This window comes from Saccharothrix sp. DSM 118769, from assembly GCF_052936295.1.
In genome coordinates, this window is the sequence record NZ_CP193627.1 from 1,361,308 (window position 1) to 1,470,858 (window position 109,551).

The following is a 109,551-nucleotide window of genomic DNA, read 5'->3' on the forward strand; positions in this document are numbered from 1 at the left end:
ACGCCGTCAGCACCGAGATGCCGGTGGAGATGTAGAAGAACGACGAGTACCGGCCGCGGCGGTGCGGCGGCGCGATCTCCGCCAGGTACGCCGACGCGTTCGACACCTCACCGCCCACCGACAGGCCCTGCGCCAACCGGGCGAGCAGCAGCAGGACCGGTGCCAGCCACCCCACCTGCGCGTAGGTGGGCAGCAGCCCGATCGCCACCGACCCGGCCGCCATCAGCACGATGGTCAACAGCATCGCCGCCCGCCGCCCGCGCAGGTCGGCGAACCTGCCGAGCAGGTACCCGCCCAGCGGCCGGAAGAAGAACGCGAGGGCGTACGCGGCGAACGTGTTGATCAGCGCTAACTGCGGGTTGTCCTTGGGGAAGATCTGCGTGGCGAAGTAGATGCTGAAGGTGGCGTAGATGGTCCAGTCGTACCACTCGATGGCATTGCCGATCGAGGCTGCGACGAGCTTGCGCACGGGTAGGCGTTCTTTGGTCTCCACGGCGGACATGCGGGGACCGAACCACAACGACACCGAAGCCGGTAGTGGCGATGCCGAACTGTCGTATTCAGATGCTCTTACCCCTCCATTCCTCTGCCAATACGGCGAACAGCAGGTCATCGGTCCATTCGCCCTTGTGCCACGTCGCCTTCACCCGATGGCCCTCTCGGCGGAAGCCCAGACGGGTCAGCAACCGCGCCGAACGGTCGTTCCGCGCGTCGCACTCGGCCGTCACCCGGTGCAGACCCCGGTCGGTGAACAGGTGCTCCACCAGGCGGCTCACGGCTTCCGCCGCGTAGCCGAGCCGCTGGTGCTCCCGCGCCAGCGTGTAGCCGATCTCCGCCTGGAGGCGGTCCTCGCGGAGGTTGACACCGACGTCGCCGACGAGCGTCCCGCCCACGTCGACGGCGTACTGGTACCACCCGATCCCGGCCGGGTCGAGCGCCGAGACCTCCCGGATGAACTCCCTGGCCTGCATCAGGGAGAACGGCGCGTCCCACCCCTGGTAGCGCGCCACCTCGGGGTCGGACCGGTAGGCGGCGAACGCCGGCGCGTCGGCCATGGTGAACGACCGCAGCACCAGCCTGGTCGCGACCAGCGTCATGCCGTCACCGCCAGTGCGAACGGCAACACCGCCGACGCCCCCGCCCGCCGCAACGACCGGGCCGCCACCGTCATCGTCCAGCCGGTGTCGACCTGGTCGTCCACCAGGAGCACCGGACCGTCCACAGCGGACAGGTCCGGCGTCTCGCCCTCGCGCACCAGCCCCGCCAACCGCTGCGCGCTGTTGACCCGGCGCGTGGCCTCGCCCAACCACACCCGGCCCAGCAGCGGCAGCCTGCCGACCGACGCGATCCGCTCACCGAAGCTGCCCACCAGCTCCGGCCGCGTCCGCGACCCGACCGTCACCACGCCCACCGGCCGTTCCGCCCAACCCCACGAGGACAACACCTTCACGCAGGCGGCGAAGACGTCCTCCGGGATCGCCTGGTCGGGTTCGGCGAACAGCGACCGCAACCGGTTGCCCCAGCCGATGTCGGTCAGCCGCCCCAACGCCCACCCCGTGGACGCCATCTCGCCGGCCGGGATGCGACCCGAGAGGGACACGCCTGCCGAGGCCATGCCCGTCGGCCACATCTTGCGCGGCTCCACCTCCACGCCCGGCCGCAACAACCGCTCCCGCGCCGCCGAGGACGCCGCCTCCGAGACCTCCGCCGACGGCCGCTCGCCCGTGCAGTTGTCGCACCGCCCGCACGGCGCCGCGTGCGGATCGTCCAACTGCCGCAACAGGAACTCCATGCGGCAACCGTCGGTGGCGAGGTAGTCGAGCACCGCCCGTTGCTCGACCTCGCGCGCCGCCGCGATCCGCTCGTACCGCTCGGCGTCGTAGGACCACGGCCGCCCCGTCGACACCCAGCCGCCGCGCACCCGCCGCACGGCGCCGTCCACGTCCAGCACCTTCAGCACGACTTCCAGCCTGGTGCGGGACAACTCCACTATGGGCTCCAGAGCGGCGGTTGACATCGCTCGATCAGGTGAGAGTGCGTCGAGCACCTGACGCACCACCCGTTCCGGTGGGAACGCCAGGGACGCGAAGTACGCCCAGATGTCGCGGTCCTCCGGGCCGGGCAGCAGGAGCACCTCGGCCCGCTCCACGCCACGCCCGGCGCGGCCGATCTGCTGGTAGTAGGCGATGGGGGAGGGCGGCGCGCCCAGGTGCACCACGAACCCCAGGTCCGGTTTGTCGAAACCCATGCCCAGCGCGGAGGTCGCGACCAGCGCCTTGACGCGGTTGGCGAGCAGGTCCTCCTCGGCGCGCTGCCGCTCCGCCGGGTCCGTGCGCCCCGAGTACGCCGCCACCTCGAAGCCGCGCGAGCGCAGGAACGCCGCCGTGTCGTCCGCCGCCGCCACGGTCAGCGCGTAGATGATCCCGGAACCGGGCAGCGTCCCCAGCCGCTCGGCCAGCCACCCCAGCCGCGCCTCCGCGGTCGGCAGCCGCACCGCCGCCAACCGCAGGCTCTCGCGGTCCAGCGGGCCGCGCAGCACCAGCGCGTCCGTGCCCGCGCCCAGCCCGAGCTGCTCGGCCACGTCGCGCACCACGCGGTCGTTCGCGGTCGCCGTGGTCGCCAGCACCGGCACGCCCGCGGGCAGTTCGGTGAGCAGCGTCCGCAGCCGCCGGTAGTCGGGCCGGAAGTCGTGGCCCCAGTCGGAGATGCAGTGCGCCTCGTCGACCACCAGCAGCCCGGCGGACGCGGTCAGCGACGGCAGCACGGTGTCGCGGAAGTCGGGGTTGTTCAGCCGCTCCGGCGACACCAGCAGCACGTCGACGTCGCCGGAGGTGACCCGGTCCTGCACGTCCTGCCACTCGTCGGTGTTCGCGGAGTTGATCGTCGCCGCGTGCACGCCCGCGCGCGCCGCCGCGTCCACCTGGTTGCGCATCAGCGCCAGCAGCGGCGACACGATCACCGTCGGGCCCTCGCCCAGGGACCGCAGCAGCGCCGTGGCGATGAAGTACACCGCCGACTTGCCCCACCCGGTGCGCTGCACCACCAGCGCGCGCCTGCGTTCGGCCACCAGCGCCCGGATCGCGGTCCACTGGTCGTCCCGCAGCACGGCCCGAGGACCTGCCAGTGCCCTCAGCCGTTCCTCGGCCAGTTCGCGGAGCGCGTTGTCGTCCATGTCGCCCACTCTGGCAGAGACCGCCGACGGTTTCCGGTCCGCGAGAACCTCGGCGACAGCCACGACCGGGTGACCGTAGGCTGAAAGCCGTGACTGACGACCTGCGCGAACAGGTGCACGCCGCGGCCCGCCGCGCCCGTGTCGCCGCCAACGACCTCGTCCTCGCGACCCGTGAGCGCAAGGACGCCGCCCTGCACGAGATGGCCGCCGCGCTGCGCGCCCGGGCAGGCGAGGTGCTGGAGGCCAACGCGAAGGACCTCGAAGCGGGGAAGGCCACGGGCCTGTCCCAGGGCCTGCTGGACCGGCTGGCGCTGTCCGAGGCGCGCGTCGAGGGCGTGGCCCGGGGCCTGGAGACGGTGGCGGGCCTCACGGACCCGGTGGGCGAGGTGCTGCGCGGCTCGATCCTGCCCAACGGCCTGGAGCTCAAGCAGGTCCGCGTCCCGATGGGCGTGGTGGGCATGGTCTACGAGGCGCGCCCGAACGTCACCGTCGACGCGGCCGGCCTCGCGCTGAAGTCCGGCAACGCGGCCCTGCTGCGCGGCTCGTCCTCCGCCGAGCACTCGAACACCGCGCTCGTGGTGGTCCTGCGCGACGCCCTGGAGACCGCCGGCCTGCCCGCGGACGCCGTGCAGCTGCTCCCGTGCCACGACCGCGCGTCGGTCACCCACCTCATCACCGCCCGCGGCCTGGTCGACCTGGTGATCCCGCGCGGCGGCGCGGGCCTGATCGACGCCGTGGTGCGGCAGGCGACCGTGCCGACCATCGAGACCGGCGTGGGCAACGTGCACGTCTACGTGGACGCCTCCGCCGACCTCGACATGGCGCAGCGCATCGTCCTCAACTCCAAGACCCGGCGCACCAGCGTGTGCAACTCCGCCGAGTCGCTGCTGGTGCACGCCGCCGTGGCCGACGAGTTCGTGCCGCGCATCACCGACGCACTGCACGCGCAGGACGTCACCGTGCACGGCGACGAGCGGTTCGCCCGCGACCCGCGGGTGCGCGCGGCCACCGACGAGGACTGGGGCACCGAGTACCTGTCGCTGGACATCGCGGCCCGCGTGGTCGACTCGATCGACGAGGCCATCGAGCACATCGCGGTCCACGGCTCCGGGCACACCGAGGCCATCGTGACGAGCGACCTGGCGGCCGCGCGCCGGTTCACCGCCCGGGTCGACGCGGCGGCGGTCATGGTCAACGCCTCGACCGCGTTCACCGACGGCGGCGAGTTCGGCATGGGCGCGGAGATCGGCATCTCCACGCAGAAGCTGCACGCGCGCGGCCCGATGGGCCTGGCCGAGCTGACCTCGTCCAAGTGGGTGGTCTGGGGCGACGGGCACGTGCGGTCGAGCTCCTGACGAGGGGCTGCTGCGGCGGCTCCTCCGGGGCCGCCGCCGAACGCGCCGGACTCGGTTGACGGTCCGTAGCGACCTCCCTACTGTCGGGAAGCGAGCGACCGCTTGCTTGGGGGTTAACCGATGGAGACCAGGTCCTACCCGTTCGCCGAACCAGACGACCTCACGCTCAACCCCGCCTACCTCGAACTCCAGCGCGACGAACCGGTCGCCCGCGTCCGCCTGCCGTTCGGCGGCGACGCGTGGCTGGCCACCAGGTACGACGACGTCAAGACCGTGCTCGCCGATCCCCGCTTCAGCCGTGCGGCGGCGCTGAACGCCGACGTGCCGCGCACGCTGCCGAACATCCAGACCGACTCGAACATCCTGACCATGGACCCGCCTGACCACACCCGGTTGCGCAGGCTCGTCGCCAGGGCGTTCACCGCCCGGCGGACCGAGCAGCTGCGCGAGCGCGCGCAGGAGGTCGTGGACGGCCTGCTCGACGACGTGGAGGCGCAGGGACCGCCGGTCGACCTCGTCGAGGCGCTGGCGATGCCGCTGCCCATCACGATCATCTGCGAGATGCTCGGCGTGCCCGTCGAGGACCGCGGCAGGTTCCGCGGGTGGTCGGACGCGGCGGTCGCGATCACCGCCTTCGAGCCCGCCGAGATCATCGCGGCCGGCGAGGCGCTGCGCGACTACATCGCCGGCCTGGTGCGGAGCAAGCGCGAGCGGCCCGCCGACGACATGCTGTCCGCGCTGGTCGCGGCGCACGACGTGGACGACCGGCTCGACGAGCAGGAGCTGGTCTCGTTCGGGGTGGCGCTGCTGGTCGCGGGCCACGAGACCACCGCGAACCAGATCGGCAACTTCGTCGTCACGCTGCTGCGCAACCCGGACAAGGTCGCCGAGCTGCGCGACGACCCGTCCCTGCTGCCCGCGGCCGTCGAGGAGCTGCTGAGGATCACGCCGCTGGGCGGCTCGGCGGGCTTCCCGCGGATCGCCACGGAGGACGTCGAGCTGTCCGGCGTGACGATCGCCGCCGGCGAGGCCGTGTTCGTCAACAACGTCGCCGCCAACCGCGACCCGTCGGTGTTCGAGCGCCCCGGGGAGATCGACTTCCGCCGCGAGCACAACCCGCACATCATGTTCGGCCACGGCGTGCACCACTGCATCGGCGCGCCGCTCGCGCGGATGGAGCTCCAGGTCGCCCTCGGCAGCCTGCTCAAGCGGTTCCCGACGCTCCGGCTGGACGGCGACGTGCGGCTCAAGCGGGGCAGGCTGATCCGGGGTCCGCAGTCCCTGATGGTGAGGTGGTAGCCCGCATGGGTGACTGGACGGTCGGGGTCGACCGGGACGCCTGCATCGGCACGGGCATGTGCACGTCCACCGCGCCGGGGCACTTCCGGCTGGTGGACGGCCTGTCCGCGCCGATCAGCGAGTCCGTCGGAGCCGACGACGCCGTGCTCGACGCGGCCGACTCGTGCCCGATGGAGGCCATCCTCGTCCGCGACTCGACGGGGTCGGTGCTCGCGCCGCGGGATTGACCCGCGAAAAGATCTTCCACCGATCGCGTCATGGGTGAGCACGCAGCGCGTTCCACCGCCGTGCGGCCTTGCTTCGGGGTGGGCCGCACGCCTCGGCAGCGGCCCACTCCCCCAGGGCCGCGACCGGGACGGGTGCGCGGGCGGTCTTCCGGGGAGCGACCGGCCGCCCGCGCACCACCGGAACTACGCTCACGTCCCATGTCCAACCGCCGGATCGGCGTCATGGGTGGCACCTTCGACCCGGTGCACCACGGCCACCTCGTCGCGGCCAGCGAGGTGCAGGCCCGCTTCGACCTCGACGAAGTGGTCTTCGTCCCCACCGGTCAGCCCTGGCAGAAGAGCGAGCGCGAGGTCAGCGCCGCCGAGGACCGCTACCTGATGACGGTCATCGCCACGGCCTCCAACCCCCGCTTCTCGGTCAGCCGGGTCGACATCGACCGGGGCGGCCCCACCTACACCGTCGACACGCTCGCCGACCTCAAGCTCGCCCACCCCGGCGCGGACCTGTTCTTCATCACCGGCGCGGACGCCCTGGAGCAGATCCTGTCGTGGCGGCGCGCGGACGACGTGTTCGCCCTCGCGCACTTCATCGGGGTCACCAGGCCGGGCTACGAGCTGGTCGACACGCACCTGCCGCCGGGCGCGGTGTCGCTGGTCGAGGTGCCCGCGATGGCCATCTCGTCGACCGCCGTCCGCGCCCGCACGGCGTCCGGCCTGCCCGTCTGGTACCTCGTCCCGGACGGTGTCGTCCAGTACATCTCCAAGCGCCGGCTTTACTCGATGCCGGATTAATCGCGGTCGCCGGTACCCTCATTGACTCGTGCGGGCGTATAGGCGTCCGCCGAGGTGATGAGGAGTGACGTGGCAGCCACCGACGAGGCACGACGGTTGGCGCTGGTCGCCGCGAACGCGGCGGCGGACAAGAAGGCGCACGACGTGATCGTGCTCGACGTGTCCGACCAGCTGGTGATCACGGACGCGTTCGTGATCGCCTCCGCCCCCAACGAGCGGCAGGTCGGCGCGATCGTGGACAACGTCGAGGAGAAGTTGCGGGAGACCGGTCGCAAGCCGGTCCGCCGCGAGGGCGCGCGCGAGGGCCGCTGGGTCCTGCTGGACTTCGTGGACGTGGTCGTGCACGTCCAGCACGTGGAGGAGCGCACCTTCTACGGCTTGGAGCGGCTGTGGAAGGACTGCCCGCGCATCGAGTTCGACGCCGGCCCCGCGTCGGCCGACGACGAGGTCGACGTGGTCGACGACGATGCCGACGAGGTCGCCGGGGCATGACCCTGAACCGGCTCGTGCTGTGGCGGCACGGTGAGACCGACTACAACGCGACCGGGCGCATGCAGGGCCACCTGGACTCGGTGCTCACCGAAACCGGGTGGAACCAGGCGCGGTTCGCGGTGCCGGTGCTCACCGGGTTCGCGCCCGAGCTGGTGGTGGCCTCCGACCTGCGCCGGGCGCAGGACACGGCGACGGTGTTCACCCGGGCGACCGGGGTAGCGCTGCGCGTCGACGAGCGGCTGCGCGAGACCAACCTGGGCAAGTGGCAGGGGCTGACCTCGGTCGAGATCGAGGCCGAGTGGCCGGGCTCGCTCGACGCGTGGCGCGCCGACGGCACCCTGGCGCCGCCGGACGGCGAAACGCGCGTGGAGGTCGCCGAGCGCGCGCTGGCCGTCGTGCACGAGGTGGACGAGGAGTTCACCGGCACGGTGATGCTGTGCGCGCACGGCGGCCTGATCAGCGCGCTGACCGGCCGGCTGCTGGACCTGCCGGTGGACCGGTGGGCGCTGCTGGGCGGCATCGGCAACTGCCACTGGACGGTGTTCACCCGCCGGCCGGACGGCGACGGCCGCTGGCGGCTGTCGTCGTACAACGCCGGAAGCACGCGGTGAGGCTGCTCGTCCTCGGCGACTCGCTGACGTTCCACGGGCCGCGCGGGCCCCTGCCCGCCGACCACCCGCGGCTGTGGCCGAACGTGTGCGCCTCGGCGCTGGGCGGGCACGCGGAACTGGCGGCGGGGTTCGGCTGGACCGCGCGGGACGCCTGGTGGTCGCTCACCGGCGACCCGCGCGTGTGGTCGCTGCTGCCGCGCACGGACGTGCTGGTGCTGGCCGTGGGGCACATGGACACGCTGCCCTCCCCGTTGCCGACGTTCCTCCGCCAGGGGCTGCGCTACCTGCGGCCGGACGCGCTGCGGCGGCGGGCGCGCACGGCGTACCGGACCGCCCAGCCGGTGCTGTCGCGGCTGCTCGGCGGGCGTCCGGTGGCGTTGCCGCCGCACCTGACCGTGCGGTACCTGGACGACTCCGTGCGCGCCGTGCGCGCGCTCGAACCCGGCATCCGGGTCGTGGGGATGACGCCCTCGGTGCACCGCTCCCCGGCGTACGCGGAGGTGCACACCGGGCGTGCGGCGGCGGAGCGCGCGCTGCGGACGTGGGCGGCCGGCGCGGACGTGCCGCTGCTCGACGTGCCCGCGTTCGTCGGCGAGCACGTGCGGTCGCGGCGCGGCAACCCCGACGGCATGCACTGGGGCTGGGAGGGGCACGAGCTGGTCGGAAAGGCGATGGCCGAACTCGTCAGGACCGTGGCGGTCGGCCACTCCACCCGGACGGAGCCGTAGGCTCGGCCCCCGTGTCCACCACGATCGTCACCGACTCCACGGCGTACCTGCCCGAGGGGTTCGCCGAGCGGCACGGCATCCGGGTCGTCCCGCTGCACGTCGCGGTGGACGGTCGCAGCAGGCTGGACGGGCTGGACTTCGGGCCGGCGGAGCTGGCGGAGGCGCTGGGCGAGCACCGGCGCGTGACCACCTCCCGGCCCACGCCCGGCGAGCTGGCCGAGGTGTACCGGTCCGCGCTGGACGGCGGCGCCGAGGCCGTGGTGTCGGTGCACCTGTCCCGGGAGCTGTCGGGCACCTGGGAGGCCGCGCGGCTGGCCGCGGAGGAGGTCGACCCGGACCGGATCAGGGTGGTCGACTCACGCGCGACCGGCATGGGCCTCGGGTTCACCGCCCTGGCGGCCTGCCTCGCCGACGGCGGCGGGGCGGGCGCGGAGAAGGCGGCGGTCGCGGCGGCCTCGCGGATCAGGATGTTCTTCTGCGTGGAGACCCTGGACCACCTGCGCCGGGGCGGCCGGATCGGCGCCGCGGCGGCGCTGGTGGGCACCGCGCTGGCGGTGAAGCCGCTGCTGCACGTGGACGACGGGCGGATCGTGCCGCTGGAGAAGGTGCGCACCACGGGGCGCGCGATCGGCCGCCTGGTGGACCTGGCCGCCGAGGCCGCGGGGCCCGGACCGGTCGGGCTGGCCGTCCACCACCTGGCCGCGCCGGAGCGCGCGGCGGAGCTGGCGACGCGGTTGGACGAGCGCGTCCCCGGATCGACCGGGTGCCTGATCTCCGAGGTGGGAGCCGTGATCGGCGCGCACACAGGGCCCGGTGTGCTGGGCGTCGTGGTGCTGCCCGGCGGGGTCACCTGACCTCTTCAGCCATCTCGTTTATCCATCTCGGACCAGTTGTCCACAGGTTCGGAACTCGTCCTCGCGCCGTTGCTCCACCCGGCCTAGCGTCGATCGCATGTTCGACACGAAACCGGAAACCCCGCAGGCCCGGCTCCAGGCGTTGATCAGCCGCAACCGCGGCAAGCACCGAGCACCGGACGCCGAGACGCTCGTGTTCGTCTCGGCCGACGACGTCGCCGGGCCGCCACCACCGCTCGCCGGGCTGCTGCGCCGCCTGCTGCCCGCGTCGTCCGCCCCGCCCCGGCGCCTGGTCGTGCTCGCCGGCGTGGTGGCGGCCGTGGCGCTCGTCGTCGCGCTCGCCCTGTGGTGGCAGCGCCCCGTGGCCGAGTCCCCACCGGACCTCCCGGTGGCGGAGGCGGCCGCCGTCACCCAGGTCGAGCAGCAGCTCGTCGTCGACGTCGTCGGCCTGGTGCCCACACCCGGCCTGGTCACCGTCCCCAGTGGAGCCAGGGTGGCCGACGCCCTGCGCGCGGCGGGCGGCCCCCAGCCCGGCGCCGACCTGAGTCCGCTCAACCTCGCCCGCAAGGTCACCGACGGCGAGCAGATCGCCGTCGGGGTTCCCGCGCCCCACGCGGGCGGCACCGCCACCGAACCGCTCAACCTCAACACCGCGACCGAGGAACAGCTCGACACCCTGCCCGGCGTGGGGCCGGTGACGGCGCAGCGCATCGTCGACCGGCGGCAGAAGCGCGGCCCGTTCACCTCGCTCGACCAGCTCGGCGAGATCGAGGGGATCGGTGACGCGAAGCTCGCCAAGCTCACCGAACTCGTCCGCCTCTGACCCCGCCCGCGCCGTCCCGCGCCCCAGCCGTCCCGCCGCCACTGTCCCGCCGCCGTTGTCGTCCTGCCCGGAGCACCACCATGCCCGCCCCACGGCTCGCCCTCGTCCCACCGCCCAGCCCTGACACCGGCTCCCGCCGCCGAGAACGGAGGTCGCCCCTCGACCGTCCCCGCACCACCGGAGGTGTGCCCGCCCGCCACCTCGTCCCCGTTCCGACCCACACCCAGGACAGGAGGGTGCCCATCCGAATCGTTCGTGCCACCCGCCCATCACCGACACCGCTCCCACGGCGCCCACCGCCCGGAACGCGTCGCCACCTCACCGCCGTCCCGTCCCGGTGGGTGGGGTCGTGAGCCCCCGCGCGCACCTCGTCCCGGCCGCGCTCGCCGTGTGGGCCACCGCCCTCGCCGGTCTGCTGTGGACCTGGTGGGCGGCGGTGGTGGTCGGCCTGGTGGCCGCCGCAGTCGGCGGTCTGGCGCTTCGCCCGTGGCGCCAGGCGGCACTGGCGGTGGTGGTCACCGGGCTGGCGGCGGCGTGCTGGATCGGCCTCCAGGTCCACGCGTCGGCGCACCACCCCCTGCGGTCGCAGGCGGAGCGGGGCGGGACCACCACGCTGGAGGTCGAGCTGGACGAGCGGCCACGAGGCGTGCGCACCAGCGGGTTCGGGTCGCGGGCGGGCGGCGTCGACCTGGTGGTGGCGAGGGCGACGCTCGACGACGGCGGCCGGGTCGTCCTGCTCGCCCCGGCGCAACGGTGGCAGGAGCTGCTGCCGGGGCAGCGCGTCACGGCCAAGGGCGGTCTCGCCCCGCCTCGCGGCCGTGAGCTGGCGGTCGCCGTGCTCAGGGTCCGCGGACCCCCGGTGGCGGTGACCGCAGCACCGGTGTGGCAGCGCGCCGCCGAAGGGCTGCGGGCCGGGTTGCGGGAGGCGAGCACCGCCCTCGACCCCGAACCGGCCGGGCTGCTGCCCGCGCTGGTCGTGGGGGACACCTCCACCCTCGCGCCCAGGGTGGTGGAGGAGTTCCGCACGGCCGGCCTGGCCCACCTGCTCGCGGTGAGCGGCGCGAACCTGGCGATCCTGTGCGGCGCCGTGCTGCTGGTGCTGCGGCTGGTGCGGGTCGGTCCACGCGGGTGCGCGGCGGGCGCGATGGTCGCGCTGGTGGGTTTCGTCCTGCTGGCGGGGCCCGAGCCGAGCGTGCTGCGGGCGGCCGTGATGGGCGCGGTGGCGTTGCTGGGTCTGGTGCTGGGGCGGGAGAAGTCGGCGTTGCCCGCCCTCGCGGCGGCCGTGGTGGTCCTGGTGCTCCACGACCCGGACCTGGCGACCGCGCCGGGCTTCGGCCTGTCCGTGGTGGCCACGGCCGCGCTGGTGCTGCTGGCGCCGGGATGGTCGGCGGCACTGCGGGCGCGCGGGGTGCCGGCGGGGCTCGCCGAGGCGCTGGCGGTGCCGGTGGCGGCGAACCTCGCGACCGCGCCGCTGGTCGCCGGGTTCGCGGGGCAGGTGAGCCTGGTGGCGGTGCCGGCGAACCTGCTCGTCGCGCCGGTGGTGGCGCCGGTGACGGTGCTCGGTGTGGTGGCGGCCGTGCTGGCGCCGGTGCACGGGGCGGCGGCGCGGCTGGTGGTGGAGGTCGCGGGTCCGGCGGTGTGGTGGCTGGTCGCCGTGGGTCGGCAGGCGGCGGCCGTGCCGGGCGCGGCGGTGGACTGGCCCGAGGGCTGGGCCGGTGGGGCGTCGCTGGCCGCGACGGTGGTGCTCGGGTGCCTGCTCGTGCGGGCGCGGCGGGTGCGGGCGCTGGTCGTGGCGGGCGTGGTCGGCGCGGTGCTGGTGGTCGTGCCGCTGGGCGTGGTCTCGCCCGGCTGGCCGGTGCCGGGGTGGTCGGCGGTGGCGTGCGACGTGGGGCAGGGCGACGCCGTCGTGCTGGCCACCGCCGACCGCGACCGGGCGGTGCTGGTCGACACCGGGCCCGACCCCGGACCGGTGCTGTCGTGCCTGCGGCGGCTCGGGGTGCGGCGTGTCCCGCTGGTGGTGCTGAGCCACCTGCACGCCGACCACGTCGGCGGGCTGGCCGCGGTGCTGTCGGAGCGGGAGGTGGGCGCGGTGGCCGTGGGGCCTTCGCGTCGGCCGGGGTGGGCGTGGGAGGAGGTGCGGGCGCGTGCGCGGGCGGCGGGGGTCCGCGTGGTCGAGCTGGGCGCCGGGCAGCGGGTGAGCTGGCCGGGACTGGACCTCGACGTGCTGGGACCGCGAGCGGCCCCGGTGGGGGAGACCAACACGGCGGTCAACGACGCGTCGCTGGTGCTGCGGGCCACGACCGCGGCCGGGCGGGTGCTGCTGACCGGCGACGTCGAGCTGGCCGGGCAGGCGGACCTGCTCGGCGGGCACGTCGACCTGAGGGCCGACGTGCTCAAGGTGCCGCACCACGGGTCGCGGTACACGTCGCCGGCGTTCCTGGAGGCAGTGCGGCCCCGGGTGGCGTTGGTGAGTGTCGGGGCGGGCAACCGCTACGGCCACCCGAGCGGGGTGCTGGTCGACGCCCTGACCCGGCAGGGCGCGCTGGTGCTGCGCACCGACCGGGACGGCGACACCGCCGTCCTCACCGGCCCGGACGGGCCGCGGGTCGCCCGCCGGGGCGGCCCCGACCACGAAGCAGGAGGGGATCACCATGGGCGGGAACGACAGGAACGACGTGTGGGTCAGGCTGCGCACGGGGTGGCGGCGGTCCGGTGGCGACCGGGCCGTGGGGTGGGCGCTGTGGCAGCGCGGCTACACCGCCCACCCGTGGCCGCGCGACGAGCTGCGGCCCTCGTTCGCCTATTACGTGTGCGAGGAGCTGCCCGCCGGTGGGCGGGGGATCGTCGCGCGCGCCACCGTCACCGGCGTGGTGCGGACCGCCGAGGTCGACTCCGCGGACTCGGCGTACCGGCTGGTCGCCGACGCGTTGTTCGACGACGACCTCGCCATGGCCCCGGAGGAGTGGTACGCCGAGCGCTACAACCGGCAGAAGGCGGCGCGGCCGTGGCCGCAGCTGCTGACCGCGTGGCGCGTGGTCACCGAGCAGGTCGGGCCGCAGGAGCTGCCCGAGCTGACCGCGTTCCCGCGCACCGGGTGGTTGCGGTCGGGGAGGGTCGCGCTGTGAGCGCCCCGGTCAGGATTCGAGGGCCTTGAGCACGGCCTCCGCCGACGGCGGGACGTTGGCCTTCGGGCCGACCCGGTCGCCGAGCGCGTCGAGGGTCTTGAGGCCGTCGCCGGTGATGAGCAGCACGGTCTCGCCGTCGGGGTCGAGCCGGCCCGTTTCGATGAGCTTCTTCGCGGTCGCCACGGTCACACCGCCCGCGGTCTCGGCGAAGATGCCCTCGGTGCGGGCCAGCAGCCGGATGCCCTCGATGACCTCCTCGTCGGTGACGTCCTCGATGGCGCCGTTGGTGCGGCGCACCGCGTCGAGCACGTACGGGCCGTCGGCCGGTGCACCGATCGCCAGCGAGCGGGCGATGGTGTCCGGGCGGACGGGGGTGACCACGTCGCGGCCGGCCTTGAAGGCCGCGGCGACGGGGGAGCAGCCGGTGGCCTGCGCGCCGAACACCCGGTACGGGGTCTGCTCGACCAGGTCGAGTTCGCCCAGTTCGCGGAACGCCTTGTCGACCTTGGTGAGCTGGGAGCCGGAGGCGATGGGGACCACGATCTGGTCGGGCAGCCGCCAGCCGAGCTGCTCGGCGACCTCGTAGCCGAGCGTCTTGGAGCCCTCGGCGTAGTAGGGGCGGACGTTGACGTTGACGAACGCCCAGTCCTCGTGCTCGGCGGCCAGTTCCTGGGCGAGCCGGTTCACGTCGTCGTAGTTGCCGTCGACGGTGATCAGGTTGCCGCCGTAGACGGCGGTCATGAGGATCTTCGCCCGCTCCAGGGAGGAGGGCACCAGGACCACCGACTCCCAGCCCGCGCGGGCCGCGGCGGCGGCGACGGCGTTGGCGAGGTTGCCGGTGGACGGGCAGGCGAGGACCTTGAAGCCGAGTTCGCGGGCGGCGGCGAGGGCGACGCCGACGACGCGGTCCTTGAACGAGTGGGTCGGGTTGCCGGTGTCGTCCTTCACCCAGACCTTGCGGACGCCCAGGGCCTTGGCGAGGCGGTCGGCCTCGACGAGGCGGGTGCCGCCGGGGTCGGTGTTGGGGTGCGACTCGACGGTGGAGGGCACGGGGAGCAGGCCGCGGTAGCGCCAGATCGACCGGGGGCCGGCCTCGATGTCCTCGCGGCGGACCCGGCCGAAGTCGTAGGCCACTTCCAGCGGCCCGAAACACTCGAGACAGGCGTATTCCGGGGCGAGCGGCGTCTGGTGCCCGCACTCGCGGCAGGACAGGGCGCGAGCCGGACCGAGGTCGAAGGAGGTGGTGGCCGAGGGCACACTGACAGCAGTCATCGCGAGGTATCTCCTCATCTTTCCCGCGTCGCGGGTCGGAATTGGCACCGTGATCGCACAGCAGGTGCTGTGCGACGGGTTGCCGGGGCTTCTTCGGGCCGATCCCTCTGCCCCTCTGGATGAGCGGTATTCAGTTGTCGGCACTCAACGTACGACAGGATCCCGCTCCTCAGCCAGTTGCGTCCACCATCCGGACGCGGGACGGGCGTGGGAGGATCGCGCCCGTGAGTGCGCCCGCTGAGACGCCCGACGCCGTGCACCTGGTCGTCGGCGAGGAGGAGTTGCTGGTCGAGCGCGCTGTGCGCGGCGCGTTGGAGGTCGCGCGCAAAGCCGACCCGCAGGCCGACCTGACCAGGGTGCGGGTGACTGATCTCACCCCTCCTGAGCTGGCCGAACTGGTGAGCCCGTCGCTGTTCGCGGAGGGCCGGGTGGTCGCGCTGGAGGCCGCGCAGGAGGCCGGCAAGGAGATCGCCGACGCCGTGCTCGCCTACGCCAAGGCGCCCGCGGACGGGGTGACGCTCGTGGTGGTGCACAGCGGTGGCGGGCGCAGCAAGGTGGCCAAGGAGCTGCCGGCGGCGCTGCGGAAGGCCGGGGCGCGGGTGATCGAGTGCCCGAAGATGACCAAGGCGTCCGACCGCGAGGCTTTCGTGCGCAACGAGATCCGTTCCGCGGGCGGCGGCAAGGCCGATCCGGAGGCGGTGGCGGCGCTGATCGAGGCCGTCGGGTCGGACCTGCGCGAGCTGGCGGCGGCGGCGGCGCAGCTGGTGGCGGACACCGACGGCAAGGTCGACGCGGAGGCGGTCCGCCGCTACCACCGGGGGCGGGCCGAGGTGACCGGGTTCGCGGTGGCGGAGAAGGCCGTCATGGGTGACCGGGCGGGCGCGCTGGAGGCCCTGCGCTGGGCGATCCAGCTCGGCGTGCCGCACGTGCTGGTGGCCGACGCGCTGGCCGACGCGGTGCGCACGGTCGCGCGGGTGTCCGCGGTGGGGCGGGGCGACCCGTTCAAGCTGGCGGGCGAGCTCGGCATGCCGCCGTGGAAGGTGAAGAAGGCGCAGGGGCAGTCGCGTGGCTGGGAGGAGCGCGGGCTGGCCGAGGCGATGTCGGTCGTGGCGGACCTCAACGCGGACGTGAAGGGCTTCGCGGCCGATTCGGGCTACGCGCTGGAGCGGGCGGTGCTGAAGATCGTCGCGGTGCACGGGCGGCGCTGACCCACGCGAGGGGTGTCGACCTGCGCGAGGGGGGCTGACCTGTGCAGGCGGCGCCGGCCCGGGCGAGCGGTCGGCCCGGGAAAGCCGGAGCGCCGCCCACCCCGGGGGGTGGGCGGCGCTCCGGTGAAGTCCAGATCAGATCTGGTTGGCGCGCTTGGCCAGCGCCGACTTCTTGTTGGCGGCCTGGTTGGCGTGGATGACGCCCTTGGTGACGGCCTTGTCGAGCTTGCGGGAAGCCTCCCGCGCCAGCTCGGTGGCCTTCGCCTTGTCGCCCGCCTCAGCGGCCTCACGGAACTTGCGGATCGCGGTCTTGAGCGACGACTTGACGGCCTTGTTGCGCAGGCGCGCCTTCTCGTTGGTCTTGATCCGCTTCAGCTGGGACTTGATGTTCGCCACGCGAAAGCCACCTTATTCCTCGGTCTCGGAGTCGCACCGCGCTCGTTCATCGGCTCCGACCCCGGAACGGGGGCGGGTTTCCTCCACAGCGGAATGCCGCGCGGTACGACGGAGAAGGATATCAAGGCTGCTCACCGGACCGTGAACCCGGCCCTCCCGTCGCCCACCAGCACCTCGTAGGCGCCCCGGGCGACCTCGGGCTTGCCGTCGCCGTGCACGTCGCCCGCGGTCACCGCCAGGTGCTTGGTGGGGAAGCTCACCTCGACGGTGCGCTGCTCGTGGGCCTTGAGCGTGACGCGGGTGAAGCCGACCAGCCGCTGGTAGGGCGTGAGCACCTGGCTCACCGGCTGGTGCACGTACACCGGGACGACGACCGTGCCGTCGCGGTCGCCGGTGTTGGCCACCGCGACCGACAGCCTGACCTGGTCGTCGCGGCGGACCTCGGTCGACTTGAGGACCGGCGTGGAGGTGGTGAACGTGGTGTAGGACAGGCCGTGGCCGAAGGCGAACTGCGGGTCGTAGCTGGAGCTGGGGCCCGCGTTGGCGCCGCGCGGCTGGTCGTAGGAGAACGGCTGGTCGCCGACGGTCTTGGGCCACGACACCGCGAGCCTGCCGCTGGGGTTGACCGCGCCGAAGAGCACGTCGGCGATGGCGCTGCCGCCCTCCGAGCCCGGTAGCCAGCCCGCGACCAGGGCGGGGGCGTCGGCGACCGCGCCGAGCACCTGCGGCCGGCCGGTGAGCAGCACCGCGACGACCGGTTTGCCGGTCGCGCGCACGGCCGTGACCAGCGCCTGCTGCTCGGCGGTCAGCTCGGGCGACTCGGTGTCGGCGTCGCCCTCGGCGCCGGGGTCCTCGCCGAGCACGACGACCACGGCGTCGGCGTCGGCGGCCTGGGCGACCGCGTCGGCCTGGGTCGGGGCGTTGACGACGTCCGTCGTGGGCGCGGCGGCGCGGATGCCCTGGAGCACGGTGACGGTGGGCGGCAGCGGGGAGCCGGACGGGATGCCCTGCCAGCCGACCGTCCAGCCGCCGAGCTGGCGGGCGACCGAGTCGGCCGCGTCACCGGTCACGACGAGCTTGCGGGCGCCCGTGGACAGCGGCAGGACACCGTCGTTGCGCAGCAGGACCGTGCCCTCGGCCGCGGCCTGGCGGGCCAGCTGCCGGTCGGCGCCGTCGACGATCGCGTCCGCCTTCGCCTCGTCCACGAACGGCTTCTCGAACAGGCCCAGCTGGAACTTGAGGGTGAGGATGCGGCGCACCGCCTGGTCGATGCGCCTGCCGCTGATGGCCCCGCCGCGGACGTTCGCCAGCAGGCCGGAGGTGAACTCGGCGGCGTTGGAGGGTTCCATCGCCATGTCCACGCCCGCGTTGACGGCCAGCGCGATGGCCTCCCGGTAGTCGGCGGCCACGTGGTAGCGGTCGACCAGGAAGCGGATGTCCTCCCAGTCGGTGATGGCCACGCCTCGGAAGCCCATGCGGTCGCGCAACTGCTCGGTGAGCAGGTACTTCGAGGCGTGGGCGGGCACGCCGTTCACCGCGCCGGAGTTGATCATGACGGTGCCGACGCCCGCGTCGAACTGCGCCTGGAAGGCGGGCAGGACGGTGTCCTGGAGGTGGCGGATGGGCAGTTGCGCGGGCGCGCGGTCGTGGCCGTTGAACGGCTCGGAGTAGCCCGCGAAGTGCTTGGCGGTCGCGGTGAGCTTCGCGGTGCCGTCGGCCGGTCCCTGCTGGCCGCGCACGTTGGCCGCCGCCAGCGAGCCCGCCAGCACCGGGTCCTCGCTGTAGGTCTCGTAGTAGCGGCCCCAGCGGGTGTCGCGGGCCAGGTCGGAGACCGGGGCGAAGTTCCAGAACACGCCGGTCGCGCGCATCGCCTCGCCGGTGGAGGCGCCGATCCGCTCCTGCAGGTCCGGGTTCCAGGTCGCGCCCAGGCCCACCTGGTGCGGGAACATGGTGGCGCTGAGCACGTTCGAGTGGCCGTGCACGCCGTCGGCGCCGTAGATGACCGGGATCTTGAGCCGGCTGTGGTCGAGTGCGAACTTCTGGACGGCGTTGGTCATCTTCGCCCACTCGCGGGGCGTGTTCGGGTTGGGCGCGTCGCCGCCGCCGGAGAGGATCGAGCCGACCTTCGCGTCCTCCAGGACGGCCTTCATGCAGTCCTCGCGCAGCGGGCCGGCGTTCCACTCGCAGTTGCCCCGCAGCTTGCCGAGGCGGATCTGGGTCATCTGGCCGACCTTCTCCTCCAGCGTCATCCGCCGCAGGAGGTCGTCGACGCGGCGGTCGACGGGGGCGCGGGCGTCGGTGTAGTCGCTGCCGCCCGGTTCCATCACGCCGCTCGCCTGCGCTCCGGTGACCAGCATGGCCAGCACGGCCAGGGCGCCGATGGCGGTGCGCTTGCGGGATCTCAGCATCGAGGACCTCCCGGGACGAGGGGCGTGGGCGGGGGAGAAGGCGCGAGGAGGGTGTGGGCGGGGCGGTTCGACTCACCCTCCCGGTGTGAGGTGGCGCACACCAGGGCCGAATGGCGCATTCTGGGAGCGCTCCCAACCGCTTTGCGCAGGTAAGGGGTGAAATGCAGTACGCCTGTCCTGTTAAATACTGTGCGTGACCACCGCTCTCGACTGGCCCGGGTTCGGGCACGTCTCGCTCGCCGCCCTGCTGTTCCTGTGCCTCGCCGCCGCGCTCGCGGGCGCGGTGGACGCGGTCGTCGGCGGCGGGGGCCTGATCCAGTTGCCCGCGCTGCTGCTCGTCGCGCCCGGCGGGCAGCCGCTGTACGCGTTGGCCACGAGCAAGGTGGCCGCGGTCGTGGGCACCGCGGCGGCGGTGCGGACCTACACGCGGCAGACGTCGGTCGACTGGTGGGCGGCGCTGCCGATGGCGGCGGCGGCGTTCGGCGGCGCGGTGGGCGGCGCGGCGTTCGCGGGGGCGCTGGCGCCGGGCACGTTGAACGCCGTGGTGCTCGTGGCGCTGGTCGGCGTCGGCGCCTACACGTGGCGCAAGCCCGCGTTGGGGGTGGCCGAGACGCCCCGGTTCACGCGTGCCGCGCAGATCGGGGTGATGGCGCTCGGCGGCGCGGTGATCGGCTTCTACGACGGGCTGGCCGGGCCGGGCACCGGCGCGTTCCTGGTGTTCCTGCTGGTGGGGGTGGTCGGGTTCGCGTTCCTGCGCGCCTCGGCCACGGCGAAGCTGGTGAACGTGGCGACGAACCTGGGCGCGCTGTTCTACTTCGTCCCGGCGGGCAAGGTGCTGTGGGGGCTCGCGGCGGTGCTCGCGGTGTGCAACACGGCCGGCGCGGTGTTCGGCGCCCGGCTCGCCGTGCGGCGGGGGTCGGCGTTCGTGCGCCGGGTGTTCCTCACCGTCGTGGTGGCGCTCGTGGTCAGCCTGGGGTGGAAGGCGGCGGTTGGATGAGCCGGAACGTGGCGCCCATCGGGTCACCAGCCGTGGTGAACCGGCCGAACGGGGAGTCCACGACCTCGCCGACGGTGACGCCGCCCAGGGCGCGCACCCGCCGTGCCGACTCCTCGGCGTCGGACACCGCGAAGCAGGTCATCCAGTGCGGCGGGATCTCGGCGGGAACCCCGTCGGTCATGCCGAACACGCCGGCCACGGCCCGGCCGTCGACGGTCAGCCGCGTGTAGGGCAGGTCCGGCACCGGGTCCAGGCCCAGGCCGAACACGTCCCGGTAGAACTCCGCCGCGCCGAACGGGTCGCGGGTGGCGAGCTCGTTCCACACCACCGCGCCCGGTTCGCCCACCACGTACGCGCCGATGTGCGTGCCCGCCTCCCACAGGCCGAACGCCGCGCCCGTCGGGTCGACCGCGATGGCGCTGCGCCCCAGGTCGCCGGCGTCCACCTCCGGCACGAGCACCGTGCCGCCGGCCGCGCCCAGCGCGTCCAGGGACTCGTCGAGGTCGTCCGTGGCGAGGTAGGTGGTCCACACGACGGGGAACGCCGCGCCGGGCGGCATCCCGTCGAACCCGGCCACGGGCAGGCCGCGCACGAGGGCGTTGGTGCGGTACCCGCTGTCGGGGCCGCCGACCTCGAAGTCCCAGCCGAACAGGCCGCCGTAGAACGCCGTCGTCGCGTCCCGGTCGGTGGTCATCATGGCCACCCACGCCGGGGTGCCCGGCGCGTACGGGGCGTTCAGCTCGGTCACCGGCACAACGGTCGCACCGGCTCCGGGGGTCCGCCAGTCGATCACGCCGGTCGATCACGTTCGGTGAGGCTGCTGGTGAAGGGGGCCGGGAACGCCGGGCGCCGCCGACACGGGGTGCGTCGGCGGCGCGGGCTGGTCAGTCCTCGGAGGGGGCCGGTTCCGACTTGCGGGGCCGGCCGCGCTTGGGCGGGGCCGCCGCGCCCGAGGGCAGGCGGCCCGCTTCGGCGAGGGCCCGGCGCAGCAGGAACTCGATCTGCGCGTTGGTGCTGCGCAGCTCGTCGTTCGCCCACCGGGCCAGGGCGTCGTGCACCGCCGGGTCGAGGCGCAGCAGGACGCTCTTGCGGTCGGCCACGTCAGTGGTACAGCGACCCGGTGTTGACGATCGGTTGGGTGGACTTGTCGCCGCACAGCACCACCAGCAGGTTCGACACCATCGCCGCCTTGCGCTCCTCGTCCAGTTCCACCACGTCCTGCTCGGCGAGCCGGTCCAGCGCCAGCTGCACCATCCCGACCGCGCCCTCCACGATCTTCGACCGCGCCGCGACCACCGCGCCCGCCTGCTGGCGCTGGAGCATCGCCTGCGCGATCTCCGGAGCGTAGGCCAGGTGCGTCAGGCGCGACTCGATCACCTTCACGCCGGCCGCCTGCACGCGTGCCGCGATCTCCACCGACAGCGTCTCGGTGATCTCGTCGGCGTTCTCCCGCAGCGACAGCCCGGCCTCGTCGTGGTTGTCGTACGGGTAGCTGGTGGCGATGTGCCGCACGGCGGTCTCGGTCTGGATGCCCACGAACCGCACGAAGTCGTCCACCTCGAACTTGGCCCGCGCGGTGTCCTCGACCTGCCACACCACCACGGCGGCGATCTCGATGGGGTTGCCGTCGGCGTCGTTGACCTTGAGCGCGGCGGTCTCGTGGTTGCGGATGCGGGTCGAGACCTTCACCTTCGTGGCGAACGGGTTGGCCCAGCGCAAGCCGTCGCGCCGCACGGTGCCGATGTAGCGGCCCGCGAACTGGAGCACCCGCACCTCGCCCGGCGCCACGGTGAACAGGCCGCCCGACACGACGGAACCGGCCACCACGACCAGCGAGCCGATCACGATCCCCGCCGCGCTCGGTCCCGCGTCCGGGCCGTCGGGGATCGCGGAGAGCACGATCACCAGCGCGCCCAGCGCCATCGCGGCGATCGAACCGCCCAGCACGCCCCAGCCCGACACGTGCTTCGCGTCGCGCTCCCGCACCACGGGAGTCGGCATCCTCACGGCCACGTCCATCGCCGCTTCCACGACCGGGTCCATCGCTCCACCCCTCAGTTCATATCTTGTGCTTAGCAAAGTGATATCACTTTTCCGAGGGGTGTGGCAAGCGGGTCGGGCAAGCGGGTCGGGCAAGCGGGTCGCGCGCGGAGGACGGTGACCGGCTCGTCGAGGTCTTCGTCGGGCCCGCCGCGGTCGGTGGGCGGGCACGGGCGTCCTGCGCCGCGCGCGGTTGGTGCGAGGCGGGGCGGGCCGACGGGTTCCCGCCGCACGTCCGGATGGCGCTCGACGTGCGCCTGTGATCGCCTGGGCGGCGTGGAGATCCTGAGCAGCCGCGTCCTCGTCCGCTCGACCGACCCCGGGCGCGCCCGCGCGTTCTACCGGGACGTCCTCGGCCTCGCCGTGCACCGCGAGTTCCCGGGCGGCACGGTGTTCTTCCTCGGCGGCGGGTTCCTGGAGGTGTCCGGGGACGCCGACGAGGGGCCCACCGCCGCCACCCAGCTCTGGGTGCAGGTGCGCGACCTCGCCGCCGCCGCCGAGGAGCTGGCCGACCACGTCACGCGCCCCGCCCGCCGCGAGCCGTGGGGCCTGGACGAGATGTGGATCGCCGACCCCGACGGGCGGCGGATCGTGCTCGTCGAGGTCCCCGCGGAGCACCCGCTACGCCGGGACGTCCGCGAGTAGCTGCACGGTGGGCGGCAGCACGCCGCCGTGCCGCTGGAGCGACGTGCGGACGTTCGCGAACCCGGCCAGCTCCGCCTCCCGCATCAGGTCGTACTCGGAGGTGTCCAGTGCCATCCGGCGCACCGACACGACGAGCCGCCCGCCCGGCCGCAGCACGCGGCGCAGCTCGTGGAACGCCGCCGCCCGGTTGCCCCACAGCTGGAGGTTGTCGACCGAGACCACCACGTCCACCGACGCCGCCGGCTGCCCGGTCCGCGCCGCCGCGCCCTCGCGCAGCTCGACCCGGCCGGCCACGATCAGCTCGGCGCAGCGGTCGCGCGCCTCGTCCAGCATGACCTGCGACGGGTCGACGCCGATCGCCTTGAGCGCGCGTTCGCCGGCCAGCTTGAGACCGACGCCGGGGCCGGGGCCGAGGACGAGCACGACCTCCTCCGCCGTCGGGGCGGCCACCTCGACGACGTGCTCCTCGACCTTCGCGTTGAGCTTGGCCATCACGCGCCCGCCCAGCTCGCCCACCTTGCCGCGGGGGTGGCCGAACGCCGCGTCGAGCGCCTTCATGAGGTTGTCCGCCATGCCCCCAGCGTCGCCGCAACCGATTGCGCGCCGCATCGGGGATTTCCCGGAGACCGGTCCGGAGATTGTTTCCGGGGTGTTTCCGTCCTGCACATCAAAGGTCCGGGGTAGTGCTTTCCGGGCATTCCCGCAGTAAAGATGTGGACCATGACGACTCCACGGGCCCGCACGTCGGGGCTGCGCCGCTCCCCGGCCCGCGCCGTCGCACGGGCCGGGGAGCTGTTCGACGGCTACCTCGACCCCACCCGCCCGCACGCCGAGGCGTACGACGAGATGTTCGGCCCGGACGCCTCGGTGCGCCCCGCCTACCGCGCGCTGTACGACTCGATCGCGCCGTCGCGGGTGAGCGAGCTGAGCGCCCGCTCCGAGGCGCTGGACCGGGCGTTCGTCGACCAGGGCATCACGTTCTCGCTGTCCGGGCAGGAGCGGCCGTTCCCGCTCGACCTCATCCCGCGCGTCATCACCGCCTCCGAGTGGTCCAGGCTGGAGCGCGGCATCGTGCAGCGCGTGCGGGCGCTGGAGATGTTCCTGGCGGACATCTACGGCGACGCCCAGATCGTGCGCGACGGCGTGCTGCCGCGCCGGCTCATCACCTCGTGCGAGCACTTCCACCGCGAGGCCGCGCTGATCAAGCCGCCCAACGGCGTGCGCGTCCACGTGTCGGGCGTGGACCTGGTGCGCGACGAGGCGGGCGTGTTCCGCGTGCTGGAGGACAACCTGCGCTGCCCGTCGGGCGTGTCCTACGTGGTGGAGAACCGCCGCACGATGGCGCGCGTCTTCCCGGACCTGTTCGCCCGGCACCGGGTGCGCGCCGTCGACGACTACGCCGTGCACCTGCTGCGCGCCCTGCGCAACGCCGCGGCGCCCAACGCCGCCGACCCGACCGTCGTCGTGCTCACGCCGGGCATCGCGAACTCCGCGTACTTCGAGCACTCGCTGCTGGCCCGCCAGATGGGCGTGGAGCTGGTCGAGGGCCGCGACCTGTTCTGCCGCGACAACGCCGTCTACCTGCGCACCACCGAGGGCGAGCGGAAGGTCGACGTGGTCTACCGGCGCATCGACGACGACTTCCTCGACCCCGTGCACTTCCGGCCGGACTCGGTGCTCGGCGTCGCGGGCCTGCTCAACGCCGCCCGCGCCGGCAACGTCGTCGTCGCCAACGCGGTCGGCAACGGCGTGGCCGACGACAAGCTCGTCTACACCTACCTGCCCGAGATCCTGCAGTACTACCTGGGCGAGAAACCGCTGCTGCCCAACGTGGACACGTTCCGCTGCTGGCTGCCCGAGGAGCGCGCCCACGTCCTCGACCACCTCGACGAGCTGGTGGTGAAACCGGTGGACGGCTCCGGCGGCTACGGCATCGTGTTCGGCCCGTACGCCACCCCGCGCGCGCTGGCGGCGCTGCGCCGCGGCATCCGGACCAACCCGCGCGGCTGGATCGCGCAGCCCGTCGTGCAGCTGTCCACCGTGCCGACGAAGGTGGGCGACCGGCTCGTGCCCCGGCACGTGGACCTGCGGCCGTTCGCGGTCAACGACGGCAACTCCGTCTTCGTGCTGCCCGGCGGCCTGACCCGGGTGGCGCTGCCCGAGGGCAGCCTCGTCGTGAACTCCTCGCAGGGCGGCGGTTCCAAGGACACGTGGGTGCTCGCGCCCCGGTCGTCCACGCTGGACCGCGAGCTGGCCGAGCCCGGCCTCGCGCGGCCGGACGGGGAGTCCTCGCCCGCCGCCGAGCAGGGGCCCGAGCTGACCACGTCGCAGCAACAGCAGCAACAACAGCAACAACAGCAACGGCAGGTGTCCCCACCGGCGTCGGAGGAGGCGTGATGCTGGCCCGCAACGCGGAATCGCTCTACTGGATCGGCCGGTACGTCGAACGCGCCGACGACACCGCGCGCATCCTCGACGTGTCGGTGCACCAGCTGCTGGAGGACGCCACGGTCGACCCGGACTCGACCAGCCGCGCCCTGCTGGGCGTGCTCGGCATCCCCGCGCCCGGCGACGCCTCGTTCGACGTGTGGTCGCTCACCGAGCTGGTCGCCTACTCGCGCGACCACGCCGGGTCGATCATCGCCTCGATCACCAGCGCCCGGGAGAACACCCGCGGCGCGCGCGAGGTGGTGTCCACCGAGATGTGGGAGTGCCTCAACGCGATGTACAACGCCGTCGAGGAGCGCAAGGCGTACGCCCGCGCGATGGGCCCGCACGCGTTCTTCACGTTCGTGGAGGAGCGGGCGGCGATGTTCGCGGGCCTGGCCGACTCCACGATGAGCCGCGACGACGGCTGGCGGTTCCTGGTGCTCGGCCGGTCCGTGGAGCGCGTCGACATGATCGTGCGGCTGCTGCTGTCCCGCGTCGGCGACAAGGCGAACTCGCCGGGCTGGGTGACCGTGCTGAAGTCGGCGGGCGCCCACGACACGTACCTGCGCACCTACCGGGGCGCGCTGGACGCCTCGCGGGTCGCCCAGTTCCTGCTGCTCGACCGGCTGTTCCCGCGCTCGGTGTTCCACGCCCTGCGGCAGGCCGAAGCCTGCCTGGAGCAGCTCGACCACCAGCCGACCGTGCGGGTCGGGGCCCGGGCCGAGGCGCTGCGCCTGCTCGGTCGCGCCCGCAGCGACCTGGAGTTCCTGCGGCCCCACGACCTGCTCGAACACCTGCCGCGCCGGCTCAAGGCGCTCCAGGTGACCGTGCGCGACGTCGGCGAGGCCGTCTCCCAGCAGTACTTCCACACGGCGCCGTGGGTCGCCTGGACGAACGCCGAGGTGGTCTGACGTGTCGTGGCGCGTGCGGGTCGTCCACACCACCGGGTACCGGTACGAACTGCCGGTCACGCAGAGCTACAACGAGGCGCGGATGACGCCGCGCGCCGACCGGCGGCAGAACGTCGTGGTCACCCGCGTGGAGACCACGCCCGCGACCCGCGCCTACCGCTACACCGACTACTGGGGCACCGAGGTCACCTCGTTCGACCTGCACGCGCCGCACGTGGAGCTGAAGGTCGTGGCCTCGTCGGTGGTGGAGACCGGGCCCGAGGAGGAGCCGGTGCGCACCGCCTCGTGGGCCGACCTCCGCGCGGACGCCCTGGTGGACCGCTACACCGAGTTCCTGGGCTGGACGGCCTACGTGCCGCGCGACCGCGAGCTGGCCGCCGTGGCGCGGGGCCTGCGCAAGGGGCTGGGCCCGGCCGACGCCGTGCTGGCCGCCTCGAACTGGGTCCACGAGCAGCTGACCTACCGGTCGGGCACGACCGGCGTGCACAGCTCGGCGACCGACGCGTGGCAGGCCCGCGAGGGGGTGTGCCAGGACTACGCGCACGTCACGCTCGTGCTGCTGCGCGCGATGGGCGTCCCGGCCCGGTACGTGTCCGGCTACCTGCACACCAAACCGGACGGCGAGGTGCGCGAGACCGTGCGCGGCGAGAGCCACGCGTGGGTCGAGGCGTGGACGGGCGGCTGGTGGGGGCACGACCCGACCAACGGCATCCCGGTCGGGCCGCGCCACGTCTGGGTCGCCCACGGCCGCGACTACGCCGACGTGGCGCCGCTCAAGGGCATCTACTCGGGCGGCGCGTCGTCGGCGCTGGAGGTCACGGTCGAGGTGACCCGGCTGGCCTGAGCCCTACTTCCAGCCCAGCCGGCGCAGCGCGTCCACGACCAGCGAGAACCGCTCCGGTTCGAGGACCGAGCCCTCGCGGCGGATGCCGTCCTCGGCCAGTTCGAACACGCGGTCCAGCCGCAGGTAGGAGTGGCGGCCGTCGCGGTCCCAGCGGCCCGTGCCCAGGTCGAGGTGGTCGTCCTGCTCCTCGGGCCGGTTCGGGGGCCTGCTGGTCAGCATGAGCGCCAGCAGGGTGCGGCGGTGCCTGCCGACCACCAGCAGCGGGCGGTCCTTGCCCCGGTCCGGGTCCTCCTCGAAGGGCACCCACGCCCACACGACCTCGCCGGGGTCGGCCAGGCCGTCCAGGTCGGGGGAGTACTCCAGGGTCGCCGCCGCGTGGGCCGCCGTGTGGACCTCCCGCACCGCGCCCCGGGCCGGTCGCGGGTCCTCTCCGTTCGCGTGCACGGCGGGCAGCCTATGGCCTCGGTCACGCCCGCGAGGCCCGGCCCGGCGGCGTGGCATGAGAGAATGGGGCGATTCCCCCGTCCTTCTTGTGCGAGGAACCTTCGTGACCACGTTCGCCGACCAGACGTTCACGCCTCCGGAGCTGATCCGGAACTTCTGCATCATCGCGCACATCGACCACGGCAAGTCCACCCTGGCCGACCGCATGCTGCAGCTCACCGGCGTGGTCGACGCCCGGGCGATGCGCGCGCAGTACCTCGACCGGATGGACATCGAACGCGAGCGCGGCATCACGATCAAGGCGCAGAACGTGCGGCTCCCGTGGCAGGTCGGGGGGCAGGACCACGTCCTGCACATGATCGACACGCCGGGCCACGTCGACTTCACCTACGAGGTGTCCCGCGCGCTGGAGGCGTGCGAGGGGACGGTCCTGCTGGTCGACGCCGCGCAGGGCATCGAGGCGCAGACGCTGGCCAACCTGTACCTGGCGATGGAGAACGACCTCACCATCATCCCGGTGCTGAACAAGATCGACCTGCCCGCCGCGGACCCCGACAAGTACGCCAAGGAGCTCGCCCACATCGTCGGGTGCGAGCCCGAGGAGGTGCTGCGCGTCTCGGCCAAGACCGGCCTGGGCGTCGGGGCGCTGCTGGACGAGGTCGTGAAGCGGGTGCCGGCCCCGGTCGGCGACGCGGACGCCCCGCCCCGCGCGATGATCTTCGACTCGGTCTACGACACCTACCGCGGCGTCGTCACCTACATCCGCGTGGTCGACGGCAAGATCACCCCGCGCCAGCGCATCCGGATGATGTCGACCAACGCGACCCACGAGCTGCTGGAAGTCGGCATCATCTCGCCCGAGCCGAAGCCGAGCGTCGGCCTGGGCGTCGGCGAGGTGGGCTACCTGATCACCGGCGTGAAGGACGTGCGCCAGTCGAAGGTCGGCGACACCGTGACGTCGGAGAAGAAGGGCGCCACCCAGCCGCTGGCCGGGTACCGCGAGCCGCGGCCGATGGTGTACTCGGGCCTCTACCCGGTGGACGGCTCGGACTACCCGATCCTGCGCGAGGCGCTGGAGAAGCTCCAGCTCAACGACGCCGCGCTCACGTTCGAGCCGGAGACGTCCGCGGCGCTGGGCTTCGGCTTCCGCTGCGGCTTCCTCGGCCTGCTGCACCTGGAGATCACCCGCGACCGGCTGGAGCGCGAGTTCGGCCTCGACCTCATCTCGACCGCGCCGAACGTGGTGTACCGGGTCGTGATGGAGGACGGGACGGTGCACGTCGTGACCAACCCGTCCGACTGGCCCGACGGCAAGCGCGCCGAGGTGTACGAGCCCGTCACCCGGTGCACGATCATCGCGCCCAGCGACTACATCGGCGCGATCATGGAGCTGTGCCAGGCCAAGCGCGGCCAGCTGGGCGGCATGGACTACCTGTCCGAGGACCGCGTGGAGCTGCGCTACACGATGCCGCTCGGCGAGATCATCTTCGACTTCTTCGACGCCCTGAAGTCGCGCACGCGCGGCTACGCGTCGCTGGACTACGAGGAGTCGGGCGAGCAGGAGGCCGAGCTGGTCAAGGTGGACATCCTGCTCCAGGGCGAGCCGGTGGACGCCTTCAGCGCGATCGTGCACAAGGACCACGCCTACGGCTACGGCACGCGGATGGCCACGAAGCTGCGCGAGCTGATCCCGCGGCAGCAGTTCGAGGTGCCGATCCAGGCGGCCATCGGCGCGCGCGTGATCGCCCGCGAGACGATCCGCGCGATCCGCAAGGACGTCCTCGCGAAGTGCTACGGCGGTGACATCACCCGCAAGCGCAAGCTGCTGGAGAAGCAGAAGGAGGGCAAGAAGCGGATGAAGATGGTGGGCCGGGTCGAGGTTCCCCAGGAGGCCTTCGTCGCCGCGCTGTCCACCGATGACTCCGGCGGCAAGGACAAGGGCAAGAAGTAGGACCCGCGGTCGCGTCCCCGTCGATCCCCGTCCCCGGGCGGGTGGTCGGCGGGGATCGTCGTTCCCGGGCCCAGGGCGGCGAAAGGGCCCCGGGGATGACGAAAGGGCCCTCAGGACGTCCCTGTCCTGAAGGCCCTCGAAGGTGCCCGGGCGTGCTCAGCTGTAGTTGCGGAGCATCCCGTTCAGCGCGTGGCGGCGGAGGATCGCTTCGATCTCCCGGGTCTGGTGCTCCGGGTGACGCGCGAGGATCGCTTCCATGTCCATCCGGGCGCTGGGGGTGTTGTAGTCGGCCAGCTGGCGTTCGAGGTCCGCTTCCCGCTTGCGGATCGCGCGTCGCGTGGCGAAGTACGTGCGAACAGTAGCCAGGGGGTTTGTCATGTCACCTTTCGGATCGATCTATCTGTATCGGTTCACCTACTATCTTGCCGCACGTCAGAGCCCTGCGCAGCCGATTTCGACGTGACCTCCGCCGCACCTGTTTCACCACGGTTCGTGATCGTCCCCGGGCATGACGGGCGGGTGACGGCGAGGTTGGGGAACGCTCACCCCGCGTCGCGGCCGAGCACGTCGAGCGAGTCCGCGTACTTGGCCCGCAGCCGCTCCTGGGTGGCCCGGTCGAGCAGCGCGAGCCGGGGCGGCGACATGTTGTCGGCGATGTCGGCCCGCTTCACGACGACCGCCACGGGGTCGGTCAGCACGCGCCCGAGGTAGTCCTCGCGCGGCTCGCCGGGGAGGTGGCTCAGCGCGACCACGGTCGACACGACCTCGGGCGGGCAGCCGGCGGCGAGCAGGTCGTCCGCGGTGAGGGCGGTGTCCTCCAGCACGTCGTGCAGCACGGCGGCCATCCGGGCGTGCTCGCCGGACACCTTGCTCATCACGCGCAGCGGGTGACCGATGTAGGGCTTGCCGGACTTGTCGACCTGCCCGTCGTGGGCCGCCCTGGCGATCCGGATCGCGTCATCAACGGTGAACGTCATCCGACCATTGTTCACAGGCTTGACAAGACCCATTGGTCTAGTCCATTTTCGAGTGGCCCGCGTCACCCGAGCTGGGCGTGGCCGCCGGAGAGAACGTGGAGGTGGACGTGGCTTCGAGGACGAGACGCGTGCTGGGCGCGGTGCTGGCGGGACTGCTGGCGATCGCGGGCCTGACCCTGGTCGTGGTGGGCAGCGCGTCGGCCGCCAACCTGGTCGCCAACCCGGGGTTCGAGGGCGGCACGGGCGGCTGGACGTGCGGCGCGGGCACGGGCGTGGTCACCACGCCCAAGCGCAGCGGCACGCACGCCCTGGTCGGCACCCCCGCCGGGCAGGACAACGCGCGCTGCGGGCAGACCGTCGCGGTGAAGGCCAACACGGCCTACCAGTTGAGCGCGTGGGTGCAGGGCAGCTACGTGTACCTGGGCGTGACCGGCACCGGCAGCGGCGACAAGAGCACCTGGACGCCGGGGTCGGCGGGCTTCGGCCGGCTCGCCCTGGACTTCACCACCGGCAACAGCACGAGCGTCACGGTGTACGTGCACGGCTGGTACGGCCAGCCGCCCTTCTACGTGGACGACGTGAGCCTCGACGGTCCGGGCACCCCGCCGACGAGCACGACGACCACCACGACGACCACCACCACGACGACCACCACCACCACGACGCCGGGCAACCCGGACCCGTCGCTGCCGAAGCACGCCCTCACCGGCTACTGGCACAACTTCGACAACGGCTCGCGGCTGCTCCGGCTCGCCGACGTGCCCACCACGTACGACATCGTGGCCGTGGCGTTCGCCGACGCGACCGCCACCCAGGGCGCGGTCGCGTTCACCCTGGACCCGACGCTGTCGTCCAAGCTCGGCGGCTACACCGACGCCCAGTTCAAGGCCGACGTGCGAACCCTCCAGTCCCGCGGCCAGAAGGTGATCATCTCCGTCGGCGGCGAGAAGGGCACGATCAGCGTCGCCAACGCCACCGCGGCCACGAACTTCGCGAACAGCGTGAAGACCCTGATCGCGAACTACGGCTTCGACGGCGTGGACATCGACCTGGAGAACGGCGTCAACGCGACCTACATGGCGCAGGCGCTGCGGGCGATCAGCGCGGGCGGCGGCAAGGTCATCGCGATGGCCCCGCAGACCATCGACATGCAGTCGACGCAGTCGGAGTACTTCAAGCTGGCGCTGTCCGTGAAGGACATCCTGACCGTCGTCAACATGCAGTACTACAACTCCGGCTCGATGCTGGGCTGCGACCAGAAGGTGTACTCGCAGGGCACGGTCGACTTCCTGGTCGCGCTGGCCTGCATCCAGCTCCAGAACGGCCTGCGGCCCGACCAGGTCGGCCTCGGCCTGCCCGCCTCCCCCTCCGGCGCGGGCGGCGGCCACCAGTCCCCCGCCAACGTCAACGCGGCGCTCGACTGCCTCGCGAAGGGCACGAACTGCGGCTCGTTCAAGCCCGCGCAGACGTGGCCGGGCATCCGCGGCGCGATGACGTGGTCGATCAACTGGGACGCCTCGAACAACTGGCAGTTCGCCTCCGCGGTCGCCCCGCACCTCGACACGCTGCCGTAGGTGTCGGACGCCGTCCCTCCCGCGGCACCGCGGGAGGGACGGCGTCGGCGGGCACGCGCTTCCCGCCCCCGTGCGGACTATCGTCGGGTCCATGCTGGACCGCCTCGAAGTGCCCGTCATCGCCGCGCCCATGGCCGGTGGCGCGTCGACGCCCCGGCTCGTCGCCGAGGTGGGCGGAGCGGGAGGGCTCGGCTTCCTCGCCGCCGGCTACCTGTCGGTGGAGGCGGTCGCGGAGCAGGTCGCCGCGACCACCGCGCTCACCGACCGCCCGTTCGGCGTGAACCTGTTCGTGCCCGGACCGCGCTCCACCGCCGACCTCGCCGGCTACCGGGAGCGGGTGCGCGCGCAGTCCCCGGGAGCCGAGCCGGGCGAGCCGCGCTGGGACGACGACTCCTACGTCGCGAAGCTGGAACTCGTGATGGCGCTGCGGGTCCCGGTGGTGTCGTTCACCTTCGGCCTGCCCTCGCCCGAGGACGTGCGCCGCCTGCACGCGGCGGGCAGCACGGTCGTGGTGACCGTGACCACCCCGCAGGAGGCCGTGCAGGCCGACCGGGTCGGCGCGGACGCGCTGTGCGTGCAGGGCTGCGACGCGGGCGGGCACCGCGGCACGTTCGCCGACGACGGCGTCTCACCCGGCGGCGGCGAGCTGTTCGGCGTGCTGGCCGCGCTCCGCCTGGTCCGCGGCAAGGTCGACCTGCCGCTCATCGCGACCGGCGGCCTGGTCCACGGCGCCGACGTGGCGGCCGTCCTGGCGGCGGGGGCCGTCGCGGCGCAGCTCGGCACCGCGTTCCTGACCACCCCGGAGGCGGGCACGTCGGCCGCGCACCGCCAGGCGCTCGCCGAGGGCACCCGCCGCACCGCGCTGACCAGGGCGTTCAGCGGCCGTCCGGCGCGAGGGCTGGTGAACAGGTTCCTCACCGAGAACGAGGGCCGGGCCCCGGCGGCGTACCCGGAGGTGCACCACCTGACCAAGCCGGTGCGCGCCACCGGCGACCCCGAGCTGATGTCGCTGTGGGCCGGGCAGACCTACCCGCTGGTCCGGTCGGCACCGGCGGCCGAGGTGGTGGCCCGGCTCGTCGCCGAGGCGCGCCAGGCGCTTTCCGTCGCGGACACGCGCATTCCGCCCGCGTAGCGGCCGAGAATGTCGGCGTGACCACCGCGCGCGAACTCGCCGACGAGCTGCTGACCCTGGTGCTGGACGCCGACCCCGTCATGGCCACCCTGCTCGGCATCCCGGGGTGGGACCACCGGTTGCCCGACCACAGCGCGGCGGGCGGCGAAGCCCTGCGCGCCCGCGCCGAGGACGTCGCCCGCCGGGCGGGGGAGGGCGCGGACGACCCGGTGACGCGGGCCGTCGTCGTGCAGCAGGCGCACGCCCTGGCGCACCTGCTGGGCGCGAACCTCGTCGAGCACACGTACGCCGAGGGGCTCAACGCGCCGGTGGCGGTGCTGCTCGGCGCGTTACCCCTGGTCCGGCCCGCCGACGACGGGGCCCGCCGGGCCTACCTGACCCGGCTGGCGGGGCTGCCCGACCACCTCGACGCGCTCGCCGAGCGGCAGCGCGCGTCGGACCGCCGCCCAGTGCGGCACCTGGTGGAGGCCGCCGTCGCGCGCCTGGACCGGTACCTGGCGGAGGACGAGGACCCGCTGCGCGCGCCCCTGGCGGGCTCCGACCTCGCGCCGCGCGCCGACGAGCTGCTGGCCGGGGCGGTGCGGCCCGCGTTCGCCCGCTACCGCGAGTTCCTGCGCACCGAGGTCGTCGCGCGCGGGCGCGGCGAGGACGAGCCCGGCCTGTGCCGGCTGCCCGGCGGCGACCGGGTCTACGCCGGGCTGGTGCGCGTCTACACCACGACCGAGCACACGCCGGAGGAGCTGCACCGCATCGGCCTGGACCTGATCGCGGCGCTGGACCGGGAGTACGAGGAGATCGGCGCGCGGGTGTTCGGCCCCGAGGGGTCCGGTCCTGAGGGGGCCGGTGCGGGGGAGGCCGGTCCCGTCACGGCGGCCGGGGTGCGGGCCAGGCTGCTGGCCGACCCGGCGCTGCGGTGGGCGAGCGCCGACGAGATGCTGGTGCTGGCCCGGGAGTGCATCGCCCGCGCCGAGCGCGTCGCGGGCGAGTGGTTCGGCACGGTCCCGTCGGCGCGCTGCGCGGTGGAGCCGGTGCCCGAGGCCGAGGCGCCCAACGCCCCGCTGGCGTACTACGTGGACCCGGCCATGGACGGCTCGCGGCCCGGCACCTACTTCGTGAACACCCACCGGGCGCGCGAGCGCGACCGGTTCAGCGCGGAGGCGACCGCGTTCCACGAGGGCGTGCCCGGCCACCACTTCCAGATCGCGCTGGCCCAGCGGCTCGACGACCTGCCGCTGCTGCGCCGGTTCGCCTCCATCGAGGCGTACCTGGAGGGCTGGGCCCTCTACACCGAGCGGCTGGCCGACGAGATGGGCCTCTACAGCGACGACGTGGCCCGGCTGGGCATGCTGTCCGGGGACTCGCTGCGCGCCGCGCGGCTCGTCGTGGACACCGGCCTGCACGCGCTGGGCTGGAGCAGGCAGCGTGCGGTGGACTACCTGCGCGCCAACGCCGTCATGCCCGACGTCGACATCTTCTCCGAGGTCGACCGGTACACCGAGAACCCCGCGCAGGCGCTGTCCTACATGGTGGGGCGGCTGGAGATCCAGCGCCTGCGCGGTGAGGCCGAACGCCGCCTCGGCGGGCTGTTCGACATCAGGTCCTTCCACGACCTCGTGCTGCGGGGCGGTCCGCTGCCGATGGCCGTGCTCGCCGACGAGGTCGACCGGTGGTGCGGCTCAGTCCTCGCCGCCGGGGCGGTTGAGGACTGACCTGCGCCTGCTGTAGGCGAAGTAGACGACCAGGCCGATCGCGAACCAGATCCCGAACCGCAGCCACGTCTCGGGCTGGAGGAACGTGATCAGCCACAGGGAGAACACCACGCCGACGATCGGCACGACCGGCATGCCCGGCGTCCTGAAGGTGCGCGGCAGGTCGGGCTGCCGGTACCGCAGCACGACGACCGCGACGCAGACCACGACGAACGCCAGCAGGATGCCGATGTTGGTCAGCTCGGCGGCCTCGCCGATGGGCAGGAAGCCCGCGATGACGGCGGAGGCGACGCCCAGCACCCACGTGGTGCGCGTCGGCACGTGCTTGGTCGGGTGGGTCTTGGCGAACCACTTCGGCAGCAGGCCGTCGCGGGACATCGAGTAGCCGACGCGGGCCGCGCCCATGAGGAAGGTGAACAGCACGGTCGTGATGCCCAGCACCGCGCCCACCGAGATGATGATGCCCAGCGCGGGCAGGCCGACGTCGGCGAACGCCGAGGCGAAGGCGGACTCCGCGTCGACGTCCCGGAAGTTCACCATGCCGGTGAGCACGAGGCAGGCCAGCACGTAGAGCACCATCGACACGGCCAGCGAGTACACGATGGCCTTCGGCATGTGCTTCTGGGAGTCCTTGGACTCCTCGGCGGCGGTGCTCATCGCGTCGTAGCCGAAGACGGCGAAGAACACCGTGGCCGCGCCGGTGAACGCGCCCGCCCAGCCGAACGGGAAGAACGGGTCGTAGTTGTCGGTCTTGATGTGGAACGCGCCGACCACGATCACGAGCACCACCACGGCGACCTTGAGGTACACCAGGGTGGTCTCGAAGCGGGCCGCGTTCTTCATGCCCTGGTTGAGCACGAACGCGATGAGCAGGCACAGCAGCACCGCGAACAGGTTCACCTTGTAGCTGCCGGCGGCCACGTCGCCGGACTCGGTGCCGGGCGCGCCGAGCATCCACACCGGCAGGTCGATGCCGAGCAGGTTCAGCAGCTCGTTGAAGTAGCCGCTGATGCCGATGGCCACCACGGCCACGATCGCGGTGTACTCCAGCAGCAGGTCCCAGCCGATGAACCAGCCGACGATCTCCCCCAGCACGGCGTAGCCGTAGGTGTAGGCCGACCCCGCCTTCGGGATCAGGCCCGCGAACTCCGCGTAGGAGAACGCCGCCGCCGCGCTCGCGATGCCCGCGATGAGGAACGAGATCAGCACGGCCGGTCCCGCGGTCTGGTTCGCCACCGCCCCCGCGAGCGAGAAGATGCCGGCGCCGATGATGCCGCCGATGCCGATGGCGGTCAGCTGCCACAGCCCCAGCGTGCGGGTCAGCGCGGTCTTCTCCTCGCCGATCTGCTCGATGGGCTTGCGGCGGAAGACCCCGCTGCCCCCGCCCAGGCCGCCCGTCCTCGTCATGGCCCCAGCTCCCTCGGTCGTCGTGTGCGGCGAACCGTACGCGCACACACTGTCACCGGGGTTGTCCATCCGCACTACGTGATCGCGGTGTCGTTGTCCGTTGGGACGAGGGGAACAACGGGACCCCCGCGCGGGTTGACCGAGCCGTGCAGCTCGACGTGTGGTCAGACGTGGTGTGTCCCTGGTGCTACATCGGCAAGCGCAAGCTGGAGCGCGCGCTGGAGGCGTGGGACGGCGAGCCCGTCGAGGTGGTGTGGCGGCCGTTCCAGCTGGACCCGCGCGCGGCGAACAGCGGGCGGCCGGTGGTGGAGGTGCTGGGGGAGAAGTTCGGCGTCGACGGGGCGCGCCAGGCGCAGGCCCGGGTCACCGAGGTGGCGGCGGGCGTGGGGCTGGCCTACGACCTGTCGGGGCAGGTGGAGGCGAACACGTTCGACGCGCACCGGTTGCTGCTGCTCGCGCGCGAGCAGGGCGTGCAGGGCGCGGTCGGGGAGCGCTTCTTCCGGGCGCACTTCACCGAGGGCGCCCACCTCGGCGACCGGGACGTGCTGGTGGCGCTGGCGACCGAGGCCGGGCTGACCGGGGCGGAGGGCGCGCTCGACGACGCGGCCCTGGCCGAGCGCCTCACCGAGGAGCTGGCCGAGGGCGTCGCGATCGGCGTGCGGTCGGTGCCCACGTTCGTGGTGGGCAACCGGGGCGTGGCCGGCGCGCAGGACCCGGAGGTCCTGCTCGACCTGCTCAGGACCGGCTGAACACGATCTTGCCGGCGGTCTCGCCGTCGAGCATCGAGCGGAAGCCCTCCTCGGCGCGCTCGAACGGCAGCTCGGCGCCGATCTGCGGGCGCAGGCCGTTCAGCTCGCAGAACGACAGCAGGTCGCCCAGCTCCTCGCGGGTGCCCATGGTCGAGCCGACCACGCGCAGCTGGAGGAAGAACAGCCGCTGGAGCTCGGCGGCGGAGGCGTCACCGCTGGTGGCGCCCGAGATCACGACGATCCCGCCGGGCTTGAGCGACTTCATCGAGTGCGACCAGGTGGCCTTGCCGACGGTCTCGAACACCGCGTCGACCCGCTCGGGCAGCCGCGCGCCGGACTCGAAGGCGGCGTGCGCGCCCAGGGACGTGGCCAGCGCCCGCTTCTCCTCGGTGCGGCCGGTCACCCACACCCGGAAGCCGGCCGCGCGGCCCAGCTGCACCAGGGCGGTCGACACGCCGCCGGACGCGCCCTGCACGAGCATCGTCTGACCGGGCCGCAGACCGGACTTCACGAACAGCATCCGGTAGGCCGTCAGCCACGCCGTGCCCATGCACGCCGCCTCGGCGAAGCTCAGCCCGGCGGGCTTGGGCAGGGCGTTGCGCGCGGGCACCACGACGTGGTCGGCGAACGTGCCCTGGTGCTTCTCGGTGAGCAGGGTGCGGCCCGGGTCGAGCGTCTCGTCACCGGACCACGCCGGGTCGCCGATCACCGAGTGCAGCACCACCTCCGTGCCGTCCTCCAGCACGCCCGCGCCGTCGCAGCCCAGGACCATCGGGAACCGGTCGGCCTTGATGCCCACGCCGCGCAGCGTCCACAGGTCGTGCATGTTCAGGCTCGCCGCCCGCACCGCCACCTTCACCCAGCCGTCCGGGACCGCGGGGTCCGGTCGCTCGCCGACGCGCAGGGCGGCGATGGGGTCTTGCGGGCTCGGCTCGGCTGCGTAGACGGCGAACATGCGGCGAACTTACCGACAAGTACGGAGCGGCGTGCGGTGAAGCACGTCACCCGACTACCCTCGGGCGGGTGGTGGACGCCTTCGGGGACTGGTGGGACGGGGTCGAGCTGTGGATGGCGCAGCTGGCCTTCCCGTTCCAGTTCGGCCTGCTCATGTGCGTGCTGCTGCCGCTGTGCCTGGGCGCGGCCCGGCTGATCGACCGGGTCGTGGACAACGCCTCCACCCGCTACAACCCGGTGCCCAAGGTGCCCGCCGCGCCGGCGCCCGAGGTGCCCGGGAAGACCGGACCCCGGAGCGGTTCGTAGGCTCTGGGGGTGACCCCCGCACGTCGTCTCACCGTCGCACTGCTCGGCCTGATCGCGCTGGTCCTGATCGGGTACTTCGTCCCCGGCCTGACCGGTCCGGACGACGCGCCGCCGAGCACCACCGGCACCACCCCGGCCTCCGCGCCGGCGAGCGCCGTGCCCGGCGCGGAGGCGTCGCGGCTGCCGGTCGAGGAGCTGTCCGACCTGCCGGCGCAGGTCCGCGCGACGTGGGAGCTGGTGGAGCGGGGCGGGCCGTTCCCGTACCCGCGCAACGACGGCGTCGCGTTCCAGAACCGCGAGCAGCGGCTGCCGCGCGAGTCCGGCGACTACTACCGCGAGTACACCGTGCCCACGCCGGGCAGCGACGACCGCGGCGCGCGGCGGCTGGTGACGGGCTCGGCCGACGAGGTCTACTACACCGGTGACCACTACGCGTCGTTCGTCGTCGTGGACGTGACCCGGTGAGCACCCACCGCCACCACGTGCGGTCCGGCGCGCGGTCGAAGCGGGCCGCCATCGCGGCCGTCGCCGACGCGCTCGACTTCCCCTCGTGGTTCGGGCACAACCTCGACGCGCTGCACGACGCCCTCACCGACCTGTCGTGGCTGCCCGAGGGCGAGCACGTGCTGGTGTGGGAGGGCGGGAACGCCGAGGTGGAGGCGGTGCTGGCCGACGCGGTCGCCCGCACCGCGGAGGTGGGCGACCGCGTGCTGACCGTCGTCTACAGCGACTGACCCTCAGTCCCGCGGCACCCAGCCCGCCCTGCGCTTCTCGACGAACGCGGCGATGCCCTCCTGGCCCTCGGGGCCGCCGAAGTGCCGCGCGGACAGCTCCAGCATGTCGGCGAACACCTCGCCCAGGTCGCTCGACCGGGGCTCGCGGAGCATCCGCTTGGTGGCGGCCAGCGCGGTCGGCCCGCCCAGCGCCAGCATGTCCGCGTAGCGGGCGACCTCGGCGTCCAGCCCGTCGGCGGGCACGGCCGAGTTGATCAGGCCGATCTCCGCGGCCCGGGTCGCGGTGAACGTCTCGCCGGTGAGGAACAGCTCGTGCGCGGCGCGCGGCAGCAGGCGGGGCAGCACGGTGACCGAGATGACGGCGGGCACCACGCCGATGCGGACCTCGCTGAACGCGAACGTGGCCGTGTCGGCGGCGACCGCGATGTCGCAGGCGGCGACCAGGCCGACGCCGCCCGCGCGGGCCGGGCCGGCGAGCCGTGCGACGACGGGCTTCGGGCTGGTCCAGATCCGCTCCAGGATCGCGGGGAACTCGTTGACCCCCTGCTCGCCCGCGCTCGCGCCGCCCGCCTCCTTGAGGTCCATGCCGGAGCAGAACACCGGTCCGGTGTGGCTCAGCACGACGACGCGCACGGCGTCGTCGTCGACGGCCGCCGCCAGGTGGGCGGTCAGCTCGGCGCGCAGCCGCGTGGACAGGGCGTTGCGGTTGCGGGGGGAGTCCAGCGTGATCGTCGCGATGCCACGCCGCACCTCGTAGTGGACCAGCTCGTCTGCCATGGGCGGCACTCTACGGTCCCGTTTTCCCGACGACGGCGATCCACCTCGCTGTGCACGACGGCCTGACCGCCGCCCGGCACGCCTCCACCGACCGCGTCTCCGCGCGGGTCGACGTGGCCGACCCGCGCACGACCCCGGACGTGGTGGAGCGCCTGATCGCGGCACCGGACGAGGAGGGCGCCCGACGCCGCGGGGCTAGGCGCTGCGGGCCAGCCGGGACGTCGCCGCGGCCTGGTAGCGGTGCAGCACGAGTTCCGCGACCTCCGGGTCCGCGCCCAGGGGCGGGGCGACGACGGCGTCCTCGCCGGCCAGCCGCGCCACCCGGTCGGGCAGGAACCCCGGCGCGAGGAACCACGAGGCGACCGCGACGCGCCGGGCGCCCCGCGCGCGCAGTCGGGCCACAGCGGTGGGGACGTCCGGCGACGCGGAGGACGCGAAGGCGGCCTCGACGCCCGCCCAGCCGGAACCGGCGGCCCAGCGGGCGGCGATCGAGGACACCAGGGCGTTCGCCGGGGCGTGCGACGAGCCCGCGCCCGCCAGCACGACGCCCAGCGACCGGTCGCCGGAGCGCACGCCCACCGAGGCCAGCCGGCGCAGGGCGGCGGACTCCAGGCGCGGGTCGGGGCCCAGCACGTCGGAGATCGTCACGTCCAGCGCGGGCACCCGCGCCTCGGCGACCGCGCCCGGCACGTCGACCCGCGCGTGGAACGCCCGGCCCAGCAGCAGCGGCACGACGACGGCCGAGCGGTGCCCGTCCGCGCGCGCCGACCGCAGCACCTCCCCCAGCGGCGGCACCGACAGGTCCAGGAACGAGGCCCGCACGTCCAGCCCCGGCCGCAGCGCCCGCACCACGTCCAGCAGGGCGTGCACGGTCGCCGCCGAGCGCGGGTCCCGGCTGCCGTGGGCCACCGCGACGAGCGCCGTCACAGCCCCGCCCCCTTCACAGCCCCGACCCCTTCACAGCCCCGCCCCCGTCACAGCGCCCCCGTCAGACCACGCGCCCGGAGCACCGCCCGCTCCAGCGGCCGGAACACCAGCAGCTCGATGCCGACGCCGACGAGCAGGATGAGGAAGATCGCCGCGATCACCATGGAGATGTCGTTGAGCGACGACCCGTTGTGCAGGTACTGGCCCAGGCCCTCGCCCAGCTGCGGCGAGGTGGCGATGATCTCCGCCGCCATCAGCGACCGCCAGGAGAACGCCCAGCCCTGCTTGAGGCCCGCCAGGTAGCCGGGCAGCGCCGCGGGCAGCAGGATGTGCCGGGCCGCGGCGACCTTGCCCGCGCCGAGCGCCTGGCCGACGCGCGGCAGCAGCGGCGGGATCTGGTCCACGCCGGACACCAGGCCGTTGGCGATCGACGGCACCGAGCCCATCAGCACCACGAAGTAGATCGTCGACGGGGTCGCGCCGAACCACAGGATGCCCGCGGGCACCCACGCCACCGACGGCAGCGACTGGAGGCCCGTCAGCAGCGACCCGATCGCGGCCCGCACCACCCGCACCTTGGCGATGAGCAGGCCCAGCGGCGTGGCGATCAGCACGGCGGCGAGGAAGCCGAGCACGGCCCGGTGCACCGAGGTCCACAGCACCTCGACGGCGCGGCCGGACTCGATCGCCTCGGCCACCGAGCCCCACACCGCCGAGGGCGACGGCAGCTGGTACTCCGGCCAGAACGCCAGCGCCCACAGCCCCTGCCACACGCCCAGCAGCAGGGCGAACGCGATCAGCGGCGGCAGCGCCGTGCGGACGAACCGCTTCCCCAGCGACGGCCGCTGCTCCTGCGTGGGCGCGTCGAGGGCGTCGAGACCGGCGCCGACCGCCGCGAGGTCGTTCTCAAGCCGCGGCGTGGCCACTGATCACCTCCCGCAGGTGGGTCGTGATGTCGTCGATCAGCGTGGCCTCGTCGCCCGAGGTGGTGTCCCACTCGCGCACCACGCGGCCGGGCCGGGAGGACAGCAGCACGACCCGCTGCCCCAGCCGCACGGCCTCGCGCACGTCGTGGGTGACGAACAGGATCGCGGTCTCCGTCTCGCGCCACACCCGCACCAGCTCCGCCTGGAGCACGTCGCGGGTGATGGCGTCGAGCGCGGCGAACGGCTCGTCCATCAGCAGCAGGCCGGGCGTGCCCTCCTCGGCGCTGCCCAGCGTGGACGCCAGGGCGCGCGCCAGGGCGACGCGCTGGCGCATGCCGCCGGACAGCTCGTGCGGCCGCTTGTGCCCGGCGCCGGCGAGCCGGACGAGGTCGAGCAGCTCGCTCGCCTTCTCCCGGCGGGGGCCGCGCTTGAGGCCCGCGAGGCGCAGCGGCAGCTCCACGTTGCGCGCGGCGGTCAGCCACGGCATCAGGGCCGCCTCCTGGAACATCACGGCGGGCCGCGACGTGGTCAGCGCGATGGTGCCCGAGGAGGGCGCGTCCAGCCCGGCGACGAGGTTGAGCAGCGTGCTCTTGCCGCAGCCGGACGCGCCCAGCAGGCACACGAACTCGCCCGGCGCGACCCGCAGGTCGAGGCCGTCGAGCGCGGAGACGGCCGCTGCGCCGTGGCCGAAGACCTTGCGCACGCCGGACAGGGTCACCGCCGCGTCCACGGTGGCGGTGGCCGAGGGCTCGAGAGTGGCGGTCATGGTGTGCCTGCCTTCCCCTGGGTTACTTCTTGTCCAGCCCGGCGGCGTCCACGGTCGGCTTGCCCGCCGCCGAGAGCACCTTGTTCAGCAGCGTGAAGTCGACGAGGCCCGCCACGTCGGCGGCCTCCTTCGCCACGCCCGCCGTCACCGCGTCCTCCGCCAGCCGCGGGAACGACTTGGCCTGCGGGTCGAGCACCAGCTCGATGCCGTCGAACGCGCGGTCGAGCACCGGCTCGCCCAGCGACTTGCCGGTGAGGGTCTTGAGCGCGTTGTTGACGACCTGCTTGGCCTCGACCTGGTTGTCCCGCCCGAAGTCCGTGGCGGCGAGGTGGCCGCGCAGCAGGGCCTCGACGGTCTGCGGGTGCTCCTGGAGGAACTTCGTGCGCACGATCAGCACGGTGGTCGGGAACTTCCCGTCCTCCCACAGGGTCTTCTCGTCCAGCAGCACCTTGGCGCCCGCGTCGAGCACCAGCCGCGACGACCACGGCTCCGGTGCCCACGCGCCCTGCACGTCGCCGCGCTTGAACAGGTCCAGCGACTGCGCGTTCTCGGTGTTGGTGACGTTCACCTGGTCGGGACCCGTGCCGATGGCGAGGCCCTGGTCGGACAGCCACTTCTTCAGCGCCACGTCCTGCGTGTTGGCGAGCTGCGGCGTGGTGATGACCTTGCCCTTGAGGTCGGCCGGGGAGTTGATCTCCGGCTTCACGACGAGCTGCGCGCCGCCGGACGTGGCGCCCGCGACGAGCCGGATGGCCTCGCCGTTGGACTTGGCGTAGGCGTTGATGGCCGGGCCGGAGCCGATGAACGTGGCGTCCAGCGACGCGCCGAGCAGCGCGTTCACCGCCTCCGGGCCCGCGTTGAACGTCTGCGTCGTGAGCTTGGTGGAGCCCAGCTCCTTCGCGAACAGGCCCTTGTCCACGCCGATCAGCGCGGCGGCGTGCGTGACGTTCGGGAAGTACCCGAGGCGGATCTCGGTGGCGGCGCCCTGGTCCGCGGCGGGTGCCGCGGCCTCCTCGGCGCGGTCGACGCGGGAGCACCCGGCGAGCGCCGTGAGTGCGGTCAGTACGGCCAGTGACGTGGTCAGGAGGGTGCGTCTGGTGCTCACGGCGGCGGGTGCCTTTCGGGCTGGGTCAGGGACCGGGGGAGACGAGGGCGTGGTCGTCGGGTGTCGGGGCGGTGTCGCCGCCCCCGGTACAGCTGTCCACGCCGGTCGGTTCCGGCAGCGGCGCCCCGACGAGCCCGGCGGCCAGCGTGCTGCCGTCGGCGGCGTCGATGACCAGGAACGACCCGGTGCGCCGGTTGCGCGTGTAGTCGTCGAGGGGGATGGGTTCAGCGGTCCGCACCACGACCTGGCCGATCTCGTTGAGGGCCAGCGAGGCGGGCGCGTCGGTGCTGGCGAGCCGCTGCTCGTCGAACCGGGTGCGCAGCTCGGTGACGATCGCCTGCACGGTGCGCGTGCCGTGCTTGACCAGCACCCGCGCGCCGGGCGCGAGGGGCTTCTCCGCCAGCCAGCACACGGTGGCCTCGAACTCGTCGGTCACCGTCGGCGGCACGGCCGCGGCGGCGATCAGGTCGCCGCGCGAGACGTCGACGTCGTGCGCGAGCAGCAGCGTCACCGACCGGCCCGCCTCGGCCTCCTCCAGCGGGCCGTCGGCGGTGTCGATGCCGGTCACGGTCGTGCGCAGCCCGCCCGGCAGCACGGCGACCTCGTCGCCGACGCGCACCGTGCCCGCCGCGACCTGGCCCGCGTAGCCGCGGTAGTCGGGGTGCTCGGCGGTGCGCGGCCGGATCACGTACTGGACGGGGAACCGGAACGGCGCGTCGTGCGGGTCGGAGTCGACCGGCACGGTCTCCAGGTGCTCCAGCAGCGTCGGCCCGTCGTACCAGGGCGTGCGCTCCGAGCGGTCCACCACGTTGTCGCCGGCCAGCGCGGAGACCGGGATGCCCACGACGGCGTCCTCGGCGTACCCGAGGGCGGTGGCGTGCGCGGTGAACTCCTTGGCGATGCGGGAGAACGTCACCTCGTCGTACCCGACCAGGTCGATCTTGTTGACCGCCAGCACCAGCCTCGGCACGCCCAGCAGCGCGAGCACGGCCGCGTGCCGCCGGGTCTGCTCGATCACGCCCTTGCGCGCGTCGACCAGCAGCACGCCGAGCTGCGCGGTGGACGCGCCGGTCACCGTGTTGCGGGTGTACTGGACGTGGCCGGGGGTGTCGGCGAGCACGAAGGACCGGTTCGGCGTGGCGAAGTAGCGGTAGGCCACGTCGATGGTGATGCCCTGCTCGCGTTCCGAGCGCAGGCCGTCGACCAGCAGCGACAGGTCCGGGGTGGCCAGGCCGCGGTCGGCGCTGGCGCGGTGCACCGCGTCCAGCGTGTCCGCGAGCACCGACTTGGTGTCGTAGAGCAGCCTGCCGACGAGCGTGGACTTGCCGTCGTCCACGCTGCCCGCCGTGGCCAGCCTCAACAGGTCGCTCATCTAGAAGTACCCCTCCCGCTTGCGGTCTTCCATGGCGGCCTCGGACAGCCGGTCGTCCGCGCGGGTCGCGCCGCGCTCGGTGAGGCGCGACGCCGCCACCTCCGCGATGACCGTCTCGATGTCGGCGGCGTCGGACTCGACCGCACCGGTGCACGAGCCGTCGCCGACGGTGCGGTAGCGCACGGTCTTCTCGACCTTGACCTCGCCGTCGCGCGGACCGCCCCACGGGCCTTCCGCGAGCCACATGCCGTCGCGCAGGTACACCTCGCGCCGGTGGGCGTAGTAGATCGACGGCAGCTTGATGCCCTCGCGGGCGATGTAGTGCCACACGTCCAGCTCGGTCCAGTTGGACAGCGGGAACACGCGCACGTGCTCGCCGGGGCGGTGCCGGCCGTTGTAGAGGTTCCACAGCTCGGGCCGCTGGCGGCGCGGCTCCCACTGGCCGAAGGAGTTGCGCAGGCTGAAGATCCGCTCCTTGGCGCGGGCCCGCTCCTCGTCGCGCCGGCCGCCGCCGAACACCGCGTCGAACCGGTGGTTCGTGATCGCGTCGAGCAGCGGCACGGTCTGCAGCGGGTTGCGGGTGCCGTCCGGGCGCTCGGCGAGGCGGCCGTCGTCGATGTAGTCCTGGACCTTCGCCACCTCCAGGCGCAGCCCGTACCGCGCCACCACGCGGTCGCGGAAGTCGATGACCTCCTCGAAGTTGTGCCCGGTGTCCACGTGCAGCAGCGGGAACGGGACCGGCGCGGGCCAGAACGCCTTCACCGCGAGGTGCAGCAGCAGCGTCGAGTCCTTGCCACCGGAGAACAGGATCACCGGCCGGTCGAACTCGCCCGCGACCTCGCGGAAGATGTGGATCGCCTCGGACTCCAGGCGGCCGAGCGCGTCCAGTGCCGTCGTCGTGGCGGTCATCCGTGCAACCCGCATTCTGTCTTGGCCAGCCCGGCCCACCGGCCGCTGCGCGGGTCGGAGCCCGGCAGCGGCTTCGCGGTGCACGGCGCGCAGCCGATGGAGGGGTAACCGGCCTGCACCAGCGGGTTCTCCAGGATCCCGTGGTCGGCGATGTAGGCGTTGAAGCGCTCGTCGCTCCACGCCGCGATCGGGTTGACCTTCACCAGCCCGTTGCGCTCGTCCCACTGCACGACCGGGGTGTTCGCCCGGGTCGGCGCGTCGACCCGGCGCACGCCGGTGACCCACGCGTCGTACTTCGCCAGGGTCCGCCGCAGCGGGACGACCTTGCGCAGCTCGCAGCACCGGGTCGGGTCGGTGCGGTTGAGGGGGCCGAACTCGGCCTCCTGGTCGGCCACCGACTGCTCGGCGGCGGCGTTGACGACGCGCACGCCGGGGTAGACCAGGTCCACCGCGTCCCGCGTACCGATGGTCTCGGCGAAGTGGTAGCCGGTCTCCAGGAACAGCACGTCCACGTCCGGCTTGACCTTGGTGGCCAGGTCGACCAGCACGGCGTCCTGCATGTTCGACGCGACGATCCAGCTCTCGCCGAACGTGCGGGCGGTCCACGCCAACGCCTCCTCGGCGCTGGCGTCCGCCAGCTCGACCGAGGCGGCCCCGGCGATCACCTTGAGCTCCTCGACCCTGGTGGGGGCGGTCATCGCTGCACCTCCTGGGGAAGGTTGAGACCCACGAACTTGACCGTGAACACGCGGCGGCAGGCGGCGCACAGCCACGAGTGGCCCGGCTCCTCCTGCGGGCGGAGGTCCTCGTCGCCGCAGTAGGGGCAGTAGAAGGGCGTGGCGCGCTCACTCATGGCCGCCTCCGCGGGGGCACGTGCGTCGACGGGCGGTCATTTCAGGTCACCCTCGTCCGCCCGCGCGACCCACTGCGCGAACCTCTCCTCCGGCTCCCGCTTCGCCACGAAGTTGCGCACCACGCGCTCGACGTAGTCCGACAGCTCGGCGGCGGTGACCTTGTGCCCGCGCAGCTTGCGGCCGAACCCGGCGTCCAGCCCGAGGCCGCCGCCCAGGTGCACCTGGAAGCCCTCGACCTGGCGGCCGTCCGCATCCGTGACGATCTGGCCCTTGAGGCCGATGTCGGCGGTCTGGATACGGGCGCACGAGTTCGGGCAGCCGTTGATGTGCACCGAGACCGGCTCGGTGACGCCGGCCACGACGTCGGCCAGCCGGGTCTCCAGCGCGGAGACCAGCTCGACCGCGCGGGCCTTGGTCTCCACGATCGCGAGCTTGCAGAACTCGATGCCGGTGCACGCCATCACGCCCCGCCGCCACGGCGACGGCTCGGTCTGCAGGCCCAGCTTCGCCAGGTCCGCCTGGAGCGTCCGGACCTCGGCCTCCGGCACGTCGAGCACGACCAGCTTCTGCTGCGGCGTGAGCCGGACCCGCGCCGACCCGGCGCGTTCCACGACCTTGGCCACCTCGACCAGCGTGGAGCCGGACACCCGGCCGGCGATCGGGGCCGCGCCGACGTAGAACAGGCCGTCCTTCTGCCGGTGCACGCCGATGTGGTCGCGCGGCACGGCGGGCACCTCGGGCGCGGGGCCGTCGACCAGCCTGCGCTTGAGGTACTCGTCCTCCAGGACCTGCCGGAACCTCTCGGGGCCCCAGTCGGCGACCAGGAACTTGATCCGCGCGCGGTGGCGCAGGCGGCGGTAGCCGTAGTCGCGGAAGACGCTGATCACGCCCTCCCACACGTCCGGCACCTCGTCGAGCGGCACCCACGCGCCCAGCCGCTTGCCGATCATCGGGTTCGTGGACAGGCCGCCGCCGACCCACAGGTCGAAGCCCGGCCCGTGCTCGGGGTGGTCCACGCCGACGAACGCCACGTCGTGGATCTCGTGCGCCACGTCCGGCAGGCCGGAGATCGCGGTCTTGAACTTGCGCGGCAGGTTCGAGAAGCGCGGGTCGCCGATGTAGCGGCGCAGGATCTCGTCGATCGCCGGGGAGCCGTCGAGCACCTCGTCCTCGGCGATGCCCGCCACGGGGGAGCCGAGCACCACGCGCGGGCTGTCGCCGCACGCCTCCATCGTGGTCAGGCCCGCGTCCTCCAGCTTGCGCCAGATCGTCGGGACGTCCTCGATCCTGATCCAGTGGTACTGGATGTTCTGCCGGTCGGTGATGTCGGCGGTGTCGCGCGCGTAGGTCTGCGACAGCTCGCCGAGCAGCGCGAGCTGCTGCGTGGTGAGCCGGCCGCCGTCCACGCGGACGCGCAGCATGAAGTACTCGTCGTCCAGCTCCTCCGGCTCCAGGGTGGCCGTGCGGCCGCCGTCGATACCGGGCTTGCGCTGGGTGTAGAGGCCGTACCAGCGGAAACGTCCGCGCAGGTCGGCCGGGTCGATGGAGTCGAACCCGCCGTGGGCGTAGATGTTCTCGATCCGCGCCCGGACGTTGAGCGGGTTGTCGTCCTTCTTGCTCCGCTCGTTCGGGTTCAGCGGCTCGCGGTAGCCCAGCGCCCACTGCCCCTCACCTCGGCGCTGCTTCGTGCGCTGAGGCGTCGTCGTCGGGGGGACCATCCTCGTCCTCCGGGGTTTCGGGGCGCTGGTGCGCGTGCGAGTCCCGGCAGAACCGTGGTGGGGGTCTCGTCAGCGCACCCGGCGCCGACGGGAACAAAAAATACGGGCGCGGGTTATGCCGAACGACGGCACATCGCGCTGGAGACACGACGGAAGTCGACGTGGCGGCGGACCACCAGGCGCACTCCGGTCGATGTCATGGGGATGAGGGTGCCACGCGTCCACCTCGTGGTCCACCGTCATCCGCATCGTGGGACGAGGGTCCCGCGCCTGGTAAATGGGACAATGGCGGCCATGCCCTCCGCTCTGCCGACCGGCGACCCCGCGCCGCCCGACGGCTCACTCCCCGTCACCGCCCTCGCCGGGATCGGCTCCCGGCCCTTCGGCGTCTACGTGCACGTCCCGTTCTGCGCGACCCGGTGCGGCTACTGCGACTTCAACACCTACACCGCCGGTGAGCTGGGCACCTCCGCCTCGCCGCAGTCGTGGCTGGAGGGGCTGCGGCGCGAACTGGACCTCGCCGCGACCGTGCTCGGCACCGCCCCGCCGGTCGAGACGGTGTTCGTCGGCGGTGGCACTCCGTCACTGCTCGGCGCCGGCGGGCTGGCCGACGTCCTCGACGCCGTGCGCGCCTCGTTCGGCCTCGCGCCGGGCGCGGAGGTCACCACCGAGTCCAACCCCGAGTCCACCTCGCCGTCGTTCTTCGCGGACATCCGTGACGCCGGCTACACCCGGGTGTCGCTCGGCATGCAGTCCGCGGCCCGGCACGTGCTCGCCGTCCTCGACCGCGCCCACACCCCCGGCCGCCCCGTCGCCGCGGCCCGCGAGGCCCGCGAGGCCGGGTTCGAGCACGTGAACCTCGACCTCATCTACGGCACGCCCGGCGAGTCCGCCGACGACCTCCGGGCGTCGCTGGACGCCGTGCGCGACGCGGGCGTGGACCACGTGTCGGCCTACGCCCTGATCGTCGAGGAGGGCACCGCCCTGGCCCGCCGGGTGCGCCGGGGCGAGCTGCCGATGCCCGACGACGACGTGCTCGCCGACAAGTACGAGCTGGTCGACGCCGCCATGACCGCCCAGGGCCTGCGCTGGTACGAGGTGTCGAACTGGGCCGCGTCCGACGAGGCCGCCTGCCGGCACAACCTGCTCTACTGGCGGGGCGCCGACTGGTGGGGCGCCGGCCCCGGCGCGCACAGCCACGTCGGCGGCGTGCGCTGGTGGAACGTCAAGCACCCCGCGAAGTACGCCGAGCTGCTCGCAGCCGGCACCTCCCCGGCCGCCGGCCGCGAGGTGCTGACCGACGACGACCGCCGCGTCGAGCGCGTCCTGCTCGAACTGCGCCTGGCCACCGGCCTGCCCCTCGACGTCCTCGACGACGACGGCCGGGCCGAGGCCAAGACCGCCGCCGCCGACGGCTTGCTCGACCCCGCCGCCCTGGACGAGGGCCGCTGCGTGCTCACCGACCGGGGCAGGCTGCTCGCCGACGCCGTCGTGCACCGGCTCACCTGACGACGGTCACGTTCCCCCACCCCCCGCCGATAAAGGCGCATCGGTGAACGGGGAGCGGAATGGTCGAGCAGAACGCACACGCCCACGGGAGCAGCGCCGTCTGCCAAGCGGGGCGTGACATGTACGTCGTCCACAACGATTTCTACGGGAACGCCTCCCAGCCCGCTCCGCTCGACCTCCCGCAGTTGCGCGCGTGGGTCGACCACCTCGCCGTCGACTACGCCGCGCTGATGGCTGCGGTGCCTCGTCGCAAACGGGCGGCGCACGAGCACCGACTGGGCGACCTGCGGGCCGCTCTGGGTGACGCGGACCCCCGACCGGGCCGGGAGGCGGTCCGGGACCTCGTGGTCACCGGCCTGGTCCAGTACCTGGCCATCACCCGGTGCACCACCCCCGTGCCCCTGTCCGAACGGGTGGCGCTGGACGTGGTGGTGTTCGCGCTCTGGCCGGTCGTGCAGGCACCCGCCCTGCCCGACGACTGGGAGTACGACCTGGCGGAACTGGCCTCACCCCGGCTCGCCTCGCTGGTCGTGCAGGCGCGCCGGGGGCTCGCCGCGGGGCATGCGGTGACGAGTGCCCGCTTCACCCGCGCGATCGCGGCCAAACCGCTCTCCCAGGGGGTCCTCGCGCTGTTCGAGGACGTGGCCGACCCCCGGCGCGGGGGCGCGGCGATCACCGCCTTGGCCCTCGCCACCGGATTCCCCGCACCGCCCACCAGGAGGAAGCCGAAGGAGGTGTTCGGCTGGCTCGTCGCGTGCGTCGCCGTCACCGGCACCCCGGACGGGTTTCCGCTGGTCGAATTCACCGACCGGCTCTGGAAGTGGTTGCACGGCGGTGGGGCGACGTTCACCGGAGGTGGTTTCGACCTCGTCGGAACCGGGGTGGCCGGTGGGCACGAGGCGCGATCCGGTGAACCGGGGGCGGGGAGCGACCTGCTCGACGAAATGGCCGACGGCTTGTTCGACTGATCTCGGGAACAACGGAGGAAATCATGTGGGACGTCGTCCGCGCGTTGTTGTTCTCGACGGTGTCGGCCGTCGGGCTGTTCCTCGTGGCCAACCTCTACTCCGTGATCGCGGTCAACGCGTCACCCGGCAGCATCGCCATGACCCTCAGGCTGCGCGGCCTGCTGCGCGCCGCGCCTCGACACGTGACGTTCCGCAACGAACGCGGCAGGGTGCTGGCCCTCGCCTACGACCCGGCGGAGGACGTCGAGGCCGAGCAGCAGGTGTACTTCACCCGGTGGCCGGTCCTGTCCTTCACCCGCTGGTCGGGCGGCAACCGGTCCGCGACGCCCCTGCTGCGCCGGGCCGCCGCGGACCTCGTGCTCCGGGTGAGCCTGTTCCTCGCGGTCGTGCTGCCGGTCTTCGGCCTCACCGGGTGGCTCGCCGTCACCGTCCACTGGACCTGGGTCTACCTGCTGGTGGGACTGGCGGCGCACCACGCCGTCGTGGCGCTGACCGCGAAGTTCGTCTTCTACAAGAGCCTCGGCCTGTTCGCCGGCCTGCTCGCCCTCCTCGTGTTCGACTCGGAGGACTGGTTGCCGTTCCCGTGGGAGGTGGGCGTCAGCCTGCTGGTCGCCTGGCACCTGGTCAGCCTGGGCGTGCTGTTGTGGATCGAGTTCACGTAAGGGTGGCGGACGCCGACTCGCCGACCACCCGGTAGCCCAGCGGCCCGTAGAGGCGGGTCACCTTGTCGTCCGGCTCGGTCTCCAGGAACGGCGCGCAGCCCGCCGCCAGCACCCGCGCGGTCAGGTCGGCGCACACCGCCGAGGCGATCCCGCGCCGGCGGAACGCGGGCAGCACCGCGATGCCCGCCACCTGCGACAGGCCGCCGCGCGGGGCGGTGAACGCGCCCGCGCCCACCGGCTCGCCGGCCAGCCGGGCCAGCACGACCGCGCCGCCGTCCTCGACCAGCGCCCGCTGCCGCGCCACGTCGCCCCCGTCCGCACCGCCGCCGACGCCGAACGCCGCGTTCTGCACCGCCGACGCCGCCAGCAGGTCCTCGTCCGAGGTCGCCGGCGCCACCACCAGGCCCGCCGGGACCGGCGGCGCGACCAGCTCGGCCAGCACCAGCAGCGGCACCGACCGGTCCACCGCGAACCCGGCCGACGCCAGCGCCGCGTCCAGCCCCGGCGCGGGCCGCAGGTACTCCAGCCGGGGCGCCCGCGACCGCTCGCGGAACGTCGACACCAGGTCGGCGACCTCCGCGGGCGTCGGCGCGGCGCCGTCGTCGGGCACCGCGTAGTTCATGTGGGGGTTGTCGCTGTGGGCGTCGAAGTGCACGAGGAACGGCCCCGTGCGGTGGGCGCCGGAGCGGATCGACTCGCGCAACGCGGACTGCACGGCGGAGAGCCGGGGTGAGTTGGGCACGCCCGACGCTAACGATGTGACCGAACCCGGACCAACGATTTTCCCCCGTGCCCGCCGACCTCCGTAAACTCGGGGGGAAGCAGTCCGGATCGTCCTGGAGGTGACGTGCGGTGAACGCCGATGAGCGCAGGTTCGAAGTACTGCGCGCGATCGTCGCCGACTACGTGTCCAACCAGGAGCCCGTCGGGTCGAAAGCGCTGGTCGAGCGGCACAACCTGGGCGTGTCCAGCGCCACCGTGCGCAACGACATGGCCCAGCTGGAGGAGGACGGCTACATCACCCAGCCGCACACCAGCGCCGGCCGCGTGCCCACCGACAAGGGCTACCGCCTGTTCGTGGACCGGCTCAGCGAGGTCAAGCCCCTGTCCTCGCCCGAGCGCAAGGCCATCCAGAACTTCCTGGAGGGCGCCTACGACCTCGACGACGTGCTCCGCCGCAGCGTGCGCCTGCTCGCCCAGCTGACCCGCCAGGTCGCCGTTGTGCAGTACCCGGTGCTCAGCCGCGCCACGGTCCGCCACATCGAGGTGCTGGCCATCACGCCCGCCCGCCTCATGCTGGTGCTGATCACCGACACCGGCCGCGTCGACCAGCGCTCGGTCGACCTCGGCGACGTCATCACCGAGGACAACGTCGCCCGGGTGCGCGCCATGCTCAACGCCGCGATGGTCGGCAAGCGCCTCTCCGACGCCTCCGCCGAGGTCGCCCGGCTGCCCGAGGAGGCACCGGCCGAGCTGCGCGACATCGTGCTGCGGGTCGCCACCGTGCTCATCGAGTCGCTGGTCGAGCACCCCGAGGAGCGCCTGGTGCTGGGTGGCACCGCGAACCTCACCCGCAACGTGGCAGACTTCCCCGGTTCGCTGCGCCAGGTGCTGGAGGCGCTGGAGGAGCAGGTCGTGGTGCTCAAGCTGCTGGCCGCGGCCCGCGACCCCGGCACCATCCTGGTGCACATCGGCGAGGAGAACGAGGCGGCGGAGATGCGCAGCACCTCCGTCGTGTCCATCGGCTACGGCAGCCGGGGCAACCTGCTCGGGGGGATGGGCGTGGTCGGGCCGACCCGCATGGACTACCCCGGCACGATGGCGGCCGTGCGCGCGGTCGCCACCTACGTGGGGGAGATCTTGACCGGACGGTGACGGCGGGGGAGGAACACCGCGGTCCCGCAGGACGTTTGGCAGGCGAGCGCGCGCGTGCGCACGACGCCGCTCGCAGGAGGAAAACACGGTGGCGAGGGACTACTACGGCACGCTCGGGGTCTCCAAGAACGCGACACCCGAGGAGATCAAGCGCGCCTACCGCAAGCTCGCGCGGCAGCTCCACCCGGACGTGAACCCCAACGAGGAAGCGCGCTTCAAGGAGGTGACCGCCGCCTACGAGGTCCTCTCGGACCCGAAGAAGCGGCAGGTCGTCGACCTGGGCGGCGACCCGCTGGAGCCGGGCGGCGGCGGCCGGGGCGGCGGCGACCCGTTCGCGGGCTTCGGTCTCGGCGACATCATGGACGCGTTCTTCGGCGCGGGCGGCGGCGCGGGCGGACGGGGGCCGCGCAGCCGCGTGCAGCCCGGCTCCGACGCGCTCATCCGGCTGTCGATGACGTTGGAGGAGTGCGCGGCGGGCGCCTCGCGGGAGCTGACCGTCGACACGGCCATCCTGTGCGACCTGTGCGTGGGCAGCGGCTGCGCCGAGGGCACGTCCCCGACGCGCTGCGACACCTGCGGCGGGCGCGGCGAGGTGCAGTCGGTGCAGCGGTCCTTCCTGGGCCAGGTCGTCACCGCGCGGCCCTGCCCGGTGTGCCGCGGCCTCGGCGAGGTCATCCCCGACCCGTGCCGCCAGTGCGCGGGCGAGGGCCGGGTCCGCTCCCGGCGCACCATCTCCGTGCAGATCCCGACCGGCGTGGCCGAGGGCATGCGGGTGCGGCTCGCGGGCCAGGGCGAGGTCGGCCCCGGCGGCGGCCCCGCCGGCGACCTGTACGTCGAGGTCGAGGAGGTGCCGCACGAGGTCTTCGAGCGCGACGGCGCCAACCTGCACTGCTCGGTGCACATCCCGATGACGACCGCCGCGCTCGGCGCCGTCCTGCCGCTGGCCACGCTGGACGGCGAGGAGGACCTGGAGATCGAGCCGGGCACCCAGCCGAACACCGTGCTGGTGCTCGCCGGCCGCGGCATGCCCCGGCTGCGCTCCAGCGGGCGCGTCGACGGCCGCGGCGACCTGCACGTGCACCTGGAGGTCGTCGTGCCCACCAAGCTCGACGCCCGCCAGGCCGAGCTGCTGCGCGAGCTGGCCGCCGCCCGCGGCGAGGACGAGCCGACCCTCGCCCACAACGGCAAGGGCGGCGGGGGGCTGTTCTCGCGGCTGCGCTCCGGCCGCGGCCACCGGTGACGCTGCCCGTCTTCCTCGTCCCCGCGCTGCCCGCCGGCGACGCGGTGGTCCTCGACGGCCCCGAGGGCCGGCACGCGGCCACCGTGCGCCGGCTGCGGGCGGGCGAGGAGCTCGTCCTGTCCGACGGCACGGGCGACCAGGTCCGGTGCGTGGTCGAGGAGGCGCTCAAGGACGCCCTGCGGCTGCGCGTCGTCGAGCGCTGGACCGTGCCCGAGCCGTCCGTGCGGGTCGTCCTGGTGCAGGCCCTGGTCAAGGGCGACCGCGGCGAGCTGGCCGTGGAACTGGCCACCGAGGCCGGCGTGGACGCCGTCGTGCCGTGGCGGGCCTCGCGCTGCGTGACCAAGTGGGAGGACGGCCCGCGCGGCGCGAAGGCCCTCGAACGGTGGCGCGCCACCGCCCGCGAGGCGGCGAAGCAGGCCCGGCGCGCCCGCGTGCCGTCCGTCGCCGACCCCGTGCAGACCCCCGGACTCGCCTCACTCGTGTCCTCCTCGGCGACCGCGTTGGTTTTGCACGAATCCTCTTCGCAAGGGATCGGAACGGTTCCGCTGCCGCCTTCCGGCGACGTGCTGCTCGTCGTCGGACCGGAAGGCGGCATCACCGACGGGGAATTGTCGGCGTTGACCGCGGCGGGCGCGCACGTAGTGCGACTGGGACCTGCCGTTCTGCGAGCGTCGACCGCCGCGGCGGTCGCGCTGGGTGCGCTGGGTGTGCTGACCGATCGCTGGCGGTAATGGGGGCTGCTCCCTTCTGGCGAACGCCTGACGCAGGGGTTACGCTCATGGCCAGAGGGGTTGGACGGGTCGCCTGGTCGACCCCTCGGAACGGACTCGCCGGACACCTCCCCCCTCGGTCCGGCGCCGCCGCGTCGCGGTGGGACGACCCCCAGGTCCCACCGCGACGCGGCCCTTTTTGTGCGGAGGCTTTCGGTTGCGCGTCACCTACGGCTCCCACCCGAGCCAGTTCGGCGAGTTTTCCACGCCGGGTGGTGAATCCTTTCCCGTCATCGTGGTAATCCACGGTGGTTTCTGGCACCAGAGATATGGCCTCGAACTCGGCCGCCCCCTCGCCGACGACCTCGTCGCGCACGGCGCGGCGGCGTTCAACATCGAGTACCGGCGCGTCGCGGGCGGCGGCGGGTGGCCCGCCACCGGTGACGACGTGCTCGCCGCCATCTCCGCGCTGCCCGACGACCTCGGTCCCGTGGTGACGCTCGGTCACTCGGCGGGCGGTCACCTGGCCGTGTGGGCCGCCGCCCGGCACCCCCGCGTGCTCGCCGCCGTCGCGCAGGCCGGCGTCCTCGACCTCCTCTCCCACCCGGCGGTCACCCGCCGCGTCGCCGAACTGCTCGGCGGCACCCCCGACGAGGTGCCCGACCGCTACGCCGACGCCTCGCCCGCCGCCTCCCTCCCCCTCGGCAAGCCCCTCGTCCTGGTGCACGGCGAGGACGACGAGGACGTGCCGTTCGAGCAGAGCGCCGCGTTCGCCCGCGCCTCCGGCGCCGAACTGGTCGCCCTGCCCGGCGCGGGCCACATGGACCTCGTCACCGTCGGCACCGCCGCCTGGGCCGCCTGCCGCGACGCCGCCCTGCGCCTGGCGCGCGCCACCGCGTCCGGCGGCTCCGTCGCCCACCCCGGGTGAGTAGCCTGCGGCGCATGTCCGACTGCCTGTTCTGCCGCATCGTCGCCCGGGAGATCCCGGCCACCGTGGTCCACGAGACCGACACCACGCTGGCGTTCCGCGACATCGCCCCGCAGGCGCCCACGCACGTCGTGTTGGTGCCCAAGACCCACGCCCCCGACGCCGTCGCCCTGGCCGCCGCCGCACCCGGCGTGCTCGACGACCTGTTCCTCGCCGCCGGCGAGGTCGCCAAGGCCGAGGGGATCGCCGGCACCGGCTACCGCACCCTGTTCAACACCGGCTCCGACGCGGGCCAGACCGTCTTCCACGCGCACCTGCACGTGCTCGGCGGACGCCGCCTCGGCCCCCTGGCCTGACACCCGCCCGACCTGCGTAAACGGTCCCGGGGCCACCTGCGGGCGCGCCGCGGCGGCCGGGCCGGCGGTGGACCGCGGCACCGGTCCCGGGACCGGGCCGTCCCCGCCGCGCACCCACCAGGCCCGGCCACCGGCGTTCCGGTCGGCCTTACTCCGGTGCGCACCGCCGGTGCCGGCGGCTAGCATCGGTGGAGCAGGTCAAGTCCACCCGAGCACCGCGCGAAGGCGCAGGAAGAGGGCCCGAGGCCACGTGGCCGGTACCGCTGACAACACGCCGCAGGCAGGCCGGGACGCGGCCACCGCCCAGGACGCGCAGTCCAAGTTCTCGGTGCCCGACGGCGCGGTGCTCGCGCTGCTCGGGTCGCGCGACGAGAACCTCCGGCTCGCCGAAGAACTGCTCGACGCCGACGTGCACGTGCGCGGCAACGAGGTCACCCTGTCCGGCCGACCCGCCGACGTGGCGTTCGCCGAACGGGTGTTCTCCGAGCTCGTCACCCTCGCCGGCCGCGGCCAGCAGGTCGGGCCCGACACGGTCCGCCGCACCGTCGCCATGCTGTCCGCGGGCACCAGCGAGTCGCCCGCCGAGGTCCTGAGCCTCGACATCATCTCCCGGCGCGGCCGCACGATCCGCCCGAAGACGCTCAACCAGAAGCACTACGTGGACGCGATCGACCAGAACACCATCGTGTTCGGCATCGGCCCCGCGGGCACCGGCAAGACCTACCTGGCGATGGCGAAGGCCGTGCAGGCCCTCCAGGCCAAGCAGGTCAACCGCATCATCCTGACCCGCCCGGCGGTCGAGGCCGGCGAGCGCCTCGGCTACCTGCCCGGCACCCTGAACGAGAAGATCGACCCCTACCTGCGCCCGCTGTACGACGCGCTGCACGACATGGTCGACCCCGAGTCCATCCCCCGCCTGACCCAGGCGGGCACGATCGAGGTCGCCCCGCTGGCGTACATGCGTGGTCGTAGCCTCAATGACGCGTTCATCATCCTCGACGAGGCGCAGAACACGACGCCCGAGCAGATGAAGATGTTCCTCACCCGGTTGGGCTTCGGCTCGAAGATCGTGGTGACCGGCGACGTCACGCAGGTCGACCTGCCCGGTGGGCAGCGCAGCGGCCTGAAGGTGGTCAGGGAGATCCTCGAAGGCGTCGACGACGTCCACTTCTCCGTCCTGACCAGCAACGACGTGGTCCGGCACCAGCTGGTGGCGGACATCGTGGACGCCTACGACAAGTGGCAGGTCGAGCAGGAGGAGCGCGAAGCCGGGGAGGGCCCCCAGCACCACGCGGGACCCGGTGCGCGGTCGCGTGGGCAGCGCCGGGGACGATAGGCCCGTGAGCATCGAGATCGCGAACGAGTCGGGCGTCGGCGTGGACGAGCCGTCCATCGTCGCCGCCGCCCGGTTCGCCCTGGACCGGATGGGCGTCAGCCCGTTGGCCGAGCTGTCCGTCCTGCTGGTCGAGCTGGACGTGATGGCGGACCTGCACCAGCGCTGGATGGACCTGCCCGGTCCGACGGACGTCATGGCGTTCCCGATGGACGAGCTGGACTCGGCCCGGCGGCCGGACGCGGCCGGGTTGGGGCCCGCCCTGCTCGGCGACATCGTGCTGTGCCCGGACTTCGCCAAGGACCAGGCGAAGAAGGCCGGGCACGGCCTGCTGGACGAGCTGCACCTGCTGACCGTGCACGGTGTGCTGCACCTCCTCGGCTACGACCACGCGGAGCCCGCGGAGGAGCGGGAGATGTTCACCCTGCAGAACCGCATCCTGGGTGACTTCCGGGCGTCGGTGGCGGAGGCGGAGCGCAAGTCGGCCCAGCGCGAGGCGGACTCGAAGCTGCTCGGGGCGGTGGGCCTGGAGGACGCGGAGGGCACCGACCGCCCCGGGTCGACGGCCTGAGGCGGCCGAGGTGGTAGCCGGTAACCCCGGCCTGCTGGTGCTGGCCGTGCTGTTGGTGCTGGCGGCGGGCGCGTTCGCGGGTGCGGACGCGGCGCTGGGCACGGTGTCGAGGGCGCGCGTCGAGGCGTTGCAGCGGCAGGGGCGTTCGGGCACGCGGCAGCTGATCGCGCTGCTGGCGGACCGGCCGCGGCACGTGAACCTGCTGCTCCTGCTGCGGCTGGGCTGCGAGCTGGCGGCGACCGTGCTGGTGACGGTGGTGTGCTCCCGGCTGATCGCGACCGGCTGGGTGGCGGTGCTGGTGGCCGGCCTGAGCATGTTGGTCGTGTCGTACGTGCTGGTGGGCGTGGGTCCGCGCACGATCGGCAGGCAGCACCCGTACGCGGTGAGCCTGCTGGCGGCGGGGCCGATCCGGGTGCTGGGCCGCGTGCTGGGGCCGTTGAGCAAGCTGCTGATCCTGGTCGGCAACGCGATCACGCCGGGCAAGGGGTTCCGCGAGGGCCCGTTCTCGTCCGAGGTGGAGCTGCGCGAGCTGGTCGACATGGCGCAGGAGCGCGGCGTGGTCGACGAGGGCGAGCGGGAGATGATCCACTCGGTCTTCGAGCTGGGCGACACGATCGCGCGCGAGGTGATGGTGCCGCGCACGGAGATCGTGTGGATCGAGTCGGCGAAGTCGATCCGGCAGGCGTTGGCGCTGTCGCTGCGCACCGGGTACACCCGGGTGCCGGTGATCGGGGAGAGCGTCGACGACATCGTCGGCGTGGTGAACCTGAAGGACCTGGTGCGGCTGACGCTGGCCGAGGAGCCGAACGGCGTGTCGGTGGCGGACGTGATGAAGCCGGCGTCGTTCATCCCGGACTCGAAGCCGATCGCGGACCTGCTGCGGGAGATGCAGCTGTCGCGCAACCACCTGGCGGTGGTGGTGGACGAGTACGGCGGCACGGCGGGCCTGCTGACGATCGAGGACATCCTGGAGGAGATCGTCGGCGAGATCACCGACGAGTCCGACACGGACGACCGGCCGCCGGTGGAGCACTTGGCGGACGGGTCGGTGCGGGTGAGCGCGCGGCTGCCGGTGGACGACCTGGACGCGTTGTTCGGCACGGAGCTGGACGACCACGAGGTGGAGACCGTGGGCGGCCTGCTGGCGCAGCGGTTGGGCCGCGTGCCGCTGCCGGGCACGGAGGCGGAGATCGCGGGCCTGCGGATGCGGGCCGAGGGCGGCAAGGACGAGCGCGGGCGGGTGCGCATCACGACGGTGCTGGTGCGCCCGGCGCCGAAGGACGACGACGAGGGAGACGCCGGTGAGTGAGCTGGACCCCGAGGACCTGAAGATCATCACGCTGGCCCGTTCGGCGCGGGCGCGGACCGGTGCGGCGGAGGGCGCGGCGGTGCGCGACACCGACGGCCGGACGTACGCGGCGACCACGGTGGCGCTGCCGTCGCTGCGGCTGACCGCGTTGCAGGCGGCGGTGGCGGCGGCGGTGTCCAGCGGTGCGGAGGGCCTGGAGGCGGCGGCGGTCGTGACGTCGGCCGGGGCGGTGGACGAGGCGTCGGTGTCGGCGGTGCGGGACCTGGCGGCGGGCGCGCCGGTGCTGCGGGCGGACGCGTCGGGCGCCCTGCTGGAGACCCTGTAGTGCGCGACTACGTCACGGTGTGCCGCGGTTGCTGCTGCGGCACGGTGAAGAAGCACCCGGACTTCGACCACGAGGAGCAGGTGCGCCGGTTGACGGCGCTGGCGGCGGCGTCGGGCGGCGCGCTGCGGGTGCGCACGGCGGACTGCCTGGACGCGTGCGAGAACTCGAACGTGATCGTGGTGAAGCCGCGCGGGCAGAAGCCGGTGTGGCTGGGCTTCGTGCTCCAGGACGGGACGATGGACGACCTGGAGCGCTGGCTGACCGAGGGCGGCCCGATGCCGGCGGCGCTGGAGCTGAACCGGATCGCGCCGCCGGCCGCTCAACGCGCCTAGATGAGTAAGTCCAAGGGGTGGTTAGTGGTCGTAGGCGGTCAGTGATCGCTTGACGGGTTGGTCGGTGTGGTCGTTGTGCCAGATCGCGGCGGTCAGGGCCAGGACGCGTTGCAGGACGCGAGCGATCACGCCGGGTGTGGTGCGTCCGCCGTGGCGCTCCAGGTCCAGCTGGGCTTTGAAGGTCTGGTTGATCGACTCGATGACCTGGCGCAGCGGCTTGAACAGCCGAGCGCCGGGTCGCGGGGTCTCGCCTTTGCGGGCCGGGCGCAGCAGCTCGACACCGGCCGCGGCCAGAGCGTGCTCGAACTCGCGGCCGTAGTAGTTCTTGTCGGCGATCAGCGTCTGACCCGGCCGTTCGGCGGTCAGGGCGGGATCGACGGCCAGGATGTCGAGCAGGGTGGTGCGCTCGTCGGCCTTGGCCCCGGTCAAGGCGAAGGCGACCGGCAGCCCGCCCGGGGTGCAGACCAGGTGCAGGCGCAGGCCCCAGAACCATCGGGAGTGGGAGGCGCAGTAACCGTACTGGGCCCACCCGGCCAGCTCGGAGCGCTTGGTGGTCTGGCGGGACCGGCCGCATTCCACCGGGGTGGAGTCGACCGGCCACACGTCGTCGGTCCACAGCGTGGTGTCGACCGCCAACAGCCGGATCACCTGTTTGACCAGGCCGGATGCGTGGCGCAGCCGCTTGTTGTAGCCGGACTGGCCGGGCAGGTAGTGGAACAGATGGCCGAGGTGGGCGTGGGCGTGGCGCAGGAACCGGGCCTCGCTGGTGAACCCGAGCAGGGCCTGGATCACCGCCAGGGTGACCAGTTCCGCGTCGGTCAGTCTCGGCTTGAGGCCGACCTTCGGTCGCCACGGCGCGAGGTGCGGCGCGTCCTTCAGCAGGTCATCGGTTCTGACGTAGAGTGCGGTCGCGAGGGTGTCAATGTCGGTCGTCACAACCCGTACATCGACACCCTCGCCCCATGTCTCCAGGTGTCTACCCTTTGGACTTACTCATCTAGGGCAGGACGCCCGCGCAGGACGCCCGCGCGGCCCGGATGTGGCCGGGGCACGTGGTCGCAGTGCACCGCCGGAGTGCACGGCCGGAGCACGCGGTCGGGCGGTTCCGGTCGGGCTCCGCCGCGGCGGGTGGCGGCGGGGAGAGGGCCGGCCGGGCGCGTCCGACGGGCACGGGGACAATGGGGGGATGGATGGTTACCGCTCCGGGTTCGCGTGCTTCGTCGGCCGCCCCAACGCAGGCAAGTCGACGTTGACCAACGCGCTGGTCGGGACCAAGGTCGCGATCACCTCCAGCAAGCCGCAGACCACCCGGCACACCATCCGGGGCATCGTGCACCGCGAGGACGGCCAGCTGGTCCTCGTCGACACCCCCGGCCTGCACCGCCCGCGCACCCTGCTCGGCCAGCGCCTCAACGACCTGGTCCGCGAGACCTGGTCGGAGGTGGACGTGGTCGGGTTCTGCGTGCCCGCCGACCAGAAGGTCGGCCCGGGCGACAAGTTCATCGCGGCCGAGCTGGAGAAGATCGCCAAGCGCACGCCGGTCATCGGCATCGTCACCAAGACGGACCTGGTGGGGCAGCAGCAGGTCGCCGAGCAGCTGCTGGCGCTGCAGAAGGTGATGGACTTCGCCGACTTCATCCCGGTGTCCGCGGTGGACGGCTACCAGGTGGACGCGCTGGCGGACCTGCTGGTGGGCAAGATGCCGGAGGGCCCGGCGCTGTACCCGGACGGCGAGCTGACCGACGAGCCGGAGCAGACGCTGGTCGCCGAGCTGATCCGCGAGGCCGCGCTGGAGGGCGTGCGGGACGAGCTGCCGCACTCGATCGCGGTGGTGGTGGAGGAGATGATGCCCCGCGAGGGTCGCGACGACCTGGTGGACATCCACGCGAACGTGTTCGTGGAGCGGCCCAGCCAGAAGGCGATCATCCTGGGCCACCGGGGCGAGCGGCTCAAGCAGGTGGGCATCAACTCGCGCCGCCAGATCGAGAAGCTGCTGGGCACGCGCGTGTACCTGGACCTGCACATCAAGATCGCCAAGGACTGGCAGCGCGACCCGAAGCAGCTGCGCCGACTGGGGTTCTAGGTGGCGAACCTCTACCGGGACACCGGTGTGGTGCTCAGGGTGCAGAAGCTCGGCGAGGCCGACCGCATCATCACCCTGCTTACCCAGAAGCACGGCAAGGTGCGCGCGGTGGCCAAGGGCGTGCGGCGGACCTCGTCCCGGTTCGGCGCGCGGCTGGAGCCGTTCGGGCACGTCGACGTGCAGTTCTACCCGGGCCGGTCGCTGGACGTGGTGACCCAGGTGCAGACGCTGGACGCGTTCGGCGTGGTCCTGGTGGACGACTACCAGCGGTACACGGCGGCGTGCGCGGTGCTGGAGACGGCCGACCGGCTCGCCGCCGAGGAGGGCGAACCGGCGCTGCGGCTGTACCTGCTGGTCACGGGCGCGCTGCGGGCGCTGGCGGCGAAGGAGCGGGACGCCTCGCTGGTGCTCGACGCGTTCCTGATGCGGGCGATGGCGTTCGCCGGGTGGGCGCCCGCGGTCGACGAGTGCGCGCGCTGCGGCGACCCGGGCCCGCACCGGGCGTTCAACGTGCACGCGGGCGGCCTGGTGTGCCCGCGGTGCAAGCCGCCGGGCAGCGCCCAGCCGTCCCCGGACACCCTGGCCCTGCTCGGCGCGCTGCTGCACGGGCGGTGGGACGCGGTGGACGCCATCCCGGACAACGCCCGGCGCGACGCGAGCGGCCTGGTCGCCGCGCACCTCCAGTGGCACCTGGAGCGGCAGCTGCGCTCGTTGCCCTTGGTCGAGCGCAAGGCCCGGCCGGGCGACGGTTAGGCTCGCCCGGCTCCACCAGCACCCCGGATGCCGCACCCGGCAGCCGCACCCCGGAAGGACAGCCATGCTTCGCCGACGGCGGGCCGAGCGCGTCGTGCGCGCCCCCCGACCCCCGGAACCGCACCCCACCGGCGCCACGCCGCCGAAGATCCCGGCCGAGTTCGTGCCGAAGCACATCGCGATCGTGATGGACGGCAACGGCCGGTGGGCGAACCAGCGCGGCCTGTCCCGCATCGAGGGGCACAAGCGCGGCGAGGCCGTCGTGGTCGAGGCGGCCAAGGGCGCCATCGCGATGGGTGTGGAGTGGCTGTCGCTGTACGCGTTCTCCACGGAGAACTGGCGGCGCAGCCCCGAGGAGGTGCGCTTCCTCATGGGCTTCAGCCGCGACGTGATCCGCCACCGCACCGACGAGCTGGACGAGCTGGGCGTGCGGGTGCGCTGGTCGGGTCGGCGGCCCCGGCTGTGGCGCAGCGTCATCAACGAGCTGGAGGTCGCCGAGGAGCGCACGAAGGACAACGACGTGCTGAACCTCGCGATGTGCATCAACTACGGCGGGCGCGCCGAGGTGGGCGACGCGGCGCGGGAGATCGCGCGGCTGGCCGCCGCCGGGAAGATCAACCCGGAGAAGGTCGACGAGCGCACCGTCGCGAAGTACCTGTACCAGCCGGAGATGCCGGACGTGGACCTGTTCATCCGCCCGTCGGGCGAGCAGCGCACGTCGAACTTCATGCTGTGGCAGTCGGCGTACGCGGAGCTGGTGTTCCAGGACATCCTGTGGCCCGACTTCGACCGGCTGGACCTGTGGCGCGCCTGCGAGGCGTACGCCATGCGCGACCGGCGCTTCGGCGGCGCCGTGGACAAGCCCGACGCGGAGCCCGGGGAGGGCGAGTGACCGACCAGGACGACGCGGACCAGGACGCCAAGGTGACCGCGGAGCTGCTGACCGCGGCCCGCGAGGCGCTGGAGCTGTTCCACGAGGTGCACGTCGACGACGACGGCGCGCTCAGCTTCCGGCACGGCGAGGTGCCGTGCGCGGTGCAGGCGATGCGGCTGGCCGACGGCCTGACCGTGCTCAGCCTCACCTGCGTGGTGGCGTGGGACCTGCCGTCCGACCCGAACCTGGCCGTGTCGGCGGCCGAGCGCGCCGGTCAGGGCCTGTTCGGCACGCTCGGCGTCGTGCACACCGAACGCGGCATGGACGTGACGTTGCGCTACGCGTTCCCCGCCGAGGGCCTCAAGCCCGAGCCGCTCAGCACCCTGCTGATGCTGGTGGTGTCCACCGCCTCGCAGCTGCGCAACGAGCTGCTGGCCCAAGCCGGGGACGGTGCCTGAGATGGCCGGTGTGATCGTGTACGAGCCCGACGACGAGGGCGACGTCGAGGGCCTGCCGTGGGCCGTCACGTTCGAGGCGTCGGCGGGGGACGAGTGGGCGTCGTTCGTCTGCGGCCCGTACGAGCGCGACGAGGCCGTGCGGCTGGCCGAGGAGGTCCTGGCCGCGGGGCGCGGCGTGACGGCCGTCGTCGAGCCGCTGCTGCCGGTCACCGAGGCGGCCGACGTGCTGGCGACGATCGCCGAGCTGCGCGAGGACGACGCCGAGTAGCGGACGCCCCGGCGGCTTCCGCCCGACCGGTCAGGGACCCCACACGCGCGCGTCGAGGACCACGTGGCCGGCGTCGAAGTCGGCCAGGTCCGCCTCCTTCACCGTGACGGTGGCGGGGTGCCCGTCGGAGGTCGCGAAGCAGAACCGGAGGCCGGGGCCGGTGGCGAGCACGGGGTCCGCCGGCGGCTCGCCGGCGAGGGTGTCGGCGCACCACCGGCCCGCCTCCGCCGGCGGACCGGTGTAGGCGTGCAGGCCGCCGCCGTTGGCCCTGAGCAGGTTGAACCGGTCCAGGTGCAGGTCGAACGGGCCGGTCGCGCCGTCGGCGGGCCGCCCCCGCGCCTGCCCGGCGTCCAGGTCCAGGGCGGTGCCGCGCTCCAGCCGCACCTCCAGCCCGGCGGCCGGGGACGCGGGGGTGCTCCCGGAGGCGGGCGTGGAGGAGGTCGGCGCGGAGCCGGCGGGTGCCGGGTCGCCGGCCCCCGGTCGAGCCGCGCCCCCCACCGGGGTGGTGGTCGGGTCGGCCCCCGTCGTCAGCGCCACGACCAGCACCACGGCGGCCACCAGCGCCAGGCCGAGCACGGTGAGCGCGACGACCCCCCAGCGCTCCCGGCCGCCGTCGCCGATCCGGCCGATGGTCCCCGCCTGGACGTTCAGGCGCCCCCGGACCCGGCCGCTCATGTCGTTCTGGTGGTTCCCGCGCGCGTCGATGCGGTGATCTTCCCGCCCCCCGGACCGCACCAACAGGCATATGTGCGGTCGGGGGAGGTTCTGGCATCATGTCGAAAGTGACAATCACTGGCGAGATCCGCGGATCGCGCCCGCGGCCCACGCCGCCGCGGTGGAGGATCACCTCGCTGGAAGTGCTGTGCGGGGTGCTCGTGCTCGCGCTGCTGTTCCAGGACTGGCTGGTCGGCGTGCTGGACGTGCCGGTGCTGCGCACCGCGTCCACGGTGTTCGTCGCCGTCTGCGTGCAGGCACTGCCGTTCCTCGTCCTGGGCGTGCTGATCAGCGGCGCGATCGCCGCGTTCGTCCCGGCGAGCGCCCTGCGCCGGCTGCTGCCGCGCCGGACCGCGCTGGCCGTGCCGGTGGCCGGGGTCGCCGGCATCGCGCTGCCGGGCTGCGAGTGCGCGTCCGTGCCCGTCGCGCGCCGGCTCATGCAGCAGGGCGTGGCGCCCGCGGTGGCGCTGTCGTTCCTGCTCGCCGCGCCCGCGGTGAACCCGATCGTGCTCGTGTCCACGGCCGTGGCGTTCCGGGACGCGCCGATGATGGTGCCCGCGCGGTTCGCCGGGTCGCTGCTCACCGCGGTCGTCATGGGCTGGCTGTGGACGCGGTTCGGCAAGGCCGACTGGATCGCCGAGCGGGCCCTGCGCCGGCTGCCCGACCACGACGGCCGCAACCGCTGGCTGGTGTTCGCCGAGACCGCGCGGCACGACCTGGTCGACGCGGGCGGGTTCCTCGTGCTCGGCGGCGTGTTCGCGGCGGCGTTCAACGTGCTGGTGCCCGCGGCGTGGCTGGAGACCCTGGGCGGTCAGCTGGTGCTCGCGGTGCTGGTGATGGCGCTGCTGGCGGTGGTGCTGGCGCTGTGCAGCGAGGCCGACGCGTTCGTCGCGGTCTCCATGTCGGCGTTGCCGCTGCTGCCGCGCCTGGTGTTCCTCGTGGTCGGCCCGGCGGTCGACGTGAAGCTCATCGCGCTCCAGGCGGGCGCGTTCGGCAGGTCCTTCGCGGCGCGCTTCGCCCCGGCCACGTTCGTGGTGGCGATCGCGTCCGCGCTGGCGGCGGGAGCGGTGTTCCTGTGAGGCGGGAGAACCCCATGAGGTGCGGTGGCCATGAGGCGTGAGACCCAGAACATCCTGCTGGTGCTGCTCGGCGGCGCCCTGCTGAAGCTGGCGCTCAGCGGCACCTACCTGCGCTACGTCAAGGAGTCGCTCCAGCCCTGGCTGATCGTCACCGGCGCGGTCATGGTCGTGCTGGCGCTGGTGGCGATCGTGCGCGACGTCCGGGGCGCCCAGCACGAGGAAGGCCACGAGGGGCACGAGCACGGCTCGTCGCGCAGCCCGTGGATGCTGCTGCTCCCGGTGCTCGCGGTGTTCCTGATCAGCCCGCCCGCGCTCGGCGCGGACGTGGTCAACCGGTCCGAGCGCAACGCCGCCCAGGAGGGCAGGGCGTCGAGCGGGTTCGCGCCGCTGCCCGCGGACGAGGTGGTGCCGCTGACGATCAGCGAGTTCGTCACGCGCACCGCGTGGGACGACTCGGGCTCCCTCGACGACCGCGCGGTGCGGCTCACCGGGTTCGTCGTGCGCAAGGACGGCGAGGTGTTCGTGGCGCGCCTGACCATCTCCTGCTGCGCCGCCGACGCCTCGCCGGTGAAGACGAGGGTCGTCGGTCAGGACTTCGCCGCCCTGGCCGACGACCAGTGGGTCGAGGTCACCGGGCGGGTGGTGCCCGGGTCGGCGACCAAGGAGACGAAGTGGGTGCCGACGTTCACCGTCGCGCAGGTGGTGCCGGTCCCGCAGCCGGAGGACACCTACGAGGGCTAGGACGAGGTCTTGTCGCAGCACTCCCGGCACGTGCCGAAGATCTCCACGGTGTGGCTGACCTCGACGAACCCGTTCTCGGCGGCGACCCGGTCGGCCCACTTCTCCACCGCCGGGCCCTCGACCTCGACCGTGCGGCCGCAGCTGCGGCACACCAGGTGGTGGTGGTGGTGGGCGGAGCAGCGGCGGTAGATGGCCTCGCCGGAGTCGGTGCGCAGCACGTCGACCTCGCCCGCGTCGGCCAGCGACTGGAGGGTGCGGTAGACCGTGGTCAGGCCGATGCCCTCGCCCCGCTTGCGGAGCTCCTCGTGCAGCTCCTGCGCGGAGCGGAACTCGCCCAGCGAGTCGAGCAGCTTGGACACGGCGGTGCGCTGCTTGGTCGAACGCAACCCGGGCACCGCGGTGGTCGGGCGTTCGCTAGTGGTCACATCTCCTCCGTCCGGGCAGTCCGGTCGGTCTCGTTGATACCACGTGGACCCTCGTCCACGTGCGTGACCGCGTCGACCACGATGTGCGCGAGGTGCTCGTCGACGAGCTGGTAGACGACCTCCCGGCCGTGCCGCTCGCCGCGCACCACACCCGCGGCCTTGAGCACCCGCAGGTGCTGGCTGATCAGCGGTTGGGCCACGCCCAGCGCCTCGACCAGCTCGTGCACGCACCGGTCCGCCTCGCGCAGCTGCAGCACGATGGCGATCCGCACCGGCGCGGCGAGCGCCCGGAGCAGCTCGCCCGCGGCGGACAGGGTGCGCGCCGGTTTGGGCGGCGCCGGTTCGGGCACGACGCGTTCAGCGGAGTGCACGTGATCGCCCCGCACCCCGACCGTCACGTCGCCTCCCACGTGGTATGGATTTTCACCACCAATACTACGGCGCTACAGCACCGAAGCGGCGATGAGCACCAGGACGCCCAGCACGACCACCCGCAGGACCCGGCCGGCGGGCGGCAGCGTGGACCAGGTCGCCGCCAGCAGCGCCGCCACGCCGAGCGCCAGCGCGCCCAGCAGCGCCGCCCCGACCACGCCCCCGAGCCACACGCCCAGCCCGAACACAGCCAGGACCAGCAGGAACACCGCCGGCGCGGGCACCCGCGACAGGGGTCCGGCGCCGGGGATCAGGGTCCGCTTCGACTCACCAGCCATCGTGGCATCCTTGCACCGTGCTGCTCGTGTGCCGCTTCACCGTCCCCGAAGCCTCCGTCACGGACTTCACCGGGCGGGTCGAGCGCGCGCTCACCCTGCTCACGGCCCAGCCGGGCTGCCGTCGCGGGCAGCTGTCCCGCTCCGCCGACGAGGCCGACCGCTTCGTGCTGACCGTCGAGTTCGACTCGGTGCCGGCCTACCGGCGGGCGATGTCGCCGTTCGAGGTGCGCGAGCACGTCGTGCCGCTGCTGTCGGAGGCCGCCGCCGACGAACCGGCCGCCTACGAGCCGCTGCTGGTCGCCGCGGACGGCGGGGTCCGGCGCGAGGTGAGCCTGGTCGCGCACGACGCGTTCACCGTGCGCCTGGGCGAAGCGGGCGGCCCCGCGGCCCCCCGGTAGCGGGGACTACCCTGGCGTCCCCGTTCCGCACCTCCCGCTGGAGAGTCCGTGGCAGCCGATCGCATCGAGACCGTCGTCAGCCTCTGCAAGCGACGCGGGTTCGTCTACCCGTGCGGCGAGATCTACGGGGGCACGCGGTCGGCTTGGGACTACGGGCCGCTGGGCGTGGAGCTCAAGGACAACATCAAGCGGCAGTGGTGGAACCAGGTCGTCCGGGGCCGCGAGGACGTCGTGGGCCTGGACTCGTCGGTGATCCTGCCGCGCGAGGTGTGGGTGGCGTCCGGGCACGTCGAGGCGTTCGTCGACCCGCTGGTCGAGTGCACCGCGTGCCACCGGCGGTTCCGGCAGGACACCCTGGTCGAGGAGCACGCCGAGCGCACCGGCGAACCCGCGGCGGACCTGTCCGGCGTGCCGTGCCCGAACTGCGGGACCGAGGGCCGCTACACCGACCCCAGGATGTTCAACGGCCTGCTCAAGACCCACCTCGGCCCGGTCGAGACCGACGAGGGCGTGCGGTACCTGCGCCCGGAGACCGCGCAGGGCATCTTCACGAACTTCCTCAACGTGCAGACCACGTCGCGCCGCAAGCCGCCGTTCGGCATCGGCCAGATCGGCAAGAGCTTCCGCAACGAGATCACGCCGGGCAACTTCATCTTCCGCACCCGCGAGTTCGAGCAGATGGAGCTGGAGTTCTTCGTCGAGCCGGGCACCGACGAGGAGTGGCACCGCTACTGGATCGACGAGCGCACCCGCTGGTACACCGACCTGGGCATCTCCAAGGAGAACCTGCGGCACCACGAGCACCCGCGGGAGAAGCTGTCGCACTACTCGAAGCGGACCGTCGACATCGAGTACCGCTTCGGGTTCGGCGGCCAGGAGTGGGGTGAGCTGGAGGGCGTCGCGAACCGCGCCGACTACGACCTGACCACCCACTCGAACCACTCGGGCGTGGACCTGTCGTACTTCGACCAGGCCACGAACTCGCGCTACCGCCCGTTCGTCATCGAGCCCGCGGCGGGCGTGGGCCGGCCGATGATGGCGTTCCTGCTCGACGCCTACGGCGAGGACGAGGCGCCCAACGCCAAGGGCGGCGTGGACAAGCGCGTCGTGCTCCGCCTGGACCGCAGGCTCGCGCCGGTGAAGGCCGCCGTGCTGCCGCTGTCGCGCAACGCCGACCTGTCGCCGAAGGCCCGGGACCTGGCCACCGCGCTGCGCCGGAACTGGAACGTCGAGTTCGACGACGCGGGCGCCATCGGCCGCCGCTACCGGCGGCAGGACGAGATCGGCACCCCGTTCTGCGTGACGGTCGACTTCGACTCCCTCACCGACCACGCGGTGACCGTGCGGGAGCGGGACACGATGTCGCAGGAGCGGGTGTCGATGGACCAGCTGGAGGGCTACCTGGCGGCCCGCCTGGTCGGCGCCTGACCGCGGTTCACCCGTCCGTGGCGGTGTTCCGTCGCGTCCCCGCGGTGGAACGCCACTACGGTCCGTTCGTTGTCAGCCACGCGCAGCGAACGGACCGTCGATGACCACGAACGCCCGTCCCGACCACCCGACGCCCCACGCGGAGGGCGGTCACGGCCAGGGCGGTCCGGAGCGGATGATCGCCCTGCCGCACGTCGCGACGCTGGGCACGGAGCACCACGTCCCGGGTGACGAGCTGCTGGCCCGGCTGGGCCCCGGCCGGGTGTTCATGATGGGCGACAACCCGGCCCTGCCCGCGATGCCCGAGCGCCCGACCCTGGCGGACTTCTTCCGCCTGCGACTGGACCCCTTCGCCGCCCGCCACATGCTGCACAGCGCCCGCCGCGCCCGCGACCTCGGGCTGGACGAGCCCGTCGTGCTGGCCTGCCTCCTGCACGACATCGCCGTGGGCGGCCTGCTGCGCAGCCAGCACGGCCACTGGGGCGCGCAGCTGGTGGCGCCCTACGTCTCCGAGGAGGTCGCCTGGGCCATCCGGCAGCACGAGGTCCTGCGCTTCTTCGCCGACCCGTCCGTCGGCTACGACTACCCGGACGCCTACGACGCGTTCTTCGGCCCGGACTACGAGCCGCCCGCGCACGTCCGCGCCGCCTACCGCGAGGCCCGCGCGCACCGCTGGTACATGAGCGCCCGCCTGGTCACGATCAACGACGTCTACACGTTCCTGGACGACGACGGCGTCGACGTCGCCGAGTTCGAGGACGTCATCGGCCGCCACTTCCGCGCGCCCGCCGAGGGCCTGGGCTTCGACGGCTCGCCGGTGGCCCACATGTGGCGCACGATGATCTGGCCCAACAACTTCCTGTGACCGGGCGCCCGGGGTCCGGGTTAGGGTCCGCGGCATGACCTGGCTGGCCGACACCCGCACCTCCTACGACACCGTGGCGGGCAGCTACGCGGACCGGCTGCGCGACGCCCTCGCCGACGCGCCCCACCAGCGGGCGGCGCTGGGGGCGTTCGCCGAGCTGGTCCACGACGCCGGCGGCGGTGCGGTCGCGGACGTGGGCTGCGGCCCCGGCCGGCTGACCGCCCACCTGCACGGCCTGGGCCTGGACGCGTTCGGCGTCGACCTGTCGCCCGCGATGGTCGGGGTGGCCCGGCGCGACCACCCCCACCTGCGGTTCGAGGTCGGCTCGATGACCGACCTCGACCTGCCCGACGCCTCGGTGACGGGCCTGCTCGCCTGGTTCTCGCTGATCCACGTGCCGGACGCCGAGGTGCCCGGCGTGCTGGCCCACTTCCACCGCGTGCTGCGCCCCGGCGGCCCGCTGCTGCTCGGCTTCCACGTCGGCGAGGGGGTCCACCTCAAGACCGAGGGCTACGGCGGGCACCCCATGCGCGTGCACCTCCACCGCCGCCGGCCGGAGCGGGTCGAGGCGTGGCTGCGCGACGCGGGGTTCGCCGTCGAGGTGCGCACGGTCCTCGACCCGGACCGGACGCACCCCGGGGCGCTCCTCTTCGCCCGCCGCCCCCGAGGCGTCGACGGGCCGGCCTGACCCGCTGTTCCCCGGCACGGCGGCGGTGTCGGTGCTCGCCGCCTTCACGGGTCGTCCACCTCCGCGAACGGGGCCCTCACACCACGTCAGGGGAGTGATGTCGCTCGCCGCGAGCGCCTCCTTCGTGGTGGCCGCCCTCCACTGGTGATGACGCTGCGTGACAATCATCCCAGTGGATGACCTGTGTCACAAACGATCGAGTGAATATTTCTGGGAGTGCACGAAAGCGGGTTCATCATTAACCGTCACGTCACCCTGTTTTGTGACACTTGATGCAGGCGAAGCTCATCAGGGGGTGTCATGGCGCGTGTCGTCGCAGCGGCGGTCGCATTGGCGCTCGTCGCCGTCTTCACCCCATCACCGTTCGATCACGCCCACGTGGTGTGGGCGATATCCACGACCCACGCGGCGGTCGGCGTGGCGGAGGAGGAACCGCCGCGCGAGAGCCGGCACGCGCCCGAGCCGCGGTCGTGGTCGACGCGGTCCGCGCCGGCCAAGAACGTGAAACCTGCTTCACATCCGCTTGTCGGACCGTCACCCCGACGGGCCGGCGCGAGATCACCCGACCCCTTCGGCGAAGGACGGACGGACCACCTCCGCGAATGGCGCGCGCCCTCCGCGTTGCAGGTGTTCCGGCACTGACGGGCACCCCACCGCCGCCGTCAGAACACCGTCAGACCACCGACGAGTGGGGAAATCAGTGGAATTCCGTCAGCTGGTCCAGCACGCCCGCACGCATTCGCTGAGGAGGCCCCCGGAAACGGGCCGCCGCCTCGCCGGCGGGCAGTCGCCGACCGCCCTGTTCATCACCTGCGCGGACTCACGCATCGTGACCGCCGACATCACCGGCGCCGAGCCGGGCAGCCTGTTCGAGCTGCGCACGGCGGGCAACGTCATCCCGTCCCACGTCACCGAACCCGCCTCCAGCGAGATCGCCACCATCGAGTTCGCGGTCGTCCAGCTGGGCGTCGCCGAGATCGTCGTGTGCGGGCACTCCCACTGCGGCGCCGTCAAGGCCCTGCACTCGGGACCGCCCGCCCTGGAGCACCTGCCCAACATGCGCCGCTGGCTCGCCTCGCACGCCCGCTTCCGGCCGGCCCCCGAGCGGTCCGCCGACACCCCGGGCACGGCGCTGCGCGCCGAGGGGCAGCAGCACGTCCTCGCCCAGCTGGCCACCCTGCGGGACTACCCGTTCGTGCGGGAGCGCGTCGAGTCCGGCGCCCTGCGGGTGCACGGCTGGTTCTACGACATCGAGTCCGGTGAGGTCTTCGCGCACCGGGCCGACCTCTTCCAGCCGCTGTAGCGGCTGCCAAGGTTCCGGAGTCATCGCGTGAGCACGTACATCGCACCGTCGTCCGCCCCACCGGGCCGGACGTCCTCCTTCTGGCCCGACGTGGGCGCGTCCCTGGTGGTGTTCCTGGTGGCGCTCCCGCTGTGCGTGGGCATCGCCGTCGCCTCCGGCGTGCCCGCGGAGCTGGGCATCATCACCGGCGTCGTCGGCGGTCTCGTCGTCGGCCTGCTCCCCGGCAGCACCATGCAGGTCAGCGGACCGGCCGCCGGGCTCACCGTGCTGGTCGCCGACGCGGTCGCCACCCACGGCCTCGGCGCCCTCGGCCTCATCGTCCTGGGCGCGGGGCTGCTCCAGGTCGCCATGGGACTGCTGCGCCTGGGCCGCTGGTTCCGCGCCATCTCGCCCGCCGTGGTGCAGGGCATGCTGGCGGGCATCGGCCTCGTGCTGGTCCTCGGCCAGCTCTACCCGTTCGCCGGGCAGGACCAGCCCGCCACCACCGGCGAGAAGTTCGCCGGCCTGCCCGGCCTGCTCGTGGCCGCGTTCACCACCCCGGCGGGGTGGAGCGGCGTGGCCGTCGGCGTGCTGACCCTGACCGTGACGGCGCTGTGGAAGCGGTCGCCGCTGCGCGCCGTGCCCGGGATGCTCGTCGCGGTCGTCGTGGCCAGCGCCGCGGCCCTGCTGCTGCCGCTGCCGCGCATCTCGGTCGGCCCGCTGACCGACGTCATCGCCCTGGTCGACTTCTCGCTGCTCGACGCGGGCGTGCTGGGCGCGGTGCTGACCTTCGCGCTCGTGGCGTCGGCGGAGAGCCTGTTCAGCGCCGCCGCCGTGGACCGCATGCACAGCGGTCCGCGCACGAAGTACGACAAGGAGCTGGTCGCGCAGGGCGTCGGCAACACCGTGTGCGGCGTCCTCGGGGCGCTGCCGATGACGGCGGTGATCGTGCGCAGCGCGGCCAACGTCGACGCGGGCGCCCGCACCCGCCTGTCCCGCGTGCTGCACGGCGCCTGGCTGCTGCTGTTCGTCGTGCTGCTGCCCGGGGTGCTGTCCTACGTGCCGCTCGCCGTGCTGGCGGCGCTGCTCGTGCAGGCCGGGTGGAAGCTGCTCGACCCGGGCCGCGTGCGGGCGCTGTTCCGCACCGACCGCGCCGAGGCGGCCGTGCTCGTCCTCACCGCGGCCACGATCGTGCTGACCGACCTGCTCACCGGCACCGTCGTCGGCCTGCTGGCGGCCGTGGTGAAGACCGCGTGGGACGTCTCCCGGCTGACCGTCGCGGTCACCGCGCACGGCGAGGACCACCACCACGTCGCGGTGCGCGGCAACGCCACGTTCCTGCGCCTGCCCAGGCTGCTGGAAACCCTGGAGGCCCTCCCGCCCACCGGCCGGGTGCGGGTGGACCTCAGCGGCGTCCGCCACCTCGACCAGGCGTGCGGCCAGGCCGTCGAGCAGTGGGCGGCGCAGCGCGAGGGCGTGGAGGTGGTCGGACCGGTGTCGGACTGACGGGGTGATCGGGTGTCGGCCCCCTGCGGGGCGGTGGGCCGCAGGGGCCCGACATCCGCGTCGGCACGTCGGCGCCGGGCCGGGCGCCGACGCCGCGACGCCGGTGCCCGGGTCCACCGCGGTGACCCCGTGTCGACACCGGCGCCGGCCCCGACCGCCCGCGCCGCGGTCGCCGAGGGGTCCGGGGCGGGTGCCTCGGACGTCCGGGGCGCGGACGCGTGCGGGGTCTCCTCGGCGCTCGACCACCGGCGCTCGACCGGCGGCGTTCCCCACCCCTCCACGGTCCGTTTCACAACCGCCTGGTGTCGAGGGGTTCCTCCTGTGCGATTCCTGAAGACTCGTCGCGCCGCACCAGGTAGGCGCCGCCGGTCGGCCGCTCGGAGACCGCCTCGACCAGCTCGGTGCCGCGGTAGACCAGACCGGCCCCGTCGTCGGTGCAGTGCGTGACCGGCAGCGTCCCGTCCGCGACGGCCGCGTGGATCGTCGGCCTGCGCATTGCCTCGCTGTCGTAGTGCACGCCGTTGCCGTAGGGCAGGAACCCGAGACCGTTGGTCACCACGCGCAGCTCCGGCCCGAACGAGTCCGTCGACCCGCCCAGGTACCAGCAGATCGACCCGGCCGACACCCCGCCGAGCACGACGCCGGCCCGCCAGGCGTCCCGCAGCACGGGCCCCAGGCCGTGCACCGCCCACACGGCGAGCAGGTTCGCCACCGAACCGCCGCCCACCCACACCACGTCGTGCCCGCGCACGAAGCCGGCGAGGTCCGCGGTCGGCGGCATGGGGAACAGGTTCAGGTGCGACACCTCGAACCCGGCCACCCGACCCGCCTCGTCCAGGCTCGCCTGGAACGCCCGCTGGTCGCCGCTCGCGGTGCCGACGTGGCACAGGCGCGGCGCGCGGCCGTGCACGCCGGCCAGGTCCACGGCGTGGTGGACGAGCTCGTTGAACTCCAGGTTGGTCCGGTGGCCGGGGCGGAGCCCGCCCGAGGTCGCGACGATCGTCGGCTGGTCTGCTGCCATGGGTGCGATCCTCCCAGCGGCGGGATGTGCGATCATCCCGGGCGTGACGTTACTGCCGAGGCTCCGCCGGCTTGTGACGCGCGCCGTGCTCGGCGCCCTCGTCATGGGCCTGCTCGTCGTGGGCGGCACCGCCTTCCGGGTCTGGCAGGTCGCCCGCGAGGACGACCGCACGCACGCCGACATGGCCGTCGTGCTCGGCGCGGCCCAGTACAACGGCGTGCCGTCCGAGGTGCTGGAAGCGCGGTTGCAGCACGCGAAGAGGCTCTTCGACCAGGGCGTCGTCGAGTACATCGCCACCACCGGCGGCAGGCAGCCCGGTGACAACTTCACCGAGGGCGAGGCCGGCCGGATCTGGCTGGAGGAGCACGACGTGCCCGGCGACCGCATCCTGGAGGTCGGCGAGGGCACCGACACCCTGGGCAGCATCCGCGCCGTGGCCGCCGCCGCCCGCGAGAAGTCGTTGAGCACGGCCGTGATCGTCAGCGACCCGTGGCACTCGCTGCGGGCGCGCACCATGGCCGAGGACGAGGGCCTGTCGGCCTGGACGTCGCCCACGCGCAGCGGGCCGAACGTGCAGACGCGTGAGACGCAGCTGTTCTACATCCGCCGCGAGACCGGCGGGCTGCTCTACTACCACCTGATGAAGGCGCCCGCCGGGGCGTTCGACGGCATCCTGCTCTGACCGCGCCGGGCGCGGCGGGTACCGGGCGCGGGTGAGCGATCGGCCCCGCCCCACCCGCTCACCTAGGCTGGGCGGATGACCGGCGGCTACAGCGACCACGACCGCGCGCGGCTGCTGGGGGAGCGGCCCAAGGGCGCCGTGCTGCCCGGCGCGCGGGCGGAGCGGCGCACGCCGTTCTCGCGCGACCGGGCGCGGGTGCTGCACTCGGCGGCGCTGCGCAGGCTGGCGGGCAAGACGCAGGTCGTCGGGCCCGGCGAGGGCGCCGAGGTGACCGGTGTGCCGCGCACGCGCCTCACGCACTCCCTCGAAGTGGCCCAGATCGGGCGCGGCATCGGGGAGGAGCTGGGCTGCGACCCCGACGTCGTCGACACCGCCGGCCTGGCGCACGACATCGGCCACCCGCCGTTCGGGCACAACGGGGAGCGCGCGCTCGACGAGCTGGCCGGGCCGTGCGGCGGGTTCGAGGGCAACGCGCAGACCCTGCGCATCCTGACCCGGCTGGAGCCGAAGACGGAAAAGGGCCTCAACCTGACCCGCGCGTGCCTCGACGCGGCCACCAAGTACCCCTGGCCCCGGCGGCCCGGCACGGCGAAGTTCGGCGCCTACGACGACGACCTGGACGTGTTCACGTGGGTCCGCGAGGGCGCGCCCGACCACCGGCGCTGCCTGGAGGCGCAGGTCATGGACTGGGCCGACGACGTCGCCTACTCGGTGCACGACGTGGAGGACGGCGTCCTCGCGCACCGCATCCGGCTGTCCGCGCTCGGCGACCCGGTGGAGCGCGCCGCCATCGCCGAGCTGGCCGCCAAGCACTTCTGCGACGAGCCGGTGGACGTCCTGGAGGCCACCGCGGCGGAGCTGCTCGCCCTGCCGGTCATCGCCGACCTCGCCGAGTACGACGGGTCGCTGCGCGCGCAGGTCGCGCTCAAGCGCCTCACCAGCGAGCTGGTCGGCCGCTTCGCCTCGGCCGCCGTCGGCGCGACCCGCGAGGCGCACGGCGACGGCCCGCTGACGCGCTACGACGCCGACCTGGTGGTGCCCCCGCGGGCGCAGGCGGAGGTCGCCCTGCTCAAGGCGGTCGCGGTGCGGTACGTGATGAGCGACCCGGACCGGCTGCGCATGCAGGTCGGGCAGCGCGAGCTGGTCGCCGAACTGGTGCACGCCCTGCTCGCCGGCGCGCCCGAGGGCCTCGACCCGGCGTTCCACCCGGCGTGGCACGCGGCGGGCGACGACGCGGCCCGGCTGCGGGTCGTGGTCGACCAGGTCGCCTCGCTCACCGACGCCCAGGCCGTCGCCTGGCACCGGGCGCTGACCACGACCCCCGCGCGCGGGGTGTGACCGGTGGCACACTCGGGGGCATGGCCGACGACCCGGACGCCGGCCCCGACGACGGTTCCGCCGGGGTGCGCGAACCACGACACCCCGAGCCCCTCGGACCGGCGAGCGGCGCGGGCGAGCGGCCCGTCCCGGACGACCCCATAGTGGTGGAGGAAACCCAGTGCCCGATCGAACGCCCCTGACGTTCGCCCTCGCCCTGCACGACGCCGTCGCACCCGACCGCACCCGCAACGCCTGCTGGTCCCCGTACTCGGTGGCCTCGGCCCTCGGCATGACCGCCGAGGCCGCGCGCGGCGCGACGGCGGCCGAGCTGGTGGCGCTGCTCGGCGAGGACGGCGCCAAGCTGCTCAAGGCCGTCGAGGTCGGCGACGACGCCGAGTTCGCCGTGGCCAACACGCTGTGGGCGTCCGACGAGCTGCCGCTGGAGGACGGCTTCCTCGCCGACCTGGCGGGGTGGCCCGGCGCGGCCGCGCGGTCGGCGCCGTTCGCGCGGGACCCGGAGGGCGCTCGGGGGGCGATCAACGCCGACGTCGCCGACACCACCCGGGGACTCGTCCCCGAGCTGCTCGGCCGCGGCTCGATCACCACCGACACGGTCGCCACCCTGGTCAACGCGCTGTACCTGAAGTGCGCGTGGAACGCGGAGTTCCCCGAGCACGACACGGCCGACCGGCCGTTCCGCGGCGCGGGCGACGTGCCGACCATGCGCCGCGAGGACTCGATGCGCTACGCCCGCGCGGCCGGCTGGGAGGCCGTGGCGCTGGCCGCGCACGGCGGCGTCGAGGCGGTCGTGCTGCTGCCCGAGGACGAGCTGGGCGCGACCGACGGCGTGCCCGGGGTGCTCGACGCCCTCGACCACGACCGGGTCGACCTGTACCTGCCGAAGATCGACGTCGGCGTCAACACCTCGCTGGCGGACGCGCTCAAGCGGGTCGGCGTGACCACCCTGTTCACCCGGGAGGCCGACCTCACCGGCCTGAGCCCCGACCCGCGCCTGTACGTGGACGACGTGGTGCACGAGGCCGTGCTGCGGGTCGACGAGAAGGGCTTCGAGGGCGCGGCGGCCACGGCGGTGACGATGCGCATGACGTCGTTCATCCCCGCCGAACCCGGCCGCGAGGTGCGCGTGGACCGGCCGTTCCTGTTCCTCGTCCGGCACGCCGGGACCGGCGTGGTGTTCTTCCTCGCCCAGGTCGTTGAGCCCCGGCGCTAGGCGGGGCCGGGGCCGAAGTCGACGTGGCCGAGCTTGTCCGGGTTCGACATGTCGTAGACGCCCGCCACCAGGCCGTCGCGCACCACGAACGCGCTGACCCGCTCGGTCACGTCGCCGGTGGCCGGGATCAGCACGCCCAGGTCCCCGTTGACCAGCACCGGGCGGCCGATCGGCAGCCCGCCGTAGCGGCGCACCAGGCCGAGCAGGAAGCGGGCCACCTTGTCCGCGCCGGACACCACGTTGACCGCGGTCCGCGCCTTGCCGCCGCCGTCGCCGACCACCGCGGCGTCCGGGTGCAGCAGCCCGACCACGGCGCCCACGTCACCCGAGGCGAGCGCCGCCAGGAACCGCTCCAGCACCTCGCGCTGCTCCTCCAGGGCGACCCGCGGCGGCGGCTCGGCGTCGGCGGCGGCCCGGCGGCCCCGCGACGCGTGCTGGCGCGCCGTGGCGGTCGTCACCCCGAGCACGCCCGCGATCTCGTCGAACGGCACGCCGAACGCGTCGTGCAGCACGAACGCCACCCGCTGCTCGGGCGTGAGCCGGTCGAGCAGCACCAGCGCCGCCATCCGCACGCCGTCGTCGCGCACCACCGCGTCCAGCGGGTCGTCCTCGCCGGAGGTCACCAGCGGTTCGGGCAGCCACTGCCCGAAGTACCGCTCGCGCCGCACCGCCGCCGACCGGAGCCGGTCCAGGCAGATCCGCCCGACGACGGTCGTCAGCCAGCCCTTCGGGTCCCGGATGCCCTCGCGCGCGCCGGGCGCGAGCCCGGACAGCCGCAGCCACGCCTCCTGCACCGCGTCCTCGGCGTCCGCGACGCTGCCGGTGAGCCGGTAGGCGACCCCGACCAGGTGCGGGCGCAGACCGGTGAAGGTGGCGACCAGGGTCTGCTCGGCTGCGGTCACGGACCCGAGTCTGCCGGCAACTAGACTCGCTCGACGTGGCAGGACGCATCCGGGAGAGCGACATCGCGTTGGTGCGTGACCGGAGCCGGATCGACGACGTCGTGGGCGACCACGTCTCGCTGCGCGGTGCCGGCTCCGGCGCGCTGAAGGGCCTGTGCCCGTTCCACGACGAGAAGTCGCCGTCGTTCAACGTGCGCCCCTCGCACGGCACGTTCCACTGCTTCGGCTGCGGCGAGGGCGGCGACGTCATCGCGTTCGTGATGAAGATCGAGCACCTCGGGTTCGTGGAGGCGGTGGAGCGGCTCGCCGACCGGGCGGGCATCCAACTGGTCTACGAGGGCGGCGGCGCGACCGTCCAGCGCGACCGGGGCACCCGCAGCAGGCTCATCGAGGCGCACCGCGCCGCCGCCGAGTTCTACGCCGAGCAGCTCGCCGGGCCCGACGCGATGCCGGCGCGGGAGTTCCTGGCGCAGCGCGGTTTCGACGAGGCCGCGGCCCGCCAGTTCGGCTGCGGGTTCGCGCCCGGCGGCTGGGACAAGCTGACCAAGCACCTCCTCGGGCGCGGCTTCGAGCTGACCGAGCTGATCAAGGCGCAGCTGACCAAGGAGGGCCGGCAGGGCCCCATCGACCGCTTCCACCGGCGGCTGCTGTGGCCGATCCGGGACATGGGCGGCGAGGTGGTCGGCTTCGGCGCGCGCCGGATCTTCGACGACGACCCGATCCAGGCCAAGTACCTCAACACCTCCGAGAGCCCGATCTACAAGAAGTCCCACGTGCTGTTCGGGCTCGACCTGGCCAAGAAGGAGATCGCCAAGCGGCGGCAGGCCGTCGTCGTCGAGGGCTACACCGACGTGATGGCCATGCACCTCGCGGGCGTGCCCACGGCCGTCGCCTCCTGCGGCACGGCGTTCGGCGCGGACCACATGAACGTGCTGCGCCGGCTGCTGATCGACGACTCGCTCAGCGGCGAGGTGATCTTCACCTTCGACGGCGACGCGGCCGGGCAGAAGGCGGCGCTCAAGGCGTTCGAGGGCGAGCAGCAGTTCTCCGCGCAGACCTACATCGCGGTCGCGCCCGACGGCATGGACCCGTGCGAGCTGCGGCAGGAGAAGGGCGACGTGGCCGTGCGCGACCTCGTGGCCCGCCGCACGCCGCTGGTCGAGTTCGCCATCAAGGCGCAGCTGCGCGACTACGACCTGGACTCGGTGGACGGCCGCGTCGAGGCGCTGAAGAAGATGGTGCCGTTCGTCGCCCAGATCAAGGACCGGGCCAAGCGCGACGGGTACGCCACGCGCCTGGCCTGGTGGGTGGGCTGGGAGGACGAGGCGTCCGTCGTGCGCCGGGTGCGGGAGACCGCCAACGGCAAGGCGCCCGCGTCGCCGACGCGGCGGGTGGCCGTGGACCCCAACCAGGGCGCGCTCGCGGTCGACGTGGCCGGCCCGCCGCGGCCGGACCCGCGCGACCCGGCGCTGCGCACCGAGCGGGAGGCGCTCAAGGCGGCGCTGCAGCTGCCGGAGATGGCCGGGCCGTACTACGACTCGCTGCCGGACGACGCGTTCACGCACCCCGCGTACCAGGCGCTGCACCGGGCTATCCGGGACGCGGGCGGCACGTCGTCGGGGCTGTCCGGGCCGACGTTCCTGGAGTCGGTGTCGCAGGCGTGCGCGCAGCAGTCCGTGCGGACCGTGCTGCGCGAGCTGTCCGTCGAGCCGCTGCAGGTCAAGGCGGACGAGTACCGGTACGTGCAGGGCGTGCTGGCCGGGGTGCAGAAGATGCTGGTGTCCCGGCAGATCGCGGAGGTCAAGTCGCGGCTGCGGCGCGTGTCGCCGATCGACGAGCCCGACGAGTACCGCCACCTCTTCGGCGACCTGATCGCCCTGGAGGAGTACCACAAGGCGCTGGGCGAACAGGCGGTGGGCGGGCTGTGAGGGAGCTGTTCCGCAGGATCTTCGGCTCGGGCGCGCCCGAGGGGTTCACCGGGGCGCTGGACGCCGACGAGAACGTGCTGGCCTCGGCCGCCGTCGGCGCGGAGTGGCTGGTCGCGACCACGCACGGGCTGTGGCTGCCCGGCCCGCGCCGCGTCGGCTGGCACCTGGTGAGCAAGGCCACGTGGACCGGGAACGCGCTGGCCGTCGTCGAGGCGGTGGAGGAGGGCGCGACGGGCGGGGCCGTGGTGCTGCGCGACCTGCCCGCGACCCGGTTCCCGCTGGAGTCGCCGGGGAAGGTCCCGCAGGTCGTGCACGAGCGCGTGACGGCGTCGATCAGGTCGCGGCACCGGCACGAGTCGCCCGGCGCGTGGTTCCTCCAGCGCAAGGTGCCCGGCCGGGACGGCGTCGTGCTCCAGGTGCGGCCGGACCCCGGCGCGGACGTGGAGGCGCTGCGGGGGATCGCGGCGTCGGTGGCGGCGAAGATCGCGTCGGCCAAACCCGTCGAGTGACCCGTACCAGTACGGGCGTACTGTCAGCGGTGTGTGGGACCCGGGCAAGTACCTCGCGTTCGCCGACCACCGGTCGAGGCCGTTCCACGAGCTGCTGGCCCGCGTCGGCGCCGAGTCGCCCCGGCGCGTGGTCGACCTGGGGTGCGGACCCGGCACCCTGACGCTCTCGCTGGCCGAGCGCTGGCCATCGGCGGTCGTGGAGGCGATCGACTCCTCGCCCGGGATGGTCGAGGCGGCGCGTGGGCGCGGCGTCGACGCGCGGGTGGCGGACGTGGCCGCGTGGGAGCCCGCCGAGGACGTCGACGTCGTGGTGAGCAACGCCGTGCTCCACTGGGTGCCCGACCACGAGGACCTGCTGCGCGCCTGGGTGCGCCGGCTGCCGCCCGGGGCGTGGCTGGCGGTGCAGGTGCCGGGCAACTTCGCCGGGCCGTCGCACGCGCTGGTGCGCGAGCTCGTCGACGAGTCGTGGCCCGCCCTCTCGGGGCTGCTGGGGCCCTCGCCGGTGCTCGACCCCGTCGGGTACGCGGAAGTGCTCTCGGAGGCCGCCGTGGACGCGTGGGAGACCACCTACGTGCAGCGGCTGGAGGGGGAGGACGCCGTGCTGGAGTGGATCGGCGGGACGGCGCTGCGGCCGGTCCGCGCCGCCCTGGACGACGCCTCGTGGGAGGAGTTCCGGGCCCGGCTCGCGCCCCGCCTGCGCGCGGCCTACCCCCGGCGGTCCGACGGCACGACGTGGTTCCCGTTCCGCCGGGTCTTCGCGGTGGCGCACGTGCGGTGAGGCGCGTGCCGCGACCACCTCGGTGTGAGGATGATCACGGCACGCGCCCCGGTCCGTCTTTCAGTTGGTGCGCGGGATCAGCTGGTGCGCGGGGTGACCGGGTCGCGCCGGTGCCCGTTGGCGTTGAAGCCCGCCGTCGTGCCCTGACCCCGACCCTGGTTTTGGCCTTGGCGACGCCCGAAACCGGTCTTCTCGCCCACCTTGGCCCGCACGATCCCGGCCGCGCCCTGGACCGCCGGGTGGTCGGCCAGCGAGCGGTAGGCGCGCGCGATCTGGTCGTAGCGCTGCCGTCCGGCGCGCGCGCCCAGTACGTAGCCCACTGCCGCGCCGAGCAGGATGCCCTTCATGCGGTGTCCTCTCCTCCCATCGTGCCTGGTCACGTCCCTTCCTACCGGTAAGGCAGGGGGGTGTGCACGAGCACTGTCCCGGATGCGCTAGAGTTGTCCGCGTCAGGCCGACGAGGCCAGGCGCACAACCGAACATTCCCCCATAGCTCAACGGCAGAGCATTCGACTGTTAATCGAAGGGTTACTGGTTCGAATCCAGTTGGGGGAGCGCGATGGCAGCCCCAGGTCCTTCGACCTGGGGTTTTGTCGTTGTCATGGGGCGGGGGTACCCGCGGGTCACCCGTTTGTCACCCGCACGGGGCGACTTTCTTCCGGCAGGCTGTCCGGCATGGCCGACCGCTTCGCCCTGCGCCGCCGCATCACCTCCCTGGACCCCGAGACCGACCACGTGGAGATCCTGCGCCTCTCCACCGGTCACGAGTTCCCGTGGGACTACGTGCGCGCGCTGGAGTTCGCCCTCTTCCGCACCTACTGCGTGCCGTCCATCTCGGCGCTGCTGGCGAAGACGGGCGAGTTCGAACGGCGCCCCCAGCGGCGCTACGACGACACCGCCCTGCTCATGGGCGAGCTCGTGGAGCACGGCTACGACTCGCCGCGGGGCCGCGAGGCGCTGCGCGTCGTCAACCGCCTGCACGGCCGCTACGACATCTCGAACGACGACATGCGGTACGTGCTGTCCACGTTCGTCTACGACCCGGTCGACTGGATCGACCGCTTCGGGTGGCGGCCGTTGACCGACCACGAGCGCCTGGCCGCGTTCCACTTCTACCGCGCCGTGGGCGCCCGGATGGGCATCAGGGACGTCCCGGACACCTACGGGGCGTTCCGGGCCTTCAAGCGGGCGTACGAGGCCGAGCACTTCGCGTACAGCGACACGAACCGCCGCATCGGCCGGTACACCCTCGACCTGTTCTGCTCCTGGTACCCGCTGCCGAGGGCGGTCACGGCCAAGGCCGTCCTGGCGATGCTCGACAAGCCCATGCTCGACGCCTTCGGCTTCCCCCGCCCACCCGCCTGGCTCACCACCGCGGGCCACGCGGCGCTGAAGCTGCGGGCCCGTGCCCTGCTCCTGGCGCCCCCGCGCAAGCGCCCCCTCCTGACCGACCGCCCGAACCGCTCGTACCCGGACTACCCCACCGGCTACCGCCCGTCCGACCTCGGGGCCCCGTAGCCGAGCGCACAGCTTGGTCACGGCCTGCCGGGTTGTCGAGACGCGGCGATCCGTGATCTGTACCCTCCAGAACCGCACGTCAGGGGGCGGTAGCTCAGCCGGTCAGAGCAGCGGACTCATAATCCGTCAGGTCGTGGGTTCGAACCCCACCCGCCCCACCGCCTGACCAGCTCAAACCCGGTCCCAAGATCGGCTGAAGATCATTTGTCCATGACTCCTGTGAGCGTGCGGTCATGGCCACCGGCGACAGCACCGGGGAGCGCCGCCGGAGAGGAAACGTCCGGCAGTGCGGCAACTCGCTCCAGGTCCGCCGCCGTAGCCGTCGACCTCCTTCCGTGACGAGGCCATGAGCGAAAAGATCGATTACGTGCGCGAGGTCGCCGAGGCGGTGCTCGACCGCCTCGGCGACCTCGCGCCGCCGTGGCGCGTCCTCGCCGTCGAGCAGCACCACGAGTCCCCGGAGGCACCGCCGGGGCTGGCCGCGCCCGACAGCCTGGTGGTGACCTTGGGCCGCGGCGAAGGCGACGAAGCCGCGGTCCGGGTGTACTTTTCCCTCGACGTGCCCCCGGACCAGGCCGTCGCGGCCACGGCCGCCCAGATCCAGGACCACGCGATCGAGGAGACCGGTGGCGCGCCCCTTCCGCCGTGTCCGGGGCACCGCCACCCGATGAGCGCCCGAGCGGTCGACGGCCGCGCCGCGTGGTTCTGCCCCCAGGACGCGGCCCACCACCGCGAACCGATCGTTTCCTGACGGGCACCGGGCCCCTGGGGGCCGACCGGTCCCGTGGCCGGTCGGCGCGGTCGGTGATCCCGGGACCGGCGGGTCAGTCCACGCACGGCACCGGGGACGGGGCCGAGCCCGGGCCCGACGGGCCGCCGGCCGGGTGCAGGGTCGCCGCCGCGGCGGCCCGCAGGACGGGGCGCGGGTCCGGCACGTCGTCCGGCACCAGGGGCAGGGTGCTGAAGGTGACGCCCGACGTGCCCTGGGCGGACGCCAGGACGTCCCAGCCCTCCGACAGGACCACGTTGTGCTTGGCCACCTCCGCCACCCGGCCCAGGGCCGCCGGGCCCTCCGTCTTGAGGCGGTGGACCAGGGCGGACAGGAACGCCTGTTGACGTCGCGTGCGGTCCAGGTCGCCGTTCGGCAGGCCGTGGCGCTGGCGGACGAATGCCAGGGACTGGGCCGGGGTCAGGTGTTGCGGTCCGGCCGGGAAGTCGGCGCCCGAGTAGGGGTCGGCGGTCGCCCGGTTGAGGCACACGTCCACGCCGCCCAGCGCCTCGGCCAGGTGGTGGAAGCCGACCATGCTGACCTCCACGAGGTGGTCGACCGGGACGTCCAGCAGAGCGCTGACGGTCTGCACCTGGGCCCTCCGGCCCGCCTCGCGGCCCCGCCACTCCTGCTCCGCCGGGCTCAGGGTGGTGGACAGGGTGCGCTCCACCGCCTCCTTGGCCCTCCCGTACGCCTCCTTGACCTTGCCCCGCTGCGGTCCGCCGGGAATCCCGAGCAGCTCCGCGCCGTTGTCCCGCGGCAGGGACAGGGCCTTCGCGCCGCCCCCGGGTGACAGGTGCAGCAGGATCAGCGTGTTGGCGTTGTACCCGCCGCGGTCCACGTCGCCCGCGTGCAGGGCGTCCAGCACCTCCTCGGGCGGGGTGCCGCCGTCCAGGTCGCGGCGGGTCGTCAGGCCCATGACCAGCACCGTGGTGCCGGACGCGGAACGGGGTGCGTCCGGCGGGATCGCCGTCGAACGGCGGATGCCCGCGTCCACCTCCTGGTACGTCGTCCACGCCACGCCCGCCGCGACCAGCACGACCGCCGACAGCGCGATCCACGTGGTCCGGACCACTACTCGCAAAACCCTGTGCACCACGACCGCCCCCCATGCGTCCTCTAACCTAGACAAGCTGACGTTGGGGGACGTGCCGTGGTTGACCGCGTGGCGCACTTGCCGAGCCTGGCGGCGCTCGCCGTGACGGCGCTCTTCACCGGTGTCGGCTTTCTGCTCGACGGCGAGCAACCCGGCGTGCTGCTCGGCGTCTTCATGGTGTTCGGCGCGTTGCTCGCGACCGCGATGGTGCGGCCGGTCGGGCTCTGGGTCGTGGCGCCCGCACCCCCGCTGTTGTACGCGGGTCTGGTGGTGGCCGCGTCCGCGCTGGGGGGCAGTTCCACGGGGGAGTTGGCGGTTCTCGTCGCACCACCGGTCGTCCGCGCGTTCCCGCACCTCGCGGTGGCGGTGGGCGCCGGGCTGGTGGTGGCGGCGGTGCGGGTGGGGGGATCGTGGTGGAGGGGCAGGTCTTCGTCGACCCGACGGGGAGGCGCCGCGGCGTGATGCGCGCGCTCGGGTGGGCGCTGGCGTCGTCGTTGCTGGGGTTGGCGGCGGTCATCGTGACGACCGTCGCCGGGCACGTGCCGTGAGGACGCACTGGGTGTCGCTGGTGGTGGGGCTGGGGCTCCTGATGGGCGTGTTGAGCTTCCACGCCTACGCCACGGCCAGGGTGTCGGAACCCGAACGGGTGCCGGTGGTGAACGAGGGGGTGGCGGACGGCACGGCGGCGCTGGTGTTCCACGGCGGGCCGCACCCGCGGTGGACGCCGCGCCTGCTCGACGAACTCGCCGCCCGCGGCGCGCGGGCCACCTTCTTCGTCGTCGGCGCGCACGTCAACGCGCACCCCGAGCTGGTGCGGCGGATGGTGCGCGACGGGCACGAGGTCGGTGTGTCCTCCTTCCGCGAGGGCGAGCACGACGGGTTGGGCACGGCGTTCGCCCGCACCGCCCTGGCCGCCGCCGCGGACGTCCACAGCGGACTGTCCGAACCGGATCCCGACACGCCGGACCTGCACCGGTACGACCCGCAGCACGTGGTGGCGGACGTGCTGCCGAACGCCGACCGGGTCGTCCGGCTGCACGTGTCCAGCGCGACGCCCGCCGTGGTCGGCCTGCTCGTCGAGGCGCTGCCGGACCGCCGCTTCACCACGCTCACCGACGCGACCGGACGGCCGCCCGCGCTCGGCGACGCGGACACCGCCGAGGTGGTCACCGGGCACGCGCTGAGCTGGTCGCAGCACCACGGCGACGTGCCGGCCACCCTGCTCGGCCTGGTCTGCGCGGCGGTGGCGGTGCTCGCGACGCTGCGCACCGTCCTCCAGCTCGGCCTCGCGCACACGGCCCGCCGCCTGCACCGCGACACCGTCGTCAGGCCGCACGCCCCGCCGGTGTCGGTGGTCGTGCCCGCCTACGACGAGGCCGCCAACATCGCCGCGGCCGTGCGCTCGATCGCCGCCTCCGAGCACCCGGCGGAGGTGGAGGTCGTGGTGGTCGACGACGGCTCCACCGACGGCACGGCCGACATCGCGCGGTCGCTGGGGCTGGCGAACGTGCGGGTGGTCAGCCAGTCCAACGGCGGCAAGTTCGCCGCCCTCAACACGGGCATCGCGCTGGCCCGGCACGACGCGCTGGTCCTGGTGGACGGCGACACCGTGTTCGAGCGCGACACCGTGTCCAAGGTCGTCCGCCCGCTCGGCGACCCCGGTGTGGGCGCGGTGTCGGGCAACGTGAAGGTCGCCAACCGGGGCGGCCTGCTCGGGCGCTGGCAGCACCTGGAGTACACGGCGGGGTCGAACCTCGACCGGCAGATCCTCAACGCGCTGGAGTGCATCCCGACGATCCCGGGCGCGATCGGGGCGTTCCGCCGGGAGGCGCTGGACGAGGTCGGCGGCATCAGCGCCGACACCCTCGCCGAGGACACCGACGTGACGATGGCGATCACCCGCGCCGGGTGGCGGGTGGTCTACGAACCGGCGGCGCGGGCGTGGACCGAGGTGCCGACCGGCGCGTCCGGGCTCTACAAGCAGCGCTACCGGTGGTCCTACGGCACGTTCCAGTCGATGTGGAAGCACCGGACGGCGCTGCGCGAGCACGGCCGGATGGGCCGGTTCGGGCTGCTGTACCTGCTGCTGTTCCACGTGTCGCTGCCCGCCCTGGCGCCCGCGCTGGACGTCTACGTGCTGTACGGGGCGTTCGTGGCCGACGCGCCGTGGGCGCTGGTGATCTGGGCGGTGTTCCTGGTCGTGCAGACGATCGGCGCCGGGTACGCCCTGAGGCTGGACGGCGAGTCGCTCAAACCCCTGTGGGTGTTCCCGCTCCAGCAGGTGGCCTACCGGCAGCTCACGTACGTCGTGGTGATCAAATCGCTGGTCACGGCCTTGCAGGGCACGCCGCTGGCGTGGCAGACGGCTCGGCGCAGCGGGCTCGCCGGGGTGGTCGCCCGGTAGCACCGCGGGTAGCATCAGCGGTATGAAAATCAGTGTGAGCCTCCCGGAGGAGGACGTCGAGTTCGTCGACCGCTACCTCAGGCAGCACCGCAGCTCGTCGCGGTCGTCGGTCATCCACCAGGCGATCGCGATGCTGCGCGAGGCCGGCCTGGAGAACGCCTACGCCAGTGCCTGGGACGAGTGGGAGACCGGCGGCGAGGGCGAGCTGTGGGAGACGACCGCGCCAGACGGTGCGGTCGATGCGACGAGGTGACATCTACTGGGTGGACCTGGAACCGGTGCGCGGCGCCGAGGCCAACAAGGTCCGCCCGGCCGTGGTCGTGAGCAACGACGCGGCGAACCGGGCCGCCGGACGGGGCGGCCGAGGGGTCGTGACGGTCGTGCCGATCACCTCCAACACCAGCCGGGTGTACCCGTTCCAGGTGCTGCTGCCCGCCAGGGAGTGCGGGCTCGGCGCGGACTCGAAGGCCCAGGCCGAGCAGGTGCGCACGGTCGCCGCGGCCAGGCTCCGCGCCCGCATCGGCGGCCTGCCGCCCGCGGTGCTCAAGCAGCTCGACGAGGCCCTGCGGATGCACCTGGCGCTCTGAAGCGCGCTCCGGAGCGCACCCTGGACCGGAGCCTGGACCGGGGCTTGGACCGGGGGCGGACTACAGGGCGAGGCTGACGGCGGCGGCCACCGCGCACAGCGCCAGCAGGGACGCGCCCACCACCAGCAACGCCCGCCCGGCCGGTCCCCGCCCGCCCGGGACCGGGGCCTGCTGCGGGAAGGACGGCGGGAAGGTCGACAGTTCCCCGACGTCCGGGAAGCCGTGTCCGGCGTCCCACGGCGCGTTGCCGTACCCGCCCTGCGGCAGGTTGCTCGGGTCGGGGACCCACTCGTTCCGGCTCGGCACGTACAGGCCCGTGCTCTCCGCGGTGGGGGCTTCCGGGGCGGGCGCGTCGGGGACCACCGGATCGGTGAACAGCGCGGCGACCCGCGCCCGCCTGCGGTCGCGCCACTGGAGCACCAGGCCGACCAGCGCGCACGCCAGCCCCGCGGCACCCAGGACGGCCGACGTCACGGACGCGACCTGGTCCGCCAGCTCCAACGACACGGCGACGAGTGTGGCAGAGACCGCGGACCCGCCGGAGCCCCGAGGGGCCCCGGCGGGGAGCGGTCAGCCGAGCACCCGGATCGCCGACGCCGGGCACAGCTGGGCGGCCTCGCGGGCCGTCGCCTCGTGCGGGCCGGTCGGCGTGGGCTCCAGCAGCACGACGGTCCCGTCCGACTCGTCCTGGTCGAAGACGTCCGGGTCGGTCAGGGCGCACATGCCGGAGCCCGCGCAGCGGTCCGGGTCCACCTCGACCCTCACGAGAACGCCACCGGCAGCTCGTGCACGCCGTAGATCGCCATGTCGGACCTCACCTTCACCTCCTCGGCGGGCACGGCCAGGCGCAGGTCCGGGAACTCCCGGAACAGCGCCGCGTACCCGACCCTCATCTCGATGCGGGCCAACTGCTGGCCCAGGCACTGGTGCACACCGTGCCCGAACCCGAGGTGCCCCGCCGCGGGCCGGTGGACGTCGAACTCGTCCGGCCGCTCGAAGCGCTCCGGGTCGCGGTTCGCGGCGGCCACCGAGATGGACACCGTGTCGCCCGCGCGGATCACGAAGCCGCCGATCTCCACGTCCTCCAGCGCCGTGCGGATCGTGCCGAACTGGAGGATCGACACGTACCGCATCAGCTCCTCGACGGTGTTGTCCACCAACGAGGGGTCGGCCCGGAACGCGGCCAGCTGCTCGGGGTGCCGCAGCAGCGCGAACGTGCCGATGCCGAGCATGTTCGCCGTGGTCTCGTGCCCGGCGACGAGCAGGAGCAGCCCCATGTTGGCGACTTCCTGGTCGGTCAGCTCGCCGGTCTGGACGAGCCCGGTGAGCATGTCGTCGCCCGGTTCGGCGTGCTTGCGCCGCACGAGCCGGGCGACGAACTCCTCCAGCCTGCCGAACGCCTCCCTGGACTGCTCGAACGTCTGGTCCAGGCGCAGCGCCGCCGCGGTGTCGCGCTGGAACGTCTCGCGCTCCTCCCACGGCACCCCCAGCAGCTCGCAGATCACCATGGACGGCACCGGCAGCGCGAAGTGCGCCACCAGGTCCGCGGGCGACCCGGCCGCGCGCAGCTGCGCGAGGTGCTCGGCCACGATCTGCTCGATGCGCGGCATCAGCGCGTTCATCCGCCGCACGGTGAACTGGCCGGTGAGCAGCTTGCGGTACCGGGTGTGGTCGGGGGCGTCCATCCCGATGAACATGCCGGGCTTGGCCGGGTCCTGGCGCGGCACCGGCCGGTCGGCCATGCCGCGCAGCGGGTGGTGCAGCTCGGACCGGCTGCTGAAGCGCCGGTCCGCGAGCACCTCCCGCGCCGGCGCGTAGCCGGTGACGAGCCACCCCTCGTGCCCGTCGGGGAACCGCAGCCTGCTGATGGGCTCCGTCGCGCGGATCTCCCCCAGCTGCGCGGGCGGGTCGAACACCGCCGTGCGTTTCGTCGGCAGCGCGATTTGCAGGACGTCGGTCATCTCGCACACCTCCCAGTGCGTTAAGGGACCTCCTTCGCAAGCTACAGAAAATTCACGAACCCGTGAAGTAAATATGCCGTCAGGGAACGGCTGTAGTACGGCTGATAGCAGGTGTGCTACAAATCGCCCGAGAACTCTGACATGGGGAGGTGGGGGTCCTTGGTCATCGACGTACGTGACCTGCGCATGCGCTACGGCTCGACGGACGTGCTGCGCGGCATCGACTTCACGGCGGGCCCGGGCGAGGTCGTCGCCCTGCTCGGGCCGAACGGGGCGGGCAAGACCACGACCATCGAGATCCTGGAGGGCTTCCGGCTGCCCTCCGCCGGCCACGTCCGGGTGCTGGGGCAGGACCCGGCCACCGGCGACGAGGCGTGGCGGGCCAAGCTCGGCGTGGTGCTCCAGTCCTGGCGCGACCACGGCCGGTGGAAGGTCCGCGAGCTGCTGCACCACATCGGGCGCTACTACCGGCCCTACTCCACGCCCGGCCGCGCCCGGCCGGTCGACACCGACGAGCTGGTCAAGACCGTGGGCCTCACCGAGCACGCGCACAAGAAGGTCGCCACGCTCTCCGGCGGCCAGCGGCGGCGGCTCGACGTCGCCATCGGCATCGTCGGCAAGCCCGAGCTGCTGTTCCTGGACGAGCCCACCGCCGGGTTCGACCCGCACGCCCGCCGCGACTTCCACGACCTCGTGCACCGGCTGTCGGACCTGGAGGGCATGACGATCCTGCTCACCACGCACGACCTGGCCGAGGCCGAGCGGCTGGCGGACCGCATCCTGGTCCTCGCGGGCGGCCGGATCATCGCCGACGGCAGCCCCGACCAGCTCGGCCGCCGGGTCGCGGGCAAGACCGAGGTGCGCTGGACGCACGACGGGCAGCGGCACGTGCACACCGCCGACGACGCGACCGGGTTCGTGCGGGACCTGTTCCGGCAGCACGCGACGGGCATCTCCGAGCTGGAGGTGCGCCGCAGCACCCTGGAGGACACCTACATGGCGCTGGTCCAGCGGCACGAGAGCGGGCAGGCCGAGGGCGAGGAGGTGGCGGTCCTGTGAGCGGCGCCGACGGCAAGCTCCTCGCGGTGCGGCTCGGCGTGGACCGGGGCCTGCGCGAGTTCCGGCACACGCTGGGCAGCAGCGACCAGATGTTCAACGTGGTCACCACGATCGGCTTCATGCTGGTGCTGTGGTTCCAGCGCGACACGGTGGTCGAGGGCACCGGCCTCACCCTGGCCGCGTTCACGCTGCCCAGCCTGCTCGGCATGGGCGTCGCGTTCGGCGGCCTGGTCGGGCCGGCGGGCCAGCTCAGCACCAACCGCGAGGACGGCACGCTGCTGCGCGCCAAGGCGGTGCCCAACGGGATGCTCGGCTACCTCGTCGGCCGGCTCGTGCAGATGGCCCTGGACAGCGGCTTCAGCCTGGTCGTGCTGCTGGTCCCGGCGGCGCTGCTGGTCGACGTGTTCGGCCACGCGGGCGTCGGCGGCGTGCTCGGCCTGCTGGCCGTGCTGGTGCTGGGGATGCTCGCGACCCTGCCGTGGGGCGCGGTCGCCGGGTCGATCACCAAGAGCCCCGGCAGCGCCATGGGCATCACCATGCTGCCGATGATGGGCATCGCCGCGATCTCGGGCGTCTTCTACCCGATCACCGCGCTGCCCGGCTGGCTCCAGGCGCTCGGCCAGTTCTTCCCGGTGTACTGGGTGGGGCTCGGCGCGCGCTCGGCGCTGCTGCCCGACGCGGCGGCGGCGGCCGAGATCGGCGGGACGTGGCGGACACCGGTGGTGATCGCGGTCCTGGCCACCTGGGCAGCGGTCGGGTTCCTGCTCGCGCCTACGATCCTGCGGCGGATGGCCCGCCGGGAGTCGGGGGCCGACATGGAGAAGCGCCGCCAGGCGGCGCTCCAGAGGGGCGCGGGGTGAGCGAGAGCGTCTACAACCGGATCGCGATGCTGCGCGCCGAACGGGGTGTGTCGCGCCGGCAGCTGTCCGAGGCCCTGGGCATCCACTACCAGACGGTGGGCTACCTGGAGCGGGGCGAGTACAGCCCGAGCCTGTACCTCGCGCTGCGCATCGCGCGGTACTTCGAGGTGCCGGTGGAGGTCGTGTTCTCGACCGACCCGTTCCCGCGCCTGGGCAGCCAGGGGGCGGAGCGGTCCGCGTAGACGCGGAGGGGGGCGGTCCCGCGAGGGCCGTCCCTCACCCGCCCAGCACACCGCGCAGCGCCGCGCGCAGGGCCAGGGCCAGTTCGGCGCGGCTCTCCGGCGTGCCCGGTTCGGGCGCGCCGAGCGCCCCCGCGCCGACCAGCCGGTCGAACAGCAGGCCGTCGACGAACGCCACCAGCTCGCGCCCGCGCCGCTCCGGTTCGGTCGCGCCGAGGGCGGCGAGCAGGTCCCGCGCCTGCTCGCGCAGGCGTTCGCCGTGGGCCAGGACGCCGCGCAGCTCCGGGTGGTGGGTGGCCTCCAGCAGGCACGCGTAGCGGGCCAGGGTTCGCTCCCGGCCGACCGTCATCCAGGCGTCCAGGACCCGCGCGAGGGCCTCGGCCAGCTCGTCGGGCTCCCGGGGCACGTCGGCACCCGCCTCGGCCACCTCCGCCGCGTCCAGCTCGGCCAGCCGCCGCACGACGCCCTCGACGAGCGCCTTGCGCGTGCGGAAGTACGCCGACGTGGACCCGAGCGGCACGCCCGCTTCGGCGTCCACGGCCCGGTGGGTCAGCCCGCGCATCCCCCGCGTGGCCACGAGGTGGATGGCGGCGTCGGCCAGCACGGCCATGCGCTCGGTCACGGGTGCGTCCTCCCTCTACGGGTGTAGAGTAACCGTATCTACAGGTGTAGAAGGTGGGGGACGTGAAGGCAGCGGTGGTGGGCGGCGGCCTCGGGGGGATCACCGCGGCGGTGGCGTTGCGGGCGGTCGGCTGGGAGGTGGTCGTCCTCGAACGGGCGGCCGGGTTCGGCGAGGTGGGCGCGGGCATCGGGATCATGCCCAACGCCCTGGGCGCGCTGGCCGCGCTCGGCCTGGCGGACGAGGTGCGGCGGATCGGCACGCCGCGCGTGGCGGGCGGGGTCCTCGACCCGCGCGGTCGGCCGCTGACGCACGTGGACGCCGGGCGGCCGGAGCACGTGGTGGCCGTGCACCGGGCGGACCTGCACCGCGTGCTGCGCTCGGCGCTGCCCCCGGCGTGCCTGGTCACCGACGCCGAGGTGCGGTCGGCGGAGGACCTGGACGCGGACCTCGTGGTGGCCGCAGACGGCATCCGCAGCGGCCTCCGGCGGGCGCTGTTCCCCGACCACCCCGGCCCGGTCCACACGGGCACGACGGCGTGGCGCGGGGTCGGCGCGGCCCGCTTCCCGGCCGACCTGGGGATCAGCCAGACGCTCGGGCCGGGCACCGAGGCGGGCGTGCTGCCGCTCGGCGACGGCCGGGTGTGCTGGTACGCGGCGACGGTCGCGCCCCCCGGCGGCCGTGCCGACGACGAGCTGGGGGAGGTGCGGCGGCTGGTCGGCGACTGGCACGACCCGATCCCGGCCGTGCTCGACGCCACGCCGCCGGACGCCGTGCTGCGGCACGACGTCCAGGAGCTGCGCGCGCCGCTGCCGACCTACGTGCGCGGCCGGGTGGCGCTGCTCGGCGACGCCGCGCACGCGATGACCCCGTACCTCGGGCAGGGCGCGTGCATGGCGATCGAGGACGGCGTGGTGCTCGCCGCGCTCTGCGCGCGCCACGACCTGCCGACCGCCCTGGCGGAGTACGACCGGGTGCGCCGCCCCCGCACGCAGGCCGTCGCGCGGGCGTCCCGGGCGGCGGGCCGGGTGGGGCACCGGCTGCGCAACCCGGTCGCGGTGGCGGTGCGCGACGCGGCGATGCGCGCCGTGCCCGACGCGGTGGCCCTGCGCGGGATGGCGCGGTTCCTCCGCTGGACGGCCCCGGACCTCTCACCCGATAGGTGAAATATTCACGGTGACAGATATCACAGATAACTCCCGCGATTCGAGCATGTAACAATCGAATATCACTCGTTTTCCCAGTCTGCGTCACTCTTTCGAGGTATCAAGCACTCACAGTGTGGTCCTGACTCCAGGCTGTACTCCCGCCGAGTGCCCGGCACGGCGGTTCACCTTCCTCGAAAGTGCAACTACGGTGTCCCGCCATGGCCCCCGTCCCCTCGTGTCCGGCTGAAGCCATCTCCCTGCGCGAGCCCGTCGTCGACCTCGCGGAGGCCGACGACTTCATCCGGCTGCACCACTCCGAGCACCCCGACCTCGGCCCGGTGGAACACCGCCTGGCCGAGGTGCACGCCGAGATCGCGGCCACGGGGACGTACCGCCACACGGCCGCCGAGCTGGCGTTCGGCGCCCGGGTCGCGTGGCGCAACAGCGCGCGGTGCATCGGTCGCCTGTACTGGCGGAGCCTGAAGGTGCGCGACCTGCGGGACCTGCGCGACCCCAAGGAGGTCGCCGACGAGTGCGTCGAGCACCTCAGGCTCGCCGGCAACGGCGGCCGGGTCCGCCCGGTGATCACCGTGTTCGCGCCCGACGAGCCCGGTCGACCCGGTCCGCGCGTCGTCAACGAGCAGCTGATCCGCTACGCGGGCTACGAGGGCGCGGACGGGGGCGTGCTCGGCGACCGCCGCAACCTCGCGCTCACCGGGAAGGCCCTCGACATGGGCTGGCGACCGCCGGCGCGGCGCGGGCCGTTCGACGTCCTGCCGCTGGTCGTCGAGCGCGAGGACGCCGACCCGTGCCTGGTGGAGATCCCGCGCGACGCGGTGATGGAGGTGCCGATCACGCACCCCGAGTTCCCGTGGCTGGCCGAGCTGGGGCTGCGCTGGCACGCCGTGCCCGCCATCAGCAACATGCGGCTGCGGATCGGCGGCGTCGACTACCCGGCCGCGCCGTTCAACGGCTGGTACATGGGCACCGAGATCGGCGCGCGCAACTTCGCCGACACCGACCGGTACGACCTGCTGCCCTACCTGGGCCGGCGGATGGGCCTGGACACGGCCAACGTGCAGTCGCTGTGGAAGGACCGCGTGCTGGTCGAGCTGAACCGCGCGGTGCTGCACTCGTTCGCCGAGGCGGGCGTGACCATCACCGACCACCACACCGAGTCCGACCGCTTCCTCACGCACATCAGGAAGGAGGAGGCCGCGGGCCGCAAGTGCCCGGCCGACTGGACGTGGATCGTGCCGCCGATGTCGAGCGGCGTCACGAGCGTCTTCCACCGGTACTACGACGAGGAGGAGTTGCTGCCCAACTTCTTCCCCGGCGACACCACGGGGGTCTGCCCGGTCATCCACTGACGCCGGGCACCGGCCGCCGGACGCCGGCTGCTGGTCGGAGTGCAGCAAGACGTACATACGGTTGAAATACGGCCGTAAGTGTGGTGTAGATCACCTTGGGCGGACTAGGGTGACTCTCCGTGAGAGTCGGCATACCCGCAGAGTCGCGGCCCGCCGAGCGCCGCGTCGCCGGTCTACCGGAAACGGTGACCACGCTGATCGGTGCCGGTCTCGCGGTGGACGTGCAGGCCGGGGCGGGCGCGCGCGCCCACGCCCCGGACGCCGCCTACCGCGCGGCCGGCGCGAGCACCACGCCCGACCACCCGGCGGGTCGCGCCGAGGTCGTCATCTCCGTCCAACCCCCCACCCCGGCCGAGGCAGCGCGGCTGAGGGAGGGCGACATCACGATCAGCTTCCTCCAGCCGAGGCAGGAACCGGAGCTGGTCGCGGTCCTGAGGGACCGCGGCGTCACCGCGTTCAGCCTCGACCTGCTGCCCCGGGTCACCCGGGCGCAGTCGGCGGACGCCCTGTCCTCCCAGGCCCTCGTGGCGGGCTACCGCGCGGTCGTGGAGGCCGCGCACCGCCTGCCGAGGTTCCTGCCGATGTTCACCACCGCCGCGGGCACCGTCCCGCCCGCCAAGGTGCTGGTGCTCGGGGCGGGCGTGGCCGGCCTCCAGGCCATCGCCACGGCGCGGCGGCTCGGCGCGGTCGTCGAGGCGTACGACGTGCGCGCCGCCGCCGCGGAGGAGGTCCGCAGCCTCGGCGCGAAGTTCGTCGAGCTGGACCTGGAGACCCAGGACGGCGTCTACGCGCGGGCGCAGTCCGAGACGTTCCTGGAGCGGCAGCGCGAGCTGATCGCCGAGCGCGTCGCCGCCTCCGACGTGGTGATCACCACGGCCGCCGTCCCCGGCCGCACCGCGCCCGTGCTCGTCACCACGGACATGCTCAAGGCCATGGCCCCCGGCTCGGTCGTGGTCGACCTCGCCGCCGAGTCGGGCGGCAACGTCGCCGCGAGCGTCGCCGGCGAGGACACGTGGGTGGGCGACGTGCTCGTGTTCGGCGCGCGCAACCTGCCCAGCACCATGCCGGCGCACGCCAGCAAGCTCTACGCGCGCAACGTCGCCAACCTGCTGCTGATGATGACCCGGGACGGCGAGGTGCGGCCCGACCTCGACGACGAGGTGCTGGGCGGCTGCTGCCTGACCCACGCGGGCGAGCTGAGGGGGGAGCTGCCGTGATCGACCTGCTGACGATCTTCGTGCTCGCCGTGTTCGTGGGCTTCGAGGTCGTGTCGAAGGTGTCCACCATCCTGCACACGCCGCTGATGTCCGGCGCGAACGCCATCCACGGCGTGATCCTGGTCGGCGCGGTCCTCATCACCGGGCGCGCGGAGGGCCCGCTGGAGGTCGCGCTCGGCCTCGCGGCGGTCTTCCTGGCCACGGTCAACGTCGTGGGCGGGTTCGTGGTGACCGACCGGATGCTGGAGATGTTCAAGGGGCACCGGCGGTGACCCCCACCTGGGTGCAGCTGGCGTACCTCGTCGCCGCCGTGTGCTTCGTGCTGGCGCTCAAGGGCCTGAGCACGCCGAGGTACGCCCGCGCGGGCAACCTGGTCGGCGCGGCGGGCATGGCGCTGGCGGTGGTCGTGGCGTTCGCCCACGGCGCGGTCCACAACGGGGTGCTCATCGCGCTGGCCGTCGCGGCGGGCGTCGCCGTCGGCGTCCCGGCCGCGCGCTCGGTGCGGATGACCGCCGTCCCGCAGATGGTGGCGCTGTTCAACGGCGTCGGCGGCGCGGCGGCGGCCCTGGTCGCGCTCGCCGAGTTCCTGGAGGTGACCGACGGGGCGGTGCTGTTCCAGGTCGCCACCGCGCTCACCGTGCTGATCGGCTCGGTCAGCTTCTCCGGCAGCGTCGTCACCTTCCTCAAGCTCCAGGAGGTCATGACGACGCGGCCCGTGCTGCTGCCCGCCGGCCGGGTGCTCGGCATCGGCGCGGCGGCGGTGAGCGCGGTGCTGGCGGTGCTGGTCGTGGTCACCGGGAGCGGCGCGCTGCTCCTGCTGCTGGCCCTCGCGGGGCTCGCGCTGGGCGTGCTGTTCGTGCTGCCGGTCGGCGGCGCGGACGTGCCGATCGCGATCTCGCTGCTCAACGCGTTCACCGGCCTGGCCGTGGCGGCGTCGGGCTACGTGCTGGCCAACACGCTGCTGATCGTCTCCGGCACGCTCGTCGGCGCGTCCGGCACGATCCTGACCCGGCTGATGGCGCAGGCGATGGGCCGTTCCCTGGCCAACATCCTGTTCGGCGCGTTCAAGGCCACCGCGGTGGCCGCGGTGTCGGGGGAGCAGCGCACCGTGCGCTCCGGCACCGTGGAGGACGTCGCCATCCTGCTCGGCTACGCCCACTCGGTGCTGGTGGTGCCCGGCTACGGCCTGGCCGTGGCGCAGGCCCAGCACGCCGCGCGGGAGCTGGCGCAGGTCCTGGAGCGGCGCGGCATCGCCGTGGACTACGGCATCCACCCCGTCGCCGGGCGGATGCCGGGGCACATGAACGTGCTGCTGGCCGAGGCCGACGTGCCGTACGAGCACCTGAAGGAGCTGGACGACGTCAACCCGGGCATCGGCAGCGTCGACGTGGTGCTGGTCGTCGGGGCGAACGACGTGGTCAACCCCGGCGCGCGCGACGAGCCGTCCAGCCCGATCTACGGCATGCCGATCTTCGACGTGGACCGCGCCAAGGCCGTGGTGTTCATGAAGCGCTCGATGCGGCCGGGCTTCGCGGGCGTGGACAACGCGCTGCTCTACAACCCCAAGACCACGCTGCTGTTCGGCGACGCGAAGGACTCGCTGACCAAGCTCCTCGCCGCGGTGAAACAAGTCTGACCCGAGAGTCCAACGCCCAGACCCCGAGAGTCCAACGCCCAGACCCCGAGAGTCCAACGCTCAAGCCCCGAGAGTCCAACGCCCAGGACCCCTGAGTTCCGCGTTCCGCATACCGACCGGTCGGCCCGAACGAAGAACTCACCGGGCCTGGGCGTTGGACTCTCGGGACCCGGGGGTTGGACTCTCGGGGCCTGGGGGTTGGACTCTCGGGTGGGTCAGGGGAGGTCGTAGCCGGGGACGGGTGGGCCGAGGTGGTCGCCGAACGCGGCGTCCGCACCGGCCCGCGCCCACCACGCGGCGGACTCGGCGGTGGCGACGTCGGGGACCAGGACGGACACGCCGGTGTCGCGGAGCAGCGCGACCAGGTCGGTCGTCGCCCGGTGCAGGAACGACCCGGGCCGGTCGGCGAGCCGGCGCACCACCGACGGGTCGAGCAGCAGGGCGTCCACGGGCAGCTCCGCCAGCAGCGCCAGCTCGGCCTGCCCGCCGTCGAACCCGGCGAGACCGGTGGCGATGCCGTTGTCCCGCAGCACCTGCGCGTTGTCCTCGCCGTACCCCGCGAGCACCGACCGGGTGTCCAGGAAGACCCGCAGCCGCTCCGCGGGCAGCCCGGTCTCGTCGAGCGTCCGCTTGACCGTGCGCACCAGGTCCTCGTCGCGGGACTGGGTGGGCGACAGCACGACGTGCAGCGCGCCGGACGCCCCGGTCACCTCGCCCGCCGCCTCGCGCATCGACCACCGGCCCAGCTCGAACGTCAACCCGCCGGCCTCGGCCAGCGCCACGCACTCGTCGTGCCCCAGGTCCTCGTCCGGGAGCGGCCAGCGGACCCGGACCACGTGGCCGAGCAGCCCCCCGCCGGCCAGGGCCACCACGGGCTGGTGCCACACCTCCAGCTCCCCGTCGGCGAGCGCGCCGGGCATCCGCGCGGCCGTCGCCTGCCGCCGCCGGGTCCGCTGGTCCTCGTGCCGGTCGTAGGTCTGCCACTGCCGCGTGCCGCACGCCTTGGCCCGCCGCGCGGTCGCGTTCGCCGCGCGCAGCACCTCGGCCACGTCCCAGCCCGCCGCCGGCCGGTCGACCACCCCGGTGCACGCGGGCAGCGCCACCCCGCCCTCGCCGGGCCGCGCCAGCGCCTCGTTGAACCGCTCCACCAGGTCGGGCACGGCCGGCGTGGTGGGCGAGTTCTCGACCAGGACGGCGAACTCGTCGTCGCCGACCCGCGCCACCAGCGCCTTCTCCTCGGCCACGACCGCCTCCAGCCTGCGCGCGACCTCCTGGAGCAGCCGGTCGCCGGCGGCGTGCCCCAACCCGTTGTCGACCAGCGAGAACGCGTCGAGGTCCAGGTGGTAGAGGGTGATCCCGCCGGGCGTCGAACCGTGCAGCGCCTCCAGCCGGCCGGCCAGCAGCTGCCGGTTCGCCAGGCCGGTCAGCGAGTCGTGCAGCAGCTGGTGGTCCAGGTTCTTCTGGAGCAGGTGCAGCTCGCTGACGTCGTCGGCCATCGTCACGTGGTACGCGGGCCGCCCGTCCTCGTCGCGCAGCAGCGACACGGCCAGGTGCGCCCACACCGGCTCGCCGTCGGCGCGCCGCAGCCGCCGCCGCTCGCGGAACCGCTCCACGCCGCCCGCCGCGACCGCCCGGTACCTCGCCGCGAGCGCCTCGGCGTCCTCCGGGTGGAACAGCCCGGCCAGCGGCGTGCCGGGCAGCGAGGACCGGTCGAGGTCGAGCATCTCGGCCAGCGCCGCGTTCGCCTGCACGCAGGTGCCGTCGAGGTCGGCGACCACCATGCCGGTCGCGACCGTCTCGAACACCTCGCGGAACCGCGCCTCGCTGGCCCGGAGCCCGCGCTCCGCGCGCCGCTTGCCGAAGACCAGGGCCCGCTTGATCTCCTCCTGCTGGTCGAACGCGTCCAGCCGCATCGCGGTGGCGAAGCTCGCGGCGAGGCTGCCCAGGATCGCCACGACCTTCTCCGGGAGCGCGGGCACGTCGCGCAGCTCCGGGGTGAACAGCAGGGCGTGACCCAGCACGTCCACGGTCCGCTGGAGCGTCTTCGGGCCGGTGAAGTGCGCGCGCACCAACCGGTGCCCGACGACGTCGACCGGGTCGGCGGTGAAGGGGTCGGCCTGCACGGCGTCGGCGATCACGTCCACCTGCTCCAGCAGGAACAGCTCGATCTCGACGGGCGAGAGCGGGACGTAGGCGGTCGGGTACACCGCCCGCATCCAGGCGCGCGCGATCTCCTGCCGCCTCGTCCTAACGGGCGGCGACACCGGTGCTCACCTCTTGCGACCCACCCCGGCGAAGATCCCGGCCCGGTCGGCGTCCTCCTCGGCCGCGCCCTCCTCCGGCCGCCACCGGGGCAGCGGCACGATCCCGGGCTCGACGACGTCGAAACCGGCGAACAGCGCCGTGATCTCCTCGTGCGTGCGCGGGAACACCGGGTTGGCGCTGCGGCGCATCACCTCGACGACCCGGGCCGTCTCCTCGGGCTGGAGGTCCGCCGTGAACTGGGAGAACGCGAAGAAGCTGCCGGGGACGACGGCGTCGCGGTAGGCGGCGACCACCCCCGCCGGGTCCTTCTCCGGCGGCACGAAGTGGAAGACGCCCACGGCCAGCACGCCGAGCGGTTCGGCGAAGTCGACCAGGCCGGTGCCGCGCGCGGCATCCAGCACGGCGTCCGGGTCGGTCAGGTCCTCCTGGAGGATCGTGGCCCGCTCGTCGTCCTCGAGGATCATCCGGCTGTGCGCGACGGCCACGTCCTCGAAGTCCACGTAGACCACGCGGCACGCCGGGTCGGCCCGCTGCGCGATCTCGTGCACGTTGCCCACGGTCGGGATGCCGGAGCCGAGGTCGAGGAACTGCCGCACGCCCGCGCCGACCAGGTGCAGCACGGCGCGGCGCAGGAACGAGCGGTTGAGCCGGGCGATCGTGCGGGCGTTCGGCTGCGCCCGGACGAACCGCTCCGCCAGCTCGCGGTCGGCGGCGAAGTTGTGGCCGCCGCCGAGCAGGTAGTCGTACAGCCGGGCCGCGCTCGGCAGCTCGACGTCCACGTGGTCCGGGACCCAGCCCAGCCGTTGCGCCACCGCTCCCTCTCCCGTGTGCCGGTGTCCCCGCGGGGGCGAGGTTACCGACGTGCCCGACCCCTGGGCAGGGGCTGCGACCGCTTGTCCCCGATCGGCGTACAGGCGCGCCGGGGCACGACGACGGCGAGTACCACCGGCCGCGCCCGTGACCCGAGGTCCGCGGTGCGCGCGACGACCGGACCACGGCGGCGCTCCCCGGAAGGCCACCTGCCCTCACCTGAACAGGTGTCACCCGAGTGGAGGGGCGGCGTGTCCGCCCGGTGTGGTCGAGCCGGCGCCGGAGGGCGGCCGGAGGCACCCCCGACGCGGTGCCGGAACCCCCGCCGTCCCGAGGAGTGGACGCCGCGGCGTTGCCCCGGAGCACCGTTCCGACGCCGCCGCCACCCCGTCGCGCGACCGCCGGCGGGCCCCTCGGCGTCGAGCGCGGGGACGCCGGGGAGTCGGCCGGCAACCTGCTGAAACGAGCGCGCGCCCGGCCGGTCCGGTCCACTTCGGACGGCGCCCGCACGGCCCGTCCGACCGCCCGCCGCAGCGGTGCGGGACCGCCCCGCCGACCGGGTCGCCACCCCGTTGTCTCGGATTCCGATACAAGCCCAGGAAGTACCATTCGCGCATGTCAGACGAGGCACGCTTGCTCACGGACGTGGTCACCAGACTGCGTCGGGCACTGCGCACCAGCATCCGGTCGGAATGGCCGTGGGACTCCCTCCCGATGGCACAGGTCGAGCTCCTCCAGACGCTCGCCGAACGCCCGCCCATGCGCGTGGGCGACCTGGCCGCCGAGCTGCGCCTGGCGCCCAACACGGTCAGCGGCCTCGTCGGCCAGCTCATCGAGGGCGGCCTCGTCGAACGCGGCGGCGACCCGGCCGACCGGCGGGTGGCCCTGCTGTCGGTGACGCCCGGGGGGCACGAGCAGCTCGCCGTCTGGCAGGCCGCGCACGAGAAGCGCATCGGGTCCGCGCTGGACCGGCTGGAGCCGGGCGAGCGCGACGACGTGGTCCGCGCCCTCGCCGCCCTCGACCACCTGGTGGACCACCTGCGTGCCAGCTGAACGCCACGTGCTCGCGGCCGTCGCGCTGGGGGGCGGCCTCGGCGGCCTCGCCCGGTACGGCGCGTCCCTCGCCCTGCCCGGCCCCGTCGGCACGCTCGTCGTCAACGTCGTCGGCTGCGCCCTGATCGGCGTGCTGCTCGCCCTCGCGCCGCGCCTGCACCCGCTCGCCCGGCCGTTCCTCGGCGTCGGCGCGCTCGGCGGCTTCACCACGTTCTCCGCGTACGCCCTCGACGCGCTCCACCTCGACGGCCCGCCCGCGTTCGCCTACCTGCTCGGCACCCCGCTGCTCGCCTTCGCCGCCACCGGCCTGGCCGCCGCGCTCACCCGGCGGGCGCTCCGGTGACCGCGCTGCTCGTCTTCGCGGGGGCCGCGACCGGCGCCGTCCTGAGGTACCTGACCACCAGGCTGCTGCGCGGCGACTTCCCGTGGGCGGTCCTCGCGGTCAACGTCGTGGGCTCGTTCGCCCTGGGCTGCGTGGCCGGCTCGTCCCCGGCGCTGACCGCGCTGGTTGGCACCGGCCTGTGCGGCGGCCTGACGACCTACAGCACGTTCAGCCAGGACACGGTGACCCTCGTCGAGCAGGGCCGGTACCCGAAGGCCCTCGCGAACGCGGCCGCCAACCTCGTCGCGGGGGTGGCGGCGGCCGCGCTCGGCCACGCGCTCAGCCGGTAGGGGCGAGCCGCTCCAGCACGTCGGGCAGCTCGTCGGTGTGCACGACGCCCAGTCGCTGCGTGGCCCGGGTCAGCGCCACGTACAGGTCGCTCGCCCCGCGCGGCGACTCGGCGAGGATGCCCGCGGGGTCGACCACGAGCACCGAGTCGAACTCCAGGCCCTTCGCGTCCACCACGCCCAGCACGACGACCTGCGCGTCCAGGTCGTCCGAGGCGCCCGGCACGGCCTCGCGCAGCTCCCCGACCGACGCGGCGGGCACGATCACGGCGAGCTTGCCGTCCCCGATCGCGGTGATCTCCTTCTCCACCAGCGTCGGCAGGACCTCGGCGGGCGTCGGCACGCGCAGGCTCCACGGCGGGAAACCGCTGTCGCGCACCGAGGTCGGCGGCACCAGGTCGGGGTCGACGGAGGCCAGCACGTCCGCCGCCACCGCCATGATCTCCGACGGCGTCCGGTAGTTCACGGTCAGCTCGGTGAGCTTCCAGCGGTCCATCACGTACGGCGAGAGCACCTGGTCCCACGACGACGCGCCCGCGATGTCGCCGGTCTGCGCGATGTCGCCCACCACGGTCATCGACTTCGACGGGCAGCGCCGCATCAGCGTGCGCCAGGCCATCGCCGACAGCTCCTGCGCCTCGTCCACGATGACGTGCCCGAACGTCCACGTCCGGTCGGCCGCCGCGCGCTCGGCCGCGGTCTCGTAGCGCTCCGCGCCGTGCCGCTCGGCCAGCCGGTAGGCGTCGACCAGGTCGGTCGCCATGAGGATGTCCGGGTCGGCGTCGTCCTCCAGGTCGAGGATGTCCAGCACGCCCTGCGCGTAGTCGACGGCCTGCCGCCGCTGGCGCTCCGCGCGGGCCTTGGCCTCGGTGTCGTCCTCGCCGAGCAGCTCCGCGGCCTCGTCCAGCAGCGGCACGTCGGCGGGCGTCCACTCGGTGCCGCGCGGCCGGTGCAGCAGGGCGCGCTCGGCGGGGGAGAGCTTCGGGGTGGCCTTGGCGATCAGCTTCGGCGACGCGAACAGGTCCTCCAGCAGCTGCTGCGGCGACAGGGTCGGCCACAGCCGCTCGACGGTGGCCTGCACCTTCGGGTCCTCGCGCAGCTCGCGCCGGATGTCGTCCACGTCGGCCTGGTCGAGGAGGTGCCGCCCCAGCCGGGACACCGCCTGCGAGGCCAGCGCGGAGATGATCTCGCGCTGGAACGTCCGCCGCGCCTCGTTGTGCGGGCGGCGGGTGCGCCGGGCGCGGCCCCGGGCGTCGGAGATCGTGCGCCGGTCCAGCCGCAGCACGTCCTGGTCGAACGGCACCTCGACCAGGCTCGGCGCCTCCTGCCGGTCCTTGATCGCGTGCGCCACCACGTCCGCCATCTCCACGCGGCCCTTGAGGGCGGCCACCTCGGCGGGTTCGCGGCCGACCGCGGTGAGGCCGGGGAACAGCTCGCCCACCGTGGACAGCAGCACGCCGGTCTCGCCCAGCGACGGCAGCACCTGCCCGATGTAGCGCAGGAACGTCGCGTTCGGGCCGACCACCAGCACGCCGCGCTTCGCCAGCTGGCGGCGGTGCGTGTAGAGGAGGTAGGCGGCGCGGTGCAGCGCGACCGCCGTCTTGCCGGTACCCGGACCGCCCTGCACGACGACCACGCCGTTCAGCTCGGTGCGGATGATCCGGTCCTGCTCGGCCTGGATGGTGGCGACGATGTCGCCCATCTGCCCGGTGCGGCTCGCGTTCACCGCGGCCAGCAGGGTCGCCTCGCCGGTCAGGCCCTCCGACGGCCGGTTCGGGTCGACCGAGCTGATGTCGAGCAGCTCGTCGTCGAAGCCGACGACCTTGCGCTGCTTGGTCCGCAGGTGCCGCCGCCGGCGCACGCCGTCCGGTGCGGCGGCCGTGGCCAGGTAGAACGGGCGGGCGGCGGGCGCCCGCCAGTCCATCAGCAGCGGCTCGTACTCCTTGTCCTCGTCGAACAAGCCGATCCGGCCGATGTAGAAGCGGTCGTCGGTGTGGAAGTCGAGCCGGCCGAAGCACAGCCCGTTCTCCACCGCGCTGTACTGCGCGAGCTGGTCGGAGTACATGGCCACCGAGGTGTCCCGCTCGGAGCGCATCTGGTGGGTCCCGCCGGTTTGCCGAAGCGCGCCGGCCAGGCGCTTCGAGCTCTGTTCGCGGAGGTCGTCCAGCCTGCCGTACAGCATCGACACGTATTCCTGCTCCGACTCGGTTTCCGCGAGCCGGAGGTCATCGGAGGGGCTTGACAACGTGCCTCATTTCTGGATAGCGTGGTTTATCAGGCTGCGTCGCATTCGGCTGACAGCTCGTCGTGACGGTTTCCTGCGCTGGTCGCGCGCGCAGAACGTCTAATCTACTACACGCCCCTGCTCGTGGTGCAGGAACGACTTCACCAGCAGGTCGGCCAGGTGGGCGCGTTCGGCGGCGTCCAGTGCGGCGAACAACCGGTCCTCCACCTCTTCCGCGAGTTCCAGCCGGTGCCGCAGCGCCCGCTCGCCCGCGGCGGTCACGTGCACCGAGTAGCGCCGCCGGTCCCGGGCGTCGCGCAGCCGGGCGGCGAGGCCGAGCCGCTCCAGGTCGTCCACCAGGGTCACCAGGTCGCTCGCGTCCACGCCGAGCCGGTCGCTGATCTGCCGCTGCGAGGCGGGGCCGCCGTCCACGAGCTGCCAGAGCACGGCCACGTGGATGTGGCGGAGGCCGTCGTCGACCAGGTCGGCCGAGATGCGCCGGGCCCGCTTGGTGAGCTGGAGCATGAGGTAGCTCGGGTGTCGTCTCAGCCGCTCCACGCTCATGGGGGCAATCATATGAACCCCGCGTCGTCCGCTCGGGCGTCCGAGCGCGGCGGCACTTCGGCACGCCGGGTGAGGGCCGTGCCGCCCGACGAGGGGTGTGGTCGGGCACGCGGGTGAAATCGGGCACGGGCCCGTCGATCACCCGGCACGCTGTGGAGGTGTGAGGGAACAGCGCCAGGAGCTGGTGGGGCTCGCCCGTGCCGCGGTGGACCGCCCGAGGTGGCAGCTCGCGTTCACGGTCGTCGTGTCGGTCTGGTCGGGGGCGTGGGTGGTGGGCCAGGTGTCCGGCGCGCCGAGCCCGCTGGACGTGCTGCCGGCGCGCTGGGCGGGGCTGCCGACGGGGTGGCTCGACGCGGCGGCGGCGTGGTGCTCCGGGCGCACCGGTCCGCTGGCCGCGGTGGGCGGCCTGCTGTGGGCGATGACGAGCCCGCGGCGGCAGGCGTCGGCGCCCCTCGGCTGGCTCGCCGTGATGGCCGCCGCGCAGGACGTCGGGTACGACGCGGTGAAGTGGGCGCTGCTCGCGCTGGCGGTCTTCCTGGCCGTGATGGGCCTGGTGTCGATCCCCGGGCGGCGGGCGTTCGTGGTCGACCGGGTGGTGGTGATCCCGAAGGACGTGGCGCGCGCGGGTGCGACGGCGGTGGCGCTGTCCGCGGTCGTCCCGCTCGTCGCACCGGGCCTCGCGCTCGCCCGGTTGGTCGCCCCGTACCTCACCCGACCGCCGCGCCCCGCGCGGACGCCGATCGTCCGCGTCGCCTCCGCTGAACGGCCGCACCCGTTCGACACGGCCGGTGACCTGCCGGAACCGGTCCCGTCCCCGCGCGCGGCACGCTGAGCAGTCCGCCGATTCGCGGTCCGGCGCACCGTTGTGGGAAATTAGTTCTGCACCCCAACAATTACCGCCGCTTTCCGCAAGATTCGCGCCCGGGGGCAGTCCCGGACCGGTCGCGGCGGAGTAAAGCGAGTAGTACTCACATCACATTCCGGAATCGTCTGTTTGGGCTTACCGGTCCGTATCCATCAAGATGAGTGCGTGCATGAAAATCCCGCCGAAAACCGCTTAGCCAAGGTGATGCGGCGTCAGCCCGTTCAGCAGCGCGGGGCCGCCACGGTGACCGCGATTGTCGATGCCTGCGCGACGCTGCTCAACGACTACGACTACGACGACATCACCACCGCCCGGATCGTCGAGCTGGCAGGCGTGCCAATTGGATCGTTCTACCAATACTTCCCGGACAAGCGTTCTGTCGTGCACGCGTTGGCGCTGCGCGGCATGGAGGAGTACCTGGGGCGGGTGCAGACCCTGTTCACCGAGGGTCAGCTGGCCCCCACCTGGCGGGAAGCGGTGCAGCAGGTCGTCGCCGTCTACATGCGCATGCTGGTCGAGCTGCCGGGGTTCGGGCGGGTGCGGTTCAGCGACCTGCTCGACGGGCACCGCCTCGACTCCTCGGTCGACCAGTACGAGCTGATGGCCGAACGGCTCCGCGACCTGTTCCTCGGCCGGTTCGCGGTGCGCGGCGACGCGCCGGTGACGCTGACCTTCAGGATGGCCGCGCAGACCGCGGACTCCCTCTACAAGCTCGCCGAGCGCGTGGAGCCCGACGAGCGGCCGGTGGTCCTGCGGACCGCGGACGGCGTGATCCTGAAGATGCTCGCGGGAGTGTTCGACCCGGCGTGACTTGCCGCGCCGCCCCGGGTGGTGTGGGGTGGTGCGGTGAGCGACGACTTCGACGTGATCGTGATCGGCGGCGGCCCGGTGGGCGAGAACGCCGCTGCCCGCACCGCCGCGGGCGGCCTGCGCACCGCGCTGGTCGAGGCGGAACGGGTCGGCGGCGAGTGCTCGTACTGGGCGTGCATGCCGAGCAAGGCGCTGCTGCGCCCCGGTCACGCGCTCGCCGCCGCCCGCCGCGTGCCGGGCGTGCCGGTGGGCGACGCGCTCGACGCCGCCGCGGTGCTCAAGCGGCGCAACGGTTTCACCTCCGACTGGGACGACTCGGGCCAGGTCGCGTGGGCCGAGGGCGCCGGGCTGACCGTCGTGCGCGGGCACGGGCGCCTGGCCGGTGAGCGGCGGGTGTCCGTCGACGGCCGGGTGCTGACCGCGTCGCGCGCCGTCGTCGTGTGCACGGGCAGCGTGCCGCGCGTGCCGGACCTGCCGGGGCTGGGCTCGTACTGGACGTCGCGCGACGCGACCTCGGCGCAGGAGGTGCCCGCCTCGCTGGTGGTGCTGGGCGGCGGCGTCGTCGGCGTGGAGATGGCGCAGGCGTGGGCCCGCCTGGGGTCTTCGGTGACCCTGGTGGTGTCCGGTGCACGGCCGCTGCCGAAGTTCGAGGCGTTCGCGGGCGACCTCGTCGCCGAGGGGCTGCGCGAGGACGGCGTGCGCGTCGTCCTGGACGCGCGCGCGGTGCGGGTGTCCACAACGGACGGCGGCACCGGGTTGGAGCTGTCCACCGGCGAGACGGTGTCCGGCGCGCACCTGCTGGTCGCGACCGGCCGGCGGCCCGCGACCTTCGACCTGGGCGTGGAGGACCTCGGCTTCGAGGCGGGCGAGGCGCTCCCGGTCGACGACACCGGCCGGGTGTCCGGAGTGGACTGGTTGTACGCGGCGGGCGACGTCACGGGTCGCGCGCTGCTCACCCACCAGGGCAAGTACGCCGCCCGCGCGGTCGGTACCGCCATCGTGACCGGCGCGGTGGACCCCGAGCCGTGGACGGCCCCGGTCGCCACCGCCGACCACGCCGCCGTGCCGCAGGTGGTGTTCACCGACCCGGAGGTCGCGTTCGTCGGCCTCACCGAGGCGCAGGCGCG

121 protein-coding genes, 2 tRNA genes and 1 riboswitch (2 of these 124 cut by a window edge) are annotated in these 109,551 nt (G+C 73.5%); of the genes, 79 read left to right on the forward strand and 44 right to left on the reverse strand.

The features are described from left to right. The 3 genes in view from ACRAKJ_RS06480 to ACRAKJ_RS06490 are tightly spaced (at most 58 nt apart) and all read right to left on the reverse strand, a layout consistent with a single transcriptional unit that may run on beyond the window. On the reverse strand, nt 1–502 hold the 5' end (the start) of the coding sequence (locus ACRAKJ_RS06480; protein ID WP_438919209.1) for an MFS transporter. It extends 764 nt beyond the left edge of the window; the window shows 502 of its 1,266 coding nt (coding positions 1–502); it begins with the start codon at nt 500–502; its stop codon lies beyond the left edge, outside the window. Nucleotides 503–560: 58 nt separating this feature from the next. Continuing rightward, nucleotides 561–1,097 (reverse strand): GNAT family N-acetyltransferase, encoded by a 537-nt coding sequence (locus ACRAKJ_RS06485; RefSeq protein WP_438919208.1) that lies wholly within the window; start codon nt 1,095–1,097, stop codon nt 561–563. Then, nucleotides 1,094–3,172, reverse strand: coding sequence for a RecQ family ATP-dependent DNA helicase (locus ACRAKJ_RS06490; protein ID WP_438919207.1), 2,079 nt, complete (start codon nt 3,170–3,172; stop codon nt 1,094–1,096). Before ACRAKJ_RS06490 ends, ACRAKJ_RS06485 begins: the two co-directional genes overlap by 4 nt. 80 nt (nt 3,173–3,252) lie before the next feature. Between ACRAKJ_RS06490 and ACRAKJ_RS06495 the strand changes: the two genes are divergently transcribed. From ACRAKJ_RS06495 to ACRAKJ_RS06540, 10 genes are all read left to right on the forward strand, one after another. Continuing rightward, nucleotides 3,253–4,527 carry a glutamate-5-semialdehyde dehydrogenase gene (locus tag ACRAKJ_RS06495; protein ID WP_438919354.1) on the forward strand — a complete coding sequence of 425 codons (1,275 nt, stop codon included), beginning with the start codon at nt 3,253–3,255 and terminating at the stop codon, nt 4,525–4,527. Between the two features lie 120 nt (nt 4,528–4,647). Continuing rightward, on the forward strand, nt 4,648–5,826 hold the full coding sequence (locus tag ACRAKJ_RS06500; RefSeq protein WP_438919206.1) for a cytochrome P450: 1,179 nt from the start codon (nt 4,648–4,650) through the stop codon (nt 5,824–5,826). Nucleotides 5,827–5,831: 5 nt separating this feature from the next. Beyond that, on the forward strand, nt 5,832–6,053 hold the full coding sequence (locus ACRAKJ_RS06505; RefSeq protein WP_438919205.1) for a 4Fe-4S domain-containing protein: 222 nt from the start codon (nt 5,832–5,834) through the stop codon (nt 6,051–6,053). 198 nt (nt 6,054–6,251) lie between these two features. Continuing rightward, nucleotides 6,252–6,845, forward strand: coding sequence for a nicotinate-nucleotide adenylyltransferase (gene nadD, locus ACRAKJ_RS06510; RefSeq protein WP_438919204.1), 594 nt, complete (start codon nt 6,252–6,254; stop codon nt 6,843–6,845). Between the two features lie 69 nt (nt 6,846–6,914). Next, nucleotides 6,915–7,337 (forward strand): ribosome silencing factor, encoded by a 423-nt coding sequence (gene rsfS / locus ACRAKJ_RS06515; RefSeq protein WP_438919203.1) that lies wholly within the window; start codon nt 6,915–6,917, stop codon nt 7,335–7,337. Next, on the forward strand, nt 7,334–7,948 hold the full coding sequence (locus ACRAKJ_RS06520) for a histidine phosphatase family protein (RefSeq protein WP_438919202.1): 615 nt from the start codon (nt 7,334–7,336) through the stop codon (nt 7,946–7,948). Before rsfS ends, ACRAKJ_RS06520 begins: the two co-directional genes overlap by 4 nt. Further along, entirely contained in the window at nt 7,945–8,676 is a 732-nt protein-coding gene (gene octT / locus ACRAKJ_RS06525; protein WP_438919201.1) for a diglucosylglycerate octanoyltransferase, read from the forward strand. Before ACRAKJ_RS06520 ends, octT begins: the two co-directional genes overlap by 4 nt. Before the next feature lie 11 nt (nt 8,677–8,687). Further along, nucleotides 8,688–9,530 carry a DegV family protein gene (locus tag ACRAKJ_RS06530; protein ID WP_438919200.1) on the forward strand — a complete coding sequence of 281 codons (843 nt, stop codon included), beginning with the start codon at nt 8,688–8,690 and terminating at the stop codon, nt 9,528–9,530. Between the two features lie 97 nt (nt 9,531–9,627). After that, nucleotides 9,628–10,353, forward strand: a complete 726-nt coding sequence (locus ACRAKJ_RS06535; RefSeq protein ID WP_438919199.1) for a helix-hairpin-helix domain-containing protein — start codon at nt 9,628–9,630, stop codon at nt 10,351–10,353. A gap of 349 nt (nt 10,354–10,702) precedes the next feature. Then, the gene (locus ACRAKJ_RS06540; protein WP_438919198.1) at nt 10,703–13,507 is read left to right on the forward strand and encodes a DNA internalization-related competence protein ComEC/Rec2; all 2,805 of its coding nucleotides are present in this window, start codon (nt 10,703–10,705) and stop codon (nt 13,505–13,507) included. On the opposite strand, the gene thrC is transcribed toward ACRAKJ_RS06540, so the two are convergent. After that, complete coding sequence (gene thrC, locus ACRAKJ_RS06545) at nt 13,488–14,750, reverse strand: threonine synthase (protein WP_438919197.1); 1,263 nt, start codon at nt 14,748–14,750, stop codon at nt 13,488–13,490. The two genes, ACRAKJ_RS06540 and thrC, sit on opposite strands and share 20 nt — an antisense overlap. An 11-nt stretch (nt 14,751–14,761) precedes the next feature. Then, nucleotides 14,762–14,876: riboswitch (SAM riboswitch) on the reverse strand. A 98-nt stretch (nt 14,877–14,974) separates the two neighbouring features. Here thrC and holA point away from each other — a divergent pair. After that, nucleotides 14,975–15,958 carry a DNA polymerase III subunit delta gene (holA, locus tag ACRAKJ_RS06550; RefSeq protein WP_438919196.1) on the forward strand — a complete coding sequence of 328 codons (984 nt, stop codon included), beginning with the start codon at nt 14,975–14,977 and terminating at the stop codon, nt 15,956–15,958. A gap of 135 nt (nt 15,959–16,093) precedes the next feature. Here the strand turns inward: holA and rpsT are convergent, their stop codons facing one another. Both rpsT and ACRAKJ_RS06560 read right to left on the reverse strand, forming a co-directional pair. Next, nucleotides 16,094–16,354 (reverse strand): 30S ribosomal protein S20, encoded by a 261-nt coding sequence (gene rpsT, locus ACRAKJ_RS06555; protein WP_447008893.1) that lies wholly within the window; start codon nt 16,352–16,354, stop codon nt 16,094–16,096. A 131-nt stretch (nt 16,355–16,485) separates the two neighbouring features. Then, the gene (locus ACRAKJ_RS06560; RefSeq protein ID WP_438926095.1) at nt 16,486–18,762 is read right to left on the reverse strand and encodes a glycoside hydrolase family 3 N-terminal domain-containing protein; all 2,277 of its coding nucleotides are present in this window, start codon (nt 18,760–18,762) and stop codon (nt 16,486–16,488) included. Between the two features lie 193 nt (nt 18,763–18,955). Between ACRAKJ_RS06560 and ACRAKJ_RS06565 the strand changes: the two genes are divergently transcribed. Next, entirely contained in the window at nt 18,956–19,759 is an 804-nt protein-coding gene (locus ACRAKJ_RS06565; RefSeq protein ID WP_438926094.1) for a TSUP family transporter, read from the forward strand. Here the strand turns inward: ACRAKJ_RS06565 and ACRAKJ_RS06570 are convergent. The 3 genes from ACRAKJ_RS06570 to ACRAKJ_RS06580 form a co-directional block, all read right to left on the reverse strand. Continuing rightward, nucleotides 19,728–20,507 (reverse strand): VOC family protein, encoded by a 780-nt coding sequence (locus ACRAKJ_RS06570; protein ID WP_438926093.1) that lies wholly within the window; start codon nt 20,505–20,507, stop codon nt 19,728–19,730. The two genes, ACRAKJ_RS06565 and ACRAKJ_RS06570, sit on opposite strands and share 32 nt — an antisense overlap. A 136-nt stretch (nt 20,508–20,643) precedes the next feature. Next, the gene (locus ACRAKJ_RS06575; protein WP_438926092.1) at nt 20,644–20,859 is read right to left on the reverse strand and encodes a hypothetical protein; all 216 of its coding nucleotides are present in this window, start codon (nt 20,857–20,859) and stop codon (nt 20,644–20,646) included. A gap of 1 nt (nt 20,860) precedes the next feature. Further along, nucleotides 20,861–21,802: an SPFH domain-containing protein gene (locus tag ACRAKJ_RS06580; RefSeq protein ID WP_438926091.1), complete on the reverse strand. Its 942-nt coding sequence runs from the start codon at nt 21,800–21,802 to the stop codon at nt 20,861–20,863. A 273-nt stretch (nt 21,803–22,075) separates the two neighbouring features. On the opposite strand from ACRAKJ_RS06580, the gene ACRAKJ_RS06585 reads away from it, so the two are divergent. Further along, nucleotides 22,076–22,444, forward strand: coding sequence for a VOC family protein (locus ACRAKJ_RS06585; protein WP_438926090.1), 369 nt, complete (start codon nt 22,076–22,078; stop codon nt 22,442–22,444). Here ACRAKJ_RS06585 and ACRAKJ_RS06590 read toward each other — a convergent pair. After that, entirely contained in the window at nt 22,421–23,017 is a 597-nt protein-coding gene (locus ACRAKJ_RS06590) for a methyltransferase domain-containing protein (protein WP_438926089.1), read from the reverse strand. The two genes, ACRAKJ_RS06585 and ACRAKJ_RS06590, sit on opposite strands and share 24 nt — an antisense overlap. 138 nt (nt 23,018–23,155) lie before the next feature. Between ACRAKJ_RS06590 and ACRAKJ_RS06595 the strand changes: the two genes are divergently transcribed. Genes ACRAKJ_RS06595 through ACRAKJ_RS06605 form a run of 3 tightly spaced genes read left to right on the forward strand, consistent with a single transcriptional unit; the run spans nt 23,156 to nt 26,629 of the window. Next, a complete protein-coding gene (locus ACRAKJ_RS06595; RefSeq protein WP_438926088.1) occupies nt 23,156–24,841 on the forward strand; it encodes a circularly permuted type 2 ATP-grasp protein in 1,686 nt (561 codons plus the stop codon). Next, complete coding sequence (locus tag ACRAKJ_RS06600; RefSeq protein ID WP_438926087.1) at nt 24,841–25,785, forward strand: alpha-E domain-containing protein; 945 nt, start codon at nt 24,841–24,843, stop codon at nt 25,783–25,785. The genes ACRAKJ_RS06595 and ACRAKJ_RS06600 overlap by 1 nt, the downstream gene beginning before the upstream one ends. Before the next feature lies 1 nt (nt 25,786). Continuing rightward, entirely contained in the window at nt 25,787–26,629 is an 843-nt protein-coding gene (locus ACRAKJ_RS06605; protein ID WP_438926086.1) for a transglutaminase family protein, read from the forward strand. A gap of 3 nt (nt 26,630–26,632) precedes the next feature. Here ACRAKJ_RS06605 and ACRAKJ_RS06610 read toward each other — a convergent pair whose 3' ends face one another. Then, nucleotides 26,633–27,073: a type II toxin-antitoxin system PemK/MazF family toxin gene (locus ACRAKJ_RS06610; protein WP_438926085.1), complete on the reverse strand. Its 441-nt coding sequence runs from the start codon at nt 27,071–27,073 to the stop codon at nt 26,633–26,635. Between the two features lie 103 nt (nt 27,074–27,176). Here ACRAKJ_RS06610 and lepA point away from each other — a divergent pair, with 103 nt between their 5' ends. After that, the gene (gene lepA, locus ACRAKJ_RS06615) at nt 27,177–29,024 is read left to right on the forward strand and encodes a translation elongation factor 4 (protein ID WP_438926084.1); all 1,848 of its coding nucleotides are present in this window, start codon (nt 27,177–27,179) and stop codon (nt 29,022–29,024) included. Between the two features lie 156 nt (nt 29,025–29,180). On the opposite strand, the gene ACRAKJ_RS06620 is transcribed toward lepA, so the two are convergent. Both ACRAKJ_RS06620 and ACRAKJ_RS06625 read right to left on the reverse strand, forming a co-directional pair. Next, nucleotides 29,181–29,402 carry a hypothetical protein gene (locus ACRAKJ_RS06620; protein ID WP_438926083.1) on the reverse strand — a complete coding sequence of 74 codons (222 nt, stop codon included), beginning with the start codon at nt 29,400–29,402 and terminating at the stop codon, nt 29,181–29,183. Nucleotides 29,403–29,566: 164 nt separating this feature from the next. Beyond that, nucleotides 29,567–30,001, reverse strand: a complete 435-nt coding sequence (locus ACRAKJ_RS06625) for an HD domain-containing protein (RefSeq protein WP_438926082.1) — start codon at nt 29,999–30,001, stop codon at nt 29,567–29,569. 107 nt (nt 30,002–30,108) lie between these two features. On the opposite strand from ACRAKJ_RS06625, the gene ACRAKJ_RS06630 reads away from it, so the two are divergent. From ACRAKJ_RS06630 to ACRAKJ_RS06640, 3 genes are all read left to right on the forward strand, one after another. Further along, entirely contained in the window at nt 30,109–31,575 is a 1,467-nt protein-coding gene (locus tag ACRAKJ_RS06630) for a chitinase (protein WP_447008894.1), read from the forward strand. 91 nt (nt 31,576–31,666) lie between these two features. Further along, nucleotides 31,667–32,707 (forward strand): nitronate monooxygenase, encoded by a 1,041-nt coding sequence (locus ACRAKJ_RS06635; RefSeq protein ID WP_438924761.1) that lies wholly within the window; start codon nt 31,667–31,669, stop codon nt 32,705–32,707. A 17-nt stretch (nt 32,708–32,724) separates the two neighbouring features. After that, a complete protein-coding gene (locus tag ACRAKJ_RS06640) occupies nt 32,725–34,416 on the forward strand; it encodes a DUF885 domain-containing protein (protein WP_438924760.1) in 1,692 nt (563 codons plus the stop codon). Here the strand turns inward: ACRAKJ_RS06640 and ACRAKJ_RS06645 are convergent. After that, complete coding sequence (locus ACRAKJ_RS06645; RefSeq protein ID WP_438924759.1) at nt 34,384–35,823, reverse strand: amino acid permease; 1,440 nt, start codon at nt 35,821–35,823, stop codon at nt 34,384–34,386. The two genes, ACRAKJ_RS06640 and ACRAKJ_RS06645, sit on opposite strands and share 33 nt — an antisense overlap. Before the next feature lie 158 nt (nt 35,824–35,981). Here ACRAKJ_RS06645 and ACRAKJ_RS06650 point away from each other — a divergent pair, with 158 nt between their 5' ends. Next, a complete protein-coding gene (locus tag ACRAKJ_RS06650) occupies nt 35,982–36,572 on the forward strand; it encodes a DsbA family oxidoreductase (RefSeq protein WP_447008895.1) in 591 nt (196 codons plus the stop codon). On the opposite strand, the gene ACRAKJ_RS06655 is transcribed toward ACRAKJ_RS06650, so the two are convergent. Continuing rightward, nucleotides 36,559–37,527, reverse strand: coding sequence for a zinc-binding dehydrogenase (locus ACRAKJ_RS06655; RefSeq protein ID WP_438924757.1), 969 nt, complete (start codon nt 37,525–37,527; stop codon nt 36,559–36,561). The genes ACRAKJ_RS06650 and ACRAKJ_RS06655 overlap by 14 nt on opposite strands. Nucleotides 37,528–37,595: 68 nt before the next feature. Between ACRAKJ_RS06655 and ACRAKJ_RS06660 the strand changes: the two genes are divergently transcribed. The 3 genes from ACRAKJ_RS06660 to ACRAKJ_RS06670 are packed head-to-tail and all read left to right on the forward strand — an operon-like array spanning nt 37,596 to nt 38,566. After that, a complete protein-coding gene (locus ACRAKJ_RS06660) occupies nt 37,596–37,832 on the forward strand; it encodes a hypothetical protein (RefSeq protein WP_438924756.1) in 237 nt (78 codons plus the stop codon). A 9-nt stretch (nt 37,833–37,841) separates the two neighbouring features. Further along, nucleotides 37,842–38,297 carry a ribonuclease domain-containing protein gene (locus ACRAKJ_RS06665; protein ID WP_438924755.1) on the forward strand — a complete coding sequence of 152 codons (456 nt, stop codon included), beginning with the start codon at nt 37,842–37,844 and terminating at the stop codon, nt 38,295–38,297. Continuing rightward, nucleotides 38,294–38,566, forward strand: coding sequence for a barstar family protein (locus tag ACRAKJ_RS06670; RefSeq protein ID WP_438924754.1), 273 nt, complete (start codon nt 38,294–38,296; stop codon nt 38,564–38,566). Before ACRAKJ_RS06665 ends, ACRAKJ_RS06670 begins: the two co-directional genes overlap by 4 nt. Before the next feature lie 3 nt (nt 38,567–38,569). Here ACRAKJ_RS06670 and ACRAKJ_RS06675 read toward each other — a convergent pair whose 3' ends face one another. From ACRAKJ_RS06675 to ACRAKJ_RS06725, 11 genes are all read right to left on the reverse strand, one after another. Next, a complete protein-coding gene (locus ACRAKJ_RS06675) occupies nt 38,570–39,343 on the reverse strand; it encodes an enoyl-CoA hydratase-related protein (protein WP_438924753.1) in 774 nt (257 codons plus the stop codon). A 195-nt stretch (nt 39,344–39,538) separates the two neighbouring features. Next, nucleotides 39,539–40,270, reverse strand: a complete 732-nt coding sequence (locus ACRAKJ_RS06680; protein WP_438924752.1) for a CbiX/SirB N-terminal domain-containing protein — start codon at nt 40,268–40,270, stop codon at nt 39,539–39,541. A 47-nt stretch (nt 40,271–40,317) separates the two neighbouring features. Further along, complete coding sequence (locus tag ACRAKJ_RS06685; protein WP_438924751.1) at nt 40,318–41,196, reverse strand: ABC transporter permease subunit; 879 nt, start codon at nt 41,194–41,196, stop codon at nt 40,318–40,320. Next, nucleotides 41,177–41,962, reverse strand: a complete 786-nt coding sequence (locus ACRAKJ_RS06690) for an ATP-binding cassette domain-containing protein (RefSeq protein ID WP_438924750.1) — start codon at nt 41,960–41,962, stop codon at nt 41,177–41,179. Before ACRAKJ_RS06690 ends, ACRAKJ_RS06685 begins: the two co-directional genes overlap by 20 nt. 22 nt (nt 41,963–41,984) lie before the next feature. Further along, nucleotides 41,985–43,067: an aliphatic sulfonate ABC transporter substrate-binding protein gene (locus ACRAKJ_RS06695; RefSeq protein ID WP_438924749.1), complete on the reverse strand. Its 1,083-nt coding sequence runs from the start codon at nt 43,065–43,067 to the stop codon at nt 41,985–41,987. Between the two features lie 25 nt (nt 43,068–43,092). Beyond that, on the reverse strand, nt 43,093–44,439 hold the full coding sequence (locus ACRAKJ_RS06700) for a GTP-binding protein (protein ID WP_438924748.1): 1,347 nt from the start codon (nt 44,437–44,439) through the stop codon (nt 43,093–43,095). Continuing rightward, complete coding sequence (cysD, locus tag ACRAKJ_RS06705) at nt 44,440–45,348, reverse strand: sulfate adenylyltransferase subunit CysD (protein ID WP_438924747.1); 909 nt, start codon at nt 45,346–45,348, stop codon at nt 44,440–44,442. It lies immediately after the preceding gene. Then, complete coding sequence (locus tag ACRAKJ_RS06710) at nt 45,345–46,046, reverse strand: phosphoadenylyl-sulfate reductase (protein WP_438924746.1); 702 nt, start codon at nt 46,044–46,046, stop codon at nt 45,345–45,347. Before ACRAKJ_RS06710 ends, cysD begins: the two co-directional genes overlap by 4 nt. Next, complete coding sequence (locus tag ACRAKJ_RS06715; protein WP_438924745.1) at nt 46,043–46,201, reverse strand: Insertion element protein; 159 nt, start codon at nt 46,199–46,201, stop codon at nt 46,043–46,045. The genes ACRAKJ_RS06710 and ACRAKJ_RS06715 overlap by 4 nt, the downstream gene beginning before the upstream one ends. 36 nt (nt 46,202–46,237) lie before the next feature. Continuing rightward, nucleotides 46,238–47,920: a nitrite/sulfite reductase gene (locus tag ACRAKJ_RS06720; RefSeq protein WP_438924744.1), complete on the reverse strand. Its 1,683-nt coding sequence runs from the start codon at nt 47,918–47,920 to the stop codon at nt 46,238–46,240. 113 nt (nt 47,921–48,033) lie between these two features. Continuing rightward, nucleotides 48,034–48,120 (reverse strand): putative leader peptide, encoded by an 87-nt coding sequence (locus ACRAKJ_RS06725; RefSeq protein WP_360453279.1) that lies wholly within the window; start codon nt 48,118–48,120, stop codon nt 48,034–48,036. Between the two features lie 94 nt (nt 48,121–48,214). Here ACRAKJ_RS06725 and hemW point away from each other — a divergent pair, with 94 nt between their 5' ends. From hemW to ACRAKJ_RS06740, 3 genes are all read left to right on the forward strand, one after another. Beyond that, nucleotides 48,215–49,429, forward strand: a complete 1,215-nt coding sequence (hemW, locus tag ACRAKJ_RS06730; RefSeq protein ID WP_438924743.1) for a radical SAM family heme chaperone HemW — start codon at nt 48,215–48,217, stop codon at nt 49,427–49,429. 119 nt (nt 49,430–49,548) lie between these two features. Further along, nucleotides 49,549–50,397, forward strand: coding sequence for a hypothetical protein (locus ACRAKJ_RS06735; RefSeq protein ID WP_438924742.1), 849 nt, complete (start codon nt 49,549–49,551; stop codon nt 50,395–50,397). 23 nt (nt 50,398–50,420) lie between these two features. Then, the gene (locus tag ACRAKJ_RS06740; protein ID WP_438924741.1) at nt 50,421–51,059 is read left to right on the forward strand and encodes a hypothetical protein; all 639 of its coding nucleotides are present in this window, start codon (nt 50,421–50,423) and stop codon (nt 51,057–51,059) included. Here the strand turns inward: ACRAKJ_RS06740 and ACRAKJ_RS06745 are convergent. Next, nucleotides 51,052–51,801 carry a GNAT family N-acetyltransferase gene (locus tag ACRAKJ_RS06745; protein ID WP_438924740.1) on the reverse strand — a complete coding sequence of 250 codons (750 nt, stop codon included), beginning with the start codon at nt 51,799–51,801 and terminating at the stop codon, nt 51,052–51,054. The two genes, ACRAKJ_RS06740 and ACRAKJ_RS06745, sit on opposite strands and share 8 nt — an antisense overlap. A 110-nt stretch (nt 51,802–51,911) precedes the next feature. On the opposite strand from ACRAKJ_RS06745, the gene hrcA reads away from it, so the two are divergent. The 10 genes from hrcA (at nt 51,912) to ACRAKJ_RS06795 (ending at nt 60,038) form a co-directional block, all read left to right on the forward strand. Next, the gene (gene hrcA / locus ACRAKJ_RS06750) at nt 51,912–52,934 is read left to right on the forward strand and encodes a heat-inducible transcriptional repressor HrcA (RefSeq protein ID WP_438924739.1); all 1,023 of its coding nucleotides are present in this window, start codon (nt 51,912–51,914) and stop codon (nt 52,932–52,934) included. Nucleotides 52,935–53,022: 88 nt separating this feature from the next. Then, entirely contained in the window at nt 53,023–54,174 is a 1,152-nt protein-coding gene (dnaJ, locus tag ACRAKJ_RS06755) for a molecular chaperone DnaJ (RefSeq protein WP_438924738.1), read from the forward strand. Continuing rightward, complete coding sequence (locus ACRAKJ_RS06760; RefSeq protein ID WP_438924737.1) at nt 54,171–54,905, forward strand: 16S rRNA (uracil(1498)-N(3))-methyltransferase; 735 nt, start codon at nt 54,171–54,173, stop codon at nt 54,903–54,905. Before dnaJ ends, ACRAKJ_RS06760 begins: the two co-directional genes overlap by 4 nt. A 139-nt stretch (nt 54,906–55,044) precedes the next feature. Beyond that, the gene (locus ACRAKJ_RS06765; RefSeq protein WP_438924736.1) at nt 55,045–55,812 is read left to right on the forward strand and encodes a prolyl oligopeptidase family serine peptidase; all 768 of its coding nucleotides are present in this window, start codon (nt 55,045–55,047) and stop codon (nt 55,810–55,812) included. A 14-nt stretch (nt 55,813–55,826) separates the two neighbouring features. Beyond that, nucleotides 55,827–56,168 carry a histidine triad nucleotide-binding protein gene (locus tag ACRAKJ_RS06770; RefSeq protein WP_438924735.1) on the forward strand — a complete coding sequence of 114 codons (342 nt, stop codon included), beginning with the start codon at nt 55,827–55,829 and terminating at the stop codon, nt 56,166–56,168. Between the two features lie 250 nt (nt 56,169–56,418). Beyond that, on the forward strand, nt 56,419–57,504 hold the full coding sequence (locus tag ACRAKJ_RS06775; RefSeq protein WP_438924734.1) for a PhoH family protein: 1,086 nt from the start codon (nt 56,419–56,421) through the stop codon (nt 57,502–57,504). A 4-nt stretch (nt 57,505–57,508) separates the two neighbouring features. Continuing rightward, nucleotides 57,509–58,072 (forward strand): rRNA maturation RNase YbeY, encoded by a 564-nt coding sequence (gene ybeY / locus ACRAKJ_RS06780; RefSeq protein WP_438924733.1) that lies wholly within the window; start codon nt 57,509–57,511, stop codon nt 58,070–58,072. Nucleotides 58,073–58,082: 10 nt separating this feature from the next. Beyond that, entirely contained in the window at nt 58,083–59,381 is a 1,299-nt protein-coding gene (locus ACRAKJ_RS06785; RefSeq protein WP_438924732.1) for a CNNM domain-containing protein, read from the forward strand. Then, nucleotides 59,374–59,706 (forward strand): cytidine deaminase, encoded by a 333-nt coding sequence (locus ACRAKJ_RS06790; protein WP_438924731.1) that lies wholly within the window; start codon nt 59,374–59,376, stop codon nt 59,704–59,706. The genes ACRAKJ_RS06785 and ACRAKJ_RS06790 overlap by 8 nt, the downstream gene beginning before the upstream one ends. Then, on the forward strand, nt 59,706–60,038 hold the full coding sequence (locus tag ACRAKJ_RS06795) for a (2Fe-2S) ferredoxin domain-containing protein (RefSeq protein ID WP_438924730.1): 333 nt from the start codon (nt 59,706–59,708) through the stop codon (nt 60,036–60,038). Before ACRAKJ_RS06790 ends, ACRAKJ_RS06795 begins: the two co-directional genes overlap by 1 nt. A 21-nt stretch (nt 60,039–60,059) precedes the next feature. On the opposite strand, the gene ACRAKJ_RS06800 is transcribed toward ACRAKJ_RS06795, so the two are convergent. Next, on the reverse strand, nt 60,060–60,974 hold the full coding sequence (locus ACRAKJ_RS06800; RefSeq protein WP_447008799.1) for an IS982 family transposase: 915 nt from the start codon (nt 60,972–60,974) through the stop codon (nt 60,060–60,062). A 250-nt stretch (nt 60,975–61,224) separates the two neighbouring features. Between ACRAKJ_RS06800 and era the strand changes: the two genes are divergently transcribed. From era to ACRAKJ_RS06825, 5 genes are all read left to right on the forward strand, one after another. Then, nucleotides 61,225–62,121 carry a GTPase Era gene (gene era / locus ACRAKJ_RS06805; protein WP_438925162.1) on the forward strand — a complete coding sequence of 299 codons (897 nt, stop codon included), beginning with the start codon at nt 61,225–61,227 and terminating at the stop codon, nt 62,119–62,121. Next, on the forward strand, nt 62,122–62,874 hold the full coding sequence (gene recO / locus ACRAKJ_RS06810; protein WP_438925161.1) for a DNA repair protein RecO: 753 nt from the start codon (nt 62,122–62,124) through the stop codon (nt 62,872–62,874). Nucleotides 62,875–62,938: 64 nt separating this feature from the next. Continuing rightward, nucleotides 62,939–63,766, forward strand: a complete 828-nt coding sequence (locus tag ACRAKJ_RS06815; protein WP_438925160.1) for an isoprenyl transferase — start codon at nt 62,939–62,941, stop codon at nt 63,764–63,766. Beyond that, complete coding sequence (locus ACRAKJ_RS06820; RefSeq protein WP_438925159.1) at nt 63,763–64,206, forward strand: YbjN domain-containing protein; 444 nt, start codon at nt 63,763–63,765, stop codon at nt 64,204–64,206. The genes ACRAKJ_RS06815 and ACRAKJ_RS06820 overlap by 4 nt, the downstream gene beginning before the upstream one ends. A 1-nt stretch (nt 64,207) precedes the next feature. Continuing rightward, entirely contained in the window at nt 64,208–64,474 is a 267-nt protein-coding gene (locus ACRAKJ_RS06825) for a hypothetical protein (protein WP_438925158.1), read from the forward strand. A gap of 30 nt (nt 64,475–64,504) precedes the next feature. Here ACRAKJ_RS06825 and ACRAKJ_RS06830 read toward each other — a convergent pair whose 3' ends face one another. Beyond that, a complete protein-coding gene (locus ACRAKJ_RS06830; protein ID WP_438925157.1) occupies nt 64,505–65,149 on the reverse strand; it encodes a hypothetical protein in 645 nt (214 codons plus the stop codon). Nucleotides 65,150–65,247: 98 nt separating this feature from the next. Between ACRAKJ_RS06830 and ACRAKJ_RS06835 the strand changes: the two genes are divergently transcribed. Beyond that, complete coding sequence (locus tag ACRAKJ_RS06835; protein ID WP_438925156.1) at nt 65,248–66,267, forward strand: permease; 1,020 nt, start codon at nt 65,248–65,250, stop codon at nt 66,265–66,267. A gap of 30 nt (nt 66,268–66,297) precedes the next feature. Continuing rightward, nucleotides 66,298–67,008, forward strand: coding sequence for a TIGR03943 family putative permease subunit (locus ACRAKJ_RS06840; RefSeq protein ID WP_438925155.1), 711 nt, complete (start codon nt 66,298–66,300; stop codon nt 67,006–67,008). On the opposite strand, the gene ACRAKJ_RS06845 is transcribed toward ACRAKJ_RS06840, so the two are convergent. From ACRAKJ_RS06845 to ACRAKJ_RS06855, 3 genes are read right to left on the reverse strand one after another with little or no spacing between them, the layout of a single operon-like run. After that, nucleotides 67,005–67,433, reverse strand: a complete 429-nt coding sequence (locus ACRAKJ_RS06845) for a transcriptional repressor (protein ID WP_438925154.1) — start codon at nt 67,431–67,433, stop codon at nt 67,005–67,007. The two genes, ACRAKJ_RS06840 and ACRAKJ_RS06845, sit on opposite strands and share 4 nt — an antisense overlap. Continuing rightward, the gene (locus ACRAKJ_RS06850) at nt 67,430–67,831 is read right to left on the reverse strand and encodes a metalloregulator ArsR/SmtB family transcription factor (RefSeq protein WP_438925153.1); all 402 of its coding nucleotides are present in this window, start codon (nt 67,829–67,831) and stop codon (nt 67,430–67,432) included. The genes ACRAKJ_RS06845 and ACRAKJ_RS06850 overlap by 4 nt, the downstream gene beginning before the upstream one ends. A gap of 45 nt (nt 67,832–67,876) precedes the next feature. Continuing rightward, nucleotides 67,877–68,143: a hypothetical protein gene (locus ACRAKJ_RS06855; protein WP_438925152.1), complete on the reverse strand. Its 267-nt coding sequence runs from the start codon at nt 68,141–68,143 to the stop codon at nt 67,877–67,879. Nucleotides 68,144–68,160: 17 nt separating this feature from the next. On the opposite strand from ACRAKJ_RS06855, the gene ACRAKJ_RS06860 reads away from it, so the two are divergent. From ACRAKJ_RS06860 to ACRAKJ_RS06885, 6 genes are all read left to right on the forward strand, one after another. Next, on the forward strand, nt 68,161–68,541 hold the full coding sequence (locus tag ACRAKJ_RS06860) for an antibiotic biosynthesis monooxygenase (protein ID WP_438925151.1): 381 nt from the start codon (nt 68,161–68,163) through the stop codon (nt 68,539–68,541). Nucleotides 68,542–68,589: 48 nt separating this feature from the next. Then, nucleotides 68,590–69,969, forward strand: coding sequence for a glycine--tRNA ligase (locus ACRAKJ_RS06865; protein ID WP_438925150.1), 1,380 nt, complete (start codon nt 68,590–68,592; stop codon nt 69,967–69,969). 100 nt (nt 69,970–70,069) lie between these two features. Continuing rightward, nucleotides 70,070–70,834 carry an HD domain-containing protein gene (locus ACRAKJ_RS06870; protein ID WP_438925149.1) on the forward strand — a complete coding sequence of 255 codons (765 nt, stop codon included), beginning with the start codon at nt 70,070–70,072 and terminating at the stop codon, nt 70,832–70,834. A gap of 34 nt (nt 70,835–70,868) precedes the next feature. Further along, nucleotides 70,869–71,522: a methyltransferase domain-containing protein gene (locus ACRAKJ_RS06875; protein WP_438925148.1), complete on the forward strand. Its 654-nt coding sequence runs from the start codon at nt 70,869–70,871 to the stop codon at nt 71,520–71,522. Nucleotides 71,523–72,222: 700 nt separating this feature from the next. Further along, nucleotides 72,223–72,825, forward strand: a complete 603-nt coding sequence (locus ACRAKJ_RS06880) for a carbonic anhydrase (protein ID WP_438925147.1) — start codon at nt 72,223–72,225, stop codon at nt 72,823–72,825. Nucleotides 72,826–72,852: 27 nt separating this feature from the next. Continuing rightward, entirely contained in the window at nt 72,853–74,310 is a 1,458-nt protein-coding gene (locus tag ACRAKJ_RS06885) for a SulP family inorganic anion transporter (protein ID WP_438925146.1), read from the forward strand. A gap of 289 nt (nt 74,311–74,599) precedes the next feature. Here ACRAKJ_RS06885 and ACRAKJ_RS06890 read toward each other — a convergent pair whose 3' ends face one another. Further along, nucleotides 74,600–75,331 (reverse strand): Type 1 glutamine amidotransferase-like domain-containing protein, encoded by a 732-nt coding sequence (locus ACRAKJ_RS06890; protein ID WP_438925145.1) that lies wholly within the window; start codon nt 75,329–75,331, stop codon nt 74,600–74,602. A 103-nt stretch (nt 75,332–75,434) separates the two neighbouring features. Here ACRAKJ_RS06890 and ACRAKJ_RS06895 point away from each other — a divergent pair, with 103 nt between their 5' ends. From ACRAKJ_RS06895 to ACRAKJ_RS06910, 4 genes are all read left to right on the forward strand, one after another. After that, nucleotides 75,435–76,013, forward strand: coding sequence for an ElyC/SanA/YdcF family protein (locus tag ACRAKJ_RS06895; protein ID WP_438925163.1), 579 nt, complete (start codon nt 75,435–75,437; stop codon nt 76,011–76,013). Between the two features lie 75 nt (nt 76,014–76,088). After that, nucleotides 76,089–77,351: a deoxyguanosinetriphosphate triphosphohydrolase gene (locus ACRAKJ_RS06900; protein ID WP_438925144.1), complete on the forward strand. Its 1,263-nt coding sequence runs from the start codon at nt 76,089–76,091 to the stop codon at nt 77,349–77,351. A gap of 20 nt (nt 77,352–77,371) precedes the next feature. After that, on the forward strand, nt 77,372–77,533 hold the full coding sequence (locus ACRAKJ_RS06905; RefSeq protein ID WP_438925143.1) for a hypothetical protein: 162 nt from the start codon (nt 77,372–77,374) through the stop codon (nt 77,531–77,533). Then, nucleotides 77,512–78,564, forward strand: a complete 1,053-nt coding sequence (locus ACRAKJ_RS06910; protein ID WP_438925142.1) for a serpin family protein — start codon at nt 77,512–77,514, stop codon at nt 78,562–78,564. Before ACRAKJ_RS06905 ends, ACRAKJ_RS06910 begins: the two co-directional genes overlap by 22 nt. On the opposite strand, the gene ACRAKJ_RS06915 is transcribed toward ACRAKJ_RS06910, so the two are convergent. Beyond that, nucleotides 78,561–79,466 (reverse strand): sigma-70 family RNA polymerase sigma factor, encoded by a 906-nt coding sequence (locus ACRAKJ_RS06915; protein WP_438925141.1) that lies wholly within the window; start codon nt 79,464–79,466, stop codon nt 78,561–78,563. The two genes, ACRAKJ_RS06910 and ACRAKJ_RS06915, sit on opposite strands and share 4 nt — an antisense overlap. 35 nt (nt 79,467–79,501) lie before the next feature. Here ACRAKJ_RS06915 and dnaG point away from each other — a divergent pair, with 35 nt between their 5' ends. Genes dnaG through ACRAKJ_RS06930 form a run of 3 tightly spaced genes read left to right on the forward strand, consistent with a single transcriptional unit; the run spans nt 79,502 to nt 82,681 of the window. Continuing rightward, nucleotides 79,502–81,394 carry a DNA primase gene (gene dnaG / locus ACRAKJ_RS06920; RefSeq protein ID WP_438925140.1) on the forward strand — a complete coding sequence of 631 codons (1,893 nt, stop codon included), beginning with the start codon at nt 79,502–79,504 and terminating at the stop codon, nt 81,392–81,394. Continuing rightward, nucleotides 81,391–81,903, forward strand: coding sequence for a hypothetical protein (locus ACRAKJ_RS06925; RefSeq protein WP_438925139.1), 513 nt, complete (start codon nt 81,391–81,393; stop codon nt 81,901–81,903). The genes dnaG and ACRAKJ_RS06925 overlap by 4 nt, the downstream gene beginning before the upstream one ends. 31 nt (nt 81,904–81,934) lie before the next feature. After that, nucleotides 81,935–82,681, forward strand: coding sequence for a trans-aconitate 2-methyltransferase (locus ACRAKJ_RS06930; protein ID WP_438925138.1), 747 nt, complete (start codon nt 81,935–81,937; stop codon nt 82,679–82,681). Nucleotides 82,682–82,758: 77 nt separating this feature from the next. Here ACRAKJ_RS06930 and ACRAKJ_RS06935 read toward each other — a convergent pair whose 3' ends face one another. Next, nucleotides 82,759–83,028 carry a hypothetical protein gene (locus ACRAKJ_RS06935; protein WP_438925137.1) on the reverse strand — a complete coding sequence of 90 codons (270 nt, stop codon included), beginning with the start codon at nt 83,026–83,028 and terminating at the stop codon, nt 82,759–82,761. A gap of 136 nt (nt 83,029–83,164) precedes the next feature. Between ACRAKJ_RS06935 and ACRAKJ_RS06940 the strand changes: the two genes are divergently transcribed. From ACRAKJ_RS06940 to ACRAKJ_RS06955, 4 genes are all read left to right on the forward strand, one after another. Next, nucleotides 83,165–83,236, forward strand: a tRNA-Asn gene (locus ACRAKJ_RS06940). 120 nt (nt 83,237–83,356) lie between these two features. Further along, nucleotides 83,357–84,199 carry an oxygenase MpaB family protein gene (locus ACRAKJ_RS06945; protein WP_438925136.1) on the forward strand — a complete coding sequence of 281 codons (843 nt, stop codon included), beginning with the start codon at nt 83,357–83,359 and terminating at the stop codon, nt 84,197–84,199. 83 nt (nt 84,200–84,282) lie between these two features. After that, a tRNA-Ile gene (locus ACRAKJ_RS06950) sits at nt 84,283–84,357 on the forward strand. Between the two features lie 188 nt (nt 84,358–84,545). Then, entirely contained in the window at nt 84,546–84,950 is a 405-nt protein-coding gene (locus ACRAKJ_RS06955) for a hypothetical protein (protein ID WP_447008896.1), read from the forward strand. A gap of 73 nt (nt 84,951–85,023) precedes the next feature. Here the strand turns inward: ACRAKJ_RS06955 and ACRAKJ_RS06960 are convergent, their stop codons facing one another. Continuing rightward, entirely contained in the window at nt 85,024–86,043 is a 1,020-nt protein-coding gene (locus ACRAKJ_RS06960; protein ID WP_447009094.1) for an LCP family protein, read from the reverse strand. Nucleotides 86,044–86,133: 90 nt separating this feature from the next. Between ACRAKJ_RS06960 and ACRAKJ_RS06965 the strand changes: the two genes are divergently transcribed. The 4 genes from ACRAKJ_RS06965 to ACRAKJ_RS06980 all read left to right on the forward strand — a co-directional run bounded on the left by ACRAKJ_RS06965 (nt 86,134) and on the right by ACRAKJ_RS06980 (nt 89,055). Continuing rightward, entirely contained in the window at nt 86,134–86,526 is a 393-nt protein-coding gene (locus tag ACRAKJ_RS06965; RefSeq protein ID WP_438920705.1) for a DUF6542 domain-containing protein, read from the forward strand. Between the two features lie 82 nt (nt 86,527–86,608). After that, a complete protein-coding gene (locus ACRAKJ_RS06970; protein WP_438920704.1) occupies nt 86,609–88,468 on the forward strand; it encodes a glycosyltransferase in 1,860 nt (619 codons plus the stop codon). Between the two features lie 22 nt (nt 88,469–88,490). Next, nucleotides 88,491–88,721 (forward strand): antitoxin, encoded by a 231-nt coding sequence (locus ACRAKJ_RS06975; protein WP_438920703.1) that lies wholly within the window; start codon nt 88,491–88,493, stop codon nt 88,719–88,721. Further along, complete coding sequence (locus tag ACRAKJ_RS06980; protein ID WP_438920702.1) at nt 88,708–89,055, forward strand: type II toxin-antitoxin system PemK/MazF family toxin; 348 nt, start codon at nt 88,708–88,710, stop codon at nt 89,053–89,055. The genes ACRAKJ_RS06975 and ACRAKJ_RS06980 overlap by 14 nt, the downstream gene beginning before the upstream one ends. A gap of 60 nt (nt 89,056–89,115) precedes the next feature. Here the strand turns inward: ACRAKJ_RS06980 and ACRAKJ_RS06985 are convergent, their stop codons facing one another. The 3 genes from ACRAKJ_RS06985 to ACRAKJ_RS06995 all read right to left on the reverse strand — a co-directional run bounded on the left by ACRAKJ_RS06985 (nt 89,116) and on the right by ACRAKJ_RS06995 (nt 91,016). Next, nucleotides 89,116–89,562 (reverse strand): hypothetical protein, encoded by a 447-nt coding sequence (locus tag ACRAKJ_RS06985; RefSeq protein WP_438920701.1) that lies wholly within the window; start codon nt 89,560–89,562, stop codon nt 89,116–89,118. A 63-nt stretch (nt 89,563–89,625) separates the two neighbouring features. Continuing rightward, on the reverse strand, nt 89,626–89,820 hold the full coding sequence (locus ACRAKJ_RS06990; RefSeq protein WP_438920700.1) for a 4Fe-4S domain-containing protein: 195 nt from the start codon (nt 89,818–89,820) through the stop codon (nt 89,626–89,628). Continuing rightward, nucleotides 89,817–91,016, reverse strand: coding sequence for a cytochrome P450 (locus ACRAKJ_RS06995; RefSeq protein WP_438920699.1), 1,200 nt, complete (start codon nt 91,014–91,016; stop codon nt 89,817–89,819). The genes ACRAKJ_RS06990 and ACRAKJ_RS06995 overlap by 4 nt, the downstream gene beginning before the upstream one ends. 186 nt (nt 91,017–91,202) lie before the next feature. On the opposite strand from ACRAKJ_RS06995, the gene ACRAKJ_RS07000 reads away from it, so the two are divergent. The 3 genes from ACRAKJ_RS07000 to ACRAKJ_RS07010 are packed head-to-tail and all read left to right on the forward strand — an operon-like array spanning nt 91,203 to nt 93,177. Next, nucleotides 91,203–92,075 carry an ATP-binding cassette domain-containing protein gene (locus ACRAKJ_RS07000; protein ID WP_438920712.1) on the forward strand — a complete coding sequence of 291 codons (873 nt, stop codon included), beginning with the start codon at nt 91,203–91,205 and terminating at the stop codon, nt 92,073–92,075. Beyond that, nucleotides 92,072–92,935 carry an ABC transporter permease gene (locus ACRAKJ_RS07005; protein WP_438920698.1) on the forward strand — a complete coding sequence of 288 codons (864 nt, stop codon included), beginning with the start codon at nt 92,072–92,074 and terminating at the stop codon, nt 92,933–92,935. Before ACRAKJ_RS07000 ends, ACRAKJ_RS07005 begins: the two co-directional genes overlap by 4 nt. Then, nucleotides 92,932–93,177: a helix-turn-helix domain-containing protein gene (locus ACRAKJ_RS07010; protein ID WP_438920697.1), complete on the forward strand. Its 246-nt coding sequence runs from the start codon at nt 92,932–92,934 to the stop codon at nt 93,175–93,177. The genes ACRAKJ_RS07005 and ACRAKJ_RS07010 overlap by 4 nt, the downstream gene beginning before the upstream one ends. 34 nt (nt 93,178–93,211) lie before the next feature. Here the strand turns inward: ACRAKJ_RS07010 and ACRAKJ_RS07015 are convergent, their stop codons facing one another. Further along, nucleotides 93,212–93,796, reverse strand: coding sequence for a TetR/AcrR family transcriptional regulator (locus tag ACRAKJ_RS07015; protein WP_438920696.1), 585 nt, complete (start codon nt 93,794–93,796; stop codon nt 93,212–93,214). Nucleotides 93,797–93,858: 62 nt separating this feature from the next. On the opposite strand from ACRAKJ_RS07015, the gene ACRAKJ_RS07020 reads away from it, so the two are divergent. The 5 genes from ACRAKJ_RS07020 to ACRAKJ_RS07040 all read left to right on the forward strand — a co-directional run bounded on the left by ACRAKJ_RS07020 (nt 93,859) and on the right by ACRAKJ_RS07040 (nt 99,164). After that, nucleotides 93,859–94,959, forward strand: a complete 1,101-nt coding sequence (locus ACRAKJ_RS07020) for an FAD-dependent monooxygenase (RefSeq protein WP_438920695.1) — start codon at nt 93,859–93,861, stop codon at nt 94,957–94,959. 200 nt (nt 94,960–95,159) lie between these two features. Continuing rightward, nucleotides 95,160–96,311, forward strand: a complete 1,152-nt coding sequence (locus ACRAKJ_RS07025) for a nitric oxide synthase oxygenase (protein ID WP_438920694.1) — start codon at nt 95,160–95,162, stop codon at nt 96,309–96,311. A 119-nt stretch (nt 96,312–96,430) separates the two neighbouring features. After that, on the forward strand, nt 96,431–97,528 hold the full coding sequence (locus ACRAKJ_RS07030; protein WP_438920693.1) for a Re/Si-specific NAD(P)(+) transhydrogenase subunit alpha: 1,098 nt from the start codon (nt 96,431–96,433) through the stop codon (nt 97,526–97,528). Beyond that, on the forward strand, nt 97,525–97,800 hold the full coding sequence (locus ACRAKJ_RS07035) for an NAD(P) transhydrogenase subunit alpha (protein ID WP_438920692.1): 276 nt from the start codon (nt 97,525–97,527) through the stop codon (nt 97,798–97,800). The genes ACRAKJ_RS07030 and ACRAKJ_RS07035 overlap by 4 nt, the downstream gene beginning before the upstream one ends. Continuing rightward, nucleotides 97,797–99,164 (forward strand): NAD(P)(+) transhydrogenase (Re/Si-specific) subunit beta, encoded by a 1,368-nt coding sequence (locus tag ACRAKJ_RS07040; RefSeq protein ID WP_438920691.1) that lies wholly within the window; start codon nt 97,797–97,799, stop codon nt 99,162–99,164. The genes ACRAKJ_RS07035 and ACRAKJ_RS07040 overlap by 4 nt, the downstream gene beginning before the upstream one ends. Nucleotides 99,165–99,379: 215 nt before the next feature. On the opposite strand, the gene ACRAKJ_RS07045 is transcribed toward ACRAKJ_RS07040, so the two are convergent. Both ACRAKJ_RS07045 and ACRAKJ_RS07050 read right to left on the reverse strand, forming a co-directional pair. Then, nucleotides 99,380–101,428, reverse strand: coding sequence for an EAL domain-containing protein (locus tag ACRAKJ_RS07045; RefSeq protein ID WP_438920690.1), 2,049 nt, complete (start codon nt 101,426–101,428; stop codon nt 99,380–99,382). 6 nt (nt 101,429–101,434) lie between these two features. Next, nucleotides 101,435–102,241, reverse strand: a complete 807-nt coding sequence (locus tag ACRAKJ_RS07050) for an SAM-dependent methyltransferase (protein ID WP_438920689.1) — start codon at nt 102,239–102,241, stop codon at nt 101,435–101,437. A 613-nt stretch (nt 102,242–102,854) separates the two neighbouring features. Here ACRAKJ_RS07050 and ACRAKJ_RS07055 point away from each other — a divergent pair. The 3 genes from ACRAKJ_RS07055 to crcB are packed head-to-tail and all read left to right on the forward strand — an operon-like array spanning nt 102,855 to nt 103,964. Beyond that, nucleotides 102,855–103,292 (forward strand): MarR family transcriptional regulator, encoded by a 438-nt coding sequence (locus ACRAKJ_RS07055; protein ID WP_438920688.1) that lies wholly within the window; start codon nt 102,855–102,857, stop codon nt 103,290–103,292. Beyond that, a complete protein-coding gene (locus ACRAKJ_RS07060; protein ID WP_438920687.1) occupies nt 103,282–103,635 on the forward strand; it encodes a CrcB family protein in 354 nt (117 codons plus the stop codon). The genes ACRAKJ_RS07055 and ACRAKJ_RS07060 overlap by 11 nt, the downstream gene beginning before the upstream one ends. Next, nucleotides 103,632–103,964 carry a fluoride efflux transporter CrcB gene (gene crcB, locus ACRAKJ_RS07065; RefSeq protein WP_438920686.1) on the forward strand — a complete coding sequence of 111 codons (333 nt, stop codon included), beginning with the start codon at nt 103,632–103,634 and terminating at the stop codon, nt 103,962–103,964. Before ACRAKJ_RS07060 ends, crcB begins: the two co-directional genes overlap by 4 nt. Here crcB and ACRAKJ_RS07070 read toward each other — a convergent pair. After that, nucleotides 103,954–106,206, reverse strand: coding sequence for a HelD family protein (locus ACRAKJ_RS07070; RefSeq protein WP_438920685.1), 2,253 nt, complete (start codon nt 106,204–106,206; stop codon nt 103,954–103,956). The genes crcB and ACRAKJ_RS07070 overlap by 11 nt on opposite strands. A 99-nt stretch (nt 106,207–106,305) precedes the next feature. After that, on the reverse strand, nt 106,306–106,749 hold the full coding sequence (locus ACRAKJ_RS07075; protein WP_438920684.1) for a MarR family transcriptional regulator: 444 nt from the start codon (nt 106,747–106,749) through the stop codon (nt 106,306–106,308). Between the two features lie 160 nt (nt 106,750–106,909). On the opposite strand from ACRAKJ_RS07075, the gene ACRAKJ_RS07080 reads away from it, so the two are divergent. The 3 genes from ACRAKJ_RS07080 to ACRAKJ_RS07090 all read left to right on the forward strand — a co-directional run. Then, the gene (locus ACRAKJ_RS07080) at nt 106,910–107,581 is read left to right on the forward strand and encodes a hypothetical protein (protein WP_438920683.1); all 672 of its coding nucleotides are present in this window, start codon (nt 106,910–106,912) and stop codon (nt 107,579–107,581) included. Between the two features lie 276 nt (nt 107,582–107,857). Further along, complete coding sequence (locus ACRAKJ_RS07085) at nt 107,858–108,424, forward strand: TetR family transcriptional regulator (protein ID WP_438920682.1); 567 nt, start codon at nt 107,858–107,860, stop codon at nt 108,422–108,424. Nucleotides 108,425–108,478: 54 nt separating this feature from the next. After that, nucleotides 108,479–109,551, forward strand: partial view of an FAD-dependent oxidoreductase gene (locus ACRAKJ_RS07090; protein WP_438920711.1) — the 5' portion only. The gene runs 283 nt beyond the window's last position; the window shows 1,073 of its 1,356 coding nt (coding positions 1–1,073); it begins with the start codon at nt 108,479–108,481; the stop codon falls past the right edge of the window.

Excerpts from the sequence above, each read along its gene's own strand:
- ACRAKJ_RS06485 (WP_438919208.1), bottom strand. The coding sequence starts at position 1,097 with ATGACGCTGGTCGCGACCAGGCTGGTGCTGCGGTCGTTCACCATGGCC.
- ACRAKJ_RS06490 (WP_438919207.1), bottom strand. The coding sequence starts at position 3,172 with ATGGACGACAACGCGCTCCGCGAACTGGCCGAGGAACGGCTGAGGGCA.
- ACRAKJ_RS06500 (WP_438919206.1), top strand. The coding sequence starts at position 4,648 with ATGGAGACCAGGTCCTACCCGTTCGCCGAACCAGACGACCTCACGCTC.
- ACRAKJ_RS06505 (WP_438919205.1), top strand. The coding sequence starts at position 5,832 with ATGGGTGACTGGACGGTCGGGGTCGACCGGGACGCCTGCATCGGCACG.
- nadD (WP_438919204.1), top strand. The coding sequence starts at position 6,252 with ATGTCCAACCGCCGGATCGGCGTCATGGGTGGCACCTTCGACCCGGTG.
- ACRAKJ_RS06520 (WP_438919202.1), top strand. The coding sequence starts at position 7,334 with ATGACCCTGAACCGGCTCGTGCTGTGGCGGCACGGTGAGACCGACTAC.
- ACRAKJ_RS06535 (WP_438919199.1), top strand. The coding sequence starts at position 9,628 with ATGTTCGACACGAAACCGGAAACCCCGCAGGCCCGGCTCCAGGCGTTG.
- thrC (WP_438919197.1), bottom strand. The coding sequence starts at position 14,750 with ATGACTGCTGTCAGTGTGCCCTCGGCCACCACCTCCTTCGACCTCGGT.
- ACRAKJ_RS06560 (WP_438926095.1), bottom strand. The coding sequence starts at position 18,762 with ATGCTGAGATCCCGCAAGCGCACCGCCATCGGCGCCCTGGCCGTGCTG.
- ACRAKJ_RS06580 (WP_438926091.1), bottom strand. The coding sequence starts at position 21,802 with ATGGACCCGGTCGTGGAAGCGGCGATGGACGTGGCCGTGAGGATGCCG.
- ACRAKJ_RS06590 (WP_438926089.1), bottom strand. The coding sequence starts at position 23,017 with ATGGCGGACAACCTCATGAAGGCGCTCGACGCGGCGTTCGGCCACCCC.
- ACRAKJ_RS06595 (WP_438926088.1), top strand. The coding sequence starts at position 23,156 with ATGTGGACCATGACGACTCCACGGGCCCGCACGTCGGGGCTGCGCCGC.
- ACRAKJ_RS06600 (WP_438926087.1), top strand. The coding sequence starts at position 24,841 with ATGCTGGCCCGCAACGCGGAATCGCTCTACTGGATCGGCCGGTACGTC.
- ACRAKJ_RS06620 (WP_438926083.1), bottom strand. The coding sequence starts at position 29,402 with ATGACAAACCCCCTGGCTACTGTTCGCACGTACTTCGCCACGCGACGC.
- ACRAKJ_RS06625 (WP_438926082.1), bottom strand. The coding sequence starts at position 30,001 with ATGACGTTCACCGTTGATGACGCGATCCGGATCGCCAGGGCGGCCCAC.
- ACRAKJ_RS06635 (WP_438924761.1), top strand. The coding sequence starts at position 31,667 with ATGCTGGACCGCCTCGAAGTGCCCGTCATCGCCGCGCCCATGGCCGGT.
- ACRAKJ_RS06645 (WP_438924759.1), bottom strand. The coding sequence starts at position 35,823 with ATGACGAGGACGGGCGGCCTGGGCGGGGGCAGCGGGGTCTTCCGCCGC.
- ACRAKJ_RS06655 (WP_438924757.1), bottom strand. The coding sequence starts at position 37,527 with ATGTTCGCCGTCTACGCAGCCGAGCCGAGCCCGCAAGACCCCATCGCC.
- ACRAKJ_RS06675 (WP_438924753.1), bottom strand. The coding sequence starts at position 39,343 with ATGGCAGACGAGCTGGTCCACTACGAGGTGCGGCGTGGCATCGCGACG.
- ACRAKJ_RS06690 (WP_438924750.1), bottom strand. The coding sequence starts at position 41,962 with ATGACCGCCACTCTCGAGCCCTCGGCCACCGCCACCGTGGACGCGGCG.
- ACRAKJ_RS06700 (WP_438924748.1), bottom strand. The coding sequence starts at position 44,439 with ATGAGCGACCTGTTGAGGCTGGCCACGGCGGGCAGCGTGGACGACGGC.
- cysD (WP_438924747.1), bottom strand. The coding sequence starts at position 45,348 with ATGACCGCCACGACGACGGCACTGGACGCGCTCGGCCGCCTGGAGTCC.
- ACRAKJ_RS06710 (WP_438924746.1), bottom strand. The coding sequence starts at position 46,046 with ATGACCGCCCCCACCAGGGTCGAGGAGCTCAAGGTGATCGCCGGGGCC.
- ACRAKJ_RS06715 (WP_438924745.1), bottom strand. The coding sequence starts at position 46,201 with ATGAGTGAGCGCGCCACGCCCTTCTACTGCCCCTACTGCGGCGACGAG.
- ACRAKJ_RS06720 (WP_438924744.1), bottom strand. The coding sequence starts at position 47,920 with ATGGTCCCCCCGACGACGACGCCTCAGCGCACGAAGCAGCGCCGAGGT.
- ACRAKJ_RS06725 (WP_360453279.1), bottom strand. The coding sequence starts at position 48,120 with ATGACATCGACCGGAGTGCGCCTGGTGGTCCGCCGCCACGTCGACTTC.
- hemW (WP_438924743.1), top strand. The coding sequence starts at position 48,215 with ATGCCCTCCGCTCTGCCGACCGGCGACCCCGCGCCGCCCGACGGCTCA.
- ACRAKJ_RS06735 (WP_438924742.1), top strand. The coding sequence starts at position 49,549 with ATGTACGTCGTCCACAACGATTTCTACGGGAACGCCTCCCAGCCCGCT.
- ACRAKJ_RS06740 (WP_438924741.1), top strand. The coding sequence starts at position 50,421 with ATGTGGGACGTCGTCCGCGCGTTGTTGTTCTCGACGGTGTCGGCCGTC.
- ACRAKJ_RS06770 (WP_438924735.1), top strand. The coding sequence starts at position 55,827 with ATGTCCGACTGCCTGTTCTGCCGCATCGTCGCCCGGGAGATCCCGGCC.
- era (WP_438925162.1), top strand. The coding sequence starts at position 61,225 with ATGGATGGTTACCGCTCCGGGTTCGCGTGCTTCGTCGGCCGCCCCAAC.
- ACRAKJ_RS06815 (WP_438925160.1), top strand. The coding sequence starts at position 62,939 with ATGCTTCGCCGACGGCGGGCCGAGCGCGTCGTGCGCGCCCCCCGACCC.
- ACRAKJ_RS06825 (WP_438925158.1), top strand. The coding sequence starts at position 64,208 with ATGGCCGGTGTGATCGTGTACGAGCCCGACGACGAGGGCGACGTCGAG.
- ACRAKJ_RS06830 (WP_438925157.1), bottom strand. The coding sequence starts at position 65,149 with ATGAGCGGCCGGGTCCGGGGGCGCCTGAACGTCCAGGCGGGGACCATC.
- ACRAKJ_RS06835 (WP_438925156.1), top strand. The coding sequence starts at position 65,248 with ATGTCGAAAGTGACAATCACTGGCGAGATCCGCGGATCGCGCCCGCGG.
- ACRAKJ_RS06840 (WP_438925155.1), top strand. The coding sequence starts at position 66,298 with ATGAGGCGTGAGACCCAGAACATCCTGCTGGTGCTGCTCGGCGGCGCC.
- ACRAKJ_RS06855 (WP_438925152.1), bottom strand. The coding sequence starts at position 68,143 with ATGGCTGGTGAGTCGAAGCGGACCCTGATCCCCGGCGCCGGACCCCTG.
- ACRAKJ_RS06870 (WP_438925149.1), top strand. The coding sequence starts at position 70,070 with ATGACCACGAACGCCCGTCCCGACCACCCGACGCCCCACGCGGAGGGC.
- ACRAKJ_RS06875 (WP_438925148.1), top strand. The coding sequence starts at position 70,869 with ATGACCTGGCTGGCCGACACCCGCACCTCCTACGACACCGTGGCGGGC.
- ACRAKJ_RS06890 (WP_438925145.1), bottom strand. The coding sequence starts at position 75,331 with ATGGCAGCAGACCAGCCGACGATCGTCGCGACCTCGGGCGGGCTCCGC.
- ACRAKJ_RS06895 (WP_438925163.1), top strand. The coding sequence starts at position 75,435 with ATGGGCCTGCTCGTCGTGGGCGGCACCGCCTTCCGGGTCTGGCAGGTC.
- ACRAKJ_RS06900 (WP_438925144.1), top strand. The coding sequence starts at position 76,089 with ATGACCGGCGGCTACAGCGACCACGACCGCGCGCGGCTGCTGGGGGAG.
- ACRAKJ_RS06905 (WP_438925143.1), top strand. The coding sequence starts at position 77,372 with ATGGCCGACGACCCGGACGCCGGCCCCGACGACGGTTCCGCCGGGGTG.
- ACRAKJ_RS06935 (WP_438925137.1), bottom strand. The coding sequence starts at position 83,028 with ATGAAGGGCATCCTGCTCGGCGCGGCAGTGGGCTACGTACTGGGCGCG.
- ACRAKJ_RS06945 (WP_438925136.1), top strand. The coding sequence starts at position 83,357 with ATGGCCGACCGCTTCGCCCTGCGCCGCCGCATCACCTCCCTGGACCCC.
- ACRAKJ_RS06955 (WP_447008896.1), top strand. The coding sequence starts at position 84,546 with ATGAGCGAAAAGATCGATTACGTGCGCGAGGTCGCCGAGGCGGTGCTC.
- ACRAKJ_RS06975 (WP_438920703.1), top strand. The coding sequence starts at position 88,491 with ATGAAAATCAGTGTGAGCCTCCCGGAGGAGGACGTCGAGTTCGTCGAC.
- ACRAKJ_RS06980 (WP_438920702.1), top strand. The coding sequence starts at position 88,708 with ATGCGACGAGGTGACATCTACTGGGTGGACCTGGAACCGGTGCGCGGC.
- ACRAKJ_RS06995 (WP_438920699.1), bottom strand. The coding sequence starts at position 91,016 with ATGACCGACGTCCTGCAAATCGCGCTGCCGACGAAACGCACGGCGGTG.
- ACRAKJ_RS07000 (WP_438920712.1), top strand. The coding sequence starts at position 91,203 with ATGCGCTACGGCTCGACGGACGTGCTGCGCGGCATCGACTTCACGGCG.
- ACRAKJ_RS07025 (WP_438920694.1), top strand. The coding sequence starts at position 95,160 with ATGGCCCCCGTCCCCTCGTGTCCGGCTGAAGCCATCTCCCTGCGCGAG.
- ACRAKJ_RS07055 (WP_438920688.1), top strand. The coding sequence starts at position 102,855 with ATGTCAGACGAGGCACGCTTGCTCACGGACGTGGTCACCAGACTGCGT.
- ACRAKJ_RS07075 (WP_438920684.1), bottom strand. The coding sequence starts at position 106,749 with ATGAGCGTGGAGCGGCTGAGACGACACCCGAGCTACCTCATGCTCCAG.